Source organism: Erythrobacter mangrovi (genome assembly GCF_013260645.1).
Lineage (GTDB): Bacteria > Pseudomonadota > Alphaproteobacteria > Sphingomonadales > Sphingomonadaceae > Qipengyuania > Qipengyuania mangrovi.
On record NZ_CP053921.1, the window covers coordinates 2,450,117 to 2,564,577 of the forward strand.

The 114,461-nt window shown below is 62.6% G+C and carries 101 protein-coding genes, 2 tRNA genes and 2 riboswitches (2 of these 105 running past the window's edge); of the genes, 57 read left to right on the top strand and 46 right to left on the bottom strand.

Annotated features, from left to right (window positions below):
- The 7 genes from crtY to HQR01_RS12405 form a co-directional block, all read left to right on the top strand.
- Positions 1–122, top strand: partial view of a lycopene beta-cyclase CrtY gene (gene crtY, locus HQR01_RS12375; RefSeq protein WP_173215157.1) — the 3' portion only. The gene continues 1,066 nt to the left of window position 1, outside the view; 122 of the gene's 1,188 nt are visible here — the last part of the coding sequence; its start codon lies beyond the left edge, outside the window; its stop codon occupies positions 120–122.
- The gene (locus HQR01_RS12380; protein WP_173215158.1) at positions 119–1,672 is read left to right on the top strand and encodes a phytoene desaturase; all 1,554 of its coding nucleotides are present in this window, start codon (positions 119–121) and stop codon (positions 1,670–1,672) included. The genes crtY and HQR01_RS12380 overlap by 4 nt, the downstream gene beginning before the upstream one ends.
- Positions 1,669–2,250, top strand: coding sequence for an LOG family protein (locus HQR01_RS12385; protein ID WP_173215159.1), 582 nt, complete (start codon positions 1,669–1,671; stop codon positions 2,248–2,250). Before HQR01_RS12380 ends, HQR01_RS12385 begins: the two co-directional genes overlap by 4 nt.
- Positions 2,251–2,330: 80 nt before the next feature.
- Positions 2,331–3,266, top strand: a complete 936-nt coding sequence (locus HQR01_RS12390) for a phytoene/squalene synthase family protein (protein WP_234030159.1) — start codon at positions 2,331–2,333, stop codon at positions 3,264–3,266.
- Positions 3,267–3,322: 56 nt separating this feature from the next.
- On the top strand, positions 3,323–3,787 hold the full coding sequence (locus HQR01_RS12395) for a Cif family virulence factor (protein ID WP_173215160.1): 465 nt from the start codon (positions 3,323–3,325) through the stop codon (positions 3,785–3,787).
- A 10-nt stretch (positions 3,788–3,797) separates the two neighbouring features.
- Positions 3,798–5,729: an acetyl/propionyl/methylcrotonyl-CoA carboxylase subunit alpha gene (locus tag HQR01_RS12400; protein ID WP_173215161.1), complete on the top strand. Its 1,932-nt coding sequence runs from the start codon at positions 3,798–3,800 to the stop codon at positions 5,727–5,729.
- A gap of 56 nt (positions 5,730–5,785) precedes the next feature.
- The gene (locus tag HQR01_RS12405) at positions 5,786–7,336 is read left to right on the top strand and encodes an acyl-CoA carboxylase subunit beta (protein ID WP_173215162.1); all 1,551 of its coding nucleotides are present in this window, start codon (positions 5,786–5,788) and stop codon (positions 7,334–7,336) included.
- Here the strand turns inward: HQR01_RS12405 and HQR01_RS12410 are convergent.
- On the bottom strand, positions 7,333–8,607 hold the full coding sequence (locus HQR01_RS12410; RefSeq protein ID WP_173216387.1) for a multidrug effflux MFS transporter: 1,275 nt from the start codon (positions 8,605–8,607) through the stop codon (positions 7,333–7,335). The two genes, HQR01_RS12405 and HQR01_RS12410, sit on opposite strands and share 4 nt — an antisense overlap.
- Positions 8,608–8,672: 65 nt before the next feature.
- Here HQR01_RS12410 and dinB point away from each other — a divergent pair, with 65 nt between their 5' ends.
- Positions 8,673–9,791, top strand: a complete 1,119-nt coding sequence (dinB, locus tag HQR01_RS12415; protein WP_173215163.1) for a DNA polymerase IV — start codon at positions 8,673–8,675, stop codon at positions 9,789–9,791.
- Here the strand turns inward: dinB and HQR01_RS12420 are convergent.
- The 4 genes from HQR01_RS12420 to HQR01_RS12435 form a co-directional block, all read right to left on the bottom strand.
- Complete coding sequence (locus HQR01_RS12420; RefSeq protein ID WP_173215164.1) at positions 9,788–10,258, bottom strand: NUDIX domain-containing protein; 471 nt, start codon at positions 10,256–10,258, stop codon at positions 9,788–9,790. The two genes, dinB and HQR01_RS12420, sit on opposite strands and share 4 nt — an antisense overlap.
- Entirely contained in the window at positions 10,246–10,866 is a 621-nt protein-coding gene (locus tag HQR01_RS12425; protein WP_173215165.1) for a 6-phosphogluconolactonase, read from the bottom strand. The genes HQR01_RS12420 and HQR01_RS12425 overlap by 13 nt, the downstream gene beginning before the upstream one ends.
- A gap of 75 nt (positions 10,867–10,941) precedes the next feature.
- On the bottom strand, positions 10,942–11,403 hold the full coding sequence (locus tag HQR01_RS12430; RefSeq protein WP_173215166.1) for a Dps family protein: 462 nt from the start codon (positions 11,401–11,403) through the stop codon (positions 10,942–10,944).
- 102 nt (positions 11,404–11,505) lie between these two features.
- Positions 11,506–12,066, bottom strand: a complete 561-nt coding sequence (locus tag HQR01_RS12435; RefSeq protein ID WP_173215167.1) for a TMEM165/GDT1 family protein — start codon at positions 12,064–12,066, stop codon at positions 11,506–11,508.
- Between the two features lie 77 nt (positions 12,067–12,143).
- Between HQR01_RS12435 and HQR01_RS12440 the strand changes: the two genes are divergently transcribed.
- From HQR01_RS12440 to HQR01_RS12450, 3 genes are read left to right on the top strand one after another with little or no spacing between them, the layout of a single operon-like run.
- The gene (locus tag HQR01_RS12440; protein ID WP_173215168.1) at positions 12,144–12,938 is read left to right on the top strand and encodes an SDR family oxidoreductase; all 795 of its coding nucleotides are present in this window, start codon (positions 12,144–12,146) and stop codon (positions 12,936–12,938) included.
- Between the two features lie 19 nt (positions 12,939–12,957).
- Positions 12,958–14,166, top strand: a complete 1,209-nt coding sequence (locus tag HQR01_RS12445) for an acyl-CoA dehydrogenase family protein (RefSeq protein WP_173215169.1) — start codon at positions 12,958–12,960, stop codon at positions 14,164–14,166.
- 4 nt (positions 14,167–14,170) lie between these two features.
- Positions 14,171–15,259, top strand: coding sequence for an acyl-CoA dehydrogenase family protein (locus tag HQR01_RS12450; RefSeq protein ID WP_173215170.1), 1,089 nt, complete (start codon positions 14,171–14,173; stop codon positions 15,257–15,259).
- Positions 15,260–15,422: 163 nt separating this feature from the next.
- On the opposite strand, the gene HQR01_RS12455 is transcribed toward HQR01_RS12450, so the two are convergent.
- Positions 15,423–15,794: a DUF4383 domain-containing protein gene (locus HQR01_RS12455; RefSeq protein WP_173215171.1), complete on the bottom strand. Its 372-nt coding sequence runs from the start codon at positions 15,792–15,794 to the stop codon at positions 15,423–15,425.
- A 391-nt stretch (positions 15,795–16,185) separates the two neighbouring features.
- On the opposite strand from HQR01_RS12455, the gene HQR01_RS12460 reads away from it, so the two are divergent.
- The 4 genes from HQR01_RS12460 to HQR01_RS12475 all read left to right on the top strand — a co-directional run bounded on the left by HQR01_RS12460 (position 16,186) and on the right by HQR01_RS12475 (position 19,168).
- On the top strand, positions 16,186–16,716 hold the full coding sequence (locus tag HQR01_RS12460; protein WP_173215172.1) for a DUF4142 domain-containing protein: 531 nt from the start codon (positions 16,186–16,188) through the stop codon (positions 16,714–16,716).
- Between the two features lie 53 nt (positions 16,717–16,769).
- Positions 16,770–17,099, top strand: a complete 330-nt coding sequence (locus HQR01_RS12465; protein ID WP_173215173.1) for a cupredoxin domain-containing protein — start codon at positions 16,770–16,772, stop codon at positions 17,097–17,099.
- A 61-nt stretch (positions 17,100–17,160) separates the two neighbouring features.
- A complete protein-coding gene (locus HQR01_RS12470) occupies positions 17,161–18,198 on the top strand; it encodes a transporter (protein WP_173215174.1) in 1,038 nt (345 codons plus the stop codon).
- A 43-nt stretch (positions 18,199–18,241) separates the two neighbouring features.
- Positions 18,242–19,168 carry an AraC family transcriptional regulator gene (locus HQR01_RS12475; protein WP_173215175.1) on the top strand — a complete coding sequence of 309 codons (927 nt, stop codon included), beginning with the start codon at positions 18,242–18,244 and terminating at the stop codon, positions 19,166–19,168.
- A 265-nt stretch (positions 19,169–19,433) separates the two neighbouring features.
- On the opposite strand, the gene HQR01_RS12480 is transcribed toward HQR01_RS12475, so the two are convergent.
- A complete protein-coding gene (locus HQR01_RS12480) occupies positions 19,434–19,727 on the bottom strand; it encodes a YciI family protein (RefSeq protein WP_173215176.1) in 294 nt (97 codons plus the stop codon).
- A gap of 130 nt (positions 19,728–19,857) precedes the next feature.
- Between HQR01_RS12480 and HQR01_RS15435 the strand changes: the two genes are divergently transcribed.
- On the top strand, positions 19,858–20,130 hold the full coding sequence (locus HQR01_RS15435) for a winged helix-turn-helix transcriptional regulator (protein ID WP_199800333.1): 273 nt from the start codon (positions 19,858–19,860) through the stop codon (positions 20,128–20,130).
- Positions 20,131–20,290: 160 nt separating this feature from the next.
- Here HQR01_RS15435 and HQR01_RS12490 read toward each other — a convergent pair.
- Positions 20,291–20,364, bottom strand: a tRNA-Gly gene (locus HQR01_RS12490).
- A gap of 156 nt (positions 20,365–20,520) precedes the next feature.
- Positions 20,521–21,189, bottom strand: coding sequence for an OmpW/AlkL family protein (locus HQR01_RS12495; protein ID WP_173215178.1), 669 nt, complete (start codon positions 21,187–21,189; stop codon positions 20,521–20,523).
- Between the two features lie 143 nt (positions 21,190–21,332).
- Here HQR01_RS12495 and HQR01_RS12500 point away from each other — a divergent pair, with 143 nt between their 5' ends.
- From HQR01_RS12500 to HQR01_RS12565, 14 genes are all read left to right on the top strand, one after another.
- A complete protein-coding gene (locus tag HQR01_RS12500; protein WP_173215179.1) occupies positions 21,333–22,034 on the top strand; it encodes a helix-turn-helix domain-containing protein in 702 nt (233 codons plus the stop codon).
- A gap of 80 nt (positions 22,035–22,114) precedes the next feature.
- Positions 22,115–23,779 (top strand): cytochrome-c oxidase, cbb3-type subunit I, encoded by a 1,665-nt coding sequence (ccoN, locus tag HQR01_RS12505; RefSeq protein ID WP_173215180.1) that lies wholly within the window; start codon positions 22,115–22,117, stop codon positions 23,777–23,779.
- A gap of 8 nt (positions 23,780–23,787) precedes the next feature.
- Positions 23,788–24,552 (top strand): cytochrome-c oxidase, cbb3-type subunit II, encoded by a 765-nt coding sequence (gene ccoO / locus HQR01_RS12510; RefSeq protein ID WP_173215181.1) that lies wholly within the window; start codon positions 23,788–23,790, stop codon positions 24,550–24,552.
- The gene (locus tag HQR01_RS12515) at positions 24,549–24,713 is read left to right on the top strand and encodes a cbb3-type cytochrome c oxidase subunit 3 (protein WP_173215182.1); all 165 of its coding nucleotides are present in this window, start codon (positions 24,549–24,551) and stop codon (positions 24,711–24,713) included. The genes ccoO and HQR01_RS12515 overlap by 4 nt, the downstream gene beginning before the upstream one ends.
- On the top strand, positions 24,703–25,614 hold the full coding sequence (gene ccoP, locus HQR01_RS12520) for a cytochrome-c oxidase, cbb3-type subunit III (protein WP_173215183.1): 912 nt from the start codon (positions 24,703–24,705) through the stop codon (positions 25,612–25,614). Before HQR01_RS12515 ends, ccoP begins: the two co-directional genes overlap by 11 nt.
- On the top strand, positions 25,601–27,040 hold the full coding sequence (gene ccoG / locus HQR01_RS12525; RefSeq protein WP_173215184.1) for a cytochrome c oxidase accessory protein CcoG: 1,440 nt from the start codon (positions 25,601–25,603) through the stop codon (positions 27,038–27,040). The genes ccoP and ccoG overlap by 14 nt, the downstream gene beginning before the upstream one ends.
- Positions 27,037–27,489, top strand: a complete 453-nt coding sequence (locus tag HQR01_RS12530) for a FixH family protein (protein WP_234030160.1) — start codon at positions 27,037–27,039, stop codon at positions 27,487–27,489. The genes ccoG and HQR01_RS12530 overlap by 4 nt, the downstream gene beginning before the upstream one ends.
- Positions 27,486–29,609, top strand: a complete 2,124-nt coding sequence (locus HQR01_RS12535) for a heavy metal translocating P-type ATPase (protein WP_267905491.1) — start codon at positions 27,486–27,488, stop codon at positions 29,607–29,609. Before HQR01_RS12530 ends, HQR01_RS12535 begins: the two co-directional genes overlap by 4 nt.
- The gene (gene ccoS / locus HQR01_RS12540; protein WP_173215185.1) at positions 29,606–29,761 is read left to right on the top strand and encodes a cbb3-type cytochrome oxidase assembly protein CcoS; all 156 of its coding nucleotides are present in this window, start codon (positions 29,606–29,608) and stop codon (positions 29,759–29,761) included. The genes HQR01_RS12535 and ccoS overlap by 4 nt, the downstream gene beginning before the upstream one ends.
- Positions 29,758–29,979 (top strand): hypothetical protein, encoded by a 222-nt coding sequence (locus HQR01_RS12545; protein ID WP_173215186.1) that lies wholly within the window; start codon positions 29,758–29,760, stop codon positions 29,977–29,979. The genes ccoS and HQR01_RS12545 overlap by 4 nt, the downstream gene beginning before the upstream one ends.
- Before the next feature lie 32 nt (positions 29,980–30,011).
- Entirely contained in the window at positions 30,012–31,325 is a 1,314-nt protein-coding gene (locus tag HQR01_RS12550) for a radical SAM protein (protein ID WP_173215187.1), read from the top strand.
- An 87-nt stretch (positions 31,326–31,412) separates the two neighbouring features.
- Positions 31,413–32,909, top strand: a complete 1,497-nt coding sequence (locus HQR01_RS12555; protein ID WP_173215188.1) for a CoA-acylating methylmalonate-semialdehyde dehydrogenase — start codon at positions 31,413–31,415, stop codon at positions 32,907–32,909.
- A gap of 49 nt (positions 32,910–32,958) precedes the next feature.
- A complete protein-coding gene (locus HQR01_RS12560; RefSeq protein WP_173215189.1) occupies positions 32,959–33,255 on the top strand; it encodes an I78 family peptidase inhibitor in 297 nt (98 codons plus the stop codon).
- Positions 33,252–33,641 (top strand): RidA family protein, encoded by a 390-nt coding sequence (locus HQR01_RS12565; RefSeq protein WP_173215190.1) that lies wholly within the window; start codon positions 33,252–33,254, stop codon positions 33,639–33,641. Before HQR01_RS12560 ends, HQR01_RS12565 begins: the two co-directional genes overlap by 4 nt.
- 45 nt (positions 33,642–33,686) lie before the next feature.
- Here the strand turns inward: HQR01_RS12565 and HQR01_RS12570 are convergent, their stop codons facing one another.
- A complete protein-coding gene (locus HQR01_RS12570) occupies positions 33,687–34,085 on the bottom strand; it encodes a GTPase (RefSeq protein ID WP_173215191.1) in 399 nt (132 codons plus the stop codon).
- 223 nt (positions 34,086–34,308) lie between these two features.
- Between HQR01_RS12570 and HQR01_RS12575 the strand changes: the two genes are divergently transcribed.
- From HQR01_RS12575 to mmsB, 7 genes are all read left to right on the top strand, one after another.
- Positions 34,309–35,391, top strand: a complete 1,083-nt coding sequence (locus HQR01_RS12575; protein WP_173215192.1) for a hypothetical protein — start codon at positions 34,309–34,311, stop codon at positions 35,389–35,391.
- A 64-nt stretch (positions 35,392–35,455) separates the two neighbouring features.
- The gene (locus HQR01_RS12580; RefSeq protein WP_173215193.1) at positions 35,456–36,601 is read left to right on the top strand and encodes an acyl-CoA dehydrogenase family protein; all 1,146 of its coding nucleotides are present in this window, start codon (positions 35,456–35,458) and stop codon (positions 36,599–36,601) included.
- Positions 36,598–37,002 (top strand): VOC family protein, encoded by a 405-nt coding sequence (locus tag HQR01_RS12585; RefSeq protein WP_234030161.1) that lies wholly within the window; start codon positions 36,598–36,600, stop codon positions 37,000–37,002. Before HQR01_RS12580 ends, HQR01_RS12585 begins: the two co-directional genes overlap by 4 nt.
- Positions 36,999–38,045, top strand: coding sequence for an enoyl-CoA hydratase/isomerase family protein (locus tag HQR01_RS12590; RefSeq protein WP_173215194.1), 1,047 nt, complete (start codon positions 36,999–37,001; stop codon positions 38,043–38,045). Before HQR01_RS12585 ends, HQR01_RS12590 begins: the two co-directional genes overlap by 4 nt.
- 158 nt (positions 38,046–38,203) lie before the next feature.
- Positions 38,204–38,662 carry a hypothetical protein gene (locus HQR01_RS12595; protein ID WP_173215195.1) on the top strand — a complete coding sequence of 153 codons (459 nt, stop codon included), beginning with the start codon at positions 38,204–38,206 and terminating at the stop codon, positions 38,660–38,662.
- 1 nt (position 38,663) lies between these two features.
- The gene (locus HQR01_RS12600; protein WP_173215196.1) at positions 38,664–39,449 is read left to right on the top strand and encodes an enoyl-CoA hydratase-related protein; all 786 of its coding nucleotides are present in this window, start codon (positions 38,664–38,666) and stop codon (positions 39,447–39,449) included.
- A gap of 242 nt (positions 39,450–39,691) precedes the next feature.
- On the top strand, positions 39,692–40,558 hold the full coding sequence (gene mmsB, locus HQR01_RS12605; protein WP_173215197.1) for a 3-hydroxyisobutyrate dehydrogenase: 867 nt from the start codon (positions 39,692–39,694) through the stop codon (positions 40,556–40,558).
- Here the strand turns inward: mmsB and HQR01_RS12610 are convergent.
- The gene (locus HQR01_RS12610) at positions 40,545–41,267 is read right to left on the bottom strand and encodes an Nmad3 family putative nucleotide modification protein (protein ID WP_173215198.1); all 723 of its coding nucleotides are present in this window, start codon (positions 41,265–41,267) and stop codon (positions 40,545–40,547) included. The genes mmsB and HQR01_RS12610 overlap by 14 nt on opposite strands.
- 65 nt (positions 41,268–41,332) lie before the next feature.
- Here HQR01_RS12610 and HQR01_RS12615 point away from each other — a divergent pair, with 65 nt between their 5' ends.
- Together HQR01_RS12615 and HQR01_RS12620 are read left to right on the top strand one after the other, a co-directional pair.
- On the top strand, positions 41,333–42,142 hold the full coding sequence (locus tag HQR01_RS12615; protein ID WP_173215199.1) for an NTP transferase domain-containing protein: 810 nt from the start codon (positions 41,333–41,335) through the stop codon (positions 42,140–42,142).
- 16 nt (positions 42,143–42,158) lie between these two features.
- Complete coding sequence (locus HQR01_RS12620; protein WP_173215200.1) at positions 42,159–43,427, top strand: lipopolysaccharide biosynthesis protein; 1,269 nt, start codon at positions 42,159–42,161, stop codon at positions 43,425–43,427.
- On the opposite strand, the gene HQR01_RS12625 is transcribed toward HQR01_RS12620, so the two are convergent.
- Positions 43,424–44,353, bottom strand: a complete 930-nt coding sequence (locus HQR01_RS12625) for a tetratricopeptide repeat protein (RefSeq protein WP_173215201.1) — start codon at positions 44,351–44,353, stop codon at positions 43,424–43,426. The genes HQR01_RS12620 and HQR01_RS12625 overlap by 4 nt on opposite strands.
- 127 nt (positions 44,354–44,480) lie before the next feature.
- On the opposite strand from HQR01_RS12625, the gene HQR01_RS12630 reads away from it, so the two are divergent.
- Genes HQR01_RS12630 through HQR01_RS12645 form a run of 4 tightly spaced genes read left to right on the top strand, consistent with a single transcriptional unit; the run spans position 44,481 to position 50,487 of the window.
- The gene (locus tag HQR01_RS12630) at positions 44,481–46,925 is read left to right on the top strand and encodes a cyclic nucleotide-binding domain-containing protein (protein WP_173215202.1); all 2,445 of its coding nucleotides are present in this window, start codon (positions 44,481–44,483) and stop codon (positions 46,923–46,925) included.
- Positions 46,925–47,824, top strand: coding sequence for a hypothetical protein (locus tag HQR01_RS12635; RefSeq protein ID WP_173215203.1), 900 nt, complete (start codon positions 46,925–46,927; stop codon positions 47,822–47,824). The genes HQR01_RS12630 and HQR01_RS12635 overlap by 1 nt, the downstream gene beginning before the upstream one ends.
- A gap of 10 nt (positions 47,825–47,834) precedes the next feature.
- Complete coding sequence (locus HQR01_RS12640) at positions 47,835–49,595, top strand: cytochrome c3 family protein (protein WP_173215204.1); 1,761 nt, start codon at positions 47,835–47,837, stop codon at positions 49,593–49,595.
- A 31-nt stretch (positions 49,596–49,626) separates the two neighbouring features.
- Entirely contained in the window at positions 49,627–50,487 is an 861-nt protein-coding gene (locus HQR01_RS12645) for a metallophosphoesterase (protein WP_173215205.1), read from the top strand.
- On the opposite strand, the gene HQR01_RS12650 is transcribed toward HQR01_RS12645, so the two are convergent.
- From HQR01_RS12650 to HQR01_RS12720, 15 genes are all read right to left on the bottom strand, one after another.
- On the bottom strand, positions 50,484–54,677 hold the full coding sequence (locus HQR01_RS12650) for a hypothetical protein (protein ID WP_173215206.1): 4,194 nt from the start codon (positions 54,675–54,677) through the stop codon (positions 50,484–50,486). The two genes, HQR01_RS12645 and HQR01_RS12650, sit on opposite strands and share 4 nt — an antisense overlap.
- Positions 54,677–56,518 carry a hypothetical protein gene (locus tag HQR01_RS12655; protein ID WP_173215207.1) on the bottom strand — a complete coding sequence of 614 codons (1,842 nt, stop codon included), beginning with the start codon at positions 56,516–56,518 and terminating at the stop codon, positions 54,677–54,679. The genes HQR01_RS12650 and HQR01_RS12655 overlap by 1 nt, the downstream gene beginning before the upstream one ends.
- A complete protein-coding gene (locus tag HQR01_RS12660; protein ID WP_173215208.1) occupies positions 56,518–58,491 on the bottom strand; it encodes a heme-binding protein in 1,974 nt (657 codons plus the stop codon). Before HQR01_RS12660 ends, HQR01_RS12655 begins: the two co-directional genes overlap by 1 nt.
- Positions 58,491–59,918, bottom strand: coding sequence for a cytochrome c family protein (locus tag HQR01_RS12665; protein WP_234030163.1), 1,428 nt, complete (start codon positions 59,916–59,918; stop codon positions 58,491–58,493). Before HQR01_RS12665 ends, HQR01_RS12660 begins: the two co-directional genes overlap by 1 nt.
- Before the next feature lie 86 nt (positions 59,919–60,004).
- Positions 60,005–60,730: a hypothetical protein gene (locus tag HQR01_RS12670; protein ID WP_173215209.1), complete on the bottom strand. Its 726-nt coding sequence runs from the start codon at positions 60,728–60,730 to the stop codon at positions 60,005–60,007.
- Positions 60,717–62,774 (bottom strand): adenylate/guanylate cyclase domain-containing protein, encoded by a 2,058-nt coding sequence (locus HQR01_RS12675; protein WP_173216397.1) that lies wholly within the window; start codon positions 62,772–62,774, stop codon positions 60,717–60,719. The genes HQR01_RS12670 and HQR01_RS12675 overlap by 14 nt, the downstream gene beginning before the upstream one ends.
- Before the next feature lie 101 nt (positions 62,775–62,875).
- Positions 62,876–64,447 (bottom strand): aminomethyl-transferring glycine dehydrogenase subunit GcvPB, encoded by a 1,572-nt coding sequence (gene gcvPB, locus HQR01_RS12680; protein ID WP_173215210.1) that lies wholly within the window; start codon positions 64,445–64,447, stop codon positions 62,876–62,878.
- Positions 64,444–65,805, bottom strand: coding sequence for an aminomethyl-transferring glycine dehydrogenase subunit GcvPA (gene gcvPA, locus HQR01_RS12685; protein ID WP_173215211.1), 1,362 nt, complete (start codon positions 65,803–65,805; stop codon positions 64,444–64,446). Before gcvPA ends, gcvPB begins: the two co-directional genes overlap by 4 nt.
- 36 nt (positions 65,806–65,841) lie before the next feature.
- Positions 65,842–66,213: a glycine cleavage system protein GcvH gene (gene gcvH, locus HQR01_RS12690; protein ID WP_173215212.1), complete on the bottom strand. Its 372-nt coding sequence runs from the start codon at positions 66,211–66,213 to the stop codon at positions 65,842–65,844.
- A gap of 4 nt (positions 66,214–66,217) precedes the next feature.
- The gene (gcvT, locus tag HQR01_RS12695) at positions 66,218–67,348 is read right to left on the bottom strand and encodes a glycine cleavage system aminomethyltransferase GcvT (RefSeq protein WP_173215213.1); all 1,131 of its coding nucleotides are present in this window, start codon (positions 67,346–67,348) and stop codon (positions 66,218–66,220) included.
- 47 nt (positions 67,349–67,395) lie between these two features.
- A riboswitch (glycine riboswitch) is annotated at positions 67,396–67,493 on the bottom strand.
- Positions 67,494–67,587, bottom strand: a riboswitch (glycine riboswitch).
- A 117-nt stretch (positions 67,588–67,704) separates the two neighbouring features.
- On the bottom strand, positions 67,705–68,661 hold the full coding sequence (locus tag HQR01_RS12700; protein WP_173215214.1) for a sulfite exporter TauE/SafE family protein: 957 nt from the start codon (positions 68,659–68,661) through the stop codon (positions 67,705–67,707).
- Positions 68,637–71,252 carry a methionine synthase gene (gene metH / locus HQR01_RS12705; protein ID WP_173215215.1) on the bottom strand — a complete coding sequence of 872 codons (2,616 nt, stop codon included), beginning with the start codon at positions 71,250–71,252 and terminating at the stop codon, positions 68,637–68,639. The genes HQR01_RS12700 and metH overlap by 25 nt, the downstream gene beginning before the upstream one ends.
- Entirely contained in the window at positions 71,252–72,298 is a 1,047-nt protein-coding gene (locus HQR01_RS12710; protein ID WP_173215216.1) for a homocysteine S-methyltransferase family protein, read from the bottom strand. Before HQR01_RS12710 ends, metH begins: the two co-directional genes overlap by 1 nt.
- A 2-nt stretch (positions 72,299–72,300) precedes the next feature.
- The gene (gene metF / locus HQR01_RS12715; RefSeq protein ID WP_173215217.1) at positions 72,301–73,221 is read right to left on the bottom strand and encodes a methylenetetrahydrofolate reductase [NAD(P)H]; all 921 of its coding nucleotides are present in this window, start codon (positions 73,219–73,221) and stop codon (positions 72,301–72,303) included.
- Complete coding sequence (locus HQR01_RS12720) at positions 73,218–74,189, bottom strand: ArsR/SmtB family transcription factor (protein WP_173215218.1); 972 nt, start codon at positions 74,187–74,189, stop codon at positions 73,218–73,220. Before HQR01_RS12720 ends, metF begins: the two co-directional genes overlap by 4 nt.
- 135 nt (positions 74,190–74,324) lie before the next feature.
- On the opposite strand from HQR01_RS12720, the gene HQR01_RS12725 reads away from it, so the two are divergent.
- The gene (locus HQR01_RS12725; RefSeq protein WP_173215219.1) at positions 74,325–76,364 is read left to right on the top strand and encodes a glycoside hydrolase family 3 C-terminal domain-containing protein; all 2,040 of its coding nucleotides are present in this window, start codon (positions 74,325–74,327) and stop codon (positions 76,362–76,364) included.
- Here the strand turns inward: HQR01_RS12725 and HQR01_RS12730 are convergent, their stop codons facing one another.
- The 4 genes from HQR01_RS12730 to HQR01_RS12745 are packed head-to-tail and all read right to left on the bottom strand — an operon-like array spanning position 76,365 to position 82,532.
- Positions 76,365–77,351 carry a DUF2891 domain-containing protein gene (locus HQR01_RS12730; RefSeq protein WP_173215220.1) on the bottom strand — a complete coding sequence of 329 codons (987 nt, stop codon included), beginning with the start codon at positions 77,349–77,351 and terminating at the stop codon, positions 76,365–76,367.
- Positions 77,342–78,292, bottom strand: coding sequence for a DUF979 domain-containing protein (locus HQR01_RS12735; RefSeq protein WP_173215221.1), 951 nt, complete (start codon positions 78,290–78,292; stop codon positions 77,342–77,344). The genes HQR01_RS12730 and HQR01_RS12735 overlap by 10 nt, the downstream gene beginning before the upstream one ends.
- The gene (locus tag HQR01_RS12740) at positions 78,289–78,960 is read right to left on the bottom strand and encodes a DUF969 domain-containing protein (RefSeq protein WP_173215222.1); all 672 of its coding nucleotides are present in this window, start codon (positions 78,958–78,960) and stop codon (positions 78,289–78,291) included. The genes HQR01_RS12735 and HQR01_RS12740 overlap by 4 nt, the downstream gene beginning before the upstream one ends.
- On the bottom strand, positions 78,957–82,532 hold the full coding sequence (locus HQR01_RS12745; RefSeq protein WP_173215223.1) for a hydantoinase B/oxoprolinase family protein: 3,576 nt from the start codon (positions 82,530–82,532) through the stop codon (positions 78,957–78,959). Before HQR01_RS12745 ends, HQR01_RS12740 begins: the two co-directional genes overlap by 4 nt.
- A gap of 118 nt (positions 82,533–82,650) precedes the next feature.
- On the opposite strand from HQR01_RS12745, the gene HQR01_RS12750 reads away from it, so the two are divergent.
- The gene (locus tag HQR01_RS12750; protein ID WP_173215224.1) at positions 82,651–84,741 is read left to right on the top strand and encodes a RelA/SpoT family protein; all 2,091 of its coding nucleotides are present in this window, start codon (positions 82,651–82,653) and stop codon (positions 84,739–84,741) included.
- Positions 84,738–85,103: a VOC family protein gene (locus HQR01_RS12755; RefSeq protein ID WP_173215225.1), complete on the top strand. Its 366-nt coding sequence runs from the start codon at positions 84,738–84,740 to the stop codon at positions 85,101–85,103. Before HQR01_RS12750 ends, HQR01_RS12755 begins: the two co-directional genes overlap by 4 nt.
- Here HQR01_RS12755 and HQR01_RS12760 read toward each other — a convergent pair.
- Positions 85,100–85,414 carry a DUF1905 domain-containing protein gene (locus HQR01_RS12760; protein ID WP_173215226.1) on the bottom strand — a complete coding sequence of 105 codons (315 nt, stop codon included), beginning with the start codon at positions 85,412–85,414 and terminating at the stop codon, positions 85,100–85,102. The genes HQR01_RS12755 and HQR01_RS12760 overlap by 4 nt on opposite strands.
- Positions 85,411–86,457: a peptidylprolyl isomerase gene (locus HQR01_RS12765; protein ID WP_173215227.1), complete on the bottom strand. Its 1,047-nt coding sequence runs from the start codon at positions 86,455–86,457 to the stop codon at positions 85,411–85,413. The genes HQR01_RS12760 and HQR01_RS12765 overlap by 4 nt, the downstream gene beginning before the upstream one ends.
- A gap of 306 nt (positions 86,458–86,763) precedes the next feature.
- On the opposite strand from HQR01_RS12765, the gene HQR01_RS12770 reads away from it, so the two are divergent.
- Positions 86,764–86,854, top strand: a tRNA-Ser gene (locus HQR01_RS12770).
- Positions 86,855–87,324: 470 nt separating this feature from the next.
- Here HQR01_RS12770 and HQR01_RS12775 read toward each other — a convergent pair.
- The 12 genes from HQR01_RS12775 to HQR01_RS12830 are packed head-to-tail and all read right to left on the bottom strand — an operon-like array spanning position 87,325 to position 101,106.
- Positions 87,325–88,503 (bottom strand): molybdopterin molybdotransferase MoeA, encoded by a 1,179-nt coding sequence (locus HQR01_RS12775; protein ID WP_199800334.1) that lies wholly within the window; start codon positions 88,501–88,503, stop codon positions 87,325–87,327.
- Complete coding sequence (locus HQR01_RS12780; protein WP_173215228.1) at positions 88,500–88,886, bottom strand: cyclic pyranopterin monophosphate synthase MoaC; 387 nt, start codon at positions 88,884–88,886, stop codon at positions 88,500–88,502. Before HQR01_RS12780 ends, HQR01_RS12775 begins: the two co-directional genes overlap by 4 nt.
- Positions 88,883–89,419 (bottom strand): molybdenum cofactor biosynthesis protein B, encoded by a 537-nt coding sequence (gene moaB, locus HQR01_RS12785; protein WP_173215229.1) that lies wholly within the window; start codon positions 89,417–89,419, stop codon positions 88,883–88,885. Before moaB ends, HQR01_RS12780 begins: the two co-directional genes overlap by 4 nt.
- A gap of 17 nt (positions 89,420–89,436) precedes the next feature.
- Positions 89,437–89,598, bottom strand: coding sequence for a hypothetical protein (locus HQR01_RS12790; RefSeq protein ID WP_173215230.1), 162 nt, complete (start codon positions 89,596–89,598; stop codon positions 89,437–89,439).
- A complete protein-coding gene (locus HQR01_RS12795; protein WP_173215231.1) occupies positions 89,595–89,831 on the bottom strand; it encodes a MoaD/ThiS family protein in 237 nt (78 codons plus the stop codon). Before HQR01_RS12795 ends, HQR01_RS12790 begins: the two co-directional genes overlap by 4 nt.
- Before the next feature lie 29 nt (positions 89,832–89,860).
- Positions 89,861–90,892 carry a GTP 3',8-cyclase MoaA gene (gene moaA, locus HQR01_RS12800; RefSeq protein WP_234030164.1) on the bottom strand — a complete coding sequence of 344 codons (1,032 nt, stop codon included), beginning with the start codon at positions 90,890–90,892 and terminating at the stop codon, positions 89,861–89,863.
- Positions 90,889–91,701, bottom strand: coding sequence for a peptidylprolyl isomerase (locus HQR01_RS12805; RefSeq protein ID WP_173215232.1), 813 nt, complete (start codon positions 91,699–91,701; stop codon positions 90,889–90,891). Before HQR01_RS12805 ends, moaA begins: the two co-directional genes overlap by 4 nt.
- Entirely contained in the window at positions 91,694–92,395 is a 702-nt protein-coding gene (narI, locus tag HQR01_RS12810) for a respiratory nitrate reductase subunit gamma (protein ID WP_173215233.1), read from the bottom strand. Before narI ends, HQR01_RS12805 begins: the two co-directional genes overlap by 8 nt.
- Positions 92,396–92,398: 3 nt before the next feature.
- Positions 92,399–93,103 (bottom strand): nitrate reductase molybdenum cofactor assembly chaperone, encoded by a 705-nt coding sequence (narJ, locus tag HQR01_RS12815; RefSeq protein WP_173215234.1) that lies wholly within the window; start codon positions 93,101–93,103, stop codon positions 92,399–92,401.
- On the bottom strand, positions 93,103–94,629 hold the full coding sequence (gene narH, locus HQR01_RS12820; RefSeq protein WP_173215235.1) for a nitrate reductase subunit beta: 1,527 nt from the start codon (positions 94,627–94,629) through the stop codon (positions 93,103–93,105). The genes narJ and narH overlap by 1 nt, the downstream gene beginning before the upstream one ends.
- On the bottom strand, positions 94,626–98,363 hold the full coding sequence (locus HQR01_RS12825) for a nitrate reductase subunit alpha (protein ID WP_173215236.1): 3,738 nt from the start codon (positions 98,361–98,363) through the stop codon (positions 94,626–94,628). Before HQR01_RS12825 ends, narH begins: the two co-directional genes overlap by 4 nt.
- Before the next feature lies 1 nt (position 98,364).
- Positions 98,365–101,106: a nitrate/nitrite transporter gene (locus HQR01_RS12830; RefSeq protein WP_173215237.1), complete on the bottom strand. Its 2,742-nt coding sequence runs from the start codon at positions 101,104–101,106 to the stop codon at positions 98,365–98,367.
- 217 nt (positions 101,107–101,323) lie between these two features.
- Here HQR01_RS12830 and HQR01_RS12835 point away from each other — a divergent pair, with 217 nt between their 5' ends.
- Positions 101,324–102,010: a helix-turn-helix domain-containing protein gene (locus tag HQR01_RS12835; RefSeq protein WP_173215238.1), complete on the top strand. Its 687-nt coding sequence runs from the start codon at positions 101,324–101,326 to the stop codon at positions 102,008–102,010.
- A 4-nt stretch (positions 102,011–102,014) separates the two neighbouring features.
- Here HQR01_RS12835 and HQR01_RS12840 read toward each other — a convergent pair whose 3' ends face one another.
- A complete protein-coding gene (locus HQR01_RS12840) occupies positions 102,015–103,229 on the bottom strand; it encodes an alginate export family protein (protein ID WP_173215239.1) in 1,215 nt (404 codons plus the stop codon).
- A gap of 183 nt (positions 103,230–103,412) precedes the next feature.
- Here HQR01_RS12840 and HQR01_RS12845 point away from each other — a divergent pair, with 183 nt between their 5' ends.
- The 9 genes from HQR01_RS12845 to nirB form a co-directional block, all read left to right on the top strand.
- Entirely contained in the window at positions 103,413–103,934 is a 522-nt protein-coding gene (locus HQR01_RS12845) for a carbonic anhydrase (protein WP_234030165.1), read from the top strand.
- Between the two features lie 75 nt (positions 103,935–104,009).
- Positions 104,010–105,170 carry an NnrS family protein gene (locus HQR01_RS12850; RefSeq protein WP_173215241.1) on the top strand — a complete coding sequence of 387 codons (1,161 nt, stop codon included), beginning with the start codon at positions 104,010–104,012 and terminating at the stop codon, positions 105,168–105,170.
- 360 nt (positions 105,171–105,530) lie between these two features.
- Positions 105,531–106,106, top strand: a complete 576-nt coding sequence (locus HQR01_RS12855) for an ANTAR domain-containing response regulator (RefSeq protein WP_173215242.1) — start codon at positions 105,531–105,533, stop codon at positions 106,104–106,106.
- Complete coding sequence (locus HQR01_RS12860) at positions 106,106–107,314, top strand: CmpA/NrtA family ABC transporter substrate-binding protein (protein ID WP_173215243.1); 1,209 nt, start codon at positions 106,106–106,108, stop codon at positions 107,312–107,314. The genes HQR01_RS12855 and HQR01_RS12860 overlap by 1 nt, the downstream gene beginning before the upstream one ends.
- A 206-nt stretch (positions 107,315–107,520) precedes the next feature.
- Positions 107,521–108,945, top strand: coding sequence for a CmpA/NrtA family ABC transporter substrate-binding protein (locus tag HQR01_RS12865; protein WP_199800335.1), 1,425 nt, complete (start codon positions 107,521–107,523; stop codon positions 108,943–108,945).
- A 26-nt stretch (positions 108,946–108,971) separates the two neighbouring features.
- Positions 108,972–110,063, top strand: a complete 1,092-nt coding sequence (locus HQR01_RS12870; protein WP_234030166.1) for an ABC transporter permease — start codon at positions 108,972–108,974, stop codon at positions 110,061–110,063.
- Positions 110,064–110,074: 11 nt separating this feature from the next.
- Positions 110,075–111,760, top strand: a complete 1,686-nt coding sequence (locus HQR01_RS12875; RefSeq protein ID WP_173215244.1) for an ABC transporter ATP-binding protein — start codon at positions 110,075–110,077, stop codon at positions 111,758–111,760.
- 137 nt (positions 111,761–111,897) lie between these two features.
- Entirely contained in the window at positions 111,898–113,109 is a 1,212-nt protein-coding gene (locus HQR01_RS12880; protein ID WP_173215245.1) for an alginate export family protein, read from the top strand.
- A gap of 281 nt (positions 113,110–113,390) precedes the next feature.
- A protein-coding gene (gene nirB / locus HQR01_RS12885; RefSeq protein ID WP_173215246.1) for a nitrite reductase large subunit NirB crosses the window boundary here: on the top strand, positions 113,391–114,461 show its 5' portion. Its footprint extends 1,431 nt past the window's final position; only the first 1,071 of its 2,502 coding nucleotides appear in the window; it begins with the start codon at positions 113,391–113,393; the stop codon falls past the right edge of the window.

Here is a 114,461-nt window from a genome sequence, read left to right on the forward strand (position 1 = left end):
CGCAATCCACGCTGACCGATCGCGCGCGAGTGCTGATCGGCAAACCGCCCATCGCCATTCCGGCAGCGATCCGTGCGCTGCTTGGCAAGGGTTCGCCGCTCGTCCATGAGGGATCGCAATGAACGCCGAGACGACGACACCGCCACATGTTTCGGGCGCCGAACAGGCGACCCCGCTGCCCTATACCGGCCGCACCGCTTGCGTCATCGGCTCGGGCTTCGGTGGACTGGCGCTTGCCATCCGCCTGCAGTCCGCAGGTATCGCCACGACCATCGTCGAAGCCCGCGACAAGCCCGGTGGACGGGCCTACTATTGGGAGAAGGACGGCTTCACCTTCGATGCCGGCCCGACGGTAATCACCGACCCCGACTGCCTGAAGGAACTCTGGGCCCTTTCTGGGCACGATATCGCCGAAGACGTCGAACTGATGCCGGTGATGCCCTTCTATCGGCTCAATTGGCCGGACGGGACCAGCTTCGACTACTCGAACGATGAGGAAAAGCTGTTCTCCGAAATCGCGACGCTCAATCCAGCGGACGTCGCGGGGTACCAACGGTTCCTCGAATACTCCGAGGGCGTCTATGAGGAAGGCTACGTCAAGCTCGGCCACGTGCCCTTCCTCGACTTCAAGTCGATGCTCAAGGCGGCACCCGCGCTGGTGAAGAAACAAGCCTGGCGCAGCGTCTATTCGATCGTTTCGAGCTTCGTCGATAACGAGAAGCTGCGCGAAGCGCTGAGCTTTCATACGCTGCTGGTTGGCGGCAATCCTATGAAGACCAGCAGCATCTACGCGCTCATTCACAAGCTGGAGATGGACGGCGGCGTGTGGTGGGCCAAGGGCGGAACCAACCGGCTGGTGGCCGGGATGGTGCGCCATTTCGAACGGCTGGGCGGGACCATGCGCCTGCACGACCCGGTGGTGCACGTGCATACGCTGGGCAAGCTGGCTACCGAAGTGGAGACGCATTCGGGCTGGCGCCAGCGCTTCGATGCAATCGCCAGCAACGCCGATATCATGCACAGTTACAAGGACTTGCTATCGGGATCGAAACGCGGGGGCGATTATTCGAGGAGCCTGGCGCGCAAGAGCTTCAGCCCCAGCCTGTTCGTGGTCCATTTCGGTATCGAGGGTACCTGGCCCGGCATTCCGCACCACACCATCCTGTTCGGCCCGCGTTATGAAGGGCTGCTCGAAGACATCTACGATCACGGCGTCCTGCCGCAGGATTTCTCGATCTACCTCCACCACCCGACCGTGACCGATCCCGGCATGGCGCCGGATGGCAAGAGCACTTTCTATGCGCTGATCCCGGTCGCCCACATGGGCAAGCTGGCGGTCGACTGGGCCGAAATGGGCCCGATTCTCGAGAAGCGCATCCTCGACGAGATCGAGCGCCGCCTCATTCCCGGCCTGCATGAGCGGATCGTGACCAAGTTCCACTACGCCCCACGCGATTTCGCCATGGATCTCAACGCTCACCTGGGCAGCGCCTTCAGCCTCGAGCCGTTGCTGACCCAGAGCGCCTGGTTCCGCGGCCATAACCGCGATGACGTGATCGATAATTTCTATCTCGTGGGGGCTGGCACCCATCCCGGAGCCGGGATACCGGGCGTCGTCGGCAGCGCCAAGGCGACTGCCGGTCTGATGCTAGAGGATTTGCTCACTTCATGAAACGTCTTGCCGTCTATTGCGGGTCCGCTTCGCCCGATGATCCGCGCTATATCCAACTCGCCTATGACGTAGGACGCGATCTCGCGCAGCGCGGAATCGGTGTCGTCTATGGCGGGGGCCGACTGGGCCTGATGGGCGCCGTCGCACGCGGCGCACTGGAAGCCGACGGCGAGGTGATCGGGGTAATCCCCGAAGCGCTGATCAAGTCGGAAGTGGCTAACCACGACTGCACCGAACTCTATTCGGTTTCCGGCATGCACGAACGCAAGCAGCGTTTCACCGACCTGTCCGATGGGTTCGTCACCATCCCCGGCGGCGTCGGCACCATGGACGAGTTGTGGGAAGCGATGAGCTGGGCCCAGCTGGGCTACCACCAAAAACCCGTCGGCCTGCTCAACGCCTTTGGATTCTACGACCATTTGGTCGCCTTCAACCGCCAGATGGCCGAAGTCGGCTTCGTTCGGCCGGCGCACCAGGGCATCCTTATCGCCGACACCTCGCTCGGCGGACTGCTTGACAAGATGGCCAGCTATATACCGCATACGCCGATCTTCCAGATGAAGGCCGACGACCTCTGAGCAAACCGCGCCCCCTCACCACGATCAACCTCCGCCCCACCCCCGCCAGCGCGGGCGGGGGGCGCGAACGGGCGGCACTGGTGGAGAAGGCGCGGATTGCGATCAAGGAGGGATCGCAGAGCTTCGCCGCCGCATCGAAGCTGTTCGACCGTGACACGCGCGAGCGTGCCTGGTTGCTCTATGCCTGGTGCCGCCGTTGTGACGACATTGCCGACAATCAGGACAAGGGCGGCCCGCTGGGCGACCAGGGTGACCTCAAGGACGCCGAGGATCGGGTCCAGGCGATCCGCGTGCTGACCCGGCGCGCATTCGAGGAACAGCCAACCGCCGATCCGGCTTTCGATGGGTTCGGCCTGGTCGCCGACGAATGCGGGCTGACCATGGACCTCGCCAACGACATGATCGGCGGCTTCGCGCTCGACGCGGGACGGTGGCAGCCCTCGAACGAAGCCGACATGCTGCGCTATTGCTACCACGTCGCTGGTTCGGTCGGGGTGATGATGGCGCTGGTCATGGGGGTAAGCCCGGAGGATGGCGAAACGCTCGATCGCGCCTGCGATCTCGGACTGGCGTTCCAGATCGCCAACATCGCCCGTGACATAGTCGAAGATGCCGAAGCCGGGCGATGCTACCTTCCTGCAGACTGGCTGGCGGAAAAGGGCTGGCAGCCGGGTGAGCACGCCTTGCCCGAGAACCGCGACGCCCTCGCCAGCCTGATGCCGCAACTGATCGGGTTGATGGAGAAGCACGAACAGGCTTCGAAGCTGGGCGCGGCGCGGCTGCGCTTTCGTCAGCGCTGGGCGGTGCTGGCAGCGGCCAACATCTATGGCGCGATCGGGCGCAAGGTGCTGGCGCGCGGCGCCGCTGCATGGAATCAACGGACGCGCGTTAGGCGCGTTGAAAAGCTGCGGCACGTCCTCGCCGCCTTTGCCGAGGCGCTGCTCAATCGCCCTTCCCCTCCTGATCAGCCAATCCACTGGACTCGTCACGATTTTCGGCCCGTTACCGGGTGGTAACTTGAACCCCCGCGACGCTACGGCTAGCGCCGTTGCGAGAGAGACGGAGTGAGACCATGAAAAGCTGGACGAGCATGCTTGCCGCGGCGGCGCTGTGCCTTGGTACGCCCGCGGTGGCGCAAGACGATAGCAACGCGCAGATCCTGCATTCGGTCGATGAATTCCTGCGCGGGCTCAACGAGCGGGACCCGGCAGTGATCGCCGCGGTTTCGACCGAAGAGGGCCTGCTGGTCTCCCACCGGATTCGCGAAGGCCGCGAAGTGATCCGCATGCGCAGCTTTGCAGAAGACCTCGCCACCATCGGTGAGGGTGAAGAGACCTTCCGCGAAGTTTATTGGGATCCGACCGTGCTGGTCCGCGGCAATATCGCAGTGGTCTGGGCCGAATACAGTTTCGACCTCGACGGCAAGCGGACCCATTGCGGGATCGATGTCTTCAACCTGATGAAGATCGAGGGCGCGTGGAAGGTGACCGGCATCCAATACACCGTCGAACCCGACAATTGCCCCAAGGGACGCTGACTTACCTACGATGATCAAGAAACTCCTTATCGCCAATCGCGGCGAGATCGCCTGCCGCATCATGCGCACCGCGCGTGAAATGTATATCGACACGGTAGCGGTCTATTCCGACGCCGATGCCAACGCACTGCATGTGCAGTTGGCGGACGAAGCGGTACATATCGGCCCCTCGCCCGCTGCCGAAAGCTATCTCATCGGCGAGAAGATCATCGCCGCGGCGAAGGCGACCGGTGCTGATGCAATCCATCCGGGCTACGGTTTTCTGTCAGAGAACGCCGGGTTCGCGCAGGCAGTAATGGATGCAGGGCTGGTGTGGGTCGGCCCCAAGCCCGAGAGCATCGAAGCGATGGGCCTCAAGGACGCGGCGAAAAAACTGATGCGCGCTGCAGGCGTGCCCGTAACGCCCGGCTACGAAGGCGAGGACCAGTCGGTCGAACGCCTGAAGAAGGAGGCCGAAGCCATCGGCTATCCGGTGCTGATCAAGGCAGTCGCTGGCGGCGGCGGCAAGGGGATGCGCAAGGTCGACGCGGCAGAGGACTTCGAAGCCGCGCTGGAAAGCTGCCGTCGCGAGGCCAAGGCAAGCTTCTCCAATGATGAGGTGCTGCTCGAAAAGTGGATAACCTCGCCGCGCCACATCGAAGTCCAGGTGTTCGGCGATAGCCACGGCAATGTCGTCCACCTGTTCGAACGCGACTGCTCGCTCCAGCGCCGCCACCAGAAGGTGATCGAGGAAGCCCCCGCTCCCGGCATGGACGAGGCGACGCGCGAGGCGATCTGCGCCGCCGCCGTGCGCGCCGCGAAGGCGGTCGATTACGAGGGGGCGGGCACGATCGAATTCATTGCCGACGCCAGCGAGGGGCTACGCGCCGATCGCATCTTCTTCATGGAGATGAACACCCGGCTGCAGGTCGAACACCCGGTGACCGAGGAAATCACCGGTGTGGACCTGGTCGAATGGCAGCTGCGCGTCGCGAGCGGCGAGCCGATCCCGCTCAAGCAGGAAGACCTGTCCATCAACGGCTGGGCGATCGAAGCGCGGCTCTATGCGGAGGACCCGGCGAAAGGGTTTTTGCCGAGCACAGGACGGTTGGAGTACTTTTTGCTCGCTGATTGGAGCTCCCGAGTCGAATCCGGTGTTGCGCGTGGAGGCGAGATTTCCCCATTCTACGACCCGATGATTGCGAAGGTGATCGCACACGGGCCTTCACGAGAGCGCGCAATTGAGAAGCTCAGTAAGGCAATCTCGATGGCGCTTATCTATCCCGTCCGGTCGAACTCCGGCTTTCTCTGGCGATGCCTTGAAGATGCTGATTTTCAATCAGCAAAGCTTGATACGGGTCTTATCGAAAGAAAGTACAAAGAGCTCATTCCACCTGAGGAGCCTAGCGACGAGACACTGAGATACGCCGTTACTCGCACCGTTCGAGAGAATCTCATTTTCAGCAAGAATAGCAGCTCATTGTCCCCTTCGGATGTTATTGAGCGAGAGCATATCCTGGGCTTTCGACTAAACCAGGATACCGAAAATTCGGTGACACTTTATGTGGAGGGTGGAAGTAGCCGGAACGTTGAACACTACCCGCCCCATTGGCCGGAGAACTCCCCTGATGGTGTTGGCGCGACCGTTCCGAGAGCTGGCTACATTCTAGTCGCCGAAAAAGGGCAAACCTACCGGCTCTCGCTTCGCTTCGAACCAACGGGCCACCACCATGCCCACGATGGCGACATCATCGCCCCCATGCCGGGCAAGGTCATTGCGGTCGATGTGGCCGATGGCGACGCCGTCACCGCGGGACAGCGGCTGATGGTGCTCGAGGCGATGAAGATGGAACACGCGCTCACCGCGCCCTTCGACGGGACCGTATCCGGACTGGTGGTCAGCGCCGGCAGCCAGGTCCAGGTCGAGGCCCTGCTCGCAATTGTCGAGCCCAAAGAAGAATAAGGCTTCCCTTTCCGCCCGTCCCTTGCGAGCGTGCTGCCTGAGGAGAGCGGACACGCATGAGCTGGGCCAAGGAACTCGAAGAGCTGCGCCAGCGCGAGGCGCTGGCCGAACAGATGGGCGGCCCGGACAAGGTCGGGCGACAGCACTCGCGCGGCAAGATGGATGCGCGCGCGCGACTCGCCGCCCTGGTCGATCCGGGCAGCTTTCGCGAGATCGGCAAGATCGCCGGTAAGGGTTCCTATGACGAGGACGGCAACCTTGTTGGCGTGCTCCCCGCCCCCTTCCTGTTTGGCAAGGCCACGGTCAATGGCCGCCCGGTAGTGGCGACTGCCGACGACTTCACCATTCGCGGCGGTGCGGCCGACGCCGGGATCAGCCGCAAGATGGTGCAGGCGGAAAAGATGGCGCACGAGATGAAGCTGCCCATCATCCGGATGATCGATGGCACCGGCGGCGGCGGATCGGTCAAGACGCTCGAACAGATCGGAGCGACCTATATCCCGGCCGTTCCCGGCTGGTCGGATGTGGTGAAGAACCTCGACACGGTGCCGGTGGTGGCGCTGGCGCTTGGCCCCACCGCCGGCCTGGGTGCCGCGCGGGTCGTCGCGAGCCATTATTCGATCATGGTCAAGGGGCTCAGCCAGATCTTCGCCGCCGGTCCCGCCGTGGTCGACGGCCTGGGCGAAAGCTACAAGGGGCCCGAGGATCACCAGCGCGCCAAGGAAGAACTGGGCGGCAGCGAAATCCACACGCGCAACGGCGTGGTCGACGACGAGGTGGCCAGTGAAGCGGAGGCCTTCGCTCGCGCGCGCCATTTCCTCGGCTTCATGCCCGAACACGTCGGTCAGCTCGCCCGCCGCACCAAACCGCACGATGACCCGAACCGGCGCGAGGAGGCGCTGCTCAGCCTCGTCCCGCGCGAGGAGAAGCAGGTCTATTCGATGCGCCGCTGCCTCGACATGGTGTTCGACAAGGGCACGGTGTTCGAAATCGGCCGGCTGTGGGGCCGTACCGCGATCACCGCGCTGGCCCGGCTCGACGGCTGGCCGGTCGCGGTTCTTGCCAGCGATCCGAGCTATCTCGGCGGCTCATGGGACGCCAAGACCAGCGAGAAGGTCGAGCGCTTCGTCAAGCTGGCCGACCAGTTCCGCCTGCCGATCGTCCACCTGGTCGACAATCCCGGCTTCATGATCGGTCGCGAAGCAGAGATTGCAGGCACCATCCGCTACGGGGTGCAGGCGATGAACGCAGTGTACAAGGCCACGGTGCCGCTCGCCTCGATCGTGCTGCGCCGCGCCTATGGCATTGCAGGCAGCGCGATGAGCAATGCCGAAACCTACCAGTACCGTTACTGCTGGCCGTCGGGCGACTGGGGCTCGCTCCCCATCGCCGGTGGGCTTGAGGTTGCCTACAAGTCCGACTTGGAAGCCGCCGAGGACCCCGCGGCTGAACTGGCGGCGATCCGGGCGCGGCTGGACAAGGTGACTTCGCCTTTCCGCAGCGCGGAACGGTTCAACGTCGAGGACATCATCGACCCGCGAGATACGCGCCCCTTGCTGTGCGAGTTTGCCCAACTCGCCTGGCGCAAACTCGCCAGCGAGGCCTAGTCCTCGTCCTCATCTTCGGGATCGGGCGGGCCGAACAGCGCGCCGCGTTCCGAATAGAGCACGAAGAACAGGCTGGCTCCGGCGGACACCAGCAAGGCCATGGCCAGGGGCCGTGCGGTGCCGTCATAGGCATAGCCCACCGCCGCACCCAGGGTCGCGCCCGTAGTCATGCGCAGGAAGCTTTGCGCAGAGGAGGCAGCCCCGGCGATATGCTTGAACGGCTGCATCGCGATCGAACCGAAATTCGCCCCGATGAAGCCCAGCAAGCTCATGTTCGCCGCCATCAGCGGGACGAAGGTCCACAGCGTCTCGGTCGGGCGCGTGGCGAACCACAGCTGCATGGCTGCCACCACGATGAACAGGAACAGCGCCGTATGGCTGACCCGCCGCGCACCGAAGTGCTCGACGATGCGGCTGTTCGACCAATTGGCGATCGCCATGCATCCCGCGCAAATCGCGAACAGCAGGGGGAACTGCTCGCCTGCGCCAAAGGCCTCACCGATCAGCTGCTGGCTGGAGTTGATGAAGCCGAACAGGGCACCGAACACCAGCGCACTGGCCAGCGTGTACCCGATCGTCGACCGCAGCGTCACCGCGCTGCGCATGTTGCGCGCGATGATCGAGACGTTGATCTCCTGCCGATCCGCCTCATGCAGCGTTTCGGGAAGACGGAAATAGACCCATGCGGTCATGATGCAGCCGAGCACCGCCATGGCCACGAAGATCCAGCGCCAGTCGCCCATCGCCAGCAGTATCCCCTGCCCGATGCTGGGAGCCACCGCGGGCACTAGCAGGAAGATGACGAAGATCAGGCTCATCATCCGCGCCATGCGGTCGCCACCCACCCGGTCACGGATGATCGCCGGGGGAAGCGCGATAATGCCCGCAGCGAAGAAGCCCTGCAGGGCACGCAGCGCAATCATCTGGCTGAAAGTCTCCGCCGCGGCGCAGGCCAGCGACAGGACGATGTAGCATCCCAGCGCCGCGAACAGCACTGGCCGTCGGCCATAGCGGTCGGCGAATGAGCCGGGAATCAAAGTGCCGAAGCCTGCCGCAAGCAGGTAGACGCCGACAATGAACTGGCGGTCGTTGCCTTCCGCGCCAAGGCTGTAGGCAAGCTTGTCGAGTGCGGGCAGGATCGCGTCGATGCCGAAGGCGTTGCACGCCATCAGCAGCGCCATCATCCAGATCAGCTCGCGCTCGCCGATCCGCTGGCCGTGGGCAGCCTCGGCTATGGGGCGCTCGCCACCGCCATCGGGATCACTTCGCATATGCACAAAGGCGCAACTGACGGACACGGTTCCGCTTTGCAACCCACCGCTCTATCTTGGCACCGATGAGTGGCGCGAAAGACACGGACGATGATGGCGAGGCCGACGGCCTCAGGAAGATCATCCATGTCGACATGGATGCCTTCTTCGCCAGCGTGGAACAGCGCGACAACCCCGAACTGCGCGGCAAACCCGTTGCCGTTGGCGGCGCGGGCGGGCGCGGCGTGGTCGCCGCGGCCAGCTATGAAGCGCGCAAGTTCGGCGTACGCAGCGCCATGCCCTCGGTCACCGCCAAGCGGCTGTGCCCCGACCTCATCTTCGTGCGCCACCGGTTCGATGCCTACAAGGAAGCCAGCCGCCAGATTCGGGCGATCTTCCACCACCACACCGATCTGGTCGAGCCGCTGAGCCTCGACGAAGCCTATCTCGACGTCACCGAAGACAAGCTCGGCATCGGCAGCGCGACGCGGATCGCAGAGCTGATCCGCCAGGAAATCCGCGCCAAGACCCGGCTCACCGCCAGCGCGGGGGTGAGCTACAACAAGTTCCTCGCCAAGATCGCCAGCGACCAGAACAAGCCCGACGGCATGTGCGTGATCCGCCCCGGCGAAGGTGCAGAGTTCGTCGCCAAGCTGCCGATCCGCCGCTTCCACGGCGTCGGCCCCAAGGGCGCGGAGAAGATGGCGCGCCTGGGCATCGCCACTGGTGCGGATCTGGCGACCAAGGATATCGCCTGGCTGCGGTCGAACTTCGGCAGCTTTGCCGACTATCTCTATCGCGCGGCGCGCGGGATCGACCTCAGGCCGGTGCGCGCCAGCCGCATCCGCAAGTCGGTGGGCGGCGAACGCACCTTCAGCCGCGACCTGTCCGCCGGCAGCGAGCTGCGCGAGACGATGGAGGATATCATCGACATCGTCTGGACCTCGATCGAAAAGACCGAGGCCAAGGGCCGCACGGTCACGCTCAAGATGAAATACGCCGACTTCCAGGCGGTGAGCCGCGCAAAGACCGTGGACCGTCCCATCGAAACTAAGGACGAATTTGCCGGGATCGGGCGCGCATTGCTCGAAGAGATGCTGCCGTTACCCATGCCGATCCGGCTGATGGGACTGACGCTATCCAAGCTCGAGGGAAGCGAGGAGAAGGAAGAACCGCGCGCCGATGCGCAGCTGAGCCTGCTCTAGTTCTTCCTCGCCTGCCACAGCTTGAGGCGGGCCTTGGTGCGCGGGCTGAGCGGTTCGGGCAGCGAATGCGTCGGGAAAAAGCGTGCCTCGATCACTTCGCGCCCATCGGGTCGCGGCATGTCGTTGACGACACCTTCGAAAATATGTGCGGTATGCGGCGCGCCGGAGAGTTCTTCCTCGATGAGGCCGACCAGCCTGAGTCCTTCGACCAGGCAGCCGGTTTCCTCGAGCAGTTCGCGCCGGGCAGCCTCTTCAGGCATCTCCTTGCGTCGCATCCCGCCGCCCGGAAAATACCAGCCCTGCGGGCCGTAGCTGTGCCTGACGAGCAGGATCTGCCCGTCGAAATCGCGGGCAATGATGCTGACACCTTCCCCGGTGATGCCGCTGGCCTTGCGCCAATAATGCCGCAGGCGATGCCCGAAGTTGAGCGCCAGGCGATGCAGTGGCGGTGGGATCAGGCGAAGCATGTTACCGGTTGTTTAGCGGCCGAGAGCAGCCGTGCAACCGGGAGGTCGTGTTTACCCGCAAGCGCAGATTCGAAAATCTCGCGCTTGTCGGCCCCACGCATGACGAACACAATCGCATCGCTCGACAGCAACGAGGGCAATGTCAGGCTGATCCGGTCGAATGGCGCCTCGGGAGGCAGTGGATCCGGGGTCAGGCGCAGGATAGCGCGTGGCTCGTCCACCTGAGGGTCTGTGTTGGGGAAGAGCGAGGCGATATGCCCGTCCGCCCCCATTCCCAGCCAAGCAAGGTCGAAATGCGGGACGGCCTCCATCTCGGTCAATGTGACCACCTCGACCCCGGCAGGTTCGAACAGCACGCGCAGCTTGCCCGTGTTCGATGCGGGGTGAACTTCGGGCACGATGCGATCGTCCCCAGGCCACACCACCAGTCGCGACCAGTCGAGATCGCGTTGAAGCAAGCGCTCCATGATCGGGAACGGAGTAGAACCTCCGGGCACTGTGATCGTCACCGGCCCTTCGCGCGAAGCCATGACGGCAGAGAGCCGTTCCGCCAGCCAATCGGCGATCCGCATATCGTCCGCATTCTCGATTATCGTCACGTCGGTCATGCCACGCTGATACACCAAGGCCGCCCTCACCCAAGAGCGAAGGCAGCCCCGAAGTGGGTGCGCATAGCTATTCGCTTACTTCGCGGTCTGGCGCAGGAACCAGATGCGCTCCTCACAAGAGTCGATCCATTCGTCGACCAGCGCGCTGGTGGCATTGTCGTTTGCCGCCTCGGCCGCGACTTTGAGCGTCTCGAGGCGCTCATGCAGCGTCTCATTGTCTGACTTGAGCTCGCCGACCATTTCCTCCGGCCCGATCGACGTCGAATCCTGGTCCTTGATCTTCGTATGCTTGGCGATCGAGCCGATTGAGGTCAGCGTTTCGCCGTCCTGCTTGCGCGCACGCTCGGCAATAATGTCGACGGTGCCGAACAACTGCTGCGCCTGTTCGTCGAACATCAGGTGGAGATCACGAAAACGTGGCCCCGCGACGTGCCAGTGGAAGTTCTTGGTCTTGAGGTAGAGCGCAAAGGTATCGGCAAGCGTGCCATTGAGCGCGGCGATGAGTTGGGTCTTCGAGTTACTGCTGGCATTGGCCATGGAAACGTCCCCTTGTCTGGAATTGCGTTCACATACCCTACGCGCAAGCGGCGCACTTGTTTCCCGATCAATAAGAGTAACAATAATCGAATTTACCGATTTCTATATGAGTCCGCGCGCACTGGCCCCGACGACACAGGCGATCAGGAACAGCACCACGGCCATCACGATCCGCAAACGGCGCAGCGGCAGGCGGTGCTCCAAATTCTCGCCCATGGCCCAGCCCAGCGCGACAGCCGCGCCGCCGCCCAACGCCCCACCGAAACCGGCAAGCGAAGGCGAGGCAAAGACCACCGCGAAAGCCGCAACGAGGAACCGCGAAGCGTCGGTCAACTGCCGCGCGAACAGCACGATAGCAATCGCACCGAGTGAGCGCGTCGGTTCCTCCGGCTTGCGGAAGCGATGTGGCCAGCCGCATTCGAACGCCGCCAGCAGCAGGGCGATGGCGACGAACATGGTGGAGGCATCCTGCGACATGCTGGCCGCCAAGCGCCCACCGAACCACGCCGCTGCGAAGGCCGTGCCCGCTGCGCTGGCCAATGCCACCAGCAACAGCGCAGTCGACGCCCCAAGCCGTTCGCGCAGCGCCGCCACCATCAACTGATCGCGCGCGCCAGTCGCGGCGAGAAAGCTGGCTACCATGGCGAACAGGAATGATGTCACGGCGCGCTTCGGCTCCCCTTTCGCTGCCTACCGCCTTGCGATAGCACGGTAGGCAAAGAAACACAGGGAGAGAGGCGATGGAACTGACACCAGGCATGGCGGCGGTGGTTACCGGCGGGGCATCGGGGCTTGGCAAGGCGAGTGCGCAGGCACTGGCGGACGCGGGGCTCAAGGTAACGATCTTCGACGTCAACGAGGAAGCCGGCGAGGCCCATGCCGCGGCGATCGGGGGCACCTTTGCACGGGTCGACATTACCGATGAGGACTCGGTCGTCGCCGGCTTCGAGAAGGCCCGCGCGGCGCACGGCCAGGAACGCGTGACGATACACTGCGCGATGACCAGCCGCCGCGGCAAGACGCTGGGTTGGGACAAGGAAACCGGCAGCTACAAGCGCCTGGCGACCGAGGACTACGCCTTCGGGGCAGAGGGTATCCTCGTATCATCCTATCGCATTGCCAGCCATTCGGCGCTGGGCATGGCCAATTCGGAACCGCTCAATGAGGATGGCGAACGTGGCTGCATCACCCTTACCGCCAGCGTCGCGGCGCAGGACGGGCAAATCGGACAGGTCATCTACGGCAGTTGCAAGGCGGGCGTGAACGGCCTCGTCCTGCCGATGGCACGCGATTTGATGGACATCGGCATCCGCGTGAACTCGGTCATGCCCGGCATCTTTGCGACGCCGCTCATGCTCGGCATGAAGGATCGCAATCCGGCGATGTGGGCCCAGCTCAACGCCAGCGTCCCCTTCCCCAAGCGCCTCGGCCATCCGGAAGAATTCGCTTCGCTGATCGTCGAGATCGCGCGCAACAGCTACATCAACGGTCACCAGTTCCGCCTCGACGGTGCAATCCGGATGCCGCCCAAGTAAGGCCTTAGGGGAAGCAATCATGCAGATCGAATTCGGTCCCGAGCTCGAGGCTTTCCGCGCGGAGGTCTGTGCCTTTCTCGATACCGCCCCAACGCCCGAAATTCGCGAGGCAGGGCGCAAGCTCACCAGCGTCTTCGCGCCGTTCGACCAGGTCATGGCGTGGCATCGCATACTCTATGAAAAAGGCTGGGCCGCACCCAACTGGCCGGTCGAGCATGGCGGGACCGGCTGGTCGATCGAACAGCGCCATATCTTCGCCGAGGAGTATCGCCGCCGCGACCTGCCGCCCTTGCTGCCGCAGGGCCTCGGCATGGTTGGCCCGCTGCTGATCGACATCGGGACCGAAGAACAGAAGGCGAAATACTTGCCCGGAATCCTCAAGGGCGAAGACTTCTGGGCGCAGGGATATTCGGAACCGAATTCGGGTTCGGACCTCGCATCGCTCAGCTGCCGCGCCGATCCCGACGGAGACGATTACATCATCAACGGGTCCAAGATCTGGACCACCTATGCCCATCACGCGAACCGGATGTTCATGCTGGTGCGCACCGACAACACCGGCAAGAAGCAGCAAGGCATCACCTTCCTCCTGCTCGACCGCATCGACTATCCGGGCATGACCATCCGCCCGATCATCGGGCTCGACGGCTTTCCCGAGCAGTGCGAGGTGTTCTTCGACAATGTCCGCGTACCCCAATCGGGCCGTGTGGGGGCCGAAAACGACGGCTGGACGGTCGCCAAGCATCTGCTCAAGCACGAGCGCGGCGGCGGGGCGCAGAGCCCGACGCTTCACCGCGGGATCGAACGCATCCGCGAGGCGGCGCAGACCACCCCCAGCGGTTTCGGCACCATGCTGGCCGAAGATCCGGTGTTCCTGCGCGACCTGGGCGAGCTAGAGGCGGACATCGCCAGCTTTGAGCACTTCGAGAAACTGGGTGTCAGCGGCCACCCGATGGCCAACGATCCGGCCTGGCCATCGATGAACAAGACGATGAATTCCGAACTGACCCAACGGATCAGCGTGCTGATGACGCGGGTCTGCGGCACCGAGGGGCTGCCGCTGCAACATGAGGCATTGCGCGTCGGGGCGAATGTCGAACCACTCGGCAGCGACCTGGAGCTGGTTGCCATGCCCTATTACCTCAACAGCCGCGCGACGACGATCTACGCCGGATCGAACGAAGTGCAACGCGACCTAATCGCACGCACCGCCGGACGGGGGGTCTGACGCGATGGACTTCACCTTCACCGATGAACAGCAGATGCTGCGCGACAGCGTCTCCTCCTTCCTCCAGCGCAGCTATGACTTCGACGCGCGGAACAAGATCGTTCGCGGGAGCGACGGCTGGTCGCGTGCGGTCTGGGGACAATTGGCGGAGATCGGCCTGCTGGCCCTTCCGATAGCCGAGGACGCAGGCGGCCTTGGCGGTTCGGCACCCGATCTGGTGGCCATTGCCGAACCCTTCGGCGCCCACCTGCTGGCCGAGCCTTTCCTGGCCACCGCCCTCCTCGCCGCGCCACTCCTGGCGAAGGCCGGAAGCGGCGAGCTGGAAGCGATCATGGGCGGCAGCAAGATCGCTGCATTGGCATACGAGGAAGGTCACGGCACCGCCGACCCCTCGCAAATCGCGATGGCTGCAAGGCGCGATGGCCACGGCTTCGTACTCGACGGTGAAAAGCGCATGGTTCTGGCGGGCGCAGATGCTGACCTGCTGCTGGTTGTCGCACGCCTGGACGGCAAGCTGGCTCTCTTGGCAGTTGCCTCGGGTCAGGGCGACATCGTGACGACAGGATACCAGACCATCGACGGTCGCCGTGCGGCCAACATCCGTTTCGCCGCGACCCGTTTGGGCGGCGACGCCCTGCTTTCCGTCGATGTCGAACCCGCCTTGCGCGAAGTGCTCGATACGACACTCCTCGCGCTTTGTGCCGAAAGTGTCGGCGCGATGGGCGAATTGCTTGCGCGCACCGCAGACTATGCCGCGACCCGCAAGCAGTTCGGGGTACCAATCCTGACATTCCAGGCGGTGGCGCATCGCCTTGCCGACATGAAGATTGCCTACACCAAGGCCCGCGCCACCTTGCTCTACACCGCTGCGCTGATGGAGGCGAGGCATGCCGGTGAACGCGACATGGCGATCCTCAAGGGTCAGATCGGCAAGCTCGGTCGTGAAGTGGGTGAAGCCGCCATCCAGACGCATGGTGGGGTTGGCATGACCGACGAACTGGCGATCAGCCATCTGCACAAGCGCATCCTCGCCAACGATGCCTTGCTGGGCAACTCCGAATACCACCTGCGCAAGGTCGGAAACCTGACCTGACGCCACACCAGTCGTGAGCCAAATCCGCCTCGCGTAGGCGTATATGAAAATCCGGCAGCTCTAGCGCGAACGCCAGAACTGCCGGACCAGGAGGGTATCATCGATCACGCGGAGGGAGGAAGCACGCGGTGCCTCGATCCATCCCACGCGACGTTTGATTCAGTTACGCGGTCGCGAGCGCACGCTCACGCGAGATCAGGCCACCGCCCAGGATCGCCACGGCCAGGCCGGCGTGCAGCCAGCGGTCGGCCTCGTTGATGTGGATCATGCCGAGCAGCAGGTGGCCTTCGGTCAGGAAGCCCAGGATCGTGACGGCGACGTAGCCGATACCGATACCCAGGATGGTTGCCCGCGACTTACCCATCGCAGCGCCGATCAGGAAGACGAAGCCGGTAACGACATGCACCAGGTTGTGCATGGTGTTCACCGCGAACAGGCCGTCGGGCGAGACGATCGGGTTGGGAACGAAGCCCAGAAGGCCGGTGGCGACGAAGGTGGCGCCCAATACGCGGGCGAGAAGTTTGGCATCGATCATAACGGTAATCCTAGCTGTAGAACGGGTCGACTGAGTATTCAGTGAGGCCCCCAGCTAGGTCGGGTCTTGCGGACCAAACTAGGCTTTCTCCTCCGATATGTACGGCAAGCAAAATGTTATGGATGATGCGCATCATCCAGGGCCGTTTCGGCGCTCCCAGGCCCGCCAGGTGAAGTCGAGCGACCTTGCGAATCAGGGGCGATTCTTTGCGGATGACTGGTCCAATTCGGGTCATTGGCAGCAAATTCGCCCATTTTAATGCAATTCGTCCAAACTCCGATGCGAGGTGTCCGTGATCCTTGGGCGTCGGTTTTCACCACTTGGAAGACCTGCCAACTGCCCTCTCGTTCGCACGTACGAACGACAGTTCAACCAATGAAGGAACAGCCTGATGATCCGCAACCTGACCCGCGTTGCCGCGGCCGCACTCCTGGCTTCGGCCACCATCTCCGCTCCCGCCATGGCCGAAGAAGGCCCGACCGATATGCAGATCGCGCATATTGCCTACACCGCCGGCACCCTCGACATTCGCTACGCCCACCTGGCGCTGGCCAAGTCGAACAACCCCGAAGTTCGCAAGTTCGCCGAACTGATGATCCAGGACCACGCTGCCGTGAACGACCTGGCCGTCGGCCTGCTCACCAAGCTCGGCGCTTCGCCCGAAGACAACGCCACCAGCCAGCAGCTTATCGCCGACGCGAGCGCCAAGCTGAACGCCATGGCCCAGATGCAGGGCGCCGAATTCGATCGCGCCTATGCCGCCAATGAGCTGGGCTATCACCAGTTCGTCAACAAGACCGTCGAAACCGCCTTCATCCCGGCGGTCGACAACAAGGAATTCAAGGATCTGCTCGGCCAAGCGCTTGAAATCTTCAAGGTGCACGAACAGCATGCCGCACACATGGTGCGAGTGCTCAAGTGAGGGCCATCGCGCTCAATTTCGTAGCAGGGGGTCGCAATCGCGGCCTCCTGACTATGGTAGCGGGACTGTGGGCCCTGCTCGCATTTGCGCTGGTGTCCGTATCCCCCGGAGCGCTTTCGGCAAAGACTACGACCAAGCCGCAGGAGCACGTGGTCGAGATTCATCATTTCAAGTTCTCACCGGCAACTGTGGAAGCCAAGCCGGGTGACACGATCACCTGGAAGAACCTGGACGCGGCCCCGCACACGGCCACGGCCAAGCAGTGGGATTCGGCCAAGTTGAACCACAGTCAGAGCTGGAGCCTGAAGGTCACCGACAAGGGAACCTTCGAATATATCTGCACCTATCATCCGGCCATGAAAGGCAAGGTCGTCGTCAAGTAGACGCCCGACCGCCGAACAAGCCGGCGCATTGTCCAACGCCGAATTCCGTAACGAGACCAAGATGCCCAGCCGTTTGAAGAGATCTGCCCTGCTCTCATCAGCCTTGTTCTGCCTGCTCGGTGCAGAGCCGGCCATGGCCCACCATGTGACCGTGTCCGGGCCAGCCAATGCGGCTGGCGCGATCACGACCGTGAGTCCGGAAACGGCAAAGGCAGGCGATCTCGTGCTCGGTGTCGAGTTCTACGTGGAAGACTATAGCGCCTTCTCCGACGCGGAGCTGATCGAATTCGCAGAGGATGACAATGAAGGCGTGCACAATACCGACACTGCCTACATCAGCACGCTTGGTCTCGAATACGGGCTGACCGACCGCCTGAACCTCAGCCTTTCGCTCCCCTTCATTGTCCGCAACGGCATTCGTGAGGCAGGCCATCATGGCGATGACGGCGACGGGGACGGCAGCGAATCGGAAGTCGAAACCCTCGGCACGGCCGACGGCATCGGAGACCTGCAGCTGGGCGCGAGGTTCGCCCTGCTGAATCGCGAGAACGACGGCGTGGGAGTCACGCTCCTCGCCGGATTGAGCGTTCCCACCGGTGCGACGCGCCAGCGGACCAATGGCGGCGAACGGTTCGAATCCGAATTCCAGCCCGGTTCGGGCTCGTGGGACCCTCGCTTCGGTCTTGCGCTGGGCAAGGATTTCGGTCCGCTCTCCGCCAGCGCAAACGTGCTTTACACACTCAGGACCGAGGGATCGCAGGACACCAATCTGGGCGATCACCTCGCCTTCAATGCAGGGCTCAGCTGGCGGCTCGGCAAGGGCGCGCACGTCCATGCAGACGGCTCCTTCGAACGCCACGAAGCGCTCGACCTGATCCTTGAGGTCAACGGTGAGTGGGAAGAACGCGAACGCGTCGGATCGGTTCGCGACATCCATAGCGGAGGCACCCAAATCTTCGTCGCACCCGGGGTGCGCTATAGTTCCGCAAATGGCTGGTCGATATTTACATCCGTCGGAATACCAGTTCATGAAGACTTGAACGGCATCCAGAACGAAACGGACATCCGCTTCAAGCTGGGCGCTGGGCTGAATTTTTAGAGGCCTTCCGACGGGTTTGATCGTCGACAGGCCGGAGAGACCGATGAACGTCCTCGATGACATCCTCAGCACGCTCAACCTCAAGGGCACGCTCTACTTTCGCACCGACCTGAGCCCGCCCTGGGCCGTTACGGTGCCGAATCTGGAACAGGCCGCACGGTTCCACCTATGCGTGCAAGGGACCTGCCTGGTCGGGTTTGATGACGGTGAGTATGCCGAACTCAAACCGGGGGATCTGATCCTGATCCCACGGGGTCGTTCGCACACGCTTTCGTGCACGCCGGTTGACGAAGCGCCGCCGCTCGAGACGGTGTTGAGCGATGCGGGCTATGACGGGCGCGGCGTGCTGGTGGTCGGCAAGGGAGATGGCAACGCCTCGACCCAATTGATTTGCGGGCACTTCACCCTTCGCGACGGTGCGGATCACCCGCTCCTGCGTGCCCTCCCCGACTACCTCCTGACTTGCTCGGCAACGCGTGCGCGCGAAGTCTGGCTGGACGAGGTACTGCGGCTGCTGACCCGCAGGATGTTCAGCGAAGGCGATATTGCCGAAGCGACGATCACCCGCCTTTCCGAAGTCTGCTTCATCGAACTGCTCAGGCTGGGCGTGGGCAGTACGCCGGAAATGGCGTCGATCCTCACCGCCCTGACCGATCGCCAGATCGGCAAGGCCCTGCAACTCATGCACCGTGAAGCCGACAAGCACTGGACCGTGGGCAGCCTGGCCGGCGAGGTCGGCATGTCGCGCAGCAGCTTCGCCGATCGCTTCAGCGAATTGATGGGCATGGGACCGATGAGTTACCTGTCCGAATGGCGCCTGCAAAAGGCCCTCTCGCTGCTGGAAGACACGGGCTGTTCGGTGCAACAGGCGGCTGCGGGCACCGGATACCAGTCACCCGCCGCATTCACACGCGCCTTCACCACCCGCTTCGGCTATTCCCCGAGGGAGCTCAAGCGCAAGGCGGGTTAGCGCTGTTCCGCTGGTCATTAGGCCAGCAGGCCGAACTGTTGCAGGCGCGGATCACTCTGTCGCCCTCTTTCATGGAAGAACGATCCGTAATCTCTGGGTAACGATGGCGACGAACAAGCTCCTGCATATGACAGTATGGCTGAACCCAGCCCAGCCTTGCGGGCATTTCACCTTCCACAACTGACTAGCCAGGAATCAAACAAGCTAGGTTGAGAGAGAAGTGAGCCCTACGGACCGATGTTTTCGTCGAGATTCAAGGTGGATCTCACATGGTGGGCAGGATATCACTGTAGGCATCCGCAGCCATCACAGGCTCAAACTCCGTAATGGAATAGCAAGCCGCGCCAGCCTGGACAAACGGATCATTCTGCAAAAGGGCTTCCACTTCCAATCGTGTTTTATGTTGCGACAGCAAGATTCCTCCAGTTCGGGGCGATTTACGTCCGCCAAACATTAAGTTGCCCTTTTTATATTCGTCTGCCAAATATTCCCTATGTTGAGCCGTCAGGGTCTGAGTGATTAGATCAGCTTCAGTAAATTCAACGTCTATTAGGAACATATACGACCTTTATTCAATCTTATAGGAAATACTTCTGTATCAGAAGCAGGCTTGCTACCAAAAGAGAAGCGCCATGACAACCCCTCTTCCAGGTCGTGCCAGCCGAGGATCAACATCCGGGCAGCCCCTTATGGCTACATTTGATCTTCTTGGACGGCGCTGGACCATGCGTATTTTATGGGAGTTGAAGGCGGGGCCCTTAAGCTTTCGCGCACTGCAAAGCGCCTGCGACGGCGTTTCACCTTCGGTATTGAACCGTCGACTGAAGGAGTTACGGGTAAGTTTGCTGATCGCACCTGCGGCCGAGGGGTATGTTTTGGCACCCCTGGGACAACGGTTGATGCAAGATCTCGACCCCCTACGAGATTGGTCAAAATCTTGGGCTGAAGCACTTAGTACTTGAAAGAGTTAGTGCCGAGAAATCTGTCAGCTAGGTTCGCTGATTGTCCAAACCATTCGTGATTGGCTAAATCAAGAACAATTCATTCCACGCGACAAGCTTACCAGATTAAGATCCTACCCCACGCAATAAGTGGCAGCGGAATAGAAATTACAGGGAGCGCTGGAGCGGGTGAAGGGAATCGAACCCTCGTCGTCAGCTTGGGAAGCTGCTGCTCTACCATTGAGCTACACCCGCGCCGCTGGCGTCAGGAAGCGCCGCTTGCCACGCCAGATGGCGCCCGGTCAACACACCAATTCAGGCACCCGGTAGATTTCCGAAGAGCGCCTGACAATACGGTAGCGCATCCGGGTACGGGCCCGGATGCGCTACCCTTGTCATTAGCCGGAAAACTCAGAAGCGGTAGGCAACGCCTGCGCTGAGCACCCAGGGATCGAGCTTGTGCACGGTCTCGATCGCAAGCGTATCGCCCGCGTACCAGCGCGAGGTGGTGTCGACGAAGTACTTCTTGGCGTCGAAGCTGATCCCGAAGCCGCTGTCGCCCACCGGGATGTCGAGCCCGGCCTGCAGGACCACGCCGAACTCGTTCGAGAAATCGGTGTCGGTCACGCCCAGCGGAATCGTCGCGGCGCCAGGCTCATCATTGATCCACAGGAAGTAGGTGACGCCAGCCCCGACGTAGGGTTTCACGCCGCCCACGGGCAGGTGGTACTTCGCCGTGAAGGTCGCGGGGATCACCCGGGCGTCCGAGACGAGTTCGGCGCCGGGCAGGCCGGAAACGGCATCGACGTCATGCTGGGTTACGCAGCAGATCGTTTCGACCGAGAAATTGTCGGTGAAGAAGTACTCGATCGCGACGGTCGGGATGACGTTGTCGTTGGCCTCCGTCTGCGTATTGGCAGGCAGAGGGACGATATCCGTCCTGTATTCCGTGATCTTGCCGTCCGGCAGCACCGCAGTGCCGAGAAGCTTGATTTGCACTTTGCCTTCTTCGGCCGCAGCAGCGGCAGGTGTGGCGAGGCATGCGAGGCCGACGAGCGCGGCTGCGAATTTCTTGGTCATGGGTCTTTTGTCCTCGCGCTGCAGCGGCCGCCCCACGCGACCCAGGATGTTTGCAACGCTTGGCGCCCTAATTGGCGATTCGAGCGGCAGCTTCATTGATACAGGTCAATGATCACTCCCCGCCGGTGACGCATTGCAGCGACATGCTGAAGCAGACGCAAATCCTAGATCGATTCGCCGCACGCCTTGCGTCCGGTGAAATCTGCGATGCGTCGCGCCTGCAATTCGCTGCGGCATCGAGGGTTGTGTCGCTCAAGCGGGACGAACAGGCTCGGCTCGACGAGAGTTGCGACCAGCTTGTTTTCCTCGGGAGCGGATCGACCAAGCTGGTCGCGCGCGCTTCGCAGGACCGTGAGCAGGTGATCGCCTTTCATTTCGAGGGCGATCTGGTTTGCGTGCCTGCGCGGGCGAGGCATTCTTATCAGCTGGTGGCCCTGCGGGAGACGGACATTGTCGCCATGCCGTTCGACAAAGTAGTCGAGCTGGCAGGGGAACAGAGAGAAATCCTCGTGTCGCTCCTCGACGCGATGCGAGCTTCGCTGGCGCGGTGTCGCGAGAAGGCGATCGCCCTGGGCCGCAAGACTGCGCCCGAACGGGTTGCCAGCTTCCTTGTCGACATGGCTGGGCGAACCGGGAAGATAGACGGAAAAGCGATCATATTGCCGCTGCCGATGTCACGCCGCGACATTGCCGATAGTCTTGGCATCACCATCGAGACGGTCAGCCGTCAGCTGACGAAACTGCGCGAAAGCGGTGTGATCGAAACGGTCGGCCGCTCCCAGATCAAGATCCTCGACTTGACTACCCTGACCGAAGGTGCAGGCTTCCTTTCGGGGGCCTCCTGAAGGTTTTTGTTTAATTTGCGCTGGATCAATGTCGCTCCACTGGGGGGCGACTAGGCGGACCCAAACGGACGGAGATACACATGCAAGCGGAAACTGCCTTGGGAAGGGTCGGCCTGTGGTTCGGCATAATGCTGCTGGCCCTTGCTGCCTCGGTCGCGGCGCACGATGCGGGCTTCGCCGCGCATGCGACCATCGTGGCGATTGTCGCCTTCGTGATGATCTGGGTGTCAGCCAACCGGTTCGATCCCTCCGCCCTGGTTCCCGCACTGGCGGGACCCGCGGGCGAGTCGCGTTATGACGATGACGTCATCCGCTGGGGTACGATCGCGACGCTGTTCTGGGGTACTGCGGGCTTTGCCGCTGGACTCTACATTGCCTTGCAGCTGGCCTTCCCCGTCCTCAATTTCGAGCCGTACTTCAACTTTGGCCGCCTGCGCCCGCTACACACCAGTGCGGTGATCTTTGCCTTCGGTGGCAACGCACTGCTGGCAACCAGTTTCTATGTCGTGCAGCGCACCTGTCGCGCGCGGCTCGCCTTCCCCGGCCTCGCCCGCTTCGTGTTCTGGGGCTATCAGCTGTTCATCGTGCTGGCCGCCACCGGCTACCTGCTCGGCATTACCCAGTCGAAGGAATATGCCGAGCCCGAATGGTACGTCGACCTGTGGCTGACCATCGTCTGGGTCGCCTACCTCGCGGTGTTCGTCGGCACGATCGTCAAGCGCAAGGAGCCGCATATCTATGTGGCGAACTGGTTCTACCTCGCCTTCATCGTCACCGTGGCGATGCTGCACGTGGTCAACAATTTGGCGGTTCCGGTCAGCTTCCTGGGTTCGCGCAGCTACCAGGTCTTCTCGGGCGTGCAGGATGCGCTGACGCAGTGGTGGTACGGCCATAACGCGGTCGGCTTCTTCCTCACCGCCGGCTTCCTTGCGATGATGTACTACTTCGTGCCGAAGCAGGCCGAACGTCCGGTCTATTCCTATCGCCTGTCGATCATCCACTTCTGGTCGCTGATCTTCCTCTACATCTGGGCGGGTCCGCACCACCTGCACTACACCGCACTGCCCGACTGGGCGCAGACGCTGGGCATGGTGTTCTCGATCATGCTGTGGATGCCTAGCTGGGGTGGCATGATCAACGGGCTGATGACGCTGAACGGTGCCTGGGACAAGGTCCGCACCGACCCGATCATCCGCATGATGGTGATGGCGCTGGCCTTCTACGGCATGAGCACCTTCGAAGGCCCGATGATGTCGATCAAGGCGGTGAACAGCCTGTCGCATTATACCGACTGGACCATCGGCCACGTCCATTCCGGCGCGCTGGGTTGGAACGGCATGATCACCTTCGCCTGCGTCTATTATCTCGTGCCCCGCCTGTGGAAGCGTGAGCGGATGTATTCGCTGCGCATGATCAACTGGCACTTCTGGCTCGCGACGCTGGGGATCGTGTTCTACGCCGCCAGCATGTGGGTGGCAGGCATCACCCAGGGCCTGATGTGGCGTGAATACGGCGCCGACGGCTACCTGGTGAACAGCTTCGCCGACACCGTCGCCGCGCTCCACCCGATGTACATCATGCGCGCCTTCGGCGGCCTGCTCTACCTCTCGGGCTTCGTGATCATGCTCTTCAACGTGTGGCAGACGCTCGCCGGTCACCTCCGCAGCGAGGCTCCGATGACCGAGACGCCCTACGATGAGAGCGCCGACCGTCCCCTTCCCCCCGCCGCCGTGCCGGCAGAGTGAGAGAGACCATGACCGATACAGTCTCCAACGAACCCGTGAAGGGCCACGCCCGGCTCGAACGCAACGTCACGCTGATGGCAGTGGCGACCTTCCTCACCGTCACCATCGGCGGCATCGTGGAAATCGCCCCGCTGTTCTGGATCGACAACACGATCGAGAAGGTCGAGGGGATGCGCCCGTACACCCCACTCGAACTGGCCGGTCGCGACATCTACATCCGCGAGGGTTGTTACACCTGCCACAGCCAGATGATCCGTCCGTTCAAGGACGAGGTCGAACGCTACGGCCACTACAGCCTCGCGGCCGAGAGCATGTACGACCACCCGTTCCAGTGGGGTTCCAAGCGCACCGGGCCCGACCTGGCGCGCGTCGGCGGGCGCTATTCGGACGAATGGCACGTCCAGCACCTGACCAACCCGCAGGACGTGGTGCCCGAAAGCGTGATGCCGCAATATGGCTTCCTCAAGGAAACCGACCTGCAGGTCACCGACGTCGGGGCGAATCTCACGGCGCTGCGCCGCGTTGGCGTGCCTTACAGCGACACGGATATCGCCAAGGCCAAGGCAGACCTTGCCGCGCAAGGCAATCCGGATCTCGACGCGGGTGATCTGGAACAGCGTTACCCCAAGGCGCAGATCCGCGACTATGACGGCAATCCCGCCCGCCTGACCGAGATGGATGCGCTGGTCGCCTACCTGCAGATGCTCGGCACGCTGGTCGACGTGAACAGTGCTGCCGCGCAGGAGGAACTGGCCGAGGAGAAGGGTCGGTGAGCACCTACGACACCCTGCGCCACTTCGCCGACAGCTACGGGCTGGCGATCATGGTCTTGGTGTTCGTCGTGCTGTGCCTGTGGCCCTTCCGCCCGGGTGCGCGCGCCGACAACCACAAGGCCGCCAACATGATTTTCGAAGGACAAGACGATGGCGAATAAGCGCGTCGACGAACCGACCGGCACCGAAACCGTTGGCCACGAGTGGGACGGGATCGAAGAGCTCAACACCCCGCTGCCGCGCTGGTGGCTGTGGACCTTCTATTTCACCGTCGCTTGGGGCCTGGCCTACACGGTTGCCTACCCGGCCTGGCCAATGATCTCCAAGGGGACCGAGGGGATGCTGGGCTGGACCAGCCGCGGGCAGCTGGCCGAGGAGCTTTCGGCGGCCGATGCGGCGCGGCAGACCGTCGCGGAGAAGATCGCCGTGACCGACCTGAGCAAGCTCTCGGGCAACGACGAGCTGCTGCAGCAGGCCCGCGCCGGCGGCGCGGCGGCGTTCAAGGTCAACTGCGTCCAGTGCCACGGCTCTGGCGCAGGCGGGAACCAGCAGCTCGGCTATCCCAACCTCAACGACGATGACTGGCTGTGGGGCGGCAACATGTCGCAGATCGAATACACGATCACGCACGGCATCCGCCAGCCCGGCGCAGATATGCGCCAGAGCGCCATGCCCGCCTTCGAGGGCATGTTCGACAGCGCGACGCTATCGGCGCTGGTCTCGCATGTCCGCTCGCTGAGCAAGCTTGAGAAGCCCAATGCGGCTGGAGCAGTAACCTACACGGATAACTGCGCCGTGTGTCATGGCGCCAACGGCGAAGGGAATCGCGAACTCGGCGCCCCACGCCTGAACGATGCCATCTGGCTGCGTGGCAGCAGCGCGGAGGCGATCCGCAACCAGGTGCTCAATCCGAAGATGGGCGCCATGCCCGCGTGGGGCGAGCGGCTCGACCCGGTCACCGTCAAGATGTTGACCGTCTATGTCCATTCGCTCGGGGGAGGCGAAGACTTCGTTGAGGAACCGGCTGCTCCGCCGGTCGCCGAAGCCGATGGCCAAGAGTAGCCCGCAACCCGCGCAGCTCTACGAGCCGCGCAAGCAGGTCCATAACAAGCGGATCGACGGCCCCTTCCGCCGGTTCAAATGGTTCGTCATGGCGGTGACGCTGACGATCTATTACGGCACGCCGTGGATCCGCTGGGATCGTGGACCCTACGCCCCCGACCAGGCGGTACTGGTCGATCTGGCCAACCGCCGTTTCTACATGTTCGGCATCGAGATCTGGCCGCAGGAATTCTATTTCGTCGCCGGCTTGCTGATCATGGCGGGGATCGGCCTGTTCCTGGTGACCAGCGCCGTCGGTCGCGCCTGGTGCGGCTATGCCTGCCCGCAGACCGTGTGGACCGACTTGTTCCAGCATGTCGATCGCTTCGTCGATGGCGATCGCAACGCGCGCATGCGGCTCGACGCTGCCCCCTGGACCTGGGGCAAGGTGTTGCGCCGGGGTTTCAAATGGACGATCTACCTGATCATCGGATTCTGGACCGGCGGCGCGTGGATCATGTATTTCGCCGACGCGCCCACGTTGGTGTATGATTTCTGGCGCGGCGAGGCTGCGCCGATCGCCTATATCACCGTTGCCGTGCTGACGCTGACCACGGTCACGCTGGGCGGCTTCATGCGTGAACAGGTCTGCATCTACATGTGCCCCTGGCCGCGCATCCAGACCGCAATGATGGACGAGCATTCGCTGCTGGTGACCTACAAGGACTGGCGCGGCGAACCGCGCGGCAGCCTGAAGAAGGCGGAGAAGAACCCGGACGCGTTCGGCGACTGTATCGATTGCATGCAATGCGTGCAGGTCTGCCCGACCGGGATCGATATCCGCGAAGGGCCGCAGATCGGCTGCATCACCTGTGCATTGTGCATCGATGCCTGCGACCGGGTGATGAAAGACATCGGCCGCCCGCGCGGCCTGATCGATTACGCCACGCTCGAAGGCTCCAAGCGCGAGGCCGCCGGCGGCGAGGCACGCCCGGCGTGGAAGGAACTGCTGCGCATGCGCACGCTGGTCTACCTCGGCATCTGGGGTTCGATCGGTTTCGCGCTTCTTTTCGCGCTCGGCGCCCGCAGCCACGTCGATCTCGGCGTCTCGCCCGACCGCAACCCGCCCTTCATGCTGCTGAGCGACGGGTCGGTGCGTAATAGCTACACGCTCAAGCTGCGCAACATGACACAGGCCCCGCGCGACATGACCCTGACGCTCGAAGGCCTGGAGGGCGCGCGCTTCTGGACTGACAGCATTCCTATCGAAGATGCCGCGCGTTCGATCACCATCCGCGTTCCCGCAGATGCAACGCAAACCGTAAGGGCCTATGTTGCGGCTCCGGTTGGAACGAGCCAGCAGGACTTCGACTTCGTGCTTTCGACTGGCGGCGAGCGCCCTGAAAGCGATACCAACACCACGCGCTTCACGGCGCCAGGGGAATGACCATGACCAAGCGCTTTTCCGGCTGGCACATGACCGCGATCCTCGTCGGCGGCTTCGGCGTCGTGGTGGCAGTCAACCTGTTCATGGCCAGCCAGGCAGTGGGCAGCTTCGGCGGTGTCGTGGTCGAGAATTCCTACGTCGCCAGCCAGGAATTCAACGACTGGTTGGATGAGGCAGCGAAGGAAAACGCGCTGGGCTGGACTGCGCAAGTCACCCGCGACGGCAATGGCCGACTGGCAGTTTCAACGCAGAACACGCCAGCCGGGACCACGGCGACAGCGGAATTGCGTCACCCGCTGGGTCGCGAAAAAGCCCGCAGCTGGACGCTGGTGGCGGATGGCGCCGGTGGCTTCGCCAGCACCGAACGCCTGCCGGAAGGCCGCTGGCTGGTGCGAGTGACGCTAGCCAATGGCGATGACCGGCTGCGGATCGAAAGGCCGGTCGGTTGACCATTGCCACCGCCCTTGCTCCTGAAACCGATGTCGAGCTGGTCGACAGCCGCTTTACCGTGCCGGGGATGCGCTGCGCAGGCTGCATCGCCAAGATCGAGCGCGGCCTGGGCGAGTTGCCGGGCGTCGATGCGGCGCGCGTGAATTTCTCCGCCAAGCGGGTCGCGGTACGACACGACGCGCAGCTCGACGACCAAGCATTGGTCGAGGCGCTCGAACGGCTCGGCTTCGAGTCCCAGCCCGTCGCCGACAATCCGCTGGCGACGGACGACAAGGACGCCAAACTGTTGCTGCGCGCATTGGCAGTGGCGGGCTTCGGCATGATGAACATCATGCTGCTTTCGGTCAGCGTATGGTCCGGCGCAGGCGGCGTGACGCGCGAGATGTTCCATTGGCTATCGGCGCTGATCGCGCTGCCGGTGGTCGCCTATTCGGGCCGTCCCTTCTTCGCCAGCGCTGCGATGGCCTTGCGCTATGGCCGGACCAACATGGACGTGCCGATTTCGATCGGCGTGCTGCTGGCTACCGGGATGTCGTTTTACGAGACGCTGACGGGCGGCGAACACGCCTATTTCGACGGCGCGGTCATGCTGCTGTTCTTCCTCCTCGCCGGCCGCGCGCTCGATGCGACCATGCGCAACCGCACCCGCGCGGGGATTGGAGCCCTGCTGGGCCGCATGGGCAAGAGCGCCGCCGTACTGCAGGAAGATGGCAGCACACGGCGCATCGCGGCGGATGAGCTGTTTCCAGGCATGGTGATGCTGGTAGCCGCTGGCGAGGCCCTGGCTGCAGACGGCGAAGTGATCGACGGAGCCGGCGCGATAGACAACGCCATGCTGACGGGCGAGAGCACGCCTGAGCCGGTTGCGGTGGGCGACACGGTGCACGCCGGTGCCGTCAATCTCTCGGCGCCGCTGCGTATTCGCATCACCGCGACCAAGGGCGACACGGCGCTCGCCGAAATCGCCCGACTGATGGACGAGGCAGGCCAGTCGCGCAGTCGCTACGTCCGCATTGCCGATCGCGCCTCGCGCCTCTACGCCCCTGCGGTCCATTCGCTGGCTCTCCTCGCCTTCATCGGCTGGATGCTGGCCGGGGCGGGTTGGCACCACGCAATGATCATCGCGATCAGCGTGCTGATCATCACCTGCCCCTGCGCCATGGGCCTAGCCGTGCCTGCTGCGCAGGTTGTCGCCTCGGGCGCGCTCGTAAAGAAGGGTGTGCTGGTCAAGGACGGCAGCGCGCTCGAACGATTGGCCGAAGTCGACACGGTGCTGTTCGACAAGACCGGAACCCTGACGCTGGGCGAACCACGCGCCGAAATCGACGGTCTTGACGCAGAGGCTCGATCGATCGCGCTTGGTCTTGCGCAAAATAGCCGTCACCCCCTGAGCAAGGGTCTGGTTGCCAGCCTGCAGGCAGCAGGCACCGTACCTGCCGAAGTCATCGGCGTGCATGAGGAAAGCGGCAACGGCTTGCTTGGCTTGTGGAACGGTACCGAGGTGGCCCTGGAACGTGCAGAGGCGGCCGGGGCCGGGCTGGCGACGACACTGCGGATCGGCCAGCGCCGGGACGTCATCCAATTCTCCGATCCCCTTCGGGTCGATGCGAACGATTCCGTATCAGCGCTGTCCGCCATGGGCCTCTCGAGCCAGATCCTCTCGGGCGATCGCACCCAGTCGGTTGCGCCAGTCGCGCGGGCGCTGGGCATACTGGGGCGTGGTGGGGTCAATCCGGCGGACAAGCTCGTTGCTCTCGAAGCGCTGAAGCGCCAGGGCCATCTCCCGCTGATGGTGGGAGACGGTCTTAATGATGGCCCTGCCCTTGCCGCCGCGCACGCCTCGCTCGCCCCGGCCAGCGCCAGCGATGCGAGCCAGCAGGCTGCCGACGCGGTGTTCCTCGGCGATAGGCTCGGCCCCGTTGCGCTGACAGTCCGCGTGGCGCGCGAGACGATGCGGATCGTGCGCCAGAACTTCGTCTTCGCGATCGGCTACAACATCCTTGCCGTGCCACTGGCGCTGGCGGGGATGGTCACGCCGATGGTCGCCGCCATCGCCATGTCGCTGAGCTCGCTGGTCGTGGTCGGCAATTCGCTGCGTCTTGCGAGGGCGACGCGGTGAGCGGGCTGACGCTGCTCATCCCGATCGCGCTCGGCATGGGCGTGTTCGGCCTGGCGGTATTCTTCTGGGCAATGAAACACGGGCAGTTCGAGGATCTCGATGGCGCGGCGCAGCGCATCCTGATTGAAGACGAGGATGACGAGGCGGCATGAACCGGGACGCATTGCTCGCCCTGTTCGCATTGCTGCCGGTCGCGCTGGGCCCCCTTCCCGCGCAGGCGCGCAGCATTACCGCATTCATTTGCTCGGGCGACGGCATCAGCCGTTCGATCGAGATTCCGATCGACGACCAGGCCCCCTTCCCACCGCCCTGCAGCGCCAAGGGCTGCCACGCGGGCTCGTGCCGGAAACGCTTTGATCTGTCGCAATGACGGACGGCGCCACCCGGCGCATTCACGCTCGCATGTGGCCTTATCATCCTGACCTGCTCGCGACTCCGGTCCCGCGCTACACCAGTTTCCCGACCGCAGCCGAATTCGGCCCGATCGATCCCAATGCCTATGAGCGCGCGCTCGAAGGCATCGAAGGCGACGTCTCGCTCTACGTCCACATCCCGTTCTGCGAGAAGATCTGCTTCTATTGCGGCTGCAACACCGGCCACGCCGGGCGTCGCCAGCGGCTCGAATCCTATCTCGATGCGCTCCATATGGAGATTGAACTGGTGGCGGCTCGCCTGCCGAACAATTGCCGAGTTCGCCGGGTTTCATTCGGCGGCGGCAGCCCCAATGCCATTGCCCCCGTCGACTTCGTGCGGCTGGTCGATGAGCTGACGCTACAATTCCATCTATCCGATCCCACTTTCTCGATCGAACTCGATCCCCGCACCATGTCCGCCGAGTGGGCTGCGGTGATCGGTTCGGTCGGGATAACCCGCGCCAGCCTGGGCGTTCAGACCTTTGCCGAGCACTGCCAGCAAGCCATTGGCCGGGTACAGCATGAGGATCTGATAGTCCGCACGGTCGACTGGCTGCGCGGCGCCGGCGTTACCTCGCTGAACTTCGACCTCATGTACGGTCTCCCCGGCCAGAGCCGTGATGACCTGCTCGACACCCTCCAGCGCACGCGCGTGCTGGGGGCAAACCGGGTTGCACTGTTTGGCTATGCCCATGTTCCGCACCTGATCCCCCGCCAACGAGTGATCGATGGATCCGCCCTGCCCGGACAGGACGAGCGCTTCGCCATGGCGGCACTGGGATACGAATATTTCGTCACCCATGGCTATACACCGGTAGGGTTCGACCATTTCGCGAGGCCCGGCGGCGACCCGCTCGCGGCGGCGGCACTGGCCGGGACACTGCACCGCAATTTCCAGGGCTTTACCGATGACGCTGCACCCAACCTCGTCGGGCTGGGCAGCACGGCCATCTCCGGCTTTCCCGGCCTGCTAGCGCAGAACGAGAAGAACTCGGGCCGGTACCGCATGATGGTATCGCAGGGTCGCCTGACTGCGGCCCATGGCATTGTCCGCAGCGCCGAGGACCGGGAACGCGGCACGGTGATCGAGTCGCTATTGTGCCAGGGGCATGCGCATGTCCCGGTGCGCCTGTTGCCGACCCTTGCGCCTCGCCTCGCCCCCTTCATCGAACGTGGTCTGGCATCGTTGGAAGGCGATATCGTGGCGATCACGCCCGATGGCCTGCCCTATGCAAGGAGCATCGCGGCGCAGTTCGATCCCTATCGCCAGGATTCGCAGCGACGCTTCTCTTCCGCCGTCTGAGCGTATCGCTACCGCATTCACCCGATTGCGGTTGATTTCGTCCCCCTCGCGGGACTAGGCGCGGCGACGAGAAAGAGAGGAATCTTCATGCGTCAGATCGACCACTTCATTGTCGGCGGGGCCGGCGGTAGCGCAGCGCGCACCCACAAGATCTGGAACCCGTCGACCGGTGAAATCCAGGCCGAGGTCGCACTGGGCGACGCTGCCGTGCTCGAGCGGGCCATTGCAGCCGCCAAGATCGTTCAGCCCGAATGGGCCGCAACCAATCCGCAGCGCCGCGCCCGTGTGATGTTCGAATTCAAGCGACTGGTCGAAGCCAACAAGCAGGCGCTCGCCGAACTGCTTGCCAGCGAACACGGTAAGGTGGTTGACGATGCGCATGGCGATATCCAGCGCGGGCTCGAAGTGATCGAGTTCGCCTGTGGCATCCCGCAGGCGCTGAAGGGCGAATACACGCAAGGTGCCGGGCCGGGTATCGACGTTTATTCGATGCGCCAGCCGCTCGGTATCGGTGCGGGCATCACCCCGTTCAACTTCCCGGCGATGATCCCGATGTGGATGTTCGGCATGGCGATCGCTGCGGGCAACGCCTTCATCCTCAAGCCTTCCGAGCGCGACCCGAGCGTGCCGGTGCGGCTCGCCGAACTGTTCCTCGAGGCCGGTGCACCCGAAGGCCTGCTGCAGGTAGTGCATGGCGACAAGGAGATGGTCGACGCCATCCTCGACCACCCCGATATCGCTGCGGTCAGCTTCGTCGGTTCGTCCGATATCGCGCAGTACATCTATGGTCGCGGTTCGGCCAACGGCAAGCGCGTGCAGGCCTTCGGCGGCGCGAAGAACCATGGCATCGTCATGCCCGATGCCGATCTCGATCAGGTGGTCAACGACCTCGCCGGTGCCGCGTTCGGCTCGGCGGGCGAGCGCTGCATGGCATTGCCGGTGGTCGTACCCGTGGGCGAAGACACCGCCGATCGCCTGCGCGAAAAGCTGATTCCGGCGATCCGCGCGCTGCGCATCGGCATCTCGACCGACAAGGACGCGCATTACGGCCCGGTCGTCACGCCCGAACACAAGGCCCGCGTCGAAGGCTGGATAGATACCGCCGAGAAGGAAGGTGCCGAGGTCGTGATCGATGGTCGCGGCTTTTCCCTGCAAGGATACGAGAAAGGCTTCTTCATCGGCCCGACGCTGCTCGATCGCGTCACCACCGACATGGAAAGCTACAAGGAAGAGATCTTCGGCCCCGTGCTGCAGATCGTGCGCGCCAAGGACTTCGAGGACGCGGTGCGCCTGCCGAGCCAGCATCAATACGGCAATGGCGTCGCGATCTTCACCCGCAACGGCCATGCGGCCCGAGAGTTCGCCAGTCGCGTCAATGTCGGCATGGTCGGCATCAACGTGCCGATCCCGGTGCCCGTCTCCTATCACTCCTTCGGCGGATGGAAGCGTTCAGGCTTCGGCGACATCGACCAGTACGGCATGGAAGGCCTCAGGTTCTGGACCAAGACCAAGAAGGTCACCCAGCGCTGGCCCGACGGCGGCGGCGACGGTTCGAACGCCTTCGTCATCCCGACCATGGGATAAGAAGGGCCCGGGAAGCGTTGCAGCACAAGGATCTGAAGAGGAGTACCCCATGCGAGCATTGCTTCCCGCCTTCGCTGGCCTGCTGACTGCCGGCTGCATGACCACACCCGAAGCGCCCCCTGCGCCACCTGCGCCTGAGGCGCGCGTCTGCAATGCAGAAGCGGCGCAGGGCCATATCGGGCATGACGCAACCGCCGGGATGGGCGCGGCCATCCTTCGGGACAGCGGTGCTCAGTCGCTGCGCTGGGGCCCGCCCAATTCCGCCTGGACGATGGATTACCGCCCGGACCGCGTGAACGTGCGCTACGACGAGAGCATGAAAATTACCGAGATCACCTGCGGATGAGCAAACGAGACCACGCCTTTACCGGCTCACCCTATGAAACGCTGTTCGGATTTGCCCGCGCCGTTCGGGTGGGGAACCGCGTCATCATTGCCGGCACAGGCCCGGTCGAGGATGACGGCAGTTCCACGCCCGGTGGCGCGGCCGAGCAGGCAGAGCGGTGTTTTACGCTGATACTGCGGGCGCTCGAACAACTCGGTGGCACGGCTGCCGACGTCGTGCGTACACGCATGCTCCTGACCGACCCAGCGGACCAGGACGCGGTCGGCGAAGTCCATGCACGCTTTTTCGGCAAGGCCAGTCCGGCCGCCACCATGGCAGGCGTTGCCTGGCTCTGCCGACCGGAATGGAAAGTCGAAATCGAGGCCGAAGCCCTGCTGGGCGACTGACATCGACGCCCCCAACCGATCGAGGCTGGGGGCGTCGAGGAGCGGTCAAGCCATCCGCAGATTCTTGCTTTGCGCCTCCTGCAGGCGCGATCGGACCATCTCGATCAAATCGTCAATCTCGGAAACCGTCCCAAGCCCCACGCTCGTTATCAGCACACGCGGCGGACCGTCGCCGAAGCGCACAAGAATAGCTGGAAAGCTGATTGAGATGGATGGGAACTCTTTCAGGAATTGATCCCGGTGATATTCTATCGGCTTGCGCGGAAATTCTTTGAGAAAATCCTTCCAACGCGCGTGCATAGAAATTGCACCATGCGTTACAGAACACAATGAGCATTGATAGGTAGATGGCGAGACGATTTTGTGCACCACGTCCAACAATACACTAATCTTGTCGCCATTCGCATTATAAACCAGAATTAGTTGCGCATCATTATTGCTCACTATTGTTACCCCCGTTCTGCTATTTCAGCGACCCTGACAGGGATCGCGACCCTTGCCCGTCGCTTAGGGACCACCGGTTAACCAATTGCGAACAAACCGAAGGTGGAAGAGTTCAGCTTTCAGAACTGCTTGCGGCGCTTCAAAGTTGGACCAAATGAATCGAAGCGGCAGATTGAAGATGAAGCGAAGCATCTTACAAACTTGAGAAAAAAGGGTCGGCAAGGTGGCACAGCGCGAATTCAGTCATGCGAGCAATCTGGAAGAGGTTGAGGCCGAGCTTCGGCAAGGCAAAGACGCGACGATCCAGTTCAATGGCCCCATCCGCGATGCGGTGCGCATGCTCAAGCCGTCCGACGCGTGGGACCAGGAAAATGGCCCGATCATTGCTGCAGACGACTATGTCGAACGCGTGCGGGCCATGTGCCGTGAGTGGGGCGAAGCGCTAACGGTTCGGTTCTACGATCATCGGGGCGACGTGTTCGATGGTCGCGAAGTACACGCCTTTCCTGAAGCGCAATCGCTCCACCTCGGCGGATTTGACCAAGCGATCAATCTTGAGTCAGCCTTTGAACTACCGCTCCTGAAGCGTCTGTGCGTCAGTTACTTCGGCCTCGACAATAAGCAGCTGCTTAACCACCTCAATTTTGGCCAGCTTACCCATCTGACTCTCACCGAAACGAACACAAAGGCGCTCGACCTCTCTCCCCTCGCCAACGGCCAGAAGCTGCAGAAGCTCTTCCTTGTCGGCCATCACAAGAACATTGAGAAGCTCGCCAACCTTGGACAGTTGGAGGAGTTCACTTTCTCCGCCAAGACCGGCCTCGATCTCAGCTTCCTCAATGGAATGGCAAACCTGCGTGCCCTGAAGTTCAATCTGGGCGGTGCTGCCAGCATCGCGGATATCGAACTGCCCAAGCTTGAGGATATTGCGTTCACCATGGTCCGCAATCTGGCGGAGCTTGGCGATATGCAGCGCTTCCCTTCCCTGCGCCGACTCTTCATGCAGGACCAACAGCAATTGGAGCACGTTCGGTTCGGGCCGGGCAACACGAGTCTCGAGCACCTGTGGTTCTACAACTGCCAGAAACTCAATCGGATTGAGGGGCTTGCCGATTGCACCTCTCTCAAGAGCTTGCGCTGGATTTTCACTGACATCGATCCTGCATCGCTCAAGCTACCGAGCTCGCTGACGCATTTGCATATGTTGTCCGGAAAACGGGGTGCAGAGGCTGAAGAGAAGGCGAAAATTGAAGCCAAGGGATACGTCGCAGACGATCACGACGACGCATGGTTCTTCTACAAATAGCCACCCTGTGAGACCCCAATTTCCGGACTGGCCCTGCCACTGAAACAGGTGCTAGGGGGCCCGCATGACCGGACAATTCCAGCTTACCGACGACCAGCTTGCCATCCAGGAAATGGCGCAGCGGTTCACCGCCGACAACATCACCCCCTTTGCTGCCGAGTGGGACGAGAAAAGCCACTTCCCGCGCGACGTGATCCAGCGGACCGGCGAGCTCGGCTTTGGCGCGATCTACGTCAGTGAAGAGTCGGGCGGGATCAATCTGGGTCGGCTCGAAGCGGCGCTAATCATGGAGGCAATGGCTTACGGCTGCCCGGCGACCAGCGCCTATGTCTCGATCCACAACATGGCGACCTGGATGATCGACCGCTTTGGGGGCGAAGACGTCAAGAAGCGCTTCCTCCCGCAGCTCGTGACCATGGAAAAGATCGCCAGCTACGCGCTGACCGAGCCGGGCTCGGGCTCCGATGCCGCCGGGCTCAAGACGACGGCCGTGCTCGATGGCGACCACTACGTCCTAAACGGGACCAAACAGTTCATCTCCGGCAGCGGCTTCAACGACATCTACGTCGTCATGGTCCGCACCAGCGAGCACAAGTCCAAGGGCATTTCCTGCCTCGTCATCGAAAAGGACACGCCGGGCCTGTCCTTCGGAAAGCCCGAGAAGAAGCTTGGCTGGAACGCCTCGCCCACCGCGCAGCTGATCTTCGAGGATTGCCGCGTGCCTGTCGCCAATCGCGTCGGTCCGGAAGGCGATGGCTTCCGCTATGCGATGGCAGGCCTCGACGGGGGGCGGCTCAACATCGGCGCCTGCTCGCTCGGCGGGGCGCAACGCTGCCTCGACGAAGCGGTGAAATACACCAAGGAACGCCAGCAGTTCGGCCAGCCGATCGCGGACTTCCAGAACACCCAGTTCATGCTGGCCGATATGGCCACCGATCTGGAGGCAGCCCGCGCGCTGCTCTATCTCGCCGCCGCCAAGGTCACCGACAACGCGCCCGACAAGAGCAAATTTTCTGCCATGGCCAAGCGGCTGGCAACCGATAGCGGCAGCAAGATCGTCAACGATGCCCTGCAACTGTTCGGCGGCTACGGCTACCTCAAGGAATACCCGATCGAGCGTTTCTGGCGCGATTTGCGCGTCCACTCGATTCTCGAGGGCACCAACCAGGTCATGCGCATGATCGTTGGCCGGGAAATGCTCCGCCAATGACCGGCGCGCCCTCGACCAGCCTGGCCATGACGGCGCTGGTTGTGCCCGATTACGATGAAGCAATCGCCTTCTTCCGCGATGCGCTGGGCTTCGCGCTGGTGGAAGACAGTGACCTTGGTTCGGGCAAACGCTGGGTGGTCATGGCCGGATCGCATGGGGGCAAGCTGCTCCTGGCCCGCGCGGCAGACGACCACCAGCGGGCGGCCATTGGCAACCAGACGGGCGGGCGCGTCGGGTGGTTTCTCGATACCGACGATTTCGCCGCCGCTCACACCCGCATGGTGGCATGGGGCGTGGACTTCACCGAGGGGCCGCGCAATGAGCCCTACGGCACGGTCGCGGTTTTCAACGATCCCTGGGGCAATCGCTGGGATCTGATAGAACGCAGGAAAGCAGCATGACCGACGAGGTCCATATCCATACTCATGGCCGTGCTGGCCATCTTTCGCTCAACCGCCCCAAGGCGCTCCATTCGCTGACGCTCGACATGTGCCATGCGATGAGCGCGGCGCTGACCGACTGGGACAACGACGACGCCGTGGAAGCAATCATTCTCGACCATGCAGAGGGCCGCGGGTTCTGTGCCGGGGGTGACATCAACCTGCTGCGCAATTCCGCGCTCAACGATGGCGGCACGTCGGGACGTGCCTTCTTCCACGACGAATACCAGCTCAACCACCAGATGATGACCTATTCGAAGCCGATCGTGGCCTTCATGGATGGCATCACCATGGGCGGTGGTGTGGGCATCGCCATGCCGTGCAAGTTTCGTGTCGCGACCGAGAATACCCGTTTTGCGATGCCCGAAACCGGCATCGGCCTGTTCCCCGATGTCGGCGGCGGTTGGCACCTGTCTCGCCTGACCGGACGGATGGGCCAGTTCCTGGCACTGACCGGGGCGCGGCTCGACGGGGCAGAGTGCCTATGGGCGGGCATCGCCACGCACTACCTGCCTACGGAAAAGCTCGCCGAGGCCAAGGCGCGGATCGCCGAGCATCCCGACCGCATCGCCGGAATTCTATCCGAACTCTCAGTCACGCCTCCGCCTGCGCGGATCGAGGGCAATGCCGACCTGATCGCGAAGCATTTTGCCTCGGATCGCTACGAGGACATCCTCGAAAGTCTCGAAGCCGATGACAGCGAATGGGCGGCCAAGGAACTGGCCACGCTGCACACCAAGAGTCCGCAGACGTGCAAGGTTGCATTACGCCAATTGGCTGAAAGTCAAAAACTTGACAATTTCGCCGACAACATGGTGATGGAGTATCGGATCGCCTCGCGCGTGCTCACCCGCCCCGATTTTGCCGAGGGCGTGCGCGCGGTGATCGTCGACAAGACCCACGACCCCAAATGGGACCCGGCAACGCCCGAGGGCGTGAGCGATGAACTGCTCGACAGCATCTTTGCCCCGCTTCCCGCAGACGAGGAATGGAAACCACTGTGAACGCAAGTAGGCGCACTTGCCCCTGGCGGCGCCTGCTTGCTGCACTTTTAATGCTTGGGCCTTCGTCACCGTCATTCGCGGAGCCGCCCAGGACCGTTAATGGTATCGAACTGGGCGCAGTCGAAGACTTCACCACTGCAGGACCAGCGACAATTTGCATGAGGGAACTCGTAATCAGGCCACTCGCCGGTCAATCAATCCAGCTGCTTTACTCGGGCATCCACAGCGGGACATTGCGCCTCATTCTCGCGGATGGAACCTACGTCGATTTCACCGATGGCGAAATATTTCGAGACCTAAGGCGACCACGCCAGGATCCGGTTCTGACACGTGATGACATGAAGGTATATCGAATCAGTCACCGGCAATCGGAAGCCATCTATCAACTCGACGGGACCGGTCGTCGAACCGAAGACTACAACCCTCCACGGGTCTTGGTCAGTGGGACAGCGCTTTCCAAACGCTCCTCAGACTTCGGATTGCTTGATCTTTTGCACTTCGAGACTCCGGAAAGTGCCGATTGCGACCGCCGCTATGCCTATGGCTGGGGGGTGATATTGGACGGTGAACCCGTGAAGGTTGATCTCCCCGGCAACGACAGGGAACAGGAGAACTAAGTTGAAGCCCTACGAAACCATCACCGTCGAAAAGCGCGACGCGGTCACGCTGATCACGCTCAATCGGCCCCAGGCACTCAATGCGCTGAACTCGCAGGTGCTCGAGGAACTGATCGAGGCCTTCGCCGCCTACCAGGCCGATGCCAGCCAGCGATGTGCGGTGCTCACCGGTTCGGGGGACAAGGCCTTTGCCGCGGGCGCCGACATCAAGGAGATGAGCGAGAAGGCGGCGGCCGATTTCTATCTCGACGATTTCTTCAGCCCCTGGACCAGCGAAATCGTCAAGAAGACCCGCAAGCCGTGGATTGCCGCGGTCAACGGCTTCGCGCTGGGCGGCGGGTGCGAGCTGGCCATGATGGCGGACTTCATCATCGCTTCGGACAAGGCCAAGTTCGGCCAGCCCGAAATCAACCTTGGCGTGGCCCCCGGCATGGGAGGCAGCCAGCGGCTGACCAAGGCGGTCGGCAAGTCGAAGGCGATGGAAATGTGCCTCACCGGCCGGATGATGGGTGCCGAAGAGGCCGAACGCGCCAATCTCGTTGCGCGCGTCGTGCCGCATGAAGACCTGATCGAAGAAGCGATGAAGACTGCGGCAACCATCGCCAGCAAGCCGCCGATGGCCGCGATCGCCAACAAAGAAATGGTCAACGCCGCCTTCGAGACCAGCCTCGACCAGGGCCTGGTCATCGAACGCCGCATCTTCCAGATCCTCACCGCGAGCGAGGACAAGAAGGAAGGCATGGCCGCCTTCATCGAGAAGCGCGAGGGGCAGTGGAAGGGGCGGTAGACCCGATGCGGCGGCCCATCGTCTCGCAAAGGACCCCGCTTTCCTACGGCCCCGCTACCGGTGTAGGGGCAGATCGTGGCCACACGACGAGCCGGAGCCGGCATTTTCTCCGAAATCGGAAGATGTGTCGCCTTCCGCCCGGAAATGCGGCGTAAGTGACTGGTTAGTAAACGTTTTCAAGAAAGCGACACCGAGTCGCCTTTGTCGCCTTGTCGCCATGAGAGACAGTGAGAGGATAACAGATGAAAATCGCCTTCATAGGCCTCGGCAATATGGGCGGCGGGATGGCCGCGAACCTCGTCAAAGCGGGACATTCGGTTAACGCTTTCGACCTGTCCGAAGCGGCGCTCGCCGCGGCGAAGGAGCATGGCTGCGCGACCTTCACCGATGCGCGCGAAGCGGTGCAGGGTGTCGATGGCGTCGTCACCATGCTGCCTAACGGCGCCATCGTGAGATCGGTCTATACCGAAAGCGTGATCGGTCATGCACCAGCGGGTGCGGTACTGCTCGACTGTTCGACCATCGACGTAGCGACCGCGAAGGAAGTCATCGCGGCGGCCGAGGCAGCGGGTTACGACATGGTCGACGCGCCCGTCTCCGGCGGGATCGCCGCGGCCAATGGCGGAACACTGACCTTCATGGTCGGCGGCACCGACAAGGCGTTCCAGCGGGCCAGCGAAGTGCTCGAACCGATGGGCAAGGCGGTGATCCACGCGGGCGATGCCGGTGCGGGCCAGACCGCGAAGATCTGCAACAACATGCTGCTCGCCATCACCATGATCGGCACTGCCGAAGCCATGACCATGGCCAAGAAGCTGGGTCTCGACCCGCAGAAATTCTACGAAATTTCAAGCGTTTCAAGCGGATACAACTGGTCGCTCAACGCCTATACGCCGCTGCCCGGCGTCGGTGTGCAGAGCCCGGCGGATAACGATTACCAGGGCGGCTTCGCCACCGCACTGATGCTCAAGGATCTGCGCCTTGCGATGGAAGCGGCGGGGAGCGTCGGTGCGACAACCGTGCTCGGTTCGACCGCTGCCGAACTCTACGAACGCTTTGCCGAGGCGAATGGCGGGCTCGACTTCTCGGCAATCATCAAGACGCTCTGATCTCGTCGAGGATATGTTCCAGCCACGCGCGCGGAGCCTTCCTGCGCCCGATATCGGCGACGAATTCCTGGCCGCGCGCGACGCTGCGCAACCTGCCGCCGCGCAGCCAGCGGTCGCGCCGGTCGTGGTAGCTCAGGCCGCCGGGCTCCAACCAGTCGGGGCGCTGCCATAGCGTCAGCGGCCCCTCGGGCACTGTCAGTCGCAAGGATTCGCACGCCAGCGCTGCAGTCTGCCCAGGTCCGGCATAGACCGTGTCGTTGCTGCCATGCAGTGCCAGTGCGTGGGGATGCCCGAGTTCAACCAGCCACTCGGGCGCACCGCATGCCAGCGGAATGACCTCGGCGACTTCCAGATATCCGAATATCCGGTGGTGCGGTGCATCACTCTCCTGCCTGAAGAGACCGAAGAACAGAAACACGTCGCCCACGCCGACGCCGCGATTGTGGAGATGAGTCTGGGCCGCCCCGCATTGGCCGAACAGGCACCTACCGCCAGGCAAGAACGTGGGGTCATGATGGCAGAGCGACGCGCCGTCATGACGTCCCCTGCTTGCGCGAACTGCGTGATCGCCCAGGCCCAGATCGCCATAGGTCGTGCGCGAGGCGACGCCCGCCGGGATCGGCAAGCTGACGGGTCGCCCATCGACGATTGGCGAGGGCCCGCCGCCGGCGGCGCTATCGAACCCCTTGCGGCTGAAGATAATACGCATGCACCAATCCGCTGCACGCGCGCGGGCATCGTGACAAGCGCGGTATTCCTGCCTAAGGGGCGCGGATGACTACCTCCCCGGAAACCAAAGTCACCGCCCTGATCATGGCGGGCAAGCGCTCTGGAGTGCTCGATCCGCTGGCCGCAAGGGCCAATGTCGCGCAAAAGTGTGTCGTTCCCGTGGGCGGTATGCCGATGATCGAGCGGGTGATCGCCAATGTCGCGGCCTGTGACCGGATCGGCGAGATCCGCGTCGTGGCGCACGAACCCGATGAAATCGCGGCAATCCCTTCGATCGAGAAGTTGGCGGCTGAGGGACGGCTGGTGTTCAAGCCTGGTGCCTTCAATCTCGTCGACAGTGTCTTCTCGGGGGCCGATGGCGCGCAGTTTCCGCTGCTGATCACCACCGCCGACAACTGCCTGTGGTTGCCGCAGGACTACGCCGAGTTCGTCGACAAGGCGATCGCTGCGAAAGCCGATGCCGCAGCCGCATTGGCTCGCAAGGAAGGCGTGATTGCCGCCGATCCTGTCGGCCAGAAGAAGTTCTACGAGTTTTCCGATGGCGGCTTCTCGAACTGCAACACCTACTGGATCGGCAACGCGCAGGCGCTTTCGGCAGCCGAGATCATGCGTGGCGGCGGGCAATTCATGAAGTTTCCCAGCCGCATCGCCAAGGCATTCGGGGTGACCAACCTCATCCGCTTTTTCCTCGGTTGGGGCACCAAGGAAAAGCTGTTCGCGCAGGTTTCCCGGCGGTTCGGCTTCAATATGGTCCCGCTTGAGATGAGCAACGGCTATTGCGCGATCGATGTTGACGAGGAACGCTCCTTCGGCGTGACCGAGCGTCTGCTGATGAAGCGCGATGCCATCGCCTGATGCGACGCGAAACACGATGACGCGCCTCATTCGCAATATCGGCTGGCTGCTCAGCGGCCGCGGGGTCAACGCGGTGTTGAGCCTCGTCTACCTGGCGCTCGCCACGCGAACGCTGGGGCTCGACGGCTTCGGCTATTTCGCGCTCATCGTGGCGATGGGCCAGACCGTTACCGGCGTGGCCAACTTCCAGACCTGGCAATTCGTCGTCCGCTGGGGCGCGGGCGATGACGGCCCGGGCGAGGCGACGGGCTTTGCCATCGCGCTCGACCTGCTCTCGGTCGTGCTCGGTTCTATCCTTGCCGCCGGGCTGTGCTGGTCCGCACAATTCTGGCTGCCCCTGCCCACTGACTTGTTGCCTCTCGCCTTCGGCTATTGCCTTGTCTCTCTGTTCGCAATCCGTACCACCCCTACGGGCCTGTTGCGCCTGCGTTTCGAATACGGCCGGGCCACCGCAGCCGAGGCCGTCCAGCCGATCGTCCGCGCGATCGGCGCGATCCTCGCCGTGATCTTCCTTCCCAGCGTCTGGGGTTTCATCCTCGCCTGGGCCGCCGCGGAAGTAGCCGTGGCTGCAGCGCTGTGGTTCGCCGCAGGCAGGCGCGAACGGATCGATCTTTCGCAGATCAGCCTCTGGCGGATTCCCCGCGACCATCCCGGTGCCTGGAAGTTCGTATGGTCGACCAATTTTACCGGCAGCCTGAACGTCGGATCGAAGCAGGTCCTGATCCTCTTGGTCGGCGCAATCGGCGGCGAGGCTTTCGCCGGCGGTTTTCGCGTTGCCAGCCAGCTGGGACAGGCGCTCGTCAGCCTTGCGCAGACCGTTTCGAAGGCGATCTACCCCGAGCTGGTCCACGCCCGCGGTGACGCGCATGACATGGCCCGCCGCATGGCCAACATTGCGCTGGTTGGGGGTGCAATGGCGGTTTTGGTGGCGATCTTCTTCGGTCGCCAGGGCCTGATGCTCGTCGCTGGGCCTGAATTCGGGGTGGTCTATTGGGCGATGGTCATTCTCGCGATTGCGGGGGCGATCGAACTGGTTGGGGCCAGCCTTGAATCGCTCCTGGTCAGCGCGGGGCGGGCTGGCACCGCATTTGTCATGCGGGCAGTCCCGACCATTATCGGGCTGGGCTTGCTAAAGGTGGCAATGGACTGGAACGGCCTCAAGGGTGCCGCCTTCACCGTCCTTGGCGGGAGCGCACTGTCGGTGATCGGCTTCTGGGTCGCGGTGATCTCGCTCAGCCAGATCACGATCACCGTGAAGCCGAAGCCGGAGGACGAACCCGTCTAGCGCAGGCCCAGCACCTCCGCCTCCTTGCGCAGGCGGTCGGCAGAAGTGGGATTGGCGGCGATCGCATCGGCCAGCGCCTTGCGCGCAAGATCCCCCTGACCAAGCGTCTGGCGACTGCGCATGAGCATGACCCAGCCTTCGAGATTTGCCGGATCGGACTTCAGTCGCGACTCGAGGCGGGCAACCATGCCTTCCGCCATCTGGCGCTGTTCACCGGGAGGGATCCCACCGGCAGCCTGGAGTTGTTCGGTAGTCGGACCGGGAATCGCACTGCCTGCAGACAGGCCAGGCACCGCGGCCGCATCGGCTAGAGTCGTCTGCCGCCCTGCCTGTACCTGCTCCAGTCGCGCGGCTGTTGCGATGCCGTTTATCTTGCCCACCTGCTCGATCGTTCGCGCAAGATCTTGCTCCCACGGCGCGCCCGGCGGTGTGTCTCCCAGGAGCTTTAGCCAATCGTCGATCGCGCCCTGGTGATCGCCATCGAGGTCGCGCTTCACTGCGAGGAAATAGCGCGCCCGGGGATCTTTCGGGTCGAGTGCCAGAGCCTTGCGAAAAGCGGCGAGCGCCTCGGCCGGCAAGGGATCTGCCTGGCTCGCCATGACCAGCGATTCCCCCAAGGCGGACCATAGCACCGCCTGATCTGCGGCCCGCGCAACGGCCTCGCGATAGGCATCCGCCGCCGCAGCAAATTCTCCGCGATCGAAGCGGGCAAAGGCGAGTTGCTGCCAGGGCGAGGCATTGTCACCGGCTTCCTGCGCACGCTGCTCGAGCGCTTCGATCGAGTCGGAAGCAACCGCTGCCTCTGGCTCGACGGGCGAATCATCGCCCAACGCGCGCCAGCCGATCGCCGCCACGGCCACCGCCAACGCCACACCGAACAGCAAAACGCCGCTCTGGACCCGTATCGATTTCGGCTGCTCGGTCATATCCCCTCCCCGCAGCGGGAGGTTAGTGAGAATGGGGTCCCTCAGCAATTGCCAGCGTCACAGTTTTGCTTATGATGCAGTCCGATAAGAGAAAAAGGGTCGCGCGGTCCTGCCTGGGGGGTGCGATTTGGCAGAGAAGCTTCGCGTTGCAATTATCGGGTCCGGCCCTGCCGGGATGAGCGCTGCTGCGCACGCTGCATCGCTGGGCATGAGCCACGTCCTGATCGAAAAGACCGACCATCTCTCCGACACCATATTCAAGTACCAGAAGGGCAAGCACGTCATGGCGACGCCCAGCAATCTGGTGCTGCGCAGCGACCTCGATTTCGATGCCGGCAAGCGTGAGGCGATCCTCGACACCTGGGACCGTCAGATCGAAGACGGGAAGGTCAACACCCTCTACAATGCTGAGGTGGTCAAGATCACCGGATCCAAGGGTGATTTTGCCATCGAGACGAAGAAGGGCGACGTGATCCACGCCGAAAACGTGGTGCTGGGGATCGGCACGCAGGGTAATCCCAACCGCCTGCGCTGCCCCGGCAACGACCTGCCGCATATCCAGTATCAGCTCGACGATCCGGCCGAATACAACGACGAACATATCATCATCGTCGGCACAGGCGATGCGGGTATCGAGAATGCGCGCGGCCTGGCCGATGACCCCCAGCAGCGTAACGTGGTCTCGATCCTCAACCGCGGCAGCGAATTTCCCACCGCCAAGGACGCCAACGTCAAGGCTCTGCTTGCTGACCATGAGGCGGGCAAGCTGACCATCCGGACCGAGACCGAGACCAAGCTGGTCGAACCTGGCTGGATCACGCTTACCACCCGCGATGGCGAAATCCGCATCCAGTGCGATCGCATCATCGCCAGGATTGGTTCGGCCCCGCCACGCAAGTTCGTCGAGGAGTGCGGGATCGAGTTCACCAGCCCCGACCGCAACGCCTTCCCCAAGCTTTCGCCGACGTTCGAATCGACCACGCCGGGCATTTTCGTGATCGGCGCATTGGCCGGCTACCCGCTGATCAAGCATTGCATGAACCAGGGCTATGACGTCATCGAGTTCATCTCGGGCAACACCGAGCTCAAGCCAGCCGACGAACCGATCCTGGTCGAGAAGTTCAAGGACTTGCCAGGTCGCCGCAGCACCGAGGAATGGCTCGAATTCCTGCGCGGCAATGTGCGCATCCTCAATGGCATGAACCCGCTGCAGATGCGCGAATTCATGCTCAGTTCCGATGCCCGCGCCTTCAAGCGAGGCGAAGTTATCTTCGAGCGCAATGCTCCCGGTTCGTCGCTGTTCGGGATCGCGCAGGGATCGGTCGCCGTCGAGGTCGATCCGGACGATCCTTCAATCACCGTGCCGATCGAGCAGGGTTCGATCTTCGGCGAGGTCGGCCTCATTTCAGGTCGCCGCCGCGGTGCCACCATTCGCGCCGCCGAAGACACGATCGTAGTCGAGATTTCACGCCTAGCCGCGCTCAAGCTGCAATCGCAGGTGCCAACTGCCAAGGAAGCGATCGACCGCATCAGTATCGAGCGACAGTTGCTGCAGCTGTTCGGTTCCGGCTTGACGCCGCAGGATGTGAGCGAACTGGTCGAGAGCGCCGAGGTGATCGATGTACCGGCAGGCCAAACCGTGGTCGAGGAGGGCGCCGAGGACAAGGACATCTACATCATCCGTCGCGGATCGATGATCGTTGAGAAGAACCTCGGCGGAAATCCGGTGTTCCTGTCCTACCTGCCGGCCGGATCCTATTTCGGTGAGATGGCCGTGATCGACGGCTTGAGCCGCACCGCCACCGTGCGCGCGGCGATCAAGAGCGAAGTGATCAGGTTCCCCGGCACAGCGTTCAATGCGCTGCTTGATCGCAAGCCTCAAATCCGCGAGCGCGCCCTGAGCGACATGGCGGCACGGCGCGAGATCAACGACTTCGTCGAAAGCCGCAAGGCCAGCTTCGGCGGTGCGGTCGACATGTATTCGCAAACCGCGCAATTCCTGGTCGACAACGGCCTGGGCGAAGCGACCGACGTGCTACTGATCGACGAGAAGCTCTGTGTCGGTTGCGACAATTGCGAAAAGGCCTGTGCCGACAGTCATGACGGGCTCAGTCGGCTCGATCGCGAGGCGGGGCGGACCTATGCCCACCTGCACGTGCCCACATCATGCCGGCATTGTGAACATCCGCATTGCATGGCCGATTGCCCGCCCAACGCAATCCACCGCGGCCCCGATGGAGAGGTCTTCATCGACGAGACCTGCATCGGCTGTGGCAATTGCCAGCGCAACTGCCCGTATGGGGTGATCCGCATGGATGCCAAGCCGCCCAAGAAGCCGAGCCTGCTGTCCTGGATGCTGTTTGGCACCGGCCCCGGCCCCGGCGAAGCCAGCTACTCGTGGCGCAAGAAGGCCTCCGAGGGGACCGAAGCTCCCAAAGTCGCAATCAAGTGCGACATGTGCTCCGGGATAGAGGGTGGGCCCGCCTGCGTCCGTGCCTGCCCGACCGGCGCGGCAATCCGGGTCAGCCCCGAACGCTTCCTCTCGGTCGCCCGGCTCGAGGAGGTCGAATAATGGCCTCGCAGTTCACAGAGAGCGATGAGAGCACCGGCTTCGCTACGGCAGAGCGTCGGCGTTCGGCCGAACACGAAAGCTTCCTTTCGCACCGTCGCTTCTTCTGGGCCAGGGTTTCGGGCGGGCTCGCGCTGTTCGTGCTGCTCACTTACCTGCTGATCGACGTCGAGCCGCGCCACAATGGCGGCAGCTGGTACGGCTATACGTTGGGTACGATCGGCTTGGGATTGATCGTCTGGCTTGCCTGGCTGGGCGTCCGCAAGCGGCGCCCCACGCCGGGCAGCTGGAGCCTCAAGGGCTGGACCAGCGCACATGTCTGGCTGGGACTGTCACTGGTGGTGATCGGCACGCTGCATACCGGTTTCCAGCTAGGCTGGAACGTGCACACGCTGGCCTGGGCGCTGATGATGCTGGTCATCATCACCGGGATTTACGGGATATCGGTCTACGCCGTCCTGCCCGCCAGACTGTCCGAGAACCGGCGCGAGATGACGCGTGAGCAGATGGTCGAGAGCCTCGCCATGATCGATCGCCAGCTGGAGGCTGCGGCGCAACCGCTATCCCGCGAGGATACCGACTATGTAATCGCCGCGCTCGAACAGGACGTGTTTTCGACTGGCCTGTGGGGGCGGCTTCGCGGGCCGGACCGCCACGATGCCACGCGCCGCGCGCTGGACCAGATCTCGACCGACCGCGCCTACGACCAGGACGAGGATGACCTTGCCCAGCAGAAGGTCCGCGGCCTCCTTGGGCGCCGGGCCAGCCAGATCGACCAGATTCGCCGCCAGATGCGCACCAAGGCGCTGCTCGAAATCTGGCTCTTCGCCCATGTGCCCCTGACCATTGCCTTGCTGGCGGCGCTTACGGCACACGTCATTTCCGTGTTCTTCTATTGGTGAGCGACCCGGCATGACCTTTCTCATCCGCACCGTCGATCGCACTGCCACTGGCCGCGAAATCGTGCGCGACCGCAAGGTCGAAAGCGACACGCTGACCATCGGTCGGGCCACCACCAACGATATCGTGCTGCCCGACCTCGCCGTGGAACAACACCATGCAACGGTGAGCGTGGCCGAACGCGGGCGCCTGCATGTCGCCGCCGCTTCCAGCCGCAATTTCCTGCACGATGGGCGCAGTTCGCCCGAAGCCTACTTCGATCCGGCCAATGGGGCGGAACTGGGCTTCGGCACCTATGAACTCGATTTCTCACTAGAGGCGGATGGCACCGTCCTGGTCACCATCTCGAGAGTCGAGAAGGACTACAGCAATCGCGATGCCGTGCGTGGATTCGATCTTGCCAGTGCGATGCCGGGCAAGCGCGCGATGGCGTGGATCGGGCTGGCGGTAATCCTGCTCGCTTTCCTCGCCGTGCCGGTGTGGTCGAGCCTTACCCGGGGCGACAAGCAACCGGGTGCCGATGGCCCTGACCAGGTGGCCATGGATTCCAGCTGGAGCACCGGCAAACTCAGCGAAGCGCATCATGCGCTTGAGCAGAATTGCGAGGCTTGCCACGTCCAGCCCTTCGTCGCGGTGCGCGACGAAACCTGCCTGACCTGCCACGAAGATATCGGCGATCATGCCAAACCCGGTCGCCTGCTCACTGCCCGCGGCCCGATGAGCACCGGCGATGCCTTCCTGTGGTCGGTGGCCGAAACCTTCGGCAAGGAAGGCCCGGCGGCCTGCACCACCTGCCATACCGAACATGAAGGCGCCGGACGGATGCTGCCTGCCCGCCAGCAATTCTGCGCCGATTGCCATGACGGCATGGACGCGCGGTTGACCGATACCGAACTCGCCAATGCGCATGATTTCGGCAAGGATCATCCGGAACTCAAGGCGGCAATCCACCAGACGCTGGGCAGCGCCAAGCTCACTCGGGTGGTGATCGACGGCAAGGCACGTGAGAACAACGGGTTGCGTTTCCCGCACGACATGCACCTGTCGACCACCAATGGCGTCGCCCGGATGGCGGGCAACCTGGAGCAATATGGCAAGGCTCTCGAATGTGCCGACTGCCACACGCCGACCGAGGACAAGTATGGTTTCCTGCCTGTGGTGATGGAGGACAGCTGCGAGAGCTGCCACAGCCTTGTCTACGACAAGGTCGGTTCGACCTTCCGAACCTTGCGTCACGGCGACGTCGCGCAGATGCGTGCCGACCTGATTGCGCTGGACCGCGCCCCGCGCTCGCAGATCATCGATCCACGCCGCCGCCCCGGTGAATTCAAGCGCGGTGGGCGCTATTTCCAGGATTTCGGTAGTCCGACGCAGAACTACATCGGCATAGCCAGCGCGCTGGGCAAGGATGGCGTATGCGGCGAATGCCACCTGCCGGCAGTCAAGGATGGCCAGCAGTCGGTCATGCCGGTGTTCCAGAGCAGTGGCTATTTCCTCAATGGACGCTTCGACCACGAGGCGCACACGCAGGAAAAATGCACGAGCTGCCATCTGGCCGACACGTCGAAGAGTGCGCGCGACCTGCTGCTTCCCGACCTCAAATCGTGTCGCGAGTGTCACCAGGGAGAGAAAGCTGTAAAGGCTGACGTGCCATCGAGCTGCGCCATGTGCCACAGCTACCATCCGCCGAACTTTCGGCGCGATGAGGATACCGACGAGGCTGCCGCGCCCAACCGGGTCGCGCTGATAGCGCGGCGCAAAGGGGACGAATAAGACGCGGCTAGGCGCTGGAAGGGGAGCCGGAATGCTGATCGCGCAGATGACCGACATTCATATCGGCTTCGACCCCGACGCGAAGCCGGAGGAGCTCAATCGCATCCGCTTCCGCGCCACGCTCCAGCGAGTCCTTTCCTCGCCCAACAAGCCCGACCTGCTCGTTCTCTCGGGCGACCTCACCGATCATGGCGACGCTGAAAGCTTTTCCAAGATCGCCGACCTCCTGCGCGTGGTTCCGTGTCCGATACTGCCGCTGGTCGGCAACCACGACACGCGCGAGGAGTTGAAGCGCGCCTTTCCGGACACGCCCGAAGACAACGGCTTCCTCCATTACGTCGTCGAACGCGACGGGCTCAGGATCATTTGCCTCGACAGCTTCGAGCCGGGGCGACACGGCGGGGCCTTCTGCAAGGCGCGACGCGACTGGTTGAAAGCGCGGTTGGCCGAAGGCAACGGTATGCCCTGCCTGATCTTCATGCACCACCCCCCGGTGGTGAGCGGGATCGACTGGATGGACCCGGCGGCAGACGAAGACTGGATTGCCAATTTCGCCGATGCGATCGCCGGGCACGAACAGTCGATCCGCTCGATCCACTGCGGGCACCTGCACCGCCGCCTGCACACGAGTTTCCACGGCATTCCCTTGGGGGTGACCCCGTCGGTCGCGCCCTTGGTAGCACTCGACCTCAGGCCGATCGACGAAACCAGGGCCGACAATCGCGCGCTGATCACGACCGAGCCGCCGAGCTATGCGCTGCATTGGTGGGACGGCGAAAACGTGCTCACGCACTATGAGAGCTGCGACGACTGGGAGGTGCTTGCCCACTACGGCGAGCACCTCAAGCCAATGATCCGCGAGATGTTCGCCGAACGGAGCCTAGATAGCTAGTCGGCCAGCATGGCCTTCGATTGATCCAGCCAAGGTCCGCGTCCACCGACCCAGGCGCTCATATTGGGTTCGTCCGACACCTTCCACGGCACGCCCGAGCGGGTCAGGAACAAGCGCTCCATCTCGGGCCGGGTGAAGGGACGCGATCCTACGCGGCCGAACACCGCCATTTGCCCGCCGGTTTCGTCGACACCGCGATCACGGTCGAGCCCCTTGCTCAGCGCGAGCGCCGGCCCCTTGGTCTTGGCCCAGGCGATCAGCTCGGGCTTGGGCGCAGGGCTGAACCCGTAGAAATTCGGCTGGCTGTCCGGCGTAGTCAGCTGCAGCACCCTCATCCCGTTGCGTCCATCGGCGACATAGGCGAACAGCGTGGCGTTGGTCGAACCGACGATCACATCCTCGGCATCGTTGAGCGCACCATCCAATGTGACACGCTGGTAGACTTTCGGCGACAGCGGCCGCGTGACGTCGAGGATCACCAGCCCGTCTTGCTTTGCCGCGACATAGGCATAGGTCCGCGCAACGTAGAGGCGCCGCGCATCGGCCAAGGGCACAGTCGCCTGCGGCATCGCCACCGGATTCCGCAAGTTTGTGACGTCGAACAGCTTCACGCCCTGGGCATCGGTGACCCAGAGGTAGCGGAACTGGATCGCGGAGGCGCGCGCATCGGTAAGCTCGCGCATCGCCATGAGCTGCGGGCTGGTAGGGGTGGACAAGTCGACCACGACCAGCCCGGTCTTCGCCGCAATATAGGCAATGTCACCGGCCAGCGTGATGTGCCGCGCCCCATCGAGCACCCCATCGGGGTTCCAGGCGGTGCGGCCATCGGCGAGCTTGGCCCGCTTCAGCTTGTTGTTACGGAATTCGCCGTCGGCCATGGTCTCGATATTGACCAGGATCAGGCCTTCGACTGCATCGGTAATCACCGCATAGTCGTAGATCGGCTTCATCGCCTGTTCTTCATTGACCTGCAGCAGCGTCATCGGCATGCCGTCATCGTTCAGGACCGGGTTGCCTGCGGCATCCTTTACGACCGTGGCCGCCATCGCCTTATTGCGGTCGGGCCGGACTGGTTGGTTGGTCGCCAGCGCCATGCAGGTGGCGTTCCTGCTTTTCACATGGCTGTCATGCCCCAGCGCGCTGAACGGCGCGGTGAGGATGCGCTCCGAAACACCCTTATTGGCAATAGATGCCACGTCGTAGACGCGGAAACCGCCCCTGCCTTCGGCCACGAACATATATTCGCCGCGCAGCTGCAGGCAGCGGACCGCATCGCGGGTGCCCTCATGGACGTTGGCGAATTCCTCGAAGGCGTGGGTTTCGCCGCTGAGATTCTCGTCGAATGCCTTCCCGCGCACCCAGTTCTTGAGCTCGCGGCCATTATCCTCGACGTGCATCCGCCAATAGTCGGGATAGGCATAACGATGCAGGTAGGAACCGATCACCGCCTGCGGCTCATCCCATTCGGTCACGCGGATCGCAGAGAAACCGCCACCCTCGCCCACCCAGGCGTTGAGGCCGACAAAGTTCACGAAATTGGTCCCCAGAAGCAGCGTCTGGGTCATGATCGCATTGTTGTCGTCCTTGTCCGACAGGTGGCAATCGCTGCAGGTCTTGGTTTCCTGGGTACGCACGGTGTGCGGGAAATGCGGGGCGAAGGCCTGGCTGGAATAGCCTGAGGCGGCAACCGGCGGCTGCTGGATGTAAATCCGTTCGCGGTTGATGTTGGTCGACGACAGAACCAGCGCGCTGGTCGAGCGGATCGGCGCAACCTGGTTGCCCTTGGTGGTCATGTGCCTGCCGAGCTGGAACATCTCATCACGCGCAACCTGCGGGTTGTATGTCGCGAAGTTGCGGGTCTCCTCATCCGAGAAGTGATGCATCTTCGTCTTCCAGTTGGCCTCGATCGGCAGGTGGCAGCCGCCGCAACTGGTGGTCCATGAAAGATGGCAGGTAAAGCAGGCCATCTCGCTTTCACCGTGCGCGCGATCTTCGGGCGCGATGCCGGTGCCGAACTCGAACAGGCCAGTTTCCGCACCGGTCCGGCTCATCAGCTTGGCCCGCGCCGACTTGGCATTGAAGTACGAACTCGTCGGGTCGACGCTGTCCTTGACCAGCCGCACCTCCCATTCGAGCTTGGGATCGACGATGGAGCGCTGCACCAGCACTTGCCGCCCATCGGCATCATAGGTCCATTCGAACCTCCGCTTGCCATCGGGATTGCGCAGCAACGACAGGTCGGTGCCCTTGGGCGGCGCCGCCGGACCGCTGGTCAGTAGCGTGGGATAGGCATCGGCCGTGCCATGGCAATCCTTGCAGCCAATCTCGATCGCATTGGCGACTTCGCCGTAGATTAGCCCGTTGCCATGGCTGTCCTGCGCAAAGTGGCAGTCGGCGCATTGAAGGCCCTTCTCGGCATGGATGTCCATCATATGGACCGCCTTGCCCGGGTTCGTGCCAGGCTCGACAAACTTGCCTTCGCCCCGCTTGCGCCATTTCTCCGGGTCATCGGGCGCCACGATGTGGTCGGTATCGGTGCCCCAACTGGCCATATTGCCACCCGCGTCGAGCAAATTGCCCGCGCGGTCGCGCTTGAAGATACCGCGGAAGTTCCAGCCGTGACCGTGGTAATCCGCGAACTGCGTATCCTTGAGCTCGGGATTGAGATCGTAGACATTGCGCAGGAAGTCGAGGTCGGCCCACTTGCCCTTGGGCGAAGCGGCTTCGGGGTTCCGCTCCAGCACCGCATGAACCTCGGCTGCGGTCGGATATTTCTGTTTCTCCGGCCACATGTGCGGGGCATCGGATTCGTAGTCCCACATGGTGTAGCCGAGGTAGGAGTTCAGGAAGATGTTCGGCTGGTGCATGTGGCAGTTCATGCACTGTGCGGTCGGGATCGAGCGGGTGAAGGTATGGCGGATCGGGTGGCCGGATTCGCGTACCTTCCCTTCCTCTCCATGGGCTGCGTCGGCATAGGCCTCGGCGCCGTGCGCCATCTCGTCGCCGGGTTGCTTGACGGAACCATGGCCGCCACCGTGGCTGTCTCCATGCCCGTCGCCACGCGCGCCTTCGTAGAGCGAGGCAATCGTCGGATCGACCGTCTGCGTCTGCCCATCGCGCCCGTATTGGGCGTAGATCAGCGAATGGCGCGGCTCACGGTCATTGGCATAGACCACGTGGCAGCCCGAACAGCCCGAATGGCGATAGTCGCCCGGCTGGTCATTGGTCCCCATGAACCACATGAAGGGGTCGTTGAGGCGGGTCTTATGGATATTGAGCACCGGGATTGCGACGCGCAGGCCTGTGCCGGGGCCGCGGTTCGACTGCTTGAGGTCGGGCCGTCCCGGCTCTTCGAGGCGCTGGATTGAGCCTGACGGGCTTGGCAGGCCGATTTCGGGGAATTGCGAGCCGATCGTCCGCCCGCCGCGCTCGAAAACGCGGAAGACATCGCCCGGCGGGATCACGTGCCAGGTCGGCAGCGGATAGAGCGCCGCCAGTGCACCCCGCTTTTGCTGCGCCTCGGTCACCGTCCCCACTGGTGCGCCGGGGCTCTCGACCTTCGCCGGTTCACCCTCGCGGGTATAGGCTTCCCCCAGCAGGTAGCGTTTGAAGGGGAGAATGCCGTTATTGTAGGCCGCCCCGCCCCACAGCATGGCGCCTGAGGCCATGATCGATCGTTCGGCCGCCTCGATCGTTTCAACGTGGCAGGCCCCACAGGCCTCGCGCGCCACGCGATAGTCGCTCGGGTTCACGAAGCGGATGAAGATCGGGTCTTCCTTGTTGAGCAGCGCGTAGGACCGCTTCGGATTGGCCGAAGACGGATAGTGCCAGGCCTCCGGGTACTTGGGCAGCACATGCGCCGCTTCGCGCGCCGCGACATAGGCGGGATCGTCATGCGGCAGTTCGCTGTTGCCCTTGATGGCCGGATTGCCGCCATGGCAGTCGACACAGCCAAGCCGTACGGCTGGCGTTTCGTGCATCGTCGCCTGGTCGGTGCGCAGGTGGCAGGAGAAGCAACCTTCGGACTTCGACAGCATCTGGTCGATGGTCTGGATGCGCGGAGCGGGTGCGGCAGTCACGAGGCTGTAATCGCGCTCTACCGGCTTCTCTTCTTCCGCAGCGCGCAGGCCCACCGCTCCCGCGAAGATCGCGATGGCCAGACCGAGCAGGATTTTACCGAGCCAACGCATCAGTAGCTCACGATCACATTAGCCAGCACCGAATAATAGGCGCCGGGGTTGCCGAGACTGGTGAAGAGATCATCGAAGCCCTTGCCCGAGATCAGCGCTGCGCCGGAAAGGCGGAAGACAATATTCTGGGTGGCCTTGGGTCGCCAGATTGCCGCCGCCGACAGGTCCCAGCCGATCGATTTCGGGATCGACCCCTCGTTCCGCAGCGCCTCGAGCGTCGCCGTGTTCTCGAACCACAGGTGATTGGCGTTGCCCGACAGGCGAACTTCGGGGGTCAGGTCGAAATCGAAGCCCGCACCGATCAGCATCAGGCCGGGATTGTTGAAGTTCGACTGCCCCTGTTCCTTTGAGCTGCGCAGCGAATTGAGGATGCCGTTGCGCCCGTTGACCGAAATGACGCGCCCGCCGCCCGCAAATGGGATCGTCTGGCGGATCCAGTATGAGGTGTCCGCCCCGGCGAAGATCGGGTTCTCGAACACTGCGTCGAAACCGGTTTCCTTGTTGTCGTAAGGATCGCTGTCCCCGCTGGCGTAGGCAGCCGACAGCCGGAAACGCATCCAGTCCTTGTCATAGCTGGCTTCGAGCGCGGCGAAGAAGGCGCTGATGTCGGCAGGCTGGTCGGTAAAGAAGGAACTGCGGTCCTCGCCGAACGCATAATAGGCGCTGCCCGTAAGGTTGATCCGCCCGATCCGGCCATCGGCATTGTAGCCAAGATAGAACGCATCGTACTCGCGCCCGCGTAGCGTCCCGAGCAGCGCTGGCCGCACGGGAAAGCCATTGTCATCGATCTCGATGTCTCCGGCTTCGCGGTTCATGTTGTAGGCGAAGGTCAGTTGACTGGTCAGCGCCGGGATAAGGAAATCCTGCCGATAGACATTGGCGATGAACAGCATGTCGTCGCGCGGCGACTGCACCACGGAGTTAAGACCGCTGTTGGTGTCCTTTTCAAGCCGCCAGAAGGCAGCAAGGTTGTATTGCAGCCGGTTGTTGTCGCGATTGCCGAAAAAGCGCACGCCAAGCTGCTGGTCGTTGAACAGGAAACCGCGGAAATCTGCCTGAAACGGCTGGATGCCGATACGGATCGAATCGAAATCGTAGCGATCCGACACGTTGCGGAAGTGGTAGTCGATGAAGGCTTCCTGCACGCCCAGGAAGTGGTCGAAACGATGCGTCGGCTTCGACGGTTCAACGAACAGCACCCGGCGTTCGGGAACGTCGACATAGTTGGCGTTGAGTGCCAGCGTCACCCGATATTCGATATTGGGTGGCTTGTAGGCCGTGCTGCCCTTGAGTAGCGCCGCGCCGACGATAAAGGTCTGCGAGAAGACATAGCTCGCATCCTTGCCGAAGACGTCGAGACTTTGCGGACGCTGGGTGGTCTGGACGCCGACCGGTATCGGGAAGGTACGCGGTTCAAGCACCGTGTCGCTGACCGCATTAACGATGAAGAACCAGTCGTCGCCCTTGATCGGCAGCCATGGCACCTTCGCGCGATCGATCGGCCGGTCGCCCTTGTAGGTGTTCTGGTTGTAGGGATCCCACCAGCGTTCCTTGACCAGTCCAAGGCTCTGGATCAGCCGCCAGCGATCGGGGATCGGCACGGCGTCGACCGGGAACGCCTCCGGCGGTGGCGCGCGCACCGCCCCTTCATTGGTCTGCATGACCTCATCTGGCAGCGGTTCGGTATAGTCGGGGCGACGGCGCCCCTCGATGATTTCATTGTCGACCGGCGGCGGCTCCGCCGGCTCTGGATTGACCACCGGCTGCTCCGCTGGCGGCTCAGTCGCTTCCTGCGGCGCCGCGACCAGCATCAGCATGGGGAGGAGGAAGCCACTCGCCATCACAGCCCCTCGCAGACGTTCTGTTTGGGGTCGTCGAGGAACGGCGCGAAGGGACAACTCACATAACGCAACCGCACGCTGCGTCCGTTGACGTTGACCACGATCTGGTCGGCGCGAATGTCCACCGCGGCATTGGCGATACCCCCGGCACGCTGACCGCCATTGTGGAGGCCGAGGAAGCTGACCATGTCGTCCTGGTCGATACCGTCGCCCGAGACGCCGATCCCGCCGACAAGCTGCCCACCACGATAGATTGGGACCGAGCCCGGAAATATCTGGATCCCATTGGCGACCCGTTTGGTCCCGCCAGGGGCGTCGGGCAATTTGGTGCAGCCGCGCTGCGTGTCGGGCTCGACCCCATTGGAGAGGACAAAGCCCAGGTGCTCTACCAGATTGGGAATGATGAGGTCGGTCTGCAGCCCGGTCATGAAGGGGCTGAAGCGCTGCGGATCATCGACCGAGAGCGGTCCGGCGATCGGACCGACCTCCCCATCGGGGAAATAGGGTCGCGAGAGGTTGCCGCCCGAACGGTCGGCGAAGGCAAAACTGCCAGTCAGCGCGCTCGGATCTTCCAGGAAGGTACGCACGCGCTGGACATAATTGGGGATCGGCGCCGGTCCCGCGAGCAGCTGTTGCGCAGCGATGGGATTCGAGAAGAAGGCTGCAGTGCGCGCCTTCTGCAGGCTCACATCGGTGCCGAACAGCGGCCCATCGGGCGAACGCACGATACCCAGCACCACACCATGCGTATCGACCAGGCTAACGGTCGCCTGCATGCGACTGTCGAGCGGCTGGCGGATCTGCGCCCTTGCGCGAGTAAGGACCGTAAAGGCTTCCTCGAGGATCGCGCGCACCTCGGCAGCGGTGAGCGGTTGGGCAACACTGACGCCGTCGGTCCCGGCACGGATCGGATAACGGCCCGCCCCCGCACCATTGCTCAGCACATAGGCATCGCGCAGCGCGAATTCGGCCGCGGTGCTCTGGCGAACGCCCGAGGCCTCGGTTCCATAGGCGGTACCGCCTCGCAGCATCCCGTCGGTATAGCCGGTGACTGCGACCAGCCCGCCCGCAGGACCGTTGATCGCGCCAAAGCTGGTTTGCAGCGGGCCCAGACCATCGGCAGTCGCATCGCTGAAACGCAGGCTGGTGCCATCAACGGTGATCCGGTCGGCCTGGATCGAGCGTGGTGCGGTGAAGCCCTGCGTGCCGGCAAGCGCGGCAAACTCCTCGGCGTCGCTGTCATTATCGAGCGTATTGGGATCGAAGCCATAGTCTCCGTCACCTTCGACCCCGATCGCCCCGACGACCGCACCGTTCTTGTAGAGCGGTAACCCACCCGGATCGGCGGCGAGGCCGAGTGGCGACCGCTTGGGCCCGATAAACCCGTCCTGCACCCGTGCCGAAAGGTCAGAGCAGGGCAACTGGCTAAACTGCACTCCGAACAGCGGACCGCTTTCCAGCCCCACGGTGCTGGGTGCGGGTGGGAAGTGTTCCTGGACGATCTGGCTCGCCGTACGGCTCGAGAAGGCGTTGCCACCGCTCGAGAGATAGGCCCCCGTGATTGCCTTGGCGATCGCGGCCGCGGCGCTCGGAACCGGTAGGCCCTGCAAGCCGACCAGATCTCCCGCAGCGCCGAGGCCACCAATTTGCCGACGGCTGATCGTCGTGTTGGCCGGTGCCCCGGTCATCTGGAACACGGCAAGGACATTGCCCACTCGATCAACGACCGCGATTGTGGCCTTGAGTCCGCGTGCCTGTGCTTCGCCCACTGCCTGGGCGACGATCTGCTGCACTTCGCCTTGCGTCAAGGCGACCTGCGGCGGGTCCGCGAAGAAGCGTCCCGATGGTGGGGGTGTCGGCGTGGGCGTGGGTGTCCCGCCCCCTCCTCCTCCGCCAGAGGAGCCGCCCCCTCCGCAACCGGACAGCGCCAGCGCCAAAGCCCCTGCCATGCTGGTCCAGGCGTTTCGCTGCATCAGCGCAGGCTCCCGATCGCATTTGCCGCAGTGCTCAGAGCGCTCCGGAATGCCGCGGGCCGATAAGCTTCTGGCGCGCTGACAGCGGCATAGGCGCGGTTGATATTAGTCCGAATTCCGGCCGCAGCACCAACGGTAACCCGACCTTCGCGTACCAGCGCATTGAGCAGCGTATCGACCGCCATCACTGCCTGGACCGATCCGGCGTAGTCCGTGAAGCGCGGAGTGGTCGCCTTGCCGGCGACACTCGCGATGACATCGAAGGCATCGCCTCCGCCATATGCCCGGGCAGCCAGCGCATCGGACAGCGCCTGTGCACGCTCGCGCAGTGTCACCGCCGCGGCCTGCGCGCTGGCACGATCCTGACCCATTGCGCGATGGAACGCCTTGCTCGCATCGTCGAAAGCCCCGCCCGCACCCGGCGCAAGCGTCCGGCTCACGGCGGAAAGCATGATGATGTTCTCGTCATTGAAAGGCGGGTTGCCAAAGGGGATCGGACGGCCGGGATTGGTCTCGAAGGTCAGCCGTCGTGCCGGACCATCGGTGATCGGGCGATGGCACGAGTGGCAGTCATAGAAATAGAGCTGCGGGAACATGCCGTTCATGCCGAAACCGGGCCGAGCGAACAGATCGGTCGCGCGCGCAACCGCTTCGGCCTGTCCCACCGCCCACAGCCGCACGCTGTCGGTGCGGCCCTTGCGGCTGGCATAGTCGGCATCCTCGTCATGATGCTGCTGGAGCGAGGAGAACAGGTCGAGTTCGAACGAAACACGCGGGTGGCCGGCGGCCATCATAGCGTGGGTGACAAACTGGCCGGTATCGGTGCTGCCGTAATGGCAATCGAGACAGACCTTTGCGCGAACCTGCGGCCGTTCGAGCGGCACCAGCCCGGCGCGGACGTTCGAGGCATGGCTTGCTGCCTTCTCGTAATGAACCTGCAGCCATCCCTGGGCCGGGCCATGGCAGCTTTCGCAGCCAACCCCGTCGCTGGTGTGGAAGCGCGCGCCGCGTCGGGCTTCCGGCACGAAGGTGGCGTGGCAACCCAAACAGGCGCTGGCCGACGTCGCTGGTCCAATGCCGAGCGTTTCGGCGATCTGCCGTCCGCGCTGGCTGGCGAGCACCGAGTAGGCGCGGCTATGCGCGCCGCTGGCCGAGGAAGGCTCCTGCCAGGTGGCGATCTCATCTTGCCGAACGACCGCACCATTGCCTTCGGAGCGACCGTGGCAGGTCGAACCCGCACAGGTGGCGACACCTTCGTAGACGCCGCCTCCGCTACCCTGCGCCTGAACGTGCTCGGCCGGCAGGGTCGCAAAGGCAGCGATGGTGATCGCAACCGACAGCAGCGACCCGATGGCGACGAGCCGCGAGCGACCTTCACGCCAAAGGCCTTTCGCTCTTCCCCAAACTGCCACAGGCATCTCGCCCATCAGCCCTCCCCCGATCCGGCGCCCCCCTGGCAACCGGCTATTCCTGCTCGCCCCCAAGCACAGGACAGTTCCCCAAGCGGGACCTGTCAGTCAGCCATGCGCTCGCTCAACAGTTCGACCTGGTTGTCACAGCCGTTCTGCATCAAGGCCATGGCCAGATCTTCCGGATTGTCCGGTGCACTGTCGAGCAGGACGAATTCGATGTCCTGCGCCGGTCCACCCGCCGGCGACGAAAGGCGATATTTCCGGTTCTCTGCCAGCGGCAGTTCCTCGGCACTCAACGCAGTGGTCGAATCGCCGTCTCCGAATTTGACGTGGACGTGGAAGTCGGAGACTTCCGATCCCAGCACCCAGGTCTTTGCCCCGGCGAAATCCGAACGCCAAAAACTGATGCTGTCGCTGTTCGCCAGGCAGACTTTGCCGGCTTGCGAAACGTCGACGTTCCACAGGCTCGGGTTGGCAGGTGCCGTTCCACTGGTCGCTCCACCGCGCACCGCACCGGTCCTGACCCGCGCCCCGGATTGCTGGCGCGTCAGCATGGCGAAGGTCGTGCGCTTGCTGACCCCGCGCGCGCCGATACGCTGTGTGCCCGGACCACGCAGTACCCGCGTACCGCCATTGGTCAGCACCGTCAGTGAATCGCCATCCTTGAGAATCACCGATTCAGCATCGTCGAGCTTCTTGCCCACCGGGTATTGCGCAGCGGACGGGCCGCTCGATTTTACCACGACACCCGCCTGCGCAGCGGTCGCCAAGGCAACCGTCGTGCCGATCAGTGCCGAAGCGGTGAGCAGCGTCTTACCCCAGAACATAGGTTCCTCCCTCGCCCGGATTCTGCATCCGGTGTAACAGATTTTCCAGTGCCTTGTCAGCCGGGTAGCGGCCCACAAGTTCACCAACGATCTTGGCAGCCCTAGCATCGTCCACACCCAACAGATTGCAAGCTTGCGCCAATATTGCGCGGTCTTCGGGTGGGAAATCCGGTGCAGGTTCCATCAGATTCACCGGTCTGGCGCGACCACGCAATTGTACGCGGCCCATGGGGCGCCACCAGTCCAGGCCCGAGCGTTCGGCGAACTCTAGGCTTGCCATGACCGAAGAGTCGAGCGCCTTGTTCGCCGCTTCCAGTCGGGAAGCGGTATTCATGCTGTCGCCCAGGGCCGTGTATTGGATGCGATTGTCTCCGCCGAAATTGCCGACCACCGCTTCGCCCCAGTGCAGCCCCACGCGAGTCTTCCCGATCGGCGGCAGGTTCGGGTCCATCGCCGCAACTTCCCGGCGGTACTGTTCGCCCGCCTGCCACACCGCATATCCGCATTTCGCGGCGCGCGTGCCATCGTCGGGCCGCGCGATCGGCGCGCCCCAGAAAGCGACCACGGCATCGCCGACGAATTTGTCGATCACCCCACCATGGTCGAGCACGACGTCGCTGAGCAGGTCGAGATATCGATTCAGGAGCTTGGCGACCATTTCCGGCGGGATCGCGTGGCTCATCTTGGTGAAGCCTTCGAGATCGGAGAACAGGACGAAGAGCTCCTTCTTCTCGCCATGCAGTGCCAGCAGCTTGGGATGCTCGAGGATCTCCTCGGCCATTTCCTTGGGCAGGTACTTGCCCAGTGCACCTTGCGCGAAATTGCGCTGGACCGCACCGCTCGCCCGGGCGGCAGATGTCACAGCGGAAAAGGCGACGATCCAGCTCAGCAGCCAGCCAAGTGCCGGAACGCCGATGGTATCGGTGCCGGCCAGTTGCATCGCAACGGGGACACCGATGATGACGGCGAACTGCAGTAGTACCAGGACGTAAATCCTCCAACTGCCCCATTCGAGCAGCCCGGTCAGCACAGCCATGAAGATGATCAGTACCGAGAGGATCCATAGGGTAAGAGGCGAAGGCGAAGGCATCTTCGCGCCGTCCAGCATCTGGGCGATCATCTCGGCGTGGACCGAGATCCCCGGCGGGTCCGAACCCGTTTCCCCTTCCTCGGTGGAACGACCGCCCATGGCATTGGACAGGGGGGTTGAGACGCGGTCGATGTCGACAATATCTCCACCGATCAACACGTATCGCCCGGTGATGTATTCAGCCAGGGCCGGGGCCATTTCGGGGTCGGCAAAGAGCTGGATGGGAAGCGAAGTGAACACAGGGCGTGTATCATCGGCCGGCCAGCGATAGCGGATCGCTCCCTCATATCCGGGCAATGTCTTGCCGCCTTCACCCGCTTCGGAGAGCATCGCCCTTCCCAGCAATGGCGGAACGTCGGGTCTTATCTCGCTCCAGCGGCGCGTGCCCCCGGGTTCGCTGCGCAAGCGGACGCTGCCGACCCGCGCGTTTGACCCATCCAGTCGCGCGATGAAATCGTCGAGGAAAGTCGCCTGGTCGTAAGTGATGCTGCCGTAATTCGTTTCGTCATCGGTATAACCGACGATGACAGGTGCACGCATGGCGCGCAGGGCTGCAACCAGATCATCGTCTTCATCCTGGGGTTGATCGAACAGGATATCGATCCCCACCGCCTTGGGCGCCATTGCGTCAATATTGCGCAGGGCACTGGCCAGCAGGCCGCGATCGAGCGGCGAGCGCTTGCGCGTATCGATCAGCGTCTGGTCGTTGTAGACCACCAGCGTGATCCGATCATCCTGCTCGACCGCATGGCGGTTGGCATAGATGCTGTACCGAGTGTCGTAGAGTTCGCGTTCCGCCTGCGTGATGCCGGGAATGTCATCCTCGCCCACACCCCAGCTGTAGCGGCCGAGAACGAGCGAAAGGATCACGAGAAGCGCAGTCAGCACCAGGCGGCGCGTTCCCGCCTCGCGCACATTGCGCCAGCCCCTGATGAACAGGTTCTCGGCCTTCACCTCGCTCAATTCCGCCCTCCTCGGCGTGTCTCGAGCGACCCTTAGTTGTTATCGTTACAGGGGTTTTAGAGCGCCAGCCGCTCCCGGCAACCCCGTTTACCTCATATGTCGTCAGGTTCGGTGAAGGCCAGTACCGGCTTCCTCGCCGCAAGCGTTTCGTCGAGCCGGCGACGCGGGGCGTAGTGGGGGGCGGTCTTGAGCGTTTCGTCGCCCGCCTTGGCGCGTTCGGCCACGCTACGCAGCGCGGTGATGAACTGGTCGAGCGCCGCCTTGCTCTCGGTCTCGGTCGGCTCCACCAGCATCGCGCCATGCACCACCAAGGGGAAGTACATGGTCATGGGATGATAGCCCTCGTCGATCATCGCCTTGGCAAGATCGAGCGTGGAGAGCCCCTCGGCGAAGCCCTTGTCGCTGAACAGTGCCTCGTGCATGCACGGCCCGCTGTGGCCGAAAGGTGCGTCGAGCACATCTTCAAGACTGCGCAGGATGTAGTTGGCGTTGAGCACCGCGTCTTCGGCAACCTGCTTGAGCCCGTCGGCCCCATGGCTGAGGATATAGGCCAGCGCGCGGGTGAACATGCCCATCTGTCCGTGGAAGGCGGTCATGCGACCGAAGGCCCGCGTGTGATCGAATTCGGCCGCGTTCTCCTCCTCGACGAGATGGACGACGCCGTCCGCAGTCCGCGCGGTGAAGGGAAGCGGGCCGAACGGCGCCAGCGCTTCCGACAGTACCACCGGACCCGAACCCGGACCACCACCGCCATGCGGAGTGGAGAAGGTCTTATGCAGATTGATGTGCATCGCATCGACGCCAAGGTCGCCCGGGCGTACCTTGCCGACGATGGCATTGAAGTTCGCACCATCGCAATAGACGAAGCCGCCCGCAGCATGGACGGCATCCGAGATCGCCTTCATGTCGCGCTCGAACAGCCCGCAGGTGTTGGGGTTGGTGATCATCACCCCCGCAACATCGGGGCCCAGTCGCGCCTTGAGCGCTTCGAGATCGACGCGCCCATCGGAGTTCGCGGGGATGTTCTCCACGCGATAGCCGGCGAAGGCCGCCGTCGCCGGGTTGGTGCCATGCGCGCTTTCGGGAACGAGGATGACCTCGCGCGCGTCGCCGCGCGCTTCGAGAGCGGCGCGGATACACAGTATGCCGCACAGCTCGCCATGCGCACCCGCCTTGGGGCTCATAGCCACGCCATGCATGCCGGTCAGATCGATCAGCCAGAACGCCAGTTCGTTGATCACCTCCAGCGCCCCACGCACCGTATCGACCGGTTGCAGCGGGTGGACGTCGGCGAAACCGGGCATCCGCGCGACCTTCTCGTTGAGGCGCGGGTTGTGCTTCATCGTGCATGAGCCGAGCGGGAAGAGGCCGAGATCAATCGCGTAGTTCTGACGCGAAAGACGCGTGTAATGCCGCACCGTCTCAGGCTCGGAGAGGCCGGGCAAGCCGATTGCCGCAGTCCGCTCGAAACCGCCCAATCGGTTACCGCCGCCCTGTGGTTCAGGCAGGTCGACGCCGGTGGTCTCGCTATGGCCGATCTCGAAGAGCAGCGGCTCCTCCAGCATCAGCGCACGGTTGCCTGTGGCGGTGTCGGGACCGCTCATGGCGTTGTGGCCTTCGACGGGGGTGCCAGGCTTCCAGCCCGATGCGTTGGGCGCGCTCATGCCAGCACCTCCTCAAGAGCGGAGGCAAGTGTTTCGATGTCCTCCTCGGTGGTGGTCTCGGTGACCGCGACGAGCAGCCCGTTGGCAAGCTCGGAATGGCCAGGGAACAGGCGGCCGAGCGAAACGCCGGCAAGCACATTCTGCTCGGTCAGTTGGCGCACGATCGCACGGGCATCGCCATCGATCAGTACGGTGAATTCGTTGAAGAAGCTGTCGTTGAGCAGCTTTACTCCCGGCACCTTCGCCAGGCGGTCGGCGGCGGCGCAGGCAAGGCGATGGTTCTCCGCCGCCAGCTGCCGCAGTCCCTTCTCGCCCAGCAGCGTCATGTGCACGCTGAACGCCAGCGCGCAGAGGCCCGAGTTTGTGCAGATGTTCGATGTCGCCTTCTCGCGCCGGATATGCTGTTCGCGGGTCGAAAGGGTCAGCACGAAACCGCGCTTGCCCTCGGCGTCCACGGTCTCGCCGCACAGGCGGCCGGGCATCTGGCGCACATGCTTGGGATCGCGCACCGCGAACAGGCCAAGGTACGGGCCGCCGAACTGCAGGCCCACGCCGATCGATTGGCCTTCGCCCACGACGATGTCCGCACCCAGTTCGCCCGGCGACTTGATTGCGCCCAGCGCCACCGGTTCGGTGTTAACCGCGATCAGCAGCGCACCCTTGGCATGGGCCGCTTCGGCAATCTCGGCGAGGTCGGGGATACGGCCGAGGATGTCAGGATACTGCACCACCACGCAGCTGGTTTGATCGTCGATCCGCGCGATCAATCCGGCATTATCGGGCTGCGACTGCAGGGCAGGAGATGCACCGGCAATCTCGTCTTCGGTGAACTTGGCCATGGTCCGCACGACTTCGGCATAGTGCGGATGCAGCGCGCCCGAGAGGACGACGCGCTTGCGCTTGGTCACGCGCCCAGCCATCGCCACCGCTTCCCAGCACGCGGTCGAACCGTCGTACATCGAGGCATTGGCTACCGCGCAGCCATAAAGCCGTGCGACCTGGCTCTGGAACTCGAACAGCATCTGCAGCGTGCCCTGCGCGATTTCGGGCTGGTAGGGCGTGTAGGCAGTCAGGAACTCGCCACGCTGGATGATGTGGTCGACCGTGGCCGGGACATGGTGGCGATAGGCGCCCGCACCAAGGAAGAACGCCGCATCGGCCGCGGCAAGGTTCTTCTTCGACAGTTGCCGCATATGCTTTTCGACCGCCATCTCGCTGGCATGCATCGGCAGACCAGGGATCGGGCCGGAGAGGCGAGCCTCTTCCGGCACGTCGGCAAACAGCGCATCGATATCGGGCGCGCCGATCCTGGCGAGCATCGCCAAACGGTCGGTATCTGTCAGCGGCAAATAGCGCATCGTCATTCCTTCAAGCCCCGGCATCGGGGCGTAGTCTCAGAGGCTGTCGCAGAAGCTCTTGTAGGCAGCTTCATCCATCAGCCCGTCGAGCTGGCTCGCGTCGCCGATGGTCATCTTGAAGAACCAGCCATCGCCCTCGGGCGCGGTGTTGACCAGCGCGGGATCGTCTTCGAGTGCCGAATTGCCTTCGGTCACTTCGCCGTCGATCGGGGCATAGACGTCGCTCGCCGCCTTGACGCTTTCGACCACCGCCGCATCGCCGCCCTTGCTGAGCGCGGTGCCAGCCCCAGGAAGTTCGACGAAAACGATGTCGCCCAGCTGTCCCTGCGCATAGTCGGTGATGCCGACGGTGGCGGTGTCGCCATCGACGTCGATCCATTCGTGTTCATCGGTGAAGTAACGGGCCATCGGATCATTTCCCCCTGTAATAGCGGTGCGGGACGAAGGGCGTCGGGACCACCGTGGCCGCCAGACGCTTGGAACGGACGAGGATTTCGAGCGCGGTACCGGAGCCTGCGTGCTCGCTGGCGACATAGGCCATGGCGATGGGCGCACCGAGCGTGGGCGAAAAGCCGCCGCTGGTCACCACGCCGACCTTGGCATCGCCGACAAGCACTTCAGCCCCCTCGCGTGCGGGCATCCGGCCTTCGACCTTCAGACCGACCCACTTGCGCGCAGTGCCCTCCACGATCTCGCGGTTGATGCGCTCGGCGCCCGGATAGCCGCCTTCGGTCCGACGGCGCTTGTTGATGCCGAACACGAGCCCAGCTTCAATGGGCGAGGTTTCGGGCGACAGGTCGTGGCCATAGAGCGGCAGGCCCGCCTCGAGCCGCAGGCTGTCGCGCGCACCAAGACCGATCGGTTTTACTTCGGGTTCTCCGCAAAGCAGGTCGGCGATTTCCGCCGCCGCCTCACCCGGGAGCGAGATCTCGAAGCCGTCCTCGCCGGTATAGCCGGCGCGGGCGATGGTCACGTCATGCCCGGCGATGGTGTAGCGGCCGAACTTCATGAAGGTGAGATCGGCCAGCGGAAGGTCGCCCTGTGCGTGCCGCGCCAGCGCATCGACCGCCTTGGGCCCCTGCAGGGCCAGCAGCGCCTGTTCATCGAGGTGGTTGAGCGTGATTTCGTCGGGCAGATACTCGCGCAAGTGGCCGATATCGTCCCACTTGGTCGCGCCATTGACGACGAGGTAAAGGCTATCGGGCCAGCGAGAGACCATCAGGTCATCGAGCACCCCGCCTTCATCGTCGAGCAGCAGCGAGTAACGTTGCATGCCCAGCTTCAGCGTCGAAAGATCGATCGGCAGCACCGTTTCGACAGCGGCATCGAGATCGGGTCCGGACAGGAGCAATTGGCCCATGTGGCTGACGTCGAACAGGCCCGCACTACTGCGCGTCCATTCGTGTTCGGCGACGATCCCCTCATACTGGATAGGCATCCAGTATCCGGCAAACTCGACCATCCGCGCGCCCTTGGCACGGTGCCAGGCATCAAGCGGCAGCGTGCCGGTTTCGGGTTCTTCGAATTCGGTTTCTTCGCTCATCAACAGTCCCGACAGCATGGCCGCCCCTTGCGGAGCGAAAGGAAATCCATGCCCCCTCTGTCGGGAAACCTGAGAGACTGACCCGCGAAACGGGCTTACCCCTTCGGTGGCCACCCGTTGCCGGGGGCGCTTTCCAGAGTGCCGATGGCAGCGCACGGTCCATGGGCCTGAGAGTTTCCGGGGCGGTTGCTCCTTCGGCGTCGGAGGGTTGCCCCGCCGATCTCTCCCGTGCGCGCCCGCCGCAGAATCGCTCCCGCAGCCGACAATTTCGCCCTGCGCGACTCTGCCGCTTTGGTCAATCGCGCAAGTGCCGGGCGGTGGCTATTTCCCCGCCTGCTGCAGTTCCGGGCTATCCATCAGCTCCAATTGAGCCACAGCAGGTAGAGCGCCGAAAGGACAATCCACGCGCCCCCTGCAGTCTTGAGACGCCGCCCGCCGAGCCACAGGGCAAATGGGCGGGCAAGGAAGGCACCAAGCATTGCGCCGGGTGCAGCGAGGAGCACGACCTCCCACTGAACCGTCCCTTCGCCAATATGCCAGAAGAGACCCGAGAGGCAGCTGACGGCCGAAATCACACAAGCCGTGCCCACGCAAAGCACCATCGGGTAGTGACGCAGGAACAGGTAGAAGGCGACCAGCTCGCCGATCCCGACCGAGAACAGCGCGGTGATCGCACCGCCCGGGACGGCCAGCAGCAAGAGCGCTAGCAAATCGGCACGCTCGAGCTTCTCGCGTTCGGGAACTGCGCGGTTGAAGGTCCAGGTCACGACAATCAACGCAAGGCCCAGCACGATCGAGAAGCTCTTGTACCCGAGCAGCACCGCATGCGCATCGAAGGCGAGCAACCGCTGGGTTGCCAACATTGCCGGAAGCGACAGGGCAAGCACTGCAAGGCACACGATCCAATAGTCGCGAGGACGGGTTCTCGCCTCGAGCGGTTGTGGCGCGTGCTGGTGATAGAGGCGGTCCGTCCATCGCAGGCCCCCGAGGCTCATGCCGAAGGACTGGATACCCATCGATACCGCGACCACCTGCAACGGATCGAGCGTCATGGTGCCGAGTTCGCGCAAGGCGTTGAATACCGGCACGAAAACCACCCCGCCGCCAGTCCCACTGGCATTGGCGATGATCGCTCCGACCACTCCAACGCCGGGCAGGTACAACAATTTTTCGATCAGGCCCGGATCGTAGGGTACGAGGAACCAAAGGCAGGCATAGGCCGCCGCCAGGAGCGCACCGCCAAGGATGGCGCGGCGCGAGCTGTGGCCCAGCGTCGGCTGGACTTCGTTCAGTCGAGGTTGGGGCGCAGCCATCGTTCGGCGGTCGCCATATCGACACCGCGACGCCGCGCATAGTCCTCCAATTGATCGCGCCCGATGCGGGCTACGCCGAAATACTGCGCCTCCGGATGGCCGAAATAGAACCCACTCACCGCAGCGGTGGGAAGCATGGCGAAATTCTCGGTCAGCGTCAGGCCTGCATTCTTCGGCGCGTCGAGCAGTTCGAACAGGATCGGCTTGAGGCTATGATCGGGGCATGCGGGGTAGCCCGGCGCGGGCCGGATGCCGCGATACTGCTCGCGGATCAGCGCTTCGTTGGTCAGCTGCTCCTGCGGCGCATAGCCCCACAGCTCGGTGCGGACGTGCTGGTGCAGTCGCTCCGCAAAGGCCTCGGCAAAGCGATCGGCGAGCGCCTTGAGCAGGATGTCCGAATAGTCGTCCTTATCGGCCAGGAAGCGCGCCGAGTGGGATTCGATCCCATGGATCCCGACCGCAAAGCCACCCAGCCAGTCGCCTGCCGGATCGATGAAATCGGCGAGGCACATATTCGCCCGATCGCGGCTCTTCTTCACCTGCTGGCGAAGGAAGGGAAGCACGACGTGTCGCTCTTCCTCCTCGATGTGAAGCGTGACGTCGTCGCCGTCGCGGGCGCAGGGCCAGAAGCCGCAGACACCCTTTGCAGTCAGCCACTTTTCGGAGATGATCCGGTCAAGCATCGCCTCGGCATCGGCCTTGAGGCTGCGCGCGCTTTCGCCAACAACGGGATCATCGAGGATCGCGGGGTAGTTCCCGTGCAGTTCCCAGGCGCGGAAGAACGGGGTCCAGTCGATATAGGCACGCAGGTCGGCGAGATCCCAGTCTTCGAAGGCGTGGATACCGGGCCGGAGCGGCGGCGCGGCCTTATCGCTGAGATAGGCATCGTAATAGTTCGCCCGGGCATCTTCGAGGCTCAGCAGCTCGCTTTGCCCCCTGCCCGCCCGCGCATCGCGGACGTGGGCATAGTCGGCAGCGGTCGTTTCGATGAATTCGTTCGCCTGCGTATCCGAAAGCAGGCGGCTGGCGACACCTACTGCGCGGCTCGCGTCGAGCACATGGATCACCGGCCCCTCGTAAGCAGGGTCGATACGCAGCGCGGTGTGGACCTTGCTGGTGGTGGCTCCACCGATCAGCAATGGCAGCGACAGTTCGGCGCGCTGCATCTCTTCCGCGACGGTAACCATCTCGTCCAGCGAGGGGGTAATCAGTCCCGAAAGGCCGATGATATCGGCTTGGTTCTCGTTGGCTGCGGCCAGGATCTGCTGCCAGGGCACCATCACGCCCAGGTCGATGACTTCGTAGCCGTTGCACTGCAGGACCACGCCGACGATGTTCTTGCCGATGTCGTGCACGTCGCCCTTGACCGTGGCCATGACGATCTTGCCCTTGGACTGGTTGGCAAGCCCGCTTGCTTCCTTCTCCGCCTCGATAAAGGGGATCAGGTGGGCGACCGCCTTCTTCATCACGCGGGCCGACTTGACCACCTGCGGCAGGAACATCTTGCCGCTACCGAACAGGTCGCCGACGACATTCATGCCATCCATGAGCGGCCCTTCGATGACCTCGATGGGACGCGCGAACTGCTGGCGCGCCTCCTCGGTGTCTTCGACCACATAGCTATCGATGCCCTTGACCAGAGCGTGTTCTATCCGCCGGGCGACTTCCCAGCCGCGCCATTCCTCGGCAGCCTTCTCGTCCGCCGCGCTCTTGCCCTTGTAGCTTTCGGCAAGGTCGATCAGCCGCTCGGTCGCATCCGGGCGGCGCATCAGGATCACATCCTCGCAAGCCTCACGCAATGTCGGATCGATCTGGTCGTAGACGTCGAGCTGGCCGGCATTGACGATCGCCATATCGAGCCCGGCGGGGATCGCGTGATAGAGGAACACCGAATGCATCGCGCGGCGCACGGTTTCATTGCCGCGGAAGCTGAAGCTGAGGTTGGAAAGGCCGCCGCTGGTACGGGCATAGGGGCAACGCGCCTTGATCTCGCTCACCGCCTCGATGAAATCGAGACCGTAGCGGTCGTGTTCCTCGATCCCCGTCGCCACGGCGAAGATATTTGGGTCGAAAATGATGTCCTCGGGCGGGAAACCAATCCCCGTGAGCAAGGCATAGGCACGCGCGCAGATTTCAACCTTGCGCTCTTTCGTGTCTGCTTGCCCCTTCTCGTCGAAGGCCATGACGACCACCGCCGCACCGTAGTCCATGCAGTTGCGGGCATGGTCGAGGAAGGCTTGCTCGCCCTCCTTCATGCTGATCGAATTGACGATCGGTTTGCCCGAGACGCACTTGAGCCCGGCTTCGATCACCTCGAACTTCGAACTGTCGATCATCACCGGGACGCGTGCGATATCGGGCTCGGCCGCGATCAGCTTGAGGAAGGTGGTCATCGCCTCGACCGCGTCGAGCAGGCCTTCGTCCATGTTGACGTCGATCACCTGCGCACCGTTCTCGACCTGCTGGCGCGCGACCTCGACCGCCTTTTCGTAATCGCCGGCGAGGATCAGTTTCTTGAACGCCGCCGAGCCGGTGACGTTGGTGCGTTCGCCGATATTGACGAAGCGGGCAGTGGTAGTCTGGTCGGTCATCAGGCAGCAATCGTGAAGGGTTCGAGGCCGGCGAGGTGCATGTCGGGGGCGATTTGCGGCACCCGCCGCGGGGCGAGACCATCGATCGACTTGGCCATCGCGGCGATATGCGCCGGGGTCGATCCGCAACAGCCGCCAAGCGCATTGATGCGCCCATTTTCGGCCCAGAGGCGGGTCAACGCGGCGGTGGTATCCGGAAGCTCGTCATACTCGCCCAGATCGTTCGGCAGGCCAGCGTTGGGATAGGCCATCAGATAGGTGTCGGCGATGTTCGACAGCAGCTGGACATGCGGGCGCAGCTGCTCCGCGCCGAAACTGCAGTTGAGGCCGATGGTCAACGGCCTGGCATGGCGCACGGTGTACCAGAAGGCTTCAACCGTGTGACCCGAGAGGTTCCGGCCAGACAGGTCGGTGAGGGTCAGGGAAATCATCAACGGGATATCGCGATCCAGTTCGCCTTCGAGCTGCTTCACCGCCATGATCGCGGCCTTGCAATTGAGCGTGTCGAACACCGTTTCGACCAGGATGAAATCCACCCCGCCCTCGACCAGTGCTGCGCATTGTTCGCGATAGACGTCGACGATGGTGTCGAAATCGACTTCGCGAAAGCCCGGGTCCTCGACGTCAGGCGAGAGCGACAGCGTCTTGTTGGTCGGCCCAACTGCGCCCACCACAAAGCGAGGTATCCCGTCGATCGCAGTGGCATGGTCGACTGCCTCGCGGATGATCCGTGCCGCGGCGACGTTGATGTCGTGCACCAGTCCTTCGGCCCCGTAATCGGCCTGGCTGATGCGATTGGCGTTGAAGGTATTGGTCGCAAGGATATGCGCCCCGGCTTCGATATAGCTGTCGCAGATTGCGCGGATCACCTGCGGCTGGGTCAGGTTGACCAGGTCGTTATTGCCCTTCTGGTCTTGCACCAATCCGGTATCGCCAGCGTAGTCTTCGGCAGCCAGCTTCGCGCGCTGGATCTCGGTGCCGTAGGGCCCGTCCTTGATCAGGATGCGCTGCGCCGCGGCAGCTTGGAACTCTTCTCGCTTGGACATGATCAGGCCTTCGGGCGCAGGCCGAGCATATGGCAGATCGCATAGCTCAGCTCGGCGCGGTTGAGGGTGTAGAAATGGAACTGGCGTACCCCGCCAGCATAAAGGCGGCGGCACAATTCGGCGGCAATGGTCGCGCTGACCAGCTGGCGGGCTTCGGGGCGATCGTCGAGGCCTTCGAACAGGCCCTCCATCCATCCCGGAATTGCGGTGCCACACAGGCCGCTCATCCGCTGCACGGCGGCGAAGCTGAGGACCGGCATGATGCCCGGGACTATCTCGCCATTGATCCCCGCTGCAGTCGCCTTATCGCGGAAGGCGAAGAAGCTCTGCGGGTCGAAGAAGAACTGGGTGATCGCCCTCGTAGCCCCCGCATCGAACTTGGCCTTGAGGTTATCGATATCGGCCTGCGCGTTGGGTGAATCCGGATGAAGCTCCGGATAAGCGGCGCAGGAAATCTCGAAGTCCGCGACCTTCTTCAATCCCGCGATTAGGTCGACCGCGTTGGCATAACCGCCGGGGTGCGGCGCATACTTCGTGGCTCCGTCAGGCGGATCGCCGCGCAGCGCAACGATATGGCGGATGCCCTCGGCCCAGTAATGACGGGCGACCTCGTCCACCTCCTCGCGCGTGGCGTTGACGCAGGTGAGATGCGCAGCCGCGGGAATACCCGCCTCGTTCTGGATGCGCACGACCTGCTGGTGCGTACGCTCGCGCGTCGATCCGCCCGCGCCATAGGTTACGCTGGCAAAGCGCGGACCAAGCGGCTTCAACGTCTCGACGCTTTGCCATAGGGTCTCGGCCATCTTCTCGCTCTTGGGCGGGAAGAATTCGAAGCTCACCTCGATATCGCCCGGAAGACCGGAGAAAAGCGGGGTTTCAAGCGCACGCTGGGCTTCGCGCATCTGATCGAGCGTAGGGCTCATGATGCCGCCCTCCTTCTTTGGTTGGACCGACGAGCGATCCAGATCTTCACTACCAGTTCGCCATCCTCGAGTGCGATCGGCGCCGCAGGATCAAACCCTGCTTCCGCAAGCAATCCGTCCATCTGGCTGTCTTCGAAGCCGAGCCGCGCATGCGCATGGCGATCACGCAGTTCCTCGCGCTGATGCGCGGCGAAATCGGCGATGGCGATACGTCCTCCGGGCCGGGTCACCCGCGCAGCCTCGGCCAGTGCAGCACCGGGGGCCTGCGCGAAATGCAGCACCTGGTGGAACAGCACAGTGTCGAAGCTTTCCGGCGCAAAGGGCAGCGACGCAAAGTCGCCCTGCACCAGCTCGACCCGTTCGGCGGGCAGGTGCTGCAGCTTGGCCCGGGCCACGCGCAGCATGGCCAGGCTCTTGTCCAACGCCACTATGTGTTCGGCCCGTTCGGCGAACAGTTCGGCCATGCGGCCCGTGCCAGTACCGATGTCGAGCAGGCGCCCAAGCGGCGCATCGCCCAGGGCGCGGGCCATGGCGTCTTCGATCGCCTCATCCGAACTATGCATGCGACGCAGTTCGTCCCAGTCATCAGCATGGCGCGCGAAATAGGCCTGTGCCTCTGCCTCGCGGTGACTGCGGATTTCCGCCAGCTTGCGGCGATCCGCATCGCAGGCTTCGGCAAAGGCCGGATCCTCACCCTCCGCATCGGCCAAGAGCTGCGCGACGCTGCCACATAGCGACGACCCCTCAGCAGGCGCGGCGCAGCCACGAACGAATGTCCAACTCCCCTCGCGGCGCCTTTCGGCGAGACCGGCATCGCACAGGATACCGATGTGCCGCGAAACGCGTGGCTGGCTCTGGCCCAATACTTGCGCGACCTCGCCCACCGCCAGCTCCATCGAGCCGAGTAGGCGCAGGATGCGCAGCCGCGTCGGATCGGCCAGCGCACGAAAGATGGTTTCGGTTCGCATCGACAAGGAAGGATATAAAGGTATTCTTATATCTGTAAATCGAATGCCGCCTTACTCGGCAAAAAGATTGGCTATCGCGCGCTCTTTCCCAACCCAAACGGGAAATTAACCATTCTCAGCGATCACGGACCGGCGATGTCCACCGGTCCCGCCGATCCCGCGCCAGTGCGCGAACGCTTCGTCGAAGACCTTCTCGAGTATATGACGCTCGAGGAGAAGGCAGGGCAATTGGCACTGACGCCTCATGCCGGCGACGATCCGGCTTTCCATGACCAGCTGCGCCGCGGCCTCGTTGGCGGGGTCGTGGGCCAACTTGCCCCCGGCGAGGCGCAGACGATCCAGCGCATTGCCGCCGAAGAAACGCGACTTGGTATTCCCCTGTTCATTGCCATGGATACCACGCAGGGCTTGCGCACGCGCATCCCCTTGCCTGTCAGCGCGGCGAGCAGCTGGGATCTCGACGCGATCGAAGCCGCGGAAAACATGGTCGCAGAGGAAGCAGCCGCATTGGGTGTCAACTGGGCACTCACGCCTCTGATGGGGACCGCCGAATTCCTCGCCGAGGCCGGTTTCGACCAATCTGGAGGCGAGTCTCCATGGCTGGCTGCAAACGTCTCTGCGGCCCGCATTCGCGGACTGCAGGCGATGGATGCCGCGCAGCATATGCAAATGCTTGCTTGCCTCCAGCTCGGATCGAACGACCGGCGCAGCAACAGCGACCACGCGGCCCACGCACAAGCCGAGAAACTGCACTGTCTTGCGACCACGATCGAGCAATCGCGGCCTGGCAGCATTGCACCCGAAACCATCCTGAAGATTGCGGATACGAGCCACGCCAGCGCGAGTGAGACGATCGCCATGCTCAAGCAGCCGGGCGGCTATGAGGGCATCTTGCTGTCCGACTGGGTCAGTCTTGCCGAACGCGCGGGCCAATTGCCTGGATCACCCAGCTTCGTGTCCATCTCGGTCGAAAGACTGGTCGCCGCCGTCAACGACCGCGCCATCTCGAAGGCCGAACTGGATCAGGCGGTCCGCCGCGTGTTGGCCGCAAAATACGATCTTGGCCTATTCCGCTCCAGCTTCGCACCGGCCCAGTCACTGGCGGCCACGCCCCGCACGGTGCGCGATCCGGCGCTGGACCTGGCGCGCAAATCGATTGTGCTGCTACGCAACGACCCTGCCCTGCTCCCGCTGACCATCGACTCCGGCGAAGTCCTCGTGGTTGGCAGCGCTGCCCGCGACCGGATCCTGCCACTGGCCGGTGGTGGAGGTACAGGCGAAGCAGCCAGCGTAATCGACGGGCTCGAGGAACTGGGCATTGCCTGCAAGTTCGTTCCCGGTCTTGCCTTGCGCCACGAAGGCGCCACGGTCGATCGAATGATCGATGCGGATCGGATGGCGATCGGCATGGCTGGCGAAGCAGCACGGCGCACGCGCACGGTGATCTGCGTGCTCGGCGAGGTTCCCGGTGTCCCGGGCGAACCGTTGCGCGAAGCGACGCGCACCCTTATCGAAACGCTACGCGCGGCCAATCCGCGGCTGATCGTCGTCACGCTGGGCAGTCGCCCCATCGATCCTGACATCGGTGGGGAGCCATTGTCCTGCTTGCTCCACGCAGGTCTTTTGGGGACGCATTCAGGGCGCGCAATCGCCGAAGTCCTGTCTGGCGAGCATGATCCCAGCGGGCGCTTGCCCTATGCCATCCGTACGCGCGCGGGAGCGGAGCGCCTGCCCTTCGGCCACGGCCTGTCCTACGCCGATTTCGCGTTGACAGACTTTGCTGTCGAATTGGGGGCCGATCGACTTTTGGTCAGCGCCGTCGTACGCAACCTCGGCGAACGCGAGGGGAGCGAGGTTGCCCAACTCTTCGTCCGCCGTCTGGATCAGCCACAAGGCCCTGGCGAACCGGCGCTGCGCGGCTTCACCAGAGTATACCTGCATCCGGGCAATCGCGAATGCATCACTTTCGAGCTCGGCGCGGAAGAGCTCGGTATCTACGATGCGGCCGCACGGCGCGTGGTCGAAGCTGGCGCCTATGAAATCCGGCTCGGCTTCAATGAGAAGCGCGTGCAGGCAAGCGAAGTCTTCGTCCCGCATGGCGTAGCGGAGGCCATGACCAGCGGCAGCTACGAAGCCGACACAGCATATCCGCTGATCGTTTCGCGCGGGGCGTAGTCACTCCCGAAGCAGGGCCAGGAGTGCGAAACTGGCCAGCCAGTGTTCGCCCATGTAATCACCGGCAACATGCGGCAGGGCAGTCTCCAGATGCTGGTCGGCCAGGCGTAGAAGCAGACCCTCCACTTCATTACCCTCAAGCTTTGGCGCGATGGCGCGCAGACACCACGCTCGGCTGAGGTTCAGCCCATCGAGATGGGCGATCTTTCCGTCGCTGCGGTCGGAAACGAAGACGGGACGGCAGTCACGTGTGAGCCAGCCATTGGCGACCACCAGCGCCTCGAACCAGGGCGCGAAGGAAAGCTGCGGACGAACCTCAGCCATAAGCAAGGCTGCAGTGAGAACGGGAGAGAGGAATTCGTCGCCCCCCGGTTCCCATCCGCGATAGTCGCTGCGGTCGCCAAACGCGCGCTCCACCCAATCGTCGATCAACGCGACCAGCCCCGCATCCCGCCCAAGGGCCCAGCGCCGTGAAAGAACCAGCGCAAAGGCCGTATTGAAATGCGTTCCGACGGTGATCGGATAGGTCAGGACCCTGAGATAGTCGCGCAGACGTGCGGCGAATGCCTGCGCCAACGGTTCGAGACGCGCGGCCCATTCGTGGTCCGCATGCCGCTCAGCCTCGAGATGCAGGTAAAGCAACCAGCCCCAGCCGTAGGGTCTTTCGAATCCGCGCGCTGTTGGCCGATCCAAGTAGGCCAGTTCGATCGCGAGCTTGGCTTCGGTGAAGGTTTCTTCCGCCAAGGCTACAATCTGATGGGCTTCGGCCGTCTTCGGATAGTGTCGCCGCAAGGTCAGCAAGGTCCACCATCCGTGGACGCAACTGTGCCAGTCATAGCTACCGAAGAAGACCGGGTGTGCCACGCGCGGGGGCCGGACGTCCGCTTCGCTCTCGAAGACATGATCATCCTTGTAGGGATAGGGCCGCGTCACGTGGCCCAAGGCAATTCGGGCAAAATTGCGGGCGATGTACTCGGTCAGTTCCACAGCAGGAAGGCCCCCACATAGATTATCGCAACATTGCAGACCCAGAGTGGAAGGGCAGTTCCGATCTGCTGGCGGATCACCCCGTTCTGGTCCTTCAGTTCGAGCAGCGCCGCCGGCACGATGTTGAAGTTGGCCGCCATCGGCGTCATCAATGTACCGCAGAAGCCCGCGAGCATGCCGACCGCGCCGATAACCGCGGGGTTGCCGCCATATTGCTGAACCAACAGCGGAATACCGATCGCTGCCGCCATGACCGGGAAGGCGGCAAAGGCATTGCCCATGATCATCGTGAACAGCGCCATGCCTAGCGCGAAGACGAGGACGGTAAGGAAGACGCTGCCTTTGGGGATCACGTCTCCGGCTACCCCGCCGATGATATCGCCCACGCCTGCCAAGGCGAAAACAGCGCCCAACGCGGCAAGCATCTGCGGCAGGATCGCCGCCCAACCGATCGAGTCGAGCAACCGCCGACCTTCCTCGGCAGGGGCAAGCCACGGTGGTCGCAGCCACAGCATCGCCAATACCAGCGCCACCACGACACCCACCCCGAACAGGATCAAGGTCTCGCGCCGGGTCTCGAACAGGCCGGTCTCGCCAAATGGCGTGTAATTGTAGAGCAGCGTCCCCGCGACCGCCGTCAAAGGTACGACCAGCGCGGGAAGGAACAACCGGTTTCCGAGCCTTGCCGATAGGGCCTGCCGCTCTTCAACCGAAGTAGTCGAGGGATCGCTGCGCCTCAGGCCACCAAATCCGGCAATCGCAACCATGGCCAGCACCAGCAGCCCGTTGACCAGGTCAGAAACATGGCTGCCGATCAGGAAGCTCGCCGCGAGCAACGCCCAGAATCCGGCGTTGCCCCACAGCCGGTCACGCAGCGACAGCAGCGCCCACACGGCGAAACCCACACCTGCGAGTACATAGAGCCATTCATAGGTGATCATCGCCGCACCCTCCCCAGCCTGCGGTCGAAGGCGAGAATGCGGCTGCCATGGATCAGGAAGGCGCAGATCGCGGTAGGGATCGCCCAGACCGAAAGCTGCAGCGGCGTCAACGGGTAGCCCGCACTTTCGAACACGCCCTGAATCAGGAGGATCGAGGCAATTGCGAAGAAGATGTCTTCGCCAAAGAACAGGCCCACGTTGTCGGTCGCGGCGGCCATGGCCTTGACCTTGTCGCGCTCGCCCCCCGACAATTCACCATGAGTCTTCTGCGCCGCCGCCTCTGCCATCGGCGCGACGAGGGGGCGCACCGCCTGCGGATGGCCGCCAATGTCCTTCATCCCCAGCGCCGCCGTGACCTGCCGAAACGCAAGATAGGCAACCAGCAGCTTGCCCATGGTCGCCCCGCGCATACCCTCGATCACCGCCCGTGCGCGCTGCTGCAAGCCATAGCGTTCGAGCAGGCCGATCACAGGCAGGATAATCCAGGTGACCGAGATATAACGATTGTCGTTGAAGGCCTTGCCCAGCGCTTCGATCACCGCGACGAGGTCGAGCCCCGCGAGCACGCCCGTCGCCAGAGCCGCGCTGACCACAACGAGCAGCGGATTGAAACGCAGGGCAAAGCCAAGCACGACGATCACGATACCGAGCAGCGGCCAGTAATTCATTCGGATACCTCCCCAAATCCGCCGCCACCGGGCGTCAGGATCACAAAGCAATCGCCCGGTTGCATGTTCGCTGAAGCCGTTGCGCCGAGTTCCTCTCGCGTCCCATCCATCCGCTCGACCCAATTGCGGCCCGGCTGCGCATCTCCTCCACCGCAGATCCCCTTGGGCGCGATCCTGCGACGATTGGCGAGCATGTTGGCACGCATCGGTTCGAGGAACGTCACGCGCCGTTCAACCCCGTCACCGCCATGGTGCAATCCCGCTCCGCCCGAACCGTGACGGATCGCGAAGCTTTCCAGCCGCACAGGCAGGCGGGTTTCCAGTATTTCCGGATCGGTCAGTCGGCTGTTGGTCATATGGGTCTGTACGGCACTGGTCCCGTCATGGTCTGGCCCCGCACCCGAGCCGCCACATATCGTCTCGTAATATTGATGGCGTTGATTGCCGAAAGTGAAGTTGTTCATCGTCCCCTGGCTGGGCGCAAGACGGCTGGTGGCGGCGAACAACGCATCGGTGACTACCTGGCTGGTTTCGACATTTCCCGCGACCACCGCTGCGCCGGGTTTCGGGTTCAACATCGAACCTTCGGGCACAACCAGTTCAACCGGACGCAGGCAGCCATCGTTCATCGGGATCGCGTCATCGATCAGCGTGCGCAGCACATAGAGCGCGGCTGCCCGGGTGATCGAATGCGGGGCGTTGAAGTTATCGGGTAGCTGGCCACAGGTCCCGGTAAAGTCGAACACCGCGGAGCGTTCGGCGCGGTCGATGCGGATCGCCACTTGCACGGTCGCTCCATTGTCCATCTCATAAGCGAATGAGCCGTCATCCAGGCGGTCGAGCAGGCGACGCACGCTCTCTTCGGCATTGGCTAAGACGTGATCCATATAGGCTGCAACCACGTCTGCACCCTGGTCTTGTGCCGCGCCCCGCAACAGCTCCGCCCCGCGCGTGCAGGCGGCAAGTTGGGCGCGCAAGTCGGAGAGGTTGCGGTCGGGATTGCGAGCCGGATACGCCGCCGAAGCGAGCAAGGTGCGCATCGCCGCCTCCTCAAAGCGCCCCTCGTCGACCAGCAGCGCATTGTCGATCAGGACGCCCTCTTCCTCGATCGTCTGGCTTTCAGGCGGCATCGAACCGGGCGCGATCCCGCCGATATCGGCATGATGGCCGCGTGCAGCGACAAAGGCATCAGGCTCGCTCCCATCGTCGTCATAGAAGACCGGGACGATCACCGTGATGTCAGGCAGGTGCGTACCGCCCCGGTAGGGATCATTGAGCACATAGGCGTCGCCGCGCCGGAAGCCGCGCCCATCCCTGCCCTTGCCCCTCGCCTCGATCACGCGAGCGATGCTGTCGCCCATGCTGCCCAGATGGACCGGGATGTGCGGCGCGTTGGCGATCAGCGCACCATCTCGGTCGAACAGCGCGCAGGAGAAGTCGAGCCGCTCCTTGATATTGACCGAGGTAGCGGTCGACTGGAGCACCACCCCCATCTCTTCGGCGATGGCCATGAAGAGGTTGTTGAATATCTCGAGGCGCACCGGGTCCACAGCCGTACCCGCAGCACGGTCACGCTCGAGCGCGGTCACGCGGGTAAGGACGAGGCTGCCCTCGCGCTCGAGCCGTGCCTGCCAGCCTTCCTCGATGACCGTCGTCGAACCGGAATCGATCACCAACGCGGGCCCGTCGACCGCGTCGCCGACCTGCATTGCCACCCGCTCGATGGTCGGCCAATTGCCGGACGCCTTCCCTCGCGCCGCCACAGGCTCGGGCACGGCGCTGGCCAACCCGCCCGAATGCCCGCTTGCTTCGACGCTAAGCGCCTCGACCACGATTTCCGCCTCCGCATCCGAATAGCCGAAGCGTTGGCGATGGAGCGCACGGAAGCTCGCTTGCATCTCTGCCGGATCGCCACAGGTGATGGCCAGCAGGCTGTCGCTTCCCGCAAAGCGCAGGCGGGCACGACTTTCGAGGGCGATAGCCGCCCGGGCTATTCCCTGGTCGAGAAGGACCTGCCGTGCCTCCTCTTCAAGCTTGCCGAGTTCCTCGTCGAAGCTCTCCCCCAGCGGACGCACGAGGCTGACTTCGCGGATCGCCTTCACCGGCGCGAGGCCGATGCCATAGGCGGAGAGAATACCCGCCAGTGGGTGGACCAGCACCGTCTCCATCCCCAGCGCGTCGGCCACCTTGCAAGCATGCTGCCCGCCCGCCCCACCGAAACAGGCCAGCGCATAAGTCGCGACGTCGTGCCCGCGTGCAACGCTGATCTTGCGGATGGCGTTGGCCATGCTGTCGATCGCTATGGCGAGAAAACCCTCGGCGATGGCTTCCAGGGGTTGAGGTTCGGGCAAGTTCGCAGCAACCTCCTCGAGCCGTGCCTTCGATGCCATCGGATCGAGTGGCTCGTCGCCATGCGGTCCAAAGACGCTGGGAAAGAACGCCGGATCGATCCGACCGAGGAAAAGGTTGCAGTCAGTCACCGTCAATGGCCCGCCCTTGCGGTAACAGGCCGGCCCCGGATCCGCCCCGGCACTCTCTGGCCCAACGCGGAAGCGCGAGCCATCAAAGCGGCAAATCGACCCGCCACCCGCCGCAACCGTATGAATCTGCATCATCGGCGCGGCGACCCTGACTCCTGCCACCACGCTGTCGCCCGTGAGTTCATACTCGCCAGCGTAGTGGGCAACGTCGGTGCTGGTCCCGCCCATGTCGAAACCGATCAGCTTGCGGTGACCGAGCGGCGCATTCGCCGCGACCATGCCAACTACCCCGCCTGCCGGACCGGAGAGGATCGCATCCTTGCCACGAAACGCGCCGACTTCGGCGAGGCCGCCATTCGATTGCATGAAGCGCAGGTTTCCAGTCGCGGGCAGGCTGGCTTGCAACGTGTCGGTATAGCGCCTGAGAACCGGCGAGAGATAAGCATCGACCACCGTAGTGTCGCCGCGCGGGACGAGGCGGATCAAGGGTGCTACTTCATGGCTGACGCTAACCTGCGTGAAGCCGACATCGCGTGCGATCCGTGCGAGCCGCGCTTCATGGTCGCGATAACGCCAACCATGCATCAGCACGATGGCGAGCGCCTCGAAACCATCAGTGCGCAAGGCATCTAGGGCTGCCCGGGCATGCGTTTCGTCAAGCCGACGCAGGATCTCTCCGTCGACAGCGACCCGCTCATCGATCTCGACCACGCGTGCCGGCAATTGTTCCGGCAGCACGATATGCCGCGCAAAGATTTCCGGCCGCGCCTGTGTTCCGATGCGCAGCGCATCACCGAACCCCTTGGTAGTCGCCAAAGCCAAGCGTTCGCCCTTGCGTTCGAGCAGGGCATTGGTGGCGACCGTGGTGCCGATGCGCACCTCGGCGATCGGTCCCTCGCCATGCCGGGCCATCAGGCGGCGCACCGCTTCGCTGGCGGCATCAGCATAGAAGCCGGGATTTTCGGACAGCAGCTTGTCGGTCACCAGCCGCCCGTCGGGCGTAGTCGCGACGACGTCGGTAAAGGTTCCCCCGCGATCGATGGCGAAACGCCAACCGCTTGCTCCCGAGCTGGTATCCTGCGTCTGGTCCATCGGCGGCACCCTAAGCAAGCGCACATTGCACGCAACAGCCCAAAGTATGGCACGGATTGCTGCGCACAGGTTTTTTGCGTTGCAAAGACAGTGCGAATCCTCACATCGTGGGCACGCAATGCTACGTCAGTACGAACTTGTAGAAAGGGTCCTCGAATACGACCCCAACGCCGACCAGGCGATGCTGAATCGCGCCTATGTCTATACGGTGCAGAAGCACGGGACCCAGACCCGTGCTTCAGGGGATCCATATTTCAGCCATCCGGTCGAAGTGGCCGGTCTGATGACCGATCTCAAGCTCGACCAGGAGACGATCGTCACTGCATTGCTCCACGACACGGTCGAGGACACGCTGGCGACGATCGAGGACATCGAAAAGAACTTCGGCACCGATGTCGCACGCCTTGTCGACGGGGTGACCAAGCTCTCCAAGATCGAACAGTTGCCCGAAAACGATCGGGCGGCGGAGAATCTGCGCAAGTTCCTGCTGGCGATGAGCGAGGATATCCGCGTGCTGCTGGTCAAGCTTGGCGACCGGCTGCACAACATGCGCACCCTGCATTTCATCAAGAGTTCCGAAAAGCGCCAACGCATCGCCCGCGAGACGATGGATATCTACGCCCCGCTGGCTGAGCGGGTGGGCATGTATGAATACATGCGCGAGATGCAAATGCTCGCCTTCGAGCAGATCGAACCCGAAGCCTATCGCACGATCACCCAACGGCTCGAACAGATCCGCAGCGAGGATGGCGGGCAAGTCGATGCCATCGCGCTCGACATGAAGCATGCGCTGGCCGAAGCGGGGATCACGACCGAGGTCTCGGGCCGCGAAAAGCATCCCTATTCGATCTGGCGCAAGATGGCGGAACGTCACGTCAGCTTCGAACAGGTGACCGACATCATGGCGTTCCGGATCATCACCGAAGACGTCGTCGACTGCTACCGCGCATTGGGTGTCCTGCACACCACCTGGCAATTCCTGCCGGGCAAATTCAAGGACTATATCTCGACACCCAAGACCAACGGCTACAAGTCGCTCCACACATCGCTGATCTATGGCAAGTCGATGCGCGTCGAGGTGCAGATCCGCACCCGCGAGATGCACCGCACCAACGAATTCGGGCTTGCCGCGCACTGGGCCTACAAGCAGGGCAATCGACCGGATGGGCAAGTCGGCTGGTTGCGCGACCTTATCGAAATCGTCGATGCCAGCCATGATGCCGAAGAACTGCTCGAGCACACCCGATTGGCAGTCTACCAGGACCGTATCTTCGCCTTTACCCCCAAGGGCGCGCTGTTCCAGCTGCCCAAGGGCGCAACCCCGGTCGACTTCGCCTTCGCCGTGCATACCGATCTGGGTGCCCAGACCGTCGGCGCGAAGATCAACGGGCGGCACATGCCGCTGCGCACCCAGCTCAACAACGGCGACGTGGTCGAGATCATCAAGAGCGCGAAGGCCGAACCGCAGATGAGCTGGCTGGGCTTCGTCGTTACCGGCAAGGCGCGCGCTTCGATCCGCCGCGCGGTACGCCTCAAGGAACGCGCGGAAATTGCCGAAATCGGCAAAAAGCTGTTCGACGAGATTGCGCTGCGCGTGCCTGCCAAGATCGGGAAGAAGGCGGTCCGCGAGGCGCTCAAGCGGCTCGATATGGAGGAAGAGGAAGACCTTTTCTACGCCGTCGGTGCGGCCAAGATCGAAGACCGGCAGATCATGGAAGCATTGGTCCCAGGATGCACCGCGGACCTGGAGGATGAGCCAGACTGGACCCGCAGCGGAAAGGCGCTGTCGATCCGCGGTCTGACCCCCGGCGTCGGCTTCCAACTCGCTTCATGCTGCCACCCGGTGCCGGGCGACCGCATCGTTGGCATCCGCAAGGCAGGCGAAGGGGTCGAAGTCCATGCGATCGACTGCCCGCAGCTCGCCAGCGGGATCGACACCGACTGGCTCGACCTCAGCTGGGGTAAGCGCTCGCGCGGGGCCGTCGGCCAGCTGCGCGTGACGCTCTACGATCGGCCGGGTACCCTGGCCGAGATGGCGACGATCTTCGCCCAGAACCACAGCAATGTGACTACGCTCGAGCAGACCCAGCTCGATCATCCCTTCACCACTTACGAGGTCGAGCTGGAAGTGCAGGACCTTCCGCACCTGACGCGCATCCTCAGCGCACTGCGGGCAAGCGACGCGGTAGCGCAGGCGGAGCGGGTATGAACCACATCACCGGGATCGATCACGTCCAGCTGGCCATGCCGCATGGCGGGGAACCGCATGCACGGCGTTTCTGGGAAGGGATCATGGGCCTGCACGAAGTCGCCAAGCCGCCGCACCTGGCGGTCAATGGCGGGTGCTGGTTCGAAGGCGATGGGATCGCGATCCATTGCGGGGTCGAAGACGGCTTTCTCCCGGCACGCCGCGCCCATCCGGCTTTGTTGGTGCGTGACTTGCGCACGCTGGTTACCCGGCTCGAGCAGGCGGGTATCCCGTTCAAGCCGGGCAAGAAGCTCGAAGGCTATGTCCGTGGCGACATTGCCGATCCCTTCGGCAATCGCATCGAGCTGATGCAGCGGGTCTAGAGCAGCTCAAGCTTGATCGCTGCCTTGTCGCCGGCGACGAGGTCCTCTGCCTTCAGCACCTTGCGGCCGACAAGCAGCCACCACTCGCCCGTCTTCGAAGGAAAGACCGAGGTCTTCCAGCGCGTCCCGCCCACCTGTGCCATCACCTTGACCGATCCGAAGCCGCGCCGCGCACCGAACTCCAGCCGACGAAGCCGCTCGTGCATGGTGATCGCTTCGGCCGCGTCGGCGCCGATCGTGACCACATGATAGACGGCCTTCTCGCCCTGCCAGCGAGCGATTTCAGCGGTGAAAGCGACCTGCTCGCTCACTCGGCGACGCGCCGGATCGGAACCGGGATGTTGCAGATGTCGGCGCCGCCTGCGGGAACGATGAAGAAGGGATCGCGCCGGTTCGCGCGGGCATCGGCATAGCGGGCGAAGGTTTCGCCTTCGGTCGAGAGATATTCGAAGCGCGGGCGCTCGGCCTCGGGCAGGTCGCTCGCGACGCGAACCGAAAGGATGGGCGTGCGCTTGTAGGCCTCGTCTGCGGCATAGAACCCAAGGTCGCCATGCCCGCGCGGCAGCGAGGAGAGGTGCTCCATCCCTTCCACGATCCGTCCAACCAGCGCGATATTTCGGTCGAGATGGCGCGGCGGCGTACCGATCACGGTGTAAAGTTCGGCGCCCGAGCCGGTGTCGGGTGAGAGGTTCCGGCCAACGCCGACCATGCCGTAGCAGTGGACGGGCCAGACTTCTGAAGAAGGTGAACCAGCCTCTTGGGAAAGAGGCCAGCCCATATTGAACAGAGCCCTCGAGCTATAACTGTCACTTGGGAGCGTTTGCGTGATCGCTTTGCGCACGGCACCTACTGAATCCACAAGCCCTGACGAAAGCAACTTTAGGCCCGAGGCATCTCCTTCCGCCTCAAGCCATGCCTTGGTTACCGCGATATTGGTACTTGCGTACTCACTCTCACTCATCACCTTGAGTCCCTCGGGCAATGGCTTCGCCTCACCCGTCGCCTCGGGATTGTCATAGTTCACGTCGCCCCACTGGACGACGTAATTGTCCTGCACGCGGTTGACGGTGATGTTGTCGTACCAATGCGCGCGGGCGAAGGTCCGGATATTTTCGACCCAGCCTTGCGAGAAGGGCGCTGGTATCAGCTGGATCACAACCTTGCGCTCATGTCCGTCGGCATGATCGGCAAGTGTCATCACCAGCAGGTCGTCGGCCGGGATTTCCTTCCACTCGCTTGGCTCGGCTTGCGCGACGATCTCCCCCGGCGACGGTGCGCCCTCTGGCTCCTCCTGCGCAACAACGGGAACGGACAAGGCGAGGGTGGCGGCGAGCGCGGTCAGGTTCCTGATCATATTGCGCTTGGTGCCACCTGCCCGGCGCAAACGAAAGCCCCCTCTCGCGCATTGTACGGGCGAAAGGGGGCTTCGAGACGGTGTTCGCTGGGAATGCCTGATCCGCGCAGCACCGTCGCTGTCACGAGGTGTATCACCAATTTCATAAAGGGGAAGCAAAGCCTCCCACTTCGGCTTGCGAAAAGCCCTTCCCGCCGCTAGAGGCGCGCGTTCTTGGATGGCCTACCGCGCTTTGCGCTACTTGAGGCCGGGTTTCACAAGGACCCGACCGTTCTCAAGCAGCGAAGCGATAGGACAACAGGAAACGGAGCGGTGGCCGAGTGGTCGAAGGCGCACGCCTGGAAAGTGTGTATACGGTAACCCCGTATCGAGGGTTCGAATCCCTCCCGCTCCGCCACCTAGTCTGGGGTTTGGCCGAAATCTGAGAAGTAGCTCGCCGGAACCGCGCAGTTCCGCGGGCTTTCGGGATGATCCGGTACCTCAGAGAGCCAATTCTCTCTCCGCAATCCAGGCAAATCCCGCAAGTTTCCCTGCAGCCCCTTGGCGAGGTACCGGATTGGGGTTCCAGGCCAAATGATATCCTCGCACCCTGCTTCTGCGCCTGCAACAGGGAGGAACGTGCGTGGTTCCATCGGTGCGGAACCGACAATCCCCTGCCAAAGCAAGAGCTTCATGGTGGCGAGCATCTTGCCTGTTCCCGACTAATAGGGAGTCCAGAGCTTCGAATCAGGAAGCAGAACGCAGTTCGTTCATCAAGTATTTCAATGGCTTAAATGAACTTCACGTTTGACATCCGATCGCCAATGCCCATCGATCCTTTCCTCAACGTCAACGATCATGCCACGCTTACAGAGGCGGCCAGTTGGATCAGAACGCGAGAGCGGTAACGCTGTCTCCAACGCTTAGTGCGGCACTGTCTGCCGGGCAGCGGATTAGCCGGTCGGCCTGAAGCAGCGCTGCCTGGACACCACTCCCCTGATTGTCGAGCACCGTCAGACCCGCTTCGTCCCAGCGCGCGCGGACGAAGGTCTCGCGTGAGCCAGTCGCTTTCAGCTCCTTAGCCAGCGGGAGTTGGTGCCAACGGTGTGCGCCACTACCACCTTGCAGCTGTGCGAGAATGGGACGTAGGAAAAGTGCGGCGGTGACCATGGCGGAGGTCGGATTGCCGGGCAGGCCTAGCACTAGCGAGTCTTGCGCCTTGCCCAGCCACACCGGCTTGCCCGGCTTCATCGCAACCTTATCGAACAGCAATGCAAGACCATGTGGCGCAAACATCTGCTTGGCAAAATCACGCTCGCCCACCGAAGCGCCTCCGGTCACGATTACGAGATCGGCACCATCGAGTGCCTCTCCTGCCGCCTTGGTCAGCGCTGCGAGATCGTCCGCTCCGCTACGGCGTGACACGAGATTGCCGCCTGACTCTTCTACCATTGCGGCAATGCCGAAGCTCACGCTTTCGGGGATGGCATCGGGCACACGGTACGCCGATCCAGGGACGGCCAGTTCGTCACCAGTGGCGAAAAGCGCGATTTGCGGGCGGCGTGCCACCACCACATGCGTAACATCGGCGGCGGCCGCTACGACCATCGCACGCGCGTCCAGCATGGTTCCTTTGGGGATCAGCTCGTCGCCTGCGCGAAAATCGCTCCCATCGGCGCGAACGTGAGACGCTGGACCATAGCCCTGCGTGAACCGCACCTCGTTGCCGTCACACGAAGCATACTCTTGCAAGATGACCATATCCGCACGACTAGGCAGACGCGCACCGGTGAATATCCGCACAGCTTGGCCAGGCAATAGCGTTCCATCAAAGCTGCGGCCTGCATGCGATTGCCCGATCACTTCGAGGGCTTCGTCCGGAGAAGTCCCCGCTGCGATCACGGCATAGCCATCCATCGCCGAGACAGGCCAGCGGGGCGCATCGCTGCGGGCATGGAGCGGCTTGGCGAGCACACGCCCATGCGCTTCAGCAAGCGGAATCCGCTCTTCGGAGAGTGCAACGACATGGTGCGATATCAACTCGAGCGCTTCGTCAACGGTAATCACGCCTGCTTCCTCGAGTCTGATTTTCCGCCCTGCTTTGTGGTGACACGGATCGCGCCAATCTCTATGCCCTTGTCGACCGCGTTGAGCGTGTCGAACAGTGTGAGCCAGGCAACCGTTGCGGCGGTCACCTCAGCCTTGGACAAGGCCAGTGGATGGCAAGGCGGGATCAGATTGGCGGTGCGCTTTGCCGCAATCTCGCTTGCCAGTTCGGCAGTGCCTGTCACGCTGCCCATGGACGTCTTGTCGACCTTGACCAATTCGGGCGTGCCGGAAGCGCAAACCAGCTCGCCTTGCGCCCACGCTAGCTGCGAAGTTACGCCCTTGCTGCCGACATCCACTATGAGCGCGCGGCCTTCCTGGTCGAGATGAGTGAGCATGCTCATGCGCAGACCTCGCGCAGCCGCGGCAATTGCCCGGCAATCGAACAGGGGCGATAGCGGCTGTCGAGTTCATAACGCAGGACTCCGTCCCAGGCATCACGGCAGGCACCGGTCGATCCGGGGACACAGAAGATGAAACTGTCGCCTGCCTGGCCTGCAAAGGCTCGCGATTGCAAAGTCGAAACACCGATCGTTTCCATGCTGACCTGATGAAATACTACGCTGAAACCATCCATCACCCGGCTAAGCAGCGGCACAACCGCTTCAGGGGTGACATCGCGCGGAGTGAAGCCGGTGCCGCCCGTGCTGAGGATGATCTCGACGTCCGGATCCTCGACCCAGTGTTGCACCTGCGCGCGGATCGAGTCGACCTTGTCCTTGACTATTGCGCGCGCGACCAGTTCGTGACCTGCACCAGTCAGGCGTGCTGCCAGCAAATCACCGGAGGTGTCTGTCTCTGCCGTGCGCGTATCGGACACCGTCAGCACAGCGATCTTGAGTGGGTGGAAAGGCAGGCTTTCATCAATTCCGGGCATTTTTGTTCCTGTTCAACCTAATCCTCATCGGACCAGCGGGCGACATCCTCGTGGTCGCTGAGGGTCGGCTCGATCCAGTGGTTGCCTTCCACGCCTTCCTCGTCGACCAGATCGGCGAAAGCGCGCAGCAAATCGGCAGAATCGAAGATATCCGTCGCAAGAGTGACTGCGGCGCTCATCCGCCCGAGACCGGGGGAAACAGAGCTACTTCATCATCCGGCAAGACGCATAGGATCGGTGCAACCACCGCCTCGTTGACGCAGACCTTGATTCTTCCCGTGGCAAGCGGCGAATGCTGCCGCGCGCTCAGCAGGAAAAGGTCGGCGACGCTGCATCCATCACTGGGGACTGTCACCTTCACAAAAGCGCCCTGCAGTTCGGCGAGCTTGCCACACAATTCAAGTGTGAGCATGACCGGGGCTGATTCCTCTCGCACCAAGATCAGCCTCCAATCGATGCAAGATGCGGGGTCGCGCCGCTGTCACCATGGTGCAACCGGTGCCCGGGAGCCTTGCCCTTTGTCAGACCAACAATTCGGGCGATCAATTCGTCGTGCTGATTGTCAGCCTGTAGTAGATCTCGCAAATCGAAACCCCCATCACCAAACAGGCAGAGATGGAACCTGCCATCCGAACCAAGCCGCAGGCGATTACAGCTACCGCAGAAATCCTTTGCGTAAGGAGCGATGATGCCAATCCGCCCGCGCGCATCGGCATGGCCGAACTCCACCGCCGGTCCGGCGCCCGGTACGCGCGGCAGACGATGCCATCCGGCCGCCTTGAGCCGCCGGACCACACTGTCACCCGGGACATGGCGCTTAGCAAAGAAATCGGCATTGTCATTGGTGCGCATCACCTCAATGAAACGCAGAGACAGATCGCGCTCGACGACAAAGCGCGTCATCGTCTCTAGCTCGTCGTCATTGACCCCGCGCATCAGCACCGCGTTGAGCTTGATGCTATCGAATCCTGCCGCTTGCGCGGCGTCGATCCCGGCCATGACCTCGGCCAGACGATCGTGTCCGGTGATCTCTGCAAAGCGCACAGGATCAAGCGAGTCGACACTGATATTAATCACGTTCACCCCTGCTTCGCGCCAGTTCCGGGCACGCTGGGCCAGGCGGTAGCCGTTGGTTGTCATCGCGACTTGGCGAATGCCAGGCACTGAGGACACGGTGCGCGCCACCTCTTCGAAGTCGGGTCGGATGGTCGGCTCGCCCCCCGTCAACCGAACCTTCCAAAGCCCCAGCGATGCAAAGGCACGGACCGCACGTTCAATCTCGGCGACTGAAAGTTCGGGCGGCTTGCCGCAACGCTTACGATAGCCTTCGGGCAGGCAATAGCTGCAGCGGAAGTTGCAGACGTCTGTCAGCGACAGGCGCAGATACTCGAAGCGGCGTCCGATACCATCGGACAGCCGGATCATTGGCTTGTTGGGCAAAGTGAGAATGTCGCGGTCGCGGACGCGGATCATTGTACAAGCGGCCCTTGCGCGACCGGCAATTCTACACCTTCGATCTCTATTCGACCTGCAAGGATCGATAAATATTGTGCCACTGCGCGGCGATAGCTTGCTTCCTCGAGATAGGTGCGGATCGAAGCGGCGACTGCCTCGAACGGCAACTGCTGGCTCTCCGCCCGGCGAACCGCGCGGATGACGTGGACGCCGAACCGGGAGCGGACTGGCTCGCGGCACAACTCGCCCTCGCCTAGCGCGAACAGCGCTTCCTCGAACTCGGCCACAGTTTGACCCTCACCGATCTGCCCGAGATTACCGCCCTGTTCCTTCGACGGACAGGCGGAATACTCGTGGGCAAGGCGCGCAAAGGAATCCGGCTCAGCCTTGAGCTGGCGGATCAGGCCCCGCGCATCGCTGAGCGCCATGTTGTAGGCCAGCGTATCGTCGGGCGATGCGGAGAGCAGGATGTGCTCAGCCTCGACAAGTGCCTCGCTCGCGAAGCGGTCCTGATGCTGCGCATAGAACCGGCGCGCCTCAGCCTCGTTGGCTTCTGGAACCGTTACCTCCTGCGCCAAGAGGGCCTCTATCCGGGCATCCTCGCCAGCCAGCTTCCGTCCTTCGGCATCCTCGATTTCGCTAGCTTCGATCCCCAATCGGTCTGCCTCGGCGAGAAGCATGTGTTTGATCGCCAGGGCTTCGGCGGCTGATTGCCAGGCCACATCCGCATCGCCGGCCGGATGGTTTTGCGCCTCGGCCGCGATGACAGCGGGAGAGATCTCGACCCCACCCACCATCACTGCCGCTCGTTCGATCACGTCAGCCATGGCTGATTACCTTGCGCGAGCGGACCACCTGGTAGCCGCCCCGCCACAAGTAGCGGACCGGCGCGGACAGCATGTGAACTAGTCGGGTGAAGGGGAACACCAGCAGGATCGTCAGCCCGAGGAACAGGTGCATCTTAAAGATCAGATGGGCATCCGCAACGTACGTCGAGGCATTGCTCTGGAAGGTGAATATGCCTTGCGCCCAAGTCATGAACTTCACCATCTCGCCTCCGTCGAGGTGGCTGGCGGAAAGCGGAATAGTCGCCAACCCCAGCGCCAACTGGATCCAAAGCAGCAAGATGATCATGTTGTCGCTGAAGCTAGAGTTGGCCCGCACGCGAGAATCGAAAAAGCGCCGGTGGATCAGTAGCGTCGCCCCGGTGATTGCCATCACACCCGCGATGCCGCCAGCGACTATTGCCAGCAATTGCTTCGCCCCATGGCTGATCCCCAAGGCGTCGAATAAGGCGATCGGCGTCAGCAGGCCGATCAGGTGACCAAAGAAGATGAAGATCACTCCCACATGGAACAGCACGGAGCCCCACATCAGCTGCTTGCGGCGCAAGAGCTGGCTCGACCCTGAACGCCAGCTATAGGGTTCGCGGTCGAAGCGGATGATCGAGCCGATCGCCAGAGTTGCCAGCGCGATGTAGGGATAGATGCCGAAGAGCAGGTGGTTGAGATAGGTGATCATGGCTCAATTCCTCCTGTCTGTCGCGGCAAGGGATGGCTCGCGCATCCTCTCGACCATCGCGTTGACCTGTGGGCAGGCAGCGTTGGGATTGGGCGCAGCCTCGGCCGAGAAGCGGATTTCTTCCTCTTCCCATTGCTGATCGAGTTCTTCCAGCGTCTCGGGATCCTCAGGCGGCGGCATCGAGCTTGCCGCTTCCGCATCCATCTCGATCCCGGCGATGTCGCACAGAAGAGCGAAGAGCGGGGCATAGTCCGATTGCTTCTCGGCAAGCCGCGCGCCAAGCGCGACCAGCACCAGCCCGGGCTCTGCCAGCGTGTCGCGCGCTTGCGCTTCCGGCAGGGTCGAACAATAGTCGAGGAATAGCGGCAGGTAGTCGGGTAGTTCCTTAGCCACCGGATCGAGTCCGGCCTCAAGATAGCGCCGCCGCAGGTCGACCATCGCCTGCCCGCGGTCACGGCTCTCGCCATGAACATGTTCGAACAGGTGAAGGCTGTGCGCCCGGCCGCGGTCGAACAGCTCGACGTAGGCTTCTTGCGCATCGTATATGTCGCTCGCCTTGAGGCGGGCGATCAGCGGTGCCAGCTGCTCGATAGTGTCGGACGGCAGTGCGGGATCAGCGGCAAGCCTGTCGCGCAAGTCGTCGAGGACTTCGACAAGCTGGGTGGTCGGATACTGCAGCAGCAGCGAGATCAGGTGCAGGCTCTTCATCAGAACACCTCCGTAGGGGTCTGGAGTTTCTTGCGCGCTGGGGCGCCAAAAAGGTTCGCGTCGCTACTCCCGCCCGAGCAGCCATTGCCGAAGGAGAAGCCGCAGGAGCCGCGTTCGTCGTACATGTCCTCGGCATCCTCGCGATGGCCGGTCGGAATGACGAAGCGATCTTCGTAGTCCGCCAGCGCCATGACCTTGTACATCTCCTCTATCTGCAGGCCGGTTAGGCCGACTTCCTGGGCGATCCCCTCATCGGTTACGCCTTCAACCGTCTTGGCGCGCATGTAGCCGCGCATCGCGAGCATGCGCTCAAGGCAGAGCGCGATCGGCTCTTCGTCGCCCGCGGTCAGCAAGTTTGCGAGGTATTTGAGCGGGATGCGCAAGCTGCGCACATCGGGCATGCCGTTGTTTACCGCGATGTCACCCGCGCTTGCCGCCGCATTGATCGGCGAAAGCGGCGGGACGTACCAAACCATTGGCAGCGTGCGGTATTCGGGGTGGAGCGGAAAGGCGACTTTCCATTCCATTGCCATCTTCCACACCGGGGAGTGACGCGCAGCCTCCAGCCATGCCTCAGGCACGCCATCCTTGCGGGCCTGATCGATCACTGCCGGATCATTGGGGTCGAGGAAGGTGTCGAGCTGCGCCTGGTATAGGTCCTCGATGTTTTCCGCGCTGGCTGCTTCCTCGATCCGGTCGGCATCGTAGAGCATCACGCCAAGATAGCGGATGCGTCCGACGCAGGTCTCACTGCATACGGTTGGCTGACCTGCCTCGATCCGCGGATAGCAGAAGATGCACTTCTCGCTCTTTCCGGTTTTCCAGTTGTAGTAGATCTTCTTGTAGGGGCAGCCGGAAACGCACATGCGCCAGCCGCGACATGCCTCCTGATCGATCAGGACGATGCCATCTTCCTCGCGCTTGTAGATGGCGCCTGATGGGCAGGCCGCAACGCAGGTTGGGTTGAGGCAATGCTCACACAGCCGCGGCAGGTACATCATGAATGTATTTTCGAACTGTCCGTAGATCTCTTTCTGGACACCTTCGAAATTATAGTCTTCGCTCCGCTTGGCGAATTCGCCGCCGAGAATTTCCTCCCAGTTCGGCCCCCATTGAATCTTCTCGATCCGTTCGCCCGAAATCAGTGAGCGCGGGCGCGCGGTCGGGAAAGCCTTGCCCTCCCCCGCCTTCTGCAGCTGCGCATAGTCGAAGGTGAAGGGTTCGTAATAGTCATCGATTTCGGGCAGGTCGGGGTTGGCGAAAATCTTCGCCAGCACCCGCCACTTCCCGCCCATCTTGGGGCGGATCGAACCGGCAGGGGTACGTTCCCACCCACCATTCCAGCGTTTCTGGTTCTCCCAGTCTTTGGGATAGCCGATGCCGGGCTTGGTCTCGACATTGTTGAACCAGGCGTATTCCATACCGTCACGGCTGGTCCACACGTTCTTGCAGGTGACAGAGCAGGTGTGGCAGCCGATGCACTTGTCGAGGTTGAGCACCTTGCCGATCTGGGCGCGGATTCTCATGCTGCATTCTCCCCTTCGGCAAGTGCGCCTTCGAGCCAATCGACCTTCTGGAGCTTGCGGACGATGACGTATTCGTCGCGGTTGGATCCGACCGTGCCGTAGTAATTGAAGCCGTAACTCTGCTGGACGTATCCGCCGATCATATGGGTCGGCTTGAGCACGGCGCGTGTGACCGAGTTGTGGATACCCCCGCGCTGGCCGGTGAGCGGCGAGCCGGGGACGTTCACGATCTTCTCCTGCGCGTGATACATGAAGAGCGTACCTTCCTTCATGCGCTGAGAAACAACGACCCGAGCGACCAGCGCACCATTGGCGTTGAACGCCTCGACCCAGTCGTTGTCCTCCAGACCGGCCTTGGCCGCATCGGTCTCGCTCATCCATACGATCGGCCCGCCACGCGACAGCGTGAGCATCAGCAGGTTATCGGTATAGGTCGAGTGGATGCCCCACTTCTGGTGCGGAGTGATGAAATTGAGCACGACGTGGGGTGCATCCTTCGCCTCATCGAGCATCGGTTTGACCGCCTTGGTGTCGATCGGCGGACGATAGACACACAGCGCCTCGCCAAAGGCCAGCATCCACTTGTGGTCCTGGTAGAGCTGCTGGCGCCCGGTAAGCGTGCGCCACGGGATAAGTTCGTGCACGTTGGTGTAGCCGGCATTGTAGCAGACATGCTCACTCTCCAGCCCCGACCAGGTCGGCGAGGATATGATCTTGCGTGGCTGCGCCTGCACATCCCGAAAGCGGATCTTCTCCTCTTCCTTGGGCTTTGCCAGATGCGTGTGGTCGCGCCCGGTATTGGCCGAGAGCGCCTCCCACGCCTTGACCGCAACTTCTCCATTGGTCTCGGGCGCTAGCATCAGCAGGACTTCGCAAGCGTCGATCGCGCTTTCGATCCGCGGCATGCCCTTGGTCGGCCCCTCTTCGGTCACTACACCATTGAGCGCACGCAGGTTGTCGACCTCGTGCTCGGTGTTCCAGGCGATACCCTTGCCTCCATTGCCGAGCTTGCCCATCAGTGGGCCAAGCGCCGTGAAACGCTTGTAAAGATTGGGGTAATCGCGCTCTACTACTGCGACATTGGCCATGGTCTTGCCTGGGATTGGAACGGTTTGCCCCTGGCCCCAGTCAACGACATCGAAAGGCTGGGCTATTTCGTTGGCCGTGTCATGCTGGATCGGGACGAGCACGACGTCCTGCTCGACACCGAGCACCTCGGGCGCGACTTCGGAGAACTTCTTCGCGATCCCCTTGTAGATATCCCAGTCGCTGCGTGACTCCCAAACCGGGTCAACCGCGGCCGACAGCGGGTGGATGAAGGGATGCATATCTGAAGTGTTGAGGTCGTCCTTTTCGTACCAGCTCGCAGTCGGCAAGACGATGTCCGAATAGACGCAGGTGGTCGACATACGGAAGTCGAGCGTGACGAGCAGATCGAGCTTACCCTTGGGTGCCTCGTCGTGCCATTTGACCTCCTTGGGCTTCTGGTGACCCATTTCACCCAGGTCCTTGCCCTGAACGCCATGCGCGGTGCCGAGCAGGTGCTTGAGGAAATATTCGTGTCCCTTGCCCGAAGAACCGAGCAGGTTCGAGCGCCAGACAAACATGTTGCGAGGCCAGTTGGCCGGGTCATCGGGGTCGAAGCACGACATCTCGAGCTCGCCCGATTGCAGCGCGCCAGAGACATAGTCCTTGACCTCAATGCCTGCTTCCTTGGCCTTGCGGCCCACTTCGAGCGGATTCGACTTGATCTGCGGCGCGCTGGGCAACCAGCCCATGCGCTCAGCGCGTGCATTGTAGTCGATAAGGCTCGCGTCCCAGTCGCCCTCAGGCGCGGTGGGTGAGAGGATCTCCTCGACACCAAGCGTCTCGTAGCGCCATTGGTCGGTGTGTGCGTAGAAGAAGCTGGTTGAATTCATCTGCCGCGGCGGACGCCCCCAGTCGAGCGCGAAGGCAAGCGGCAGCCAGCCAGTCTGAGGGCGCAACTTCTCCTGCCCAACATAGTGCGACCAGCCACCGCCTGACTGACCAACACAGCCGCACATCACCAGCAGGTTTATAATGCCACGGTAGTTCATATCCATGTGGTACCAGTGGTTGAGACCGGCCCCGAGGATCACCATCGATTTGCCTTGCGTCTTTTCCGCATTCCCCGCGAACTCGCGCGCGACGGTGACGATCTGTTCGGCCGGTACGCCAGTGATCTTCTCCGCCCAGGCGGGAGTGTAGGGTACATTCTCGGCGTAGTCCTTGGCGACATGCTTGCCACCCAGCCCACGATCGAGGCCGTAGTTGGCGCAGAGCAAGTCGAACACGGTTGCGACCAGAACGTTACCCTCGGCCAGTTTGATTTCGCGCGCAGGGACGCGGCGCCGGAGGATGTCGGGATGATCGGTACCCTCAAAATGATCGTGCTCGCGGTTGCCGAAATAGGGAAATCCAACCTCGACCACGTCGTCGTGCTGACCATCCATTATCGAGGTCAGTCGCAGCCTCGTATCACCGCCCCTGCCGTCCCTCTCTTCAAGGTTCCATTTGCCCTTCTCGCCCCAGCGGAAGCCCGCCGAACCAAGCGGGGCAACCGGCTCATCGGTGGTGTCGTCAATGGCGACGGTTTTCCATTCAGGATTGTTCTCTTCGCCTAATGCTCCTTCGAAATCGGAGGCGCGCAGTAGCCGGTCGGGCACATAGGCGCCATCCTTCGGCACCAACCGTACTAGCATGGGGAAGTCGGAATATTTGCGGCAATAATCCTCGAAATACTCAGCCTGCCGATCTAGGTGAAACTCGCGAAGGATCACGTGGCCCATCGCCATGGCAAGCGCGGCGTCGGTCCCCTGCTTCGGGTTGAGCCACAAATCGGCAAACTTGGTCGCTTCCGCATAGTCCGGGCTGACCACCGCTACCTTGGTCCCGCGATAGCGCGCCTCGGTCATGAAGTGGGCATCAGGGGTGCGCGTTTGCGGCACGTTCGAACCCCACATCATCAAGAAGCCGGCGTTATACCAGTCAGCGCTTTCGGGGACGTCGGTTTGTTCGCCCCAGGTCATCGGGCTAGCGGGCGGGAGATCGCAGTACCAGTCGTAGAACGACATGCAGGTGCCGCCGAGCAGAGAGAGGTAACGCGACCCTGCCGCATAGCTCACCATCGACATCGCAGGGATCGGGCTGAAGCCGATCACCCTGTCGGGGCCATAGGTTTTGGCGGTGTAGGCATTCGCCGAGGCGATGATCTCATTCACCTCGTCCCAGGTCGAACGGACGAAGCCGCCGTGACCGCGGATCGCCGTGTAGCTCTTGCGCTTGACTGGATCCTCGACAATCGAGGCCCATGCCGCGACCGGGGTACGGACAGCGCGAGCCTCGCGCCAGAGCTTGAGCAGGCGTGAGCGCACCATCGGATATTTCAGCCGCTGCGCCGAATAGATATACCAGCTGTAGCTTGCGCCGCGCGGGCAACCGCGCGGCTCGTGGTTGGGCAGATCGGGGCGCGTGCGCGGGTAGTCGGTCTGCTGCGTTTCCCAGGTAATGATCCCACCCTTGACGTAGATCTTCCACGAGCAAGAGCCAGTACAGTTCACCCCGTGGGTCGATCGGACTACCTTGTCGTGCTGCCAGCGCTTGCGGTAGCCGTCCTCCCACTCGCGGCTCTGGTGGGTGGTGACGCCGTGCCCATCCGAGAACGGCTGCTTGGCCTGCTTGAAGAAAGTGAGACGGTCGAGAAGCTGGCTCATCTCAAGCCTCCTTCATCACTAGAGGGGTGGAGATAGGTGCCGGCGCCTTGCCGCGTTCGATATCGTGGAGCAGACCGCCACGCCTGGTGTAGGCCCACCAGGTCAGCACCGCACAGCTTCCGTAGAAGATGCAGAAGCCCCACAGCGCCGCCATCGGCGATCCGGTTGCATCGATCGCACTACCGAAGCTTTTCGGGATAAAGAACGCGCCGTAGGCCGCGATTGCCGAGGTGAAGCCGACGATAGCCGCCGATTCCTTCTCTGCTTGGCGCGTGCGCTGGGCCGCATCGAGATGCGGCATCAGTCGGGGCACTTCCTGCCGCATGATGATCGGGATCATTTGGAAAGTGGACGCATTGCCCACGCCGGTCAGGAAGAACATGGCGATGAACATTCCCAGGAAGCCCCACCAACTGCCCGCTTCGATGAAGTAGACGATGCCAACCACTGCCAGCATCATGCCGACGAAGACCCAGAAGGTGACACGGCCTCCGCCCCAGCGATCAGAGACCCAACCGGTTGCCGCCCGGCTGAGCGCTCCTACCAACGGGCCGAGGAAGACGAACTTGAGCACGTCGACGTCGGGAAACTGGTGCTTTGCAAGCAGCGGCAGGCCCGCCGAGAAGCCGATGAAGCTGCCAAAGGTGCCAGTGTAGAGCCAGCACATGAGCCAATTGTGCTTGCGCTGGAAGATCACCGCCTGTTCGGCAAAGCTGGCCTTGGCATCGGCGATGTCGTTCATGCCGAACCAGGCGAGCAGGGCAGAGGCGATCACGAAGGGCACCCAGATGAAGCCCGCATTCTGCAGCCAGAGCTGCCCACCATCAGCGGTTTGCTGCGACGCACCGCCGAGCGCGCCGAACACTCCTGCCGCAATCACCAGCGGCACAGCAAACTGCATCACCGAGACGCCGAGGTTGCCGAGGCCCGCGTTGAGCGCCAGCGCATTGCCCTTCTGGGCCTTGGGGAAGAAGAAGCTAATGTTCGACATCGAGGAGGCGAAATTGCCGCCACCAAAGCCGCACAGCAGCGCCAGGGCCAGGAACATCACATAGGGTGTGTCGGGGTTCTGCACTGCATAACCGATGCCGAATGCTGGGATCAGCAGCGAAGCCGTGCTCAGCGTGGTCCACAGCCGCCCGCCGAAGATCGGCACCATGAAGCTATAGAATATGCGCAAGGTGGCGCCCGACAGGCCGGGCAGCGCTGCCAACCAGAACAGCTGGTTAGTAGTGTAGTCAAACCCGATCGAAGGCAGCTTGGCGACCACCACCGACCACACCATCCACACGCAGAAGGCAAGCAGAAGCGCAGGAATTGAGATGTAGAGGTTGCGCCGGGCAATGCGCTCGCCCGCGCTTTCCCAGAATGCGGGATCCTCGGGCGCCCATTCGGTCAGAACCTTGGTCGGCACCAGTTCGCCGTGCCGCTGCTTGTCGTGCAACTCGATCATCTCGGGGAATTCGGGCAGCGTGCGGGTGTCGATCCCGGCTGCCTTCTGTTCCATCTGGCGGATCGCGAAATGCATCCAGCCAAGCGCGACCGCGACGAGGCCGAACAGCACCATGAAGCAGCTGGTCCAGATGCCGGTGAGATCGCTCACTGCTCCGAACACGATCGGCAGGATGAAACCGCCCAGCCCTCCAACCAGGCCGACCAACCCACCGACCGACCCGACATGATCTGGATAATAGACCGGGATATGCTTGTAGACCGCAGCCTTGCCCAGCGACATAAAGAAGCCGAGCAGGAAGATCGTGAGCACAAAGGGCACCAGGCTCATCGAGGTCGAAAAGACGATCTCACCTTCGATCCCGTGAATGATGTAGTCGGTCGACGGGTAAGACAGCATGAACAGCAGCACCAGTGACACGCCGAAAGTGGCGTACATCACCTTGCGTGCGCCATAGCGATCCGACAGCACCCCACCGTAGGCACGGAACACGCTGGCGGCGAGCGAGAAGGCCGCGGCGAGCATGCCGGCGACTTTCACGTCGAGCCCGTAGAGGCCGACCATATATTTGGGTAGCCACAGCGCGAGCGCCACGAAGGCGCCGAAGACGAAAAAGTAATACAGCGAGAAGCGCCAGACCTGCTCGTTCTTGAGCGGCTCAAGCTGCTGCTTCAGCGTTGCTGGTTTTGCGCCGCTTATCTTGCGCGCGGCAAGCTCCGGATCATCCTTGGCAAAGATGAAGAACAGCACTGCGACGACTGCAGCGACGCCAGCCCATATCTGCGCCACTGCTTGCCAGCCCAGCGCCACCATAATCCACGGGGCAACAAATTTAGTCAGCGCGGCACCGACATTGCCCATGCCGAAGAAGCCTAGCGCCGCGCCTTGCTTTTCCTGCGGATACCATTTCGAAACATAGGCCACGCCCACCGCAAAGGTGCCGCCGGCGACGCCCAGCCCAAGCGCTACCAACAAGAGCAAATAATAGCTGTCGACATAGGACAACAGGAAGGTCGAAGCCGCCGAAGCAAGCATGGTCAGCGAGAACATGATGCGACCGCCATACTGGTCGGTCCACACACCCAGGAACAGGCGGGTCAGCGATCCGGTGAGGATGGGAGTTCCGACCAAGAGCCCGAATTGCGTATCGCTGAGGCCAAGCTCTTCCTTGATCTCGATCCCGATGATCGCGAAGATCGTCCACACCGCAAAACAGATCGTGAAGGCGAAGGTGCTGAGGCCCAAAGCGCGGTTCTGTTCTCCGACGCTGGCAATTACCCTTGATGACATGACGTGCTCCCTGAACCCGATAGGTTGGCAGCTGAGGCATCACGGGAAAGCGCTCGCCACTCTTTGACATTGATCAAATTAAATGTCCGCAGCGGGCTAATCAATTCAGCGTCTGATATAGATCGCGCAGCAAGCAGAAATGGATCAAGCCGGTAATTGATAATTATCAAATCATCCGCTAAAGGCGGCTGAGCCAACACAAGGATTGAACACGTTTGTGAGGATCGAGGAAAAACCGGAAATCGCCCGGCTGCCGCTGTTTCGCGAAATGGACGAGGCCAAGCGAGAACGCGTTTTCGCCGGCTCTTTTCTTCAGGTCTTCCCGCCGCAACTGACGTTGTTCGAGCTGGGGCAGCACCCAGATTTCCTCCATGTGCTGGTCGATGGCTTGGTGGAACTGTCGGCCAACAGCGGCGGGCGCGACACCACCATGCGCATTGTCGAGCCGGTCACCAGCTTCATTCTCGCTGCCGTGGTCAACGACCTGCCTTACCTGATGACTGCACGAACGCTCGAACCTTCGCGCATCCTGCTCGTGCCGGCCGCGCTGATCCGTGAGGTGATTCGCCAGGATACTGCTTTGATGCAGGCGACCATGCGCGAGCTGGCGCTTGCCTATCGCGATCTCGTCCGAGCACTCGTCGATATGAAGCTGCGGCAGTCCGCCGAACGACTTGGCAATTACCTTCTGCAACAGGATACCCGGCAGGATGATGAGGGAACCGTTCAGTTGAGGGCAGAGAAACGCTTGCTCGCTTCGCTTCTCGGTATGACACCGGAAAACCTCTCGCGCGCCTTTTCAGCGTTGGCGGCACATGGCGTTCGTGTCGAGGGGAGCAGCATTTCAATCATCGATCGCGATGCACTCAGCGCCTTCGTGCGGCCTGATCCGATCGCTATTTGACAGCCTAGAACTTTGCCTCGACCTGGAACCAGAATTTGCGCGTATTGGTCGCAAAGTCGTCCGCATCATAGCTGGCGAATTTCGCGAGCAGCTTGACTTGCTTGGTCAGGGGATAGGCGATGAGCGCATCCCACTCGTTCCCGTAAGAGAGTTCACCGCGAGTCGAATCGAAATTGTGATAGGCTATGCGCAAGGTCAGTCCGTTGAGCGCCGACCCCTCACCAAACTTGTATGCCGCGTCTGCGTAAAGGTCGCGCAATCCGTTGGCTGGCGTGGAAAGGAATTTGTCTGCCCAGCCATGGAAGGCGTGCAGTGTCGCCAGTGGCGTCTGCAGGGCAGTGGTACCGTTACCTTCCAGCCGTCCGAAGCCTGCTTTCACCGTAAAGCCTGAGGCATTGAATCCGGGCTCGATCAACAGGTAGTCGAGTCCGAATTCGGCCGGATTGACGGCATGGTTGGACTGACGTGCATACTCGGCAGTGTAGAGCAGCTTGCCGCCTTCCCCAACCGATTGGGCGCCAGCCAACCGCACCCCGAAGGTCTTGCTGCTAGCAGCCGGAGCGGAAGGTATGTCCAGCCAGTAGCCGTAAGCCGAGAGGGTACCGAAATTCGCGATATCATATCCGACGCGCAGGCCGTGAATGTCGTTGTCGCGCCAGATCCCTTGGGTCGAGTCGGGTCCAAATATGCGATTGACCCGCCAAGCATAGAAATAGTCGGCGGTCAGCCCCTTGGCCGCCTTGAGCGAGAGGCGTGCCGCGTCGAGGGTCTGGTCGTTCTGGCGCCAGCCGACCGAGCCGATCCAGCGCTGGTTGTCGAGATTGACAGCCTGACGGCCAACGGTTGCCTGGATCGCCGAAGCTGGCTGCCATCGAAGATACGCCTGATTGAGCAGAGCATCGCTCGGATCGGCCACAACTGGAAACTGGGTTCTTCCGTTGGTCGTGTCGTTGTAATCCTCCGGACCCAGGCGGGCGATGGCTTCGCCTTCGACCAGCGCACTGAATCCGTTCCACTCGCCAAACTTCACACCCGCCTTGAGGCGTAGGGTCGAGGCGGTGGCGTCCTCCGGCAATCCATCCTGATCGACCAGTTCAAGCCGGTAGCGAATGTCGGCATATGGCGTGATGTCCAACTGCGCATCGGTTTCAGCGTGCGCGGCCGACGGGATAAGCGCTGCAGCAACCAGCGCGGCGAGCGGGAGGTTCACTTGATTCATGTTGCCTAGATAGTATCTAGATCGAAGCTGTAATTGATTTCTATCAACGACCGGCTGCACCGCTCGGCTAGACACCCGCGAATGACGGAACAGGATTTCATTCCGCTTACGCCTTCTGAGGCGCTGGAACGCCTCCGGGAGGGCAATCGCCGATTCCTTGAAGATGCGCCGTACCAGCCTCCGATGGACCGGCTTCGTCGTCTTCACCTCGCTGCCGCGCAACGGCCCTTCGCTGCCTACCTCTCGTGTTCAGATTCGCGCGTCCCGCCCGAGCTGTTGTTCGAACGTGGGCTCGGAGAACTCTTCATCGTACGCAACGCTGGCAACACGCTGTGCGCGAGCGCGCTTGGCAGCCTCGAATTCGCAGTTACGCAGCTCGAAGTCCCCCTTATCGTGGTGATGGGTCACGAAGCCTGTGGCGCATTGCGTGCGGCCGTCGCGGTCGCGCGTGAACAGCGACAGTTCTCGGGCAATGTAAGCAAAGTCCTGCAGTCGCTCCTACCCGCGGTGCTCGAGGCCGATCCGTGGGCGCCGGACCTCGTCGATGCTGCCGCGCTCTGCAACGTGCGCAAGGTTGTACGCGAGTTACGCGAGGAAGCTTCACCTGCCCTGCTAGGACCGCAATCGGCTGGCAAGCTGAGGGTGGTTGGGGCCTACTATCATCTCGATAGCGGTCGGGTCGATTTTCTCGATGGTGCGGATTGACGGCAACCATAACTGGGTAGCAGGCGAGCAGGCAGCATGGATAATCGCGATCGACTAGAACTACGGCAGCGGCGAATGGCGTCCGCACCGCCTTTGCTGCGTGGCGGATTTCGCCCCTTTTTTCTAGGCGCAGGCTTGTGGGCGGTAGTCGTAATACCCGTCTGGCTCTGGTCGCTGGAAATGGGGACGATGCGTATCGGGGCGCTCGATCCGCTGGCGTGGCACCGCCACGAGATGTTGTTCGGCTTTGTGGGCGCGGCGATCACAGGCTTTGCGCTCACGGCGGTCCCGAACTGGACCGGGCGGTTGCCGATTGCAGGCTGGCCCCTTGCGGCGCTTGCAATTTGGTGGCTGACGGCGCGCCTCGTGCCTTTCGTGTTGCCCGAACTTCCATTGACTCTGTTGGCGCTCATTGATGCGGGATTCTACCTCGGACTGGCAGGTTTGATTTTGCGTGAAATCCTTCAGGCCAAGAACCGCAACATCCCTGTCGCCTTGGTGATCGCACTATTCGCCATTGCGGACTTGCTCGACTATGCAGGTCTGGCAGGACTCGTCACAACCGACTACGGCGTGCGCGTGGGGATCACGCTCACGGTCATACTGGTTTCGCTGATCGGCGGGCGCATCGTTCCGTCCTTCACCCGCAACTGGCTGCAGAAGGAGCAAATCGGCGGGGAGCTACCCAATGGGCCGAACCGCTTCGATCTCGCGGTGATATTTGTGACAGCCGCGGCATTGATTGCCTGGACGCTAGCCGGATCGACACCAGCTGTCAGTACGGCGCTAATGCTGGCTGGGGCCCTGCAAGCAGTGCGGCTGGCGCGATGGCGAGGATGGCGGACGCTGGCCTCTCCAATCGTCCTGGTGCTCCACCTCGGCTATGCGTGGATTCCCCTTGGCTTGCTCTTACTCGGCGGGGCTGGATTTTATGCATGGCTCCCACAGAGCGCAGGGATTCACGCTCTGGCTGTTGGTGCGCTGGCCGGAATGATCCTCGCGGTGATGACGCGCGCTACGCTTGGCCATACCGGACGAGTGCTCCATGCCGGGCCCGCAACGAGGGCAAGCTATCTCGCACTTCATTTAGCAGCGATCGCCCGTGTATGTGCATCCCTCATCCCCGCCTACTACCTATTGCTGCTGCGTTCTTCCGCAGCACTATGGATTGCCGCCTTTGGCCTGTTTCTGCTCGCCTATGTCCCATTGATGCTGCGCCCACGCGCTGACAATTGAGCTTGAACCCGATGCCAGGCCGTAGCGAGTGGTAGATGGCCGCTTCCTTGAGCGAAATTCAGCCCCAAGATACTGCCTGAAAACGTCAGCTTCTCCAGCAGCAAGGCCTAAGACGGACTGTCCGCAACCGGCCCGGTTGCAGCCAGTCCGAAACGCGCCCCAAATTCCAGACATTGCGCGGGATTCCCGATCTTCCCAATAACTGACTGGCAACCGCCTTCCGTTGCCGCCTTGGGCCAATCTTTCCACACAGTAGTGTCACGTAGAACTAGGGCGACGTTCGGACCTCAACATCAGCTTATATCGCCTCAACCCCGTTTGACCTTGCACCTGATCAATGTTGCAGTGCAAAATGAAGGAATGCGGATCGCGATAATCGATGACAGCACGGCGCGCGCCTCTATTATCGAGGAGGGGCTTAGCGCTGTCACCGGTTGCGAGATCTTCGCAATCAGCGGGCGCGACGGGTTGCTTGCCCGGATCGCGGAAATCAGCCCCGACATCGTTCTAATGGACCTTGGCAACCCTTCCCGCGATGAGCTGGAAGAGTATTTCATCGTAAGCCGGGCGCTTGCCCGACCGATCGCCATGTTCGTCGACGAATCCGACGACGAAGCGATTGCCGCGTCAATTGATGCAGGCGTCTCTGCCTATATCGTGGACGGGCTCTCCGCCAACCGTATCAAACCCTTGCTGGACCTCGCCGTCCGCCGTTTCAATGCCTTCGCCCGGCTTCAGTCCGACCTTGCCGAAGCGCAAGGAAAGTTGGCCGAGCGCGAGACGATTGACCGGGCCAAGCGCATTTTGATGAACAGCAAGGGCGTAACCGAGCCGGAAGCCTACGGCGAACTACGGCGCAAGGCGATGTCATCGAATAAGCGCATCGTCGACATTGCCGAGGCTGTGGTCACGGCTCACGAATTGTTGGGGGATTGATGGCCGAGAAATTCACAGTCGGGTTCCTGCCGCTGGTCGATGCCTGCCTTCCCATCCTGGCGGCCGAGCACGGCTTCGCAGCGGCGGAAGGGGTGGAGCTGAGCTTTGTACGCGACGTCAGCTGGGCGACAGTGCTCGACCGGTTGCTCTATGGGCAGAGTGACGCGGCTCATCTCGTTGCGCCGCTCGCCATCGCCACGACCCTGGGGCGTGGGCGTCCAGCACAGCAACTTGCCGCTCCATTCGTACTCGGACTGAACGGCAATGCGATCACCCTGTCGCAAGCGTTGGCCGAAAGCGTTTGCCCTGGCGATGGGCTGGGCGACCCCAAGGCGGTCGGCGCGGCCCTGCGTGATGAAGTTGCGCGCAATCTCGCCAGTGGACGAAAGCTCCGCTTCGGCGTGGTCCACCGCTATTCAAGTCACAACTACATGCTTCGCTATTGGCTGGCATCCTGCGGTATCCGACCTGACGAAGACCTTGAGATCGTCACTGTCGCACCACCGTTTTGCGCCGACGCTCTCGGAGCGGGAGAGATCGACGGCCTATGTGTCGGTGAACCATGGAACAGTGTTGCGGTCGATCGTGGCGCCGGGCGGATCGTGCTGGCGACCGCGCAGATATGGCGGCGCGGGGTTGAGAAGGTCCTTGCGATGCGCGCTGATCGGATCGAGCAGCGGCGCCCCGCTGTCGAGGCACTTATTCGCGCGATGCGGGAAGCGGCGAGGCATTTCGTCGATCCCGCCAATTGGGAGAGCAACGCTGCGATCCTGGCACGCCCAGAATACTGCAACGCGTCGCCCGATCTGATCCTGCGCGCCATCTCCGACCAGCTGATTCTTCGGACCGGAGGGACTCCCTTCGCCTATTCCGACTTCATGTTCCAGTATCGCGAGGCTGCCAACTTCCCGTGGGTCAGCCAGGCACAGTGGCTCTATACCCAGCTCGTTCGCTGGGATGGGCTGCCATACGATGCCAATGAGGCCGTGAAGGCTGCACGGGTCTTTCGCCCCGACGTCTATCGCAGTGCGCTGAAGGGCACTGGCGACGTGCTTCCGGGCGCGAGTTCCAAAGTCGAAGGGAGTCTTTTGGGCCCTACTTCGGTCACTGCCCAGCAAGGTACCATGACCTTGACCGAGAACAGTTTTTTCGATGGCGCCCCCTTCGATCCGGATCATCTCGAGCAATATATTGCGTCGCAGCGATAATGCTGCATTGCAAAAATTACACTTGCGCGATGGCAAGCGAATCGCTTATTGCATGAGCGAACGGAGAGGCCGCTCAAGGTTGGGCAGTCGCGATGCTCCGCTTCGAAATTCGAAATTGCGTGGCAACGTAGCCGCCCGATCTGGTCCTCAATGGATCATGTCGAGGCGGCCTTTTTGCGTTGTGCGCCAGATGAAGGACTGACGCGATGAACAAGCATGGAGGTTTCCGTCTCGACCGACGCGGAGTGATGGTTGCCGTGGTCGCGAGCTTTGTCCTTGCAGGCTGCAGCGGTAGCGCCAGCGAGGGTGGGGACAAGGTCGTGGCCGCAGCGATCGACGGGCAGGTCGAAAGGCCCAATCTCAAGCTCGGCTTCATCAAGCTCACGGACATGGCTCCACTAGCGATCGCCAAGGAGAAGGGTTTCTTTGCCGAAGAGGGCCTCAACGTCACGCTCGAACCGCAGGCCAACTGGAAAGTCCTGCTAGACGGCGTGATCGGCGGTCAACTTGACGGCGCGCATATGCTTGCAGGGCAGCCAATTGCCGCGACCATCGGCTACGGCACGCAGGCCAATCTTATTGCGCCGCTCAGCCTCGACCTCAACGGCAATGCGATAACCCTGTCGAATCGCGTCTGGCAGGACATCAAGCCTTCACTCCCGACCGAGGGTGGTAAGGTCAAGCATCCAATCTCAGCCAGTGCACTGAAGCCGGTGGTCGCAAAGTACGAACAACAGGGCAAGCCGTTCAACATGGGCATGGTCTTCCCGGTCAGCACGCACAACTATGAACTACGCTACTGGCTCGCGGCAGGTGACCTCAACCCGGGCTACTATGCTCCGGGCGATGTGGGTGGGACTGTATCAGCCGATGTGAAGCTTTCGGTCACCCCGCCACCCCAGATGCCAGCAACGCTCGAAGCCGGCACGATCGAAGGTTACTGTGTCGGCGAACCGTGGAACCAGGCTGCAGTCCAGAAGGGAATCGGCGTGCCGGTCATCACTGACGATGAGATTTGGCATGACAATCCGGAAAAGGTCCTTGGGCTGCGCGAAGATTTCGCGGCGAAGTATCCCGCTACCACCGCCGCTCTGCTGCGTGCGATAATCAAGGCACAGCAATGGCTCGACGCCGATAGTGGCGCCAACCGCGCGGAGGCGGTGAAGATCCTTTCGCAGCCGAACTATGTCGGTGCCGACGAAGCTGTGATTGCCGCCAGCATGACAGGAAAGTTCACCTTTGAGAAAGGTGACACGCGTGACGCCAAAGGTTTCAACATCTTCTTCGATAAGTTTGCCGGCTATCCATATTATTCTGATGCGATCTGGTACCTTACGCAGATGCGCCGGTGGGGCCAGATTGCCGAGGACAAGCCGGACAGCTGGTATTTCGAAACTGCCAAGGCAGTATACCGACCCGACCTCTATCTCGCGGCAGCAAGCAAGCTGGTGAAGGACGGGGTGATCCCCGGCACCAGTGTCCCCGAGACCGACGGATATCGCGGCGAGCAGGGCGGCTTCATCGACGGCATCACCTACGATGGTCACCAGCCCAACGCCTACCTCGCAAAATTTAAGATCGGCCTGAAGAAGGGCCAGAAGGTCACCGCGGCTGGGGTCAGCGGCAGCTGACGCTCACCGCCCCGATTGCAACAGAGATGAGCAAGGATACCAATGCCATGGCAACCGCATTCGCCAATTCGGGGCCTTTCGAACAATCGAAAGCCTGCACGCCGGAGGTTGGGGAGGCGCCAGTACTTGAAAAGCGCGCGGGCGCGGAAACCGAGCCTGCGGAGACGCCCGGAATTGCCGCCACCGCTTTGGCCGGAAAGCTGTCCACACTGCTCAGGTCGCTGGTAGCTCCCGTCATCGGTATCCTCGCCTTCCTGTTTCTGTGGGCCGCATTGGCGCCGCAGGTCGATACCTCGCTCGGCGCGCTGCCGGGACCAGTGGAAGTCGGCGAACAAGGCGTAGCTCTGTATGAGGAATGGGGCGCCGCCAAGGACCTCGAAGCGCGGTTCTATGCCGACCAGGATGCGCGCAATGAGGCAGCAATTGCGGCAGGCAATCCTGGTGCGGTGCAGGCCTTCGAATACGCCGGACCACCGACTTTCCTCGACCAGATCGCAACCTCGCTTGAAACAGTCGCGCTTGGCTTCCTCCTCGCGACGCTGGTCGCTGTACCGATCGGGCTTCTGGCGGGTCTATCGCCCGTTTTCAACGCAGCGATCAATCCTTTGGTCCAGATCATGAAGCCGGTCAGTCCTCTGGCCTGGCTGCCGATCGTAACGATGGTGATCTCTGCCTTGATCACCAGCGCGGATCCGATCCTGCCCAAGGCATTCGTGATCTCTGCCCTAGTGGTGATGCTTTGCTCCCTGTGGCCGACGCTAATCAATACGGCGGTAGGTGCGAGCAGTATCGACAAGGACCTGCTCAACGTCGGACGGGTGCTCAAGCTGGGCTTCCTTGCCAAGCTGAGCAAGCTCGTCCTGCCGGCGAGCCTGCCTTACATCTTCACCGGCATGCGCCTGTCGCTTGGCGTAGGCTGGATGGTGCTGATCGCGGCCGAAATGCTCGCGCAGAATCCAGGCCTCGGGAAATTCGTGTGGGACGAGTTCCAGAACGGTTCGAGCCAATCGCTCGCGCGGATCATGTTCGCGGTGATCGTGATTGGCCTGATCGGCTTCCTGCTCGACCGCTTGATGATGATCCTGCAGTCGCTCGCCTCGAAGAACCACACGGTCTGACGGAGGACTTGATGAGCGAACTTCCCATCCTCTCTCTACGCGGTGTCAGCAAGTCCTATACCGGAAAGACCGGCATTTCGAGCCATGTGCTTGAACGGATCGACCTCGATGTCCACGAAGGCGAGTTCATCGCGATCCTCGGCTTCTCGGGTGCAGGAAAGACCACGCTGATTTCGGCGATCGCCGGGCTGGTCGAACCCGACGAGGGCGAGATCCTGCTTCGAGGCAACCCGATCGACGGACCGGACAAGGAACGCGGGCTCGTATTCCAGTCCTATTCGCTGTTCCCCTGGCTGGCGGTCGAACAAAACGTCGCCTTGGCGGTCGATGCCGTGCACAAGGATCGCACCAGGGCTGAGCGTGCGGCGCTAGTGAAGCAGAAGGTCGAATTGGTTGGCCTTGGTCATGCGATGGATCGCAAGCCGGCGCAGCTGTCCGGCGGAATGCGCCAGCGCGTGGCGGTGGCCCGCGCACTGGCGATGGAGCCAGAGATCCTGCTCTTAGACGAGCCGCTTTCGGCGCTCGATGCGCTCACTAGGGCGAAACTGCAGGACGAGATTGAGCGCATCCGCAAGGAAGAGAAGCGTACGATCATCCTGGTGACCAACGATGTCGACGAGGCCTTGTTGCTCGCGGACCGCGTCGCCGTGCTGACCCCTGCACCCGGTGCAACCATTGGCCAGATCTACGATGTCGACGTCGCACGGCCTCGCGATCGCGAAAGGGTCAACGACGACTCGCACTTCCAAACGCTGCGCAAGCAGATCGTATCCTATCTCGGTTCGCTCAATGAAGAATCGGGTTCGATCGGTGAAAGCTCGGTCGATTTGCCTAGGGTGACCCCGCTTGACCTTGCCCCGCCGCCCAGGGCCTATCGCGAAGCGGCACAGTCTGCCGTTTCGACGCGCTATCTCGAATTCTTCAAGCTCGACAAGGTATACCCCACTCCCAAGGGTCCGCTGAAGGTGGTCGAGAACTTCAACTTGTTGATGGACCGCGGCGAGTTCGTGTCGCTCATCGGCCATTCGGGTTGTGGCAAGTCCACTGTCCTGACGATGGCTGCCGGCCTCAACGCGATCAGCGGCGGCGGCATCGTCCTCGACAACCGCGAGATCGACCTCGCTGGGCCAGACAAGGCGGTGGTGTTCCAGGCGCCCAGCCTCATGCCTTGGCTGACCGCGCGGCAGAACGTCGCGTTGGGAGTCGAGCGTGTCTACCCGCACGCCAGCCGAGCAGAACGGCGCGATATCGTCGACTATTACCTTGAGCGCGTCGGCCTCGTCGATGCTATGGAGAAGATGGCCGCTGAATTGTCTAACGGCATGCGTCAGCGCGTCGGCATTGCACGGGCGTTCGCGCTGAGCCCACGCCTACTGCTACTCGACGAACCCTTCGGGATGCTCGACAGCCTCACCCGTTGGGACCTGCAGGATGTGCTGGTAGAGGTGTGGAACCGCACCAAGGTCACTGCGATCATGGTCACGCACGACGTAGACGAAGCGATCCTGCTCGCCGATCGGGTGGTGATGATGACCAATGGACCCAAGGCCACCATTGGAAAGATTCTCGAAGTGGACCTGCCGCGCCCCCGCGACCGGCGGGCGCTGCTCGACCACCCGAAATTCTATCAGTATCGGCAAGAGGTACTGCACTTCCTTGCCGAATACGATCACGGACCGCAGGCACAGGCGGCCTGAATTATGGGAGAGCGGCGGGCGGCAATGTCGCCGCGCGCCGATGCCAATTCAACGCCGGATTTCTCCGGCGATCCGATCGGCGGGCAACGACGCTCGCCTTCCGCACCCGGCCCGCTGCGGGCCGAATGGGAGGTGTTATGCGTTATTTTTTGCTCTGTTGTGCCGTCGTACCAGCCACTATCGTCGCGCCCCCTGTCGCGGCAGCCGAAGGTGATCCGATCAAGTTTGTCGAGGGGGTGACCTTCGACCCGATCATCGACCTGCGCTTGCGTGTCGAGACCGTCGACCAGCCGACTTTCGTCGACGATGCTACCGCCCTCACCTTACGCGGTCGCGCGGGATTTGAAGTAGCCAAGAACGGGTTCTCACTGCTGGTCGAGGGAGAGGGCACGCTGGCCATCGTCAGCGACTATAACGACACCATCCCGGGCAACGGGCTGGAGCCTAACCCTGTCGTTGCCGACCCAGACAATGTCGAACTCAACCGCCTCCAGGTGGCCTACAAGATCAAGGGCTTCGGACTGACCGCTGGTCGTCAACGCATCAACATCGACAACCAGCGCTTCGTCGGCGCAGTCGGGTGGCGCCAGAACGAACAGACTTTCGACGCAGTACGCGGGCAGGCGACGATCGGTCCGGTTTCGCTCAATGCGACCTATTCGAACAGCCAGCGCACGATCTTCGGCCACGAGAGCCCTAGCAACAAGTTCGACGGCGACATTGTCTTGCTCAATGCGGGCGTGAAAACCGGGCCAGCGAACGTCAAGGCATTCGCTTACCTCATCGATTATGACACCCGCCTAGCGTTCTCGAGCCAGACCTACGGTGTCCTCGCGACCGGTGGATTTCCCATCGGCAAGGCGAAGATCAATGTCTTGGCAAGTTATGCCCATCAGTCCGACTACCAAGGTAATCCGGTGCCCTTCGCCGCGGACTATTTCAACTTCGAGTTGGGCGGCACCGTCGCGGGTTTTTCGTTGAAGGCCGGATATGAGGAGCTGGGCAGCGACGATGGCGCGGCCAGCTTCCAGACGCCGCTTGCGACGCTCCATGCCTTCAATGGTTGGGCGGACCTGTTCCTGACCACACCGACCAACGGTTTACGCGACTACTACGTGAGCGCGTCCAAGGGCTTCAAGGTCAAGGCTTTGCCTGGACTGAAGGTCGCCGCCACCTATCACAAGTTCGAGAGCGATTTCGGCGGCGTGGACTATGGCGAAGAGTTCGACGCCTCGCTCGGCATCAAGCTGGGTCGGGTCGGCCTGCTGGCCAAATATGCCACCTACAATGCCGATGCGTTCCAGGTGGATACGGACAAGTTCTGGCTGCAGGCGGAAATCAGTTACTAAGTCGATGAGGTGCCCGGGGCGACGGGCGATCCTGGAGAGGGCGGGCTTCCGCGCCCGTCCTCTCACATCAGCAATGCTGCAGTGCAATATATGCTTGTCGCTACAGCAATCGTAAGGTAAAAGGAGCTATTCGGAATCGCCTGTCTGCAGTTGGACAAGGCAAACGGTTCCGAACAACATTTGAAAATTGCGTGGCAATGGCGCCGCCTGGTCTGTTCCTTCCGGAACGCGACTTGGCGGCTTTTTTGCGTGCGCGTTTGGCCCGGAAAGGGGCTGGAGGAATGAGTGTGAACGCGCAAAGCAAAGTCGGCACCGGAACGGGCGCGCGGTCGCGCGAACGATTGGTGGTAATCGGCAATGGCATGGCAGGTTGCCGGGCGGTAGAGGAAATCCTCGATCGCGATCCTGATCGCTTCGACATCACGATTTTCGGTGCGGAACCTCGCGTCAACTACAACCGCATCATGCTGTCGCCGGTCCTCGCGGGCGAAAAGAGCTTCGACGAGATCGTGATCAATTCGACTGACTGGTACGCCGACAACGCGATTACACTCATCTCGGGGGACCCGGTGGTCCGGATCGATCGAGAGACGCGCCAGCTGACCACTCGGTCGGGGCACGTTGAAAATTATGACCGGCTGCTGATTGCAACCGGCTCCGATCCCTTCGTCATTCCCGTCCCAGGCAAGGATTTGCCCGGTGTCGTGACCTTCCGCGATCTCGACGATGTCGACAAGATGGTCAGCGCCGCAGCGAAGGGCGGCAATGCCGTTGTGATTGGCGGCGGCCTGCTGGGGCTGGAGGCGGCTCATGGCCTGAGTCTGCGCGGGATGCAGGTCACGGTCATTCACCTCATGCCCACGCTGATGGAGCGCCAACTCGACGAGGCGGCCGGCTGGCTACTCAAGAACGAACTTGAACGCCGCGGCCAAACGATCCTGACCGGCGCGGACACCGCAGAAATCGTCGCAAGGGATGGTCACGTCGGTGGAGTCAGACTGAAGGACGGAACCGAAATTCCGGCAGAAATCGTCGTCATGGCAGTGGGTATCCGTCCCAATACTCAGCTGGCTCAGACCGCCGGGCTTGAAGTCGGGCGCGGGATCATCGTCGACGACCATATGGTTACCTCCGACCCCGCAGTCCTGGCGGTGGGCGAGTGCGTCGAGCACCGCGGGTCCTGCTATGGCCTCGTTGCTCCGCTGTGGGAGATGTGTCGGTCGCTGGCCGATGGACTCACCGATCAGCCAAATGGCTATGAGGGATCGGTCACCTCTACCAAGCTCAAGGTCAGCGGCATCGACGTCTTCTCCGCCGGCGACTTCTCGGGCGGCGACGATTGCGAAGACATC

Excerpts from the sequence above, each read along its gene's own strand:
- HQR01_RS12380 (WP_173215158.1), top strand. The coding sequence starts at position 119 with ATGAACGCCGAGACGACGACACCGCCACATGTTTCGGGCGCCGAACAG.
- HQR01_RS12385 (WP_173215159.1), top strand. The coding sequence starts at position 1,669 with ATGAAACGTCTTGCCGTCTATTGCGGGTCCGCTTCGCCCGATGATCCG.
- HQR01_RS12395 (WP_173215160.1), top strand. The coding sequence starts at position 3,323 with ATGAAAAGCTGGACGAGCATGCTTGCCGCGGCGGCGCTGTGCCTTGGT.
- HQR01_RS12400 (WP_173215161.1), top strand. The coding sequence starts at position 3,798 with ATGATCAAGAAACTCCTTATCGCCAATCGCGGCGAGATCGCCTGCCGC.
- HQR01_RS12405 (WP_173215162.1), top strand. The coding sequence starts at position 5,786 with ATGAGCTGGGCCAAGGAACTCGAAGAGCTGCGCCAGCGCGAGGCGCTG.
- HQR01_RS12410 (WP_173216387.1), bottom strand. The coding sequence starts at position 8,607 with ATGCGAAGTGATCCCGATGGCGGTGGCGAGCGCCCCATAGCCGAGGCT.
- dinB (WP_173215163.1), top strand. The coding sequence starts at position 8,673 with ATGAGTGGCGCGAAAGACACGGACGATGATGGCGAGGCCGACGGCCTC.
- HQR01_RS12420 (WP_173215164.1), bottom strand. The coding sequence starts at position 10,258 with ATGCTTCGCCTGATCCCACCGCCACTGCATCGCCTGGCGCTCAACTTC.
- HQR01_RS12425 (WP_173215165.1), bottom strand. The coding sequence starts at position 10,866 with ATGACCGACGTGACGATAATCGAGAATGCGGACGATATGCGGATCGCC.
- HQR01_RS12430 (WP_173215166.1), bottom strand. The coding sequence starts at position 11,403 with ATGGCCAATGCCAGCAGTAACTCGAAGACCCAACTCATCGCCGCGCTC.
- HQR01_RS12440 (WP_173215168.1), top strand. The coding sequence starts at position 12,144 with ATGGAACTGACACCAGGCATGGCGGCGGTGGTTACCGGCGGGGCATCG.
- HQR01_RS12445 (WP_173215169.1), top strand. The coding sequence starts at position 12,958 with ATGCAGATCGAATTCGGTCCCGAGCTCGAGGCTTTCCGCGCGGAGGTC.
- HQR01_RS12450 (WP_173215170.1), top strand. The coding sequence starts at position 14,171 with ATGGACTTCACCTTCACCGATGAACAGCAGATGCTGCGCGACAGCGTC.
- HQR01_RS12455 (WP_173215171.1), bottom strand. The coding sequence starts at position 15,794 with ATGATCGATGCCAAACTTCTCGCCCGCGTATTGGGCGCCACCTTCGTC.
- HQR01_RS12460 (WP_173215172.1), top strand. The coding sequence starts at position 16,186 with ATGATCCGCAACCTGACCCGCGTTGCCGCGGCCGCACTCCTGGCTTCG.
- HQR01_RS12465 (WP_173215173.1), top strand. The coding sequence starts at position 16,770 with ATGGTAGCGGGACTGTGGGCCCTGCTCGCATTTGCGCTGGTGTCCGTA.
- HQR01_RS12470 (WP_173215174.1), top strand. The coding sequence starts at position 17,161 with ATGCCCAGCCGTTTGAAGAGATCTGCCCTGCTCTCATCAGCCTTGTTC.
- HQR01_RS12475 (WP_173215175.1), top strand. The coding sequence starts at position 18,242 with ATGAACGTCCTCGATGACATCCTCAGCACGCTCAACCTCAAGGGCACG.
- HQR01_RS12480 (WP_173215176.1), bottom strand. The coding sequence starts at position 19,727 with ATGTTCCTAATAGACGTTGAATTTACTGAAGCTGATCTAATCACTCAG.
- HQR01_RS15435 (WP_199800333.1), top strand. The coding sequence starts at position 19,858 with ATGGCTACATTTGATCTTCTTGGACGGCGCTGGACCATGCGTATTTTA.
- HQR01_RS12495 (WP_173215178.1), bottom strand. The coding sequence starts at position 21,189 with ATGACCAAGAAATTCGCAGCCGCGCTCGTCGGCCTCGCATGCCTCGCC.
- HQR01_RS12500 (WP_173215179.1), top strand. The coding sequence starts at position 21,333 with ATGCTGAAGCAGACGCAAATCCTAGATCGATTCGCCGCACGCCTTGCG.
- ccoN (WP_173215180.1), top strand. The coding sequence starts at position 22,115 with ATGCAAGCGGAAACTGCCTTGGGAAGGGTCGGCCTGTGGTTCGGCATA.
- ccoO (WP_173215181.1), top strand. The coding sequence starts at position 23,788 with ATGACCGATACAGTCTCCAACGAACCCGTGAAGGGCCACGCCCGGCTC.
- ccoP (WP_173215183.1), top strand. The coding sequence starts at position 24,703 with ATGGCGAATAAGCGCGTCGACGAACCGACCGGCACCGAAACCGTTGGC.
- ccoG (WP_173215184.1), top strand. The coding sequence starts at position 25,601 with ATGGCCAAGAGTAGCCCGCAACCCGCGCAGCTCTACGAGCCGCGCAAG.
- HQR01_RS12530 (WP_234030160.1), top strand. The coding sequence starts at position 27,037 with ATGACCATGACCAAGCGCTTTTCCGGCTGGCACATGACCGCGATCCTC.
- HQR01_RS12545 (WP_173215186.1), top strand. The coding sequence starts at position 29,758 with ATGAACCGGGACGCATTGCTCGCCCTGTTCGCATTGCTGCCGGTCGCG.
- HQR01_RS12550 (WP_173215187.1), top strand. The coding sequence starts at position 30,012 with ATGTGGCCTTATCATCCTGACCTGCTCGCGACTCCGGTCCCGCGCTAC.
- HQR01_RS12555 (WP_173215188.1), top strand. The coding sequence starts at position 31,413 with ATGCGTCAGATCGACCACTTCATTGTCGGCGGGGCCGGCGGTAGCGCA.
- HQR01_RS12560 (WP_173215189.1), top strand. The coding sequence starts at position 32,959 with ATGCGAGCATTGCTTCCCGCCTTCGCTGGCCTGCTGACTGCCGGCTGC.
- HQR01_RS12565 (WP_173215190.1), top strand. The coding sequence starts at position 33,252 with ATGAGCAAACGAGACCACGCCTTTACCGGCTCACCCTATGAAACGCTG.
- HQR01_RS12580 (WP_173215193.1), top strand. The coding sequence starts at position 35,456 with ATGACCGGACAATTCCAGCTTACCGACGACCAGCTTGCCATCCAGGAA.
- HQR01_RS12585 (WP_234030161.1), top strand. The coding sequence starts at position 36,598 with ATGACCGGCGCGCCCTCGACCAGCCTGGCCATGACGGCGCTGGTTGTG.
- HQR01_RS12590 (WP_173215194.1), top strand. The coding sequence starts at position 36,999 with ATGACCGACGAGGTCCATATCCATACTCATGGCCGTGCTGGCCATCTT.
- HQR01_RS12595 (WP_173215195.1), top strand. The coding sequence starts at position 38,204 with ATGAGGGAACTCGTAATCAGGCCACTCGCCGGTCAATCAATCCAGCTG.
- mmsB (WP_173215197.1), top strand. The coding sequence starts at position 39,692 with ATGAAAATCGCCTTCATAGGCCTCGGCAATATGGGCGGCGGGATGGCC.
- HQR01_RS12610 (WP_173215198.1), bottom strand. The coding sequence starts at position 41,267 with ATGCGTATTATCTTCAGCCGCAAGGGGTTCGATAGCGCCGCCGGCGGC.
- HQR01_RS12615 (WP_173215199.1), top strand. The coding sequence starts at position 41,333 with ATGACTACCTCCCCGGAAACCAAAGTCACCGCCCTGATCATGGCGGGC.
- HQR01_RS12620 (WP_173215200.1), top strand. The coding sequence starts at position 42,159 with ATGACGCGCCTCATTCGCAATATCGGCTGGCTGCTCAGCGGCCGCGGG.
- HQR01_RS12625 (WP_173215201.1), bottom strand. The coding sequence starts at position 44,353 with ATGACCGAGCAGCCGAAATCGATACGGGTCCAGAGCGGCGTTTTGCTG.
- HQR01_RS12635 (WP_173215203.1), top strand. The coding sequence starts at position 46,925 with ATGGCCTCGCAGTTCACAGAGAGCGATGAGAGCACCGGCTTCGCTACG.
- HQR01_RS12640 (WP_173215204.1), top strand. The coding sequence starts at position 47,835 with ATGACCTTTCTCATCCGCACCGTCGATCGCACTGCCACTGGCCGCGAA.
- HQR01_RS12645 (WP_173215205.1), top strand. The coding sequence starts at position 49,627 with ATGCTGATCGCGCAGATGACCGACATTCATATCGGCTTCGACCCCGAC.
- HQR01_RS12650 (WP_173215206.1), bottom strand. The coding sequence starts at position 54,677 with ATGCGTTGGCTCGGTAAAATCCTGCTCGGTCTGGCCATCGCGATCTTC.
- HQR01_RS12655 (WP_173215207.1), bottom strand. The coding sequence starts at position 56,518 with ATGGCGAGTGGCTTCCTCCTCCCCATGCTGATGCTGGTCGCGGCGCCG.
- HQR01_RS12660 (WP_173215208.1), bottom strand. The coding sequence starts at position 58,491 with ATGCAGCGAAACGCCTGGACCAGCATGGCAGGGGCTTTGGCGCTGGCG.
- HQR01_RS12665 (WP_234030163.1), bottom strand. The coding sequence starts at position 59,918 with ATGGGCGAGATGCCTGTGGCAGTTTGGGGAAGAGCGAAAGGCCTTTGG.
- HQR01_RS12670 (WP_173215209.1), bottom strand. The coding sequence starts at position 60,730 with ATGTTCTGGGGTAAGACGCTGCTCACCGCTTCGGCACTGATCGGCACG.
- gcvPB (WP_173215210.1), bottom strand. The coding sequence starts at position 64,447 with ATGAGCGCGCCCAACGCATCGGGCTGGAAGCCTGGCACCCCCGTCGAA.
- gcvPA (WP_173215211.1), bottom strand. The coding sequence starts at position 65,805 with ATGCGCTATTTGCCGCTGACAGATACCGACCGTTTGGCGATGCTCGCC.
- gcvH (WP_173215212.1), bottom strand. The coding sequence starts at position 66,213 with ATGGCCCGTTACTTCACCGATGAACACGAATGGATCGACGTCGATGGC.
- gcvT (WP_173215213.1), bottom strand. The coding sequence starts at position 67,348 with ATGAGCGAAGAAACCGAATTCGAAGAACCCGAAACCGGCACGCTGCCG.
- HQR01_RS12700 (WP_173215214.1), bottom strand. The coding sequence starts at position 68,661 with ATGGCTGCGCCCCAACCTCGACTGAACGAAGTCCAGCCGACGCTGGGC.
- metH (WP_173215215.1), bottom strand. The coding sequence starts at position 71,252 with ATGACCGACCAGACTACCACTGCCCGCTTCGTCAATATCGGCGAACGC.
- HQR01_RS12710 (WP_173215216.1), bottom strand. The coding sequence starts at position 72,298 with ATGTCCAAGCGAGAAGAGTTCCAAGCTGCCGCGGCGCAGCGCATCCTG.
- metF (WP_173215217.1), bottom strand. The coding sequence starts at position 73,221 with ATGAGCCCTACGCTCGATCAGATGCGCGAAGCCCAGCGTGCGCTTGAA.
- HQR01_RS12720 (WP_173215218.1), bottom strand. The coding sequence starts at position 74,189 with ATGCGAACCGAAACCATCTTTCGTGCGCTGGCCGATCCGACGCGGCTG.
- HQR01_RS12725 (WP_173215219.1), top strand. The coding sequence starts at position 74,325 with ATGTCCACCGGTCCCGCCGATCCCGCGCCAGTGCGCGAACGCTTCGTC.
- HQR01_RS12735 (WP_173215221.1), bottom strand. The coding sequence starts at position 78,292 with ATGATCACCTATGAATGGCTCTATGTACTCGCAGGTGTGGGTTTCGCC.
- HQR01_RS12740 (WP_173215222.1), bottom strand. The coding sequence starts at position 78,960 with ATGAATTACTGGCCGCTGCTCGGTATCGTGATCGTCGTGCTTGGCTTT.
- HQR01_RS12745 (WP_173215223.1), bottom strand. The coding sequence starts at position 82,532 with ATGGACCAGACGCAGGATACCAGCTCGGGAGCAAGCGGTTGGCGTTTC.
- HQR01_RS12750 (WP_173215224.1), top strand. The coding sequence starts at position 82,651 with ATGCTACGTCAGTACGAACTTGTAGAAAGGGTCCTCGAATACGACCCC.
- HQR01_RS12755 (WP_173215225.1), top strand. The coding sequence starts at position 84,738 with ATGAACCACATCACCGGGATCGATCACGTCCAGCTGGCCATGCCGCAT.
- HQR01_RS12765 (WP_173215227.1), bottom strand. The coding sequence starts at position 86,457 with ATGATCAGGAACCTGACCGCGCTCGCCGCCACCCTCGCCTTGTCCGTT.
- HQR01_RS12780 (WP_173215228.1), bottom strand. The coding sequence starts at position 88,886 with ATGAGCATGCTCACTCATCTCGACCAGGAAGGCCGCGCGCTCATAGTG.
- moaB (WP_173215229.1), bottom strand. The coding sequence starts at position 89,419 with ATGCCCGGAATTGATGAAAGCCTGCCTTTCCACCCACTCAAGATCGCT.
- HQR01_RS12790 (WP_173215230.1), bottom strand. The coding sequence starts at position 89,598 with ATGAGCGCCGCAGTCACTCTTGCGACGGATATCTTCGATTCTGCCGAT.
- HQR01_RS12795 (WP_173215231.1), bottom strand. The coding sequence starts at position 89,831 with ATGCTCACACTTGAATTGTGTGGCAAGCTCGCCGAACTGCAGGGCGCT.
- moaA (WP_234030164.1), bottom strand. The coding sequence starts at position 90,892 with ATGATCCGCGTCCGCGACCGCGACATTCTCACTTTGCCCAACAAGCCA.
- HQR01_RS12805 (WP_173215232.1), bottom strand. The coding sequence starts at position 91,701 with ATGGCTGACGTGATCGAACGAGCGGCAGTGATGGTGGGTGGGGTCGAG.
- narI (WP_173215233.1), bottom strand. The coding sequence starts at position 92,395 with ATGATCACCTATCTCAACCACCTGCTCTTCGGCATCTATCCCTACATC.
- narJ (WP_173215234.1), bottom strand. The coding sequence starts at position 93,103 with ATGAAGAGCCTGCACCTGATCTCGCTGCTGCTGCAGTATCCGACCACC.
- narH (WP_173215235.1), bottom strand. The coding sequence starts at position 94,629 with ATGAGAATCCGCGCCCAGATCGGCAAGGTGCTCAACCTCGACAAGTGC.
- HQR01_RS12825 (WP_173215236.1), bottom strand. The coding sequence starts at position 98,363 with ATGAGCCAGCTTCTCGACCGTCTCACTTTCTTCAAGCAGGCCAAGCAG.
- HQR01_RS12830 (WP_173215237.1), bottom strand. The coding sequence starts at position 101,106 with ATGTCATCAAGGGTAATTGCCAGCGTCGGAGAACAGAACCGCGCTTTG.
- HQR01_RS12840 (WP_173215239.1), bottom strand. The coding sequence starts at position 103,229 with ATGAATCAAGTGAACCTCCCGCTCGCCGCGCTGGTTGCTGCAGCGCTT.
- HQR01_RS12845 (WP_234030165.1), top strand. The coding sequence starts at position 103,413 with ATGGACCGGCTTCGTCGTCTTCACCTCGCTGCCGCGCAACGGCCCTTC.
- HQR01_RS12850 (WP_173215241.1), top strand. The coding sequence starts at position 104,010 with ATGGCGTCCGCACCGCCTTTGCTGCGTGGCGGATTTCGCCCCTTTTTT.
- HQR01_RS12855 (WP_173215242.1), top strand. The coding sequence starts at position 105,531 with ATGCGGATCGCGATAATCGATGACAGCACGGCGCGCGCCTCTATTATC.
- HQR01_RS12860 (WP_173215243.1), top strand. The coding sequence starts at position 106,106 with ATGGCCGAGAAATTCACAGTCGGGTTCCTGCCGCTGGTCGATGCCTGC.
- HQR01_RS12865 (WP_199800335.1), top strand. The coding sequence starts at position 107,521 with ATGAACAAGCATGGAGGTTTCCGTCTCGACCGACGCGGAGTGATGGTT.
- HQR01_RS12870 (WP_234030166.1), top strand. The coding sequence starts at position 108,972 with ATGAGCAAGGATACCAATGCCATGGCAACCGCATTCGCCAATTCGGGG.
- HQR01_RS12875 (WP_173215244.1), top strand. The coding sequence starts at position 110,075 with ATGAGCGAACTTCCCATCCTCTCTCTACGCGGTGTCAGCAAGTCCTAT.
- HQR01_RS12880 (WP_173215245.1), top strand. The coding sequence starts at position 111,898 with ATGCGTTATTTTTTGCTCTGTTGTGCCGTCGTACCAGCCACTATCGTC.